The sequence below is a fragment of the Comamonas sp. MYb396 genome, from assembly GCF_037479555.1.
In the GTDB taxonomy this organism is placed as follows: Bacteria; Pseudomonadota; Gammaproteobacteria; order Burkholderiales; family Burkholderiaceae_C; genus Comamonas.
In genome coordinates this window covers 615,655-730,012 of the sequence record NZ_JBBGYU010000001.1, presented here as the reverse complement: position 1 = coordinate 730,012, position 114,358 = coordinate 615,655, and the positions used below count along the sequence as shown (strand labels likewise).

General features: G+C 63.9%; 95 protein-coding genes, 1 tRNA gene and 1 riboswitch (1 of these 97 cut by a window edge). Of the genes, 41 read left to right on the top strand and 55 right to left on the bottom strand.

From position 1 onward, the window contains the following. From WH265_RS03405 to WH265_RS03360, 10 genes are all read right to left on the bottom strand, one after another. Positions 1–530: the start of a hybrid sensor histidine kinase/response regulator gene (locus tag WH265_RS03405; RefSeq protein WP_027011009.1), read on the bottom strand. The gene continues 601 nt to the left of window position 1, outside the view; only the first 530 of its 1,131 coding nucleotides appear in the window; it begins with the start codon at positions 528–530; its stop codon lies off the left edge, out of view. Between the two features lie 71 nt (positions 531–601). Then, entirely contained in the window at positions 602–1,444 is an 843-nt protein-coding gene (locus tag WH265_RS03400; RefSeq protein WP_339519323.1) for a CheR family methyltransferase, read from the bottom strand. A 6-nt stretch (positions 1,445–1,450) separates the two neighbouring features. Continuing rightward, complete coding sequence (locus tag WH265_RS03395) at positions 1,451–5,035, bottom strand: response regulator (protein WP_339557320.1); 3,585 nt, start codon at positions 5,033–5,035, stop codon at positions 1,451–1,453. A 673-nt stretch (positions 5,036–5,708) separates the two neighbouring features. Continuing rightward, the gene (locus tag WH265_RS03390; protein WP_148293182.1) at positions 5,709–6,617 is read right to left on the bottom strand and encodes a hypothetical protein; all 909 of its coding nucleotides are present in this window, start codon (positions 6,615–6,617) and stop codon (positions 5,709–5,711) included. A 639-nt stretch (positions 6,618–7,256) separates the two neighbouring features. Further along, positions 7,257–8,774 (bottom strand): IPTL-CTERM sorting domain-containing protein, encoded by a 1,518-nt coding sequence (locus WH265_RS03385; protein WP_339557319.1) that lies wholly within the window; start codon positions 8,772–8,774, stop codon positions 7,257–7,259. 429 nt (positions 8,775–9,203) lie between these two features. Then, complete coding sequence (locus WH265_RS03380; protein ID WP_339557318.1) at positions 9,204–11,237, bottom strand: autotransporter outer membrane beta-barrel domain-containing protein; 2,034 nt, start codon at positions 11,235–11,237, stop codon at positions 9,204–9,206. A 100-nt stretch (positions 11,238–11,337) separates the two neighbouring features. Beyond that, positions 11,338–12,111 carry a hypothetical protein gene (locus WH265_RS03375; RefSeq protein WP_339557317.1) on the bottom strand — a complete coding sequence of 258 codons (774 nt, stop codon included), beginning with the start codon at positions 12,109–12,111 and terminating at the stop codon, positions 11,338–11,340. 1,038 nt (positions 12,112–13,149) lie between these two features. Then, positions 13,150–13,908, bottom strand: a complete 759-nt coding sequence (locus WH265_RS03370; RefSeq protein ID WP_339557316.1) for a hypothetical protein — start codon at positions 13,906–13,908, stop codon at positions 13,150–13,152. 123 nt (positions 13,909–14,031) lie between these two features. Further along, complete coding sequence (locus WH265_RS03365) at positions 14,032–14,778, bottom strand: hypothetical protein (RefSeq protein ID WP_339557315.1); 747 nt, start codon at positions 14,776–14,778, stop codon at positions 14,032–14,034. Positions 14,779–15,328: 550 nt separating this feature from the next. Next, positions 15,329–15,721 carry a hypothetical protein gene (locus WH265_RS03360; RefSeq protein WP_339557314.1) on the bottom strand — a complete coding sequence of 131 codons (393 nt, stop codon included), beginning with the start codon at positions 15,719–15,721 and terminating at the stop codon, positions 15,329–15,331. A 139-nt stretch (positions 15,722–15,860) separates the two neighbouring features. Here WH265_RS03360 and WH265_RS03355 point away from each other — a divergent pair, with 139 nt between their 5' ends. Then, a complete protein-coding gene (locus tag WH265_RS03355) occupies positions 15,861–15,998 on the top strand; it encodes a hypothetical protein (RefSeq protein WP_021028029.1) in 138 nt (45 codons plus the stop codon). 372 nt (positions 15,999–16,370) lie between these two features. Here the strand turns inward: WH265_RS03355 and WH265_RS03350 are convergent, their stop codons facing one another. Together WH265_RS03350 and WH265_RS03345 are read right to left on the bottom strand one after the other, a co-directional pair. Beyond that, on the bottom strand, positions 16,371–18,071 hold the full coding sequence (locus WH265_RS03350; protein WP_339557313.1) for a WD40 repeat domain-containing protein: 1,701 nt from the start codon (positions 18,069–18,071) through the stop codon (positions 16,371–16,373). Continuing rightward, positions 18,068–18,619, bottom strand: coding sequence for a GTP cyclohydrolase II (locus tag WH265_RS03345; protein ID WP_339557413.1), 552 nt, complete (start codon positions 18,617–18,619; stop codon positions 18,068–18,070). Before WH265_RS03345 ends, WH265_RS03350 begins: the two co-directional genes overlap by 4 nt. 864 nt (positions 18,620–19,483) lie before the next feature. Here WH265_RS03345 and WH265_RS03340 point away from each other — a divergent pair. Next, entirely contained in the window at positions 19,484–19,840 is a 357-nt protein-coding gene (locus WH265_RS03340) for a PRC-barrel domain-containing protein (RefSeq protein ID WP_021028025.1), read from the top strand. Between the two features lie 382 nt (positions 19,841–20,222). On the opposite strand, the gene WH265_RS03335 is transcribed toward WH265_RS03340, so the two are convergent. From WH265_RS03335 to WH265_RS03320, 4 genes are all read right to left on the bottom strand, one after another. After that, entirely contained in the window at positions 20,223–21,449 is a 1,227-nt protein-coding gene (locus WH265_RS03335) for a GAF domain-containing sensor histidine kinase (RefSeq protein ID WP_339557312.1), read from the bottom strand. Between the two features lie 299 nt (positions 21,450–21,748). Then, the gene (locus WH265_RS03330) at positions 21,749–24,232 is read right to left on the bottom strand and encodes a TonB-dependent siderophore receptor (RefSeq protein WP_339557311.1); all 2,484 of its coding nucleotides are present in this window, start codon (positions 24,230–24,232) and stop codon (positions 21,749–21,751) included. Between the two features lie 136 nt (positions 24,233–24,368). Further along, positions 24,369–25,430 (bottom strand): FecR domain-containing protein, encoded by a 1,062-nt coding sequence (locus WH265_RS03325; RefSeq protein ID WP_339557310.1) that lies wholly within the window; start codon positions 25,428–25,430, stop codon positions 24,369–24,371. 1 nt (position 25,431) lies between these two features. Further along, positions 25,432–25,959, bottom strand: a complete 528-nt coding sequence (locus tag WH265_RS03320) for a sigma-70 family RNA polymerase sigma factor (RefSeq protein WP_339519343.1) — start codon at positions 25,957–25,959, stop codon at positions 25,432–25,434. 151 nt (positions 25,960–26,110) lie between these two features. On the opposite strand from WH265_RS03320, the gene WH265_RS03315 reads away from it, so the two are divergent. Further along, complete coding sequence (locus tag WH265_RS03315; RefSeq protein WP_339557309.1) at positions 26,111–26,659, top strand: RNA polymerase sigma factor; 549 nt, start codon at positions 26,111–26,113, stop codon at positions 26,657–26,659. A gap of 26 nt (positions 26,660–26,685) precedes the next feature. Next, positions 26,686–27,912 carry a FecR family protein gene (locus WH265_RS03310; protein WP_339557308.1) on the top strand — a complete coding sequence of 409 codons (1,227 nt, stop codon included), beginning with the start codon at positions 26,686–26,688 and terminating at the stop codon, positions 27,910–27,912. 250 nt (positions 27,913–28,162) lie between these two features. Here WH265_RS03310 and WH265_RS03305 read toward each other — a convergent pair whose 3' ends face one another. Beyond that, positions 28,163–29,044 carry an AraC family transcriptional regulator gene (locus WH265_RS03305; protein WP_021025671.1) on the bottom strand — a complete coding sequence of 294 codons (882 nt, stop codon included), beginning with the start codon at positions 29,042–29,044 and terminating at the stop codon, positions 28,163–28,165. A 133-nt stretch (positions 29,045–29,177) separates the two neighbouring features. Here WH265_RS03305 and WH265_RS03300 point away from each other — a divergent pair, with 133 nt between their 5' ends. Both WH265_RS03300 and WH265_RS03295 read left to right on the top strand, forming a co-directional pair. Continuing rightward, a complete protein-coding gene (locus tag WH265_RS03300; RefSeq protein WP_445228482.1) occupies positions 29,178–29,921 on the top strand; it encodes an SDR family NAD(P)-dependent oxidoreductase in 744 nt (247 codons plus the stop codon). A gap of 12 nt (positions 29,922–29,933) precedes the next feature. Further along, on the top strand, positions 29,934–30,335 hold the full coding sequence (locus WH265_RS03295; protein WP_339536773.1) for a VOC family protein: 402 nt from the start codon (positions 29,934–29,936) through the stop codon (positions 30,333–30,335). Positions 30,336–30,967: 632 nt separating this feature from the next. Here the strand turns inward: WH265_RS03295 and WH265_RS03290 are convergent. Both WH265_RS03290 and WH265_RS03285 read right to left on the bottom strand, forming a co-directional pair. Beyond that, entirely contained in the window at positions 30,968–31,294 is a 327-nt protein-coding gene (locus WH265_RS03290; protein ID WP_339536772.1) for a DUF5713 family protein, read from the bottom strand. A gap of 92 nt (positions 31,295–31,386) precedes the next feature. Beyond that, positions 31,387–32,331, bottom strand: coding sequence for an AraC family transcriptional regulator (locus WH265_RS03285; RefSeq protein ID WP_339557306.1), 945 nt, complete (start codon positions 32,329–32,331; stop codon positions 31,387–31,389). A gap of 92 nt (positions 32,332–32,423) precedes the next feature. Between WH265_RS03285 and WH265_RS03280 the strand changes: the two genes are divergently transcribed. Both WH265_RS03280 and WH265_RS03275 read left to right on the top strand, forming a co-directional pair. Beyond that, on the top strand, positions 32,424–33,275 hold the full coding sequence (locus tag WH265_RS03280; protein WP_339557305.1) for an oxidoreductase: 852 nt from the start codon (positions 32,424–32,426) through the stop codon (positions 33,273–33,275). Between the two features lie 331 nt (positions 33,276–33,606). Further along, complete coding sequence (locus WH265_RS03275) at positions 33,607–33,801, top strand: hypothetical protein (protein ID WP_148293063.1); 195 nt, start codon at positions 33,607–33,609, stop codon at positions 33,799–33,801. Positions 33,802–33,962: 161 nt separating this feature from the next. Here the strand turns inward: WH265_RS03275 and WH265_RS03270 are convergent, their stop codons facing one another. Further along, on the bottom strand, positions 33,963–34,586 hold the full coding sequence (locus WH265_RS03270) for a DUF2625 domain-containing protein (protein ID WP_021025664.1): 624 nt from the start codon (positions 34,584–34,586) through the stop codon (positions 33,963–33,965). A gap of 242 nt (positions 34,587–34,828) precedes the next feature. Here WH265_RS03270 and WH265_RS03265 point away from each other — a divergent pair, with 242 nt between their 5' ends. Then, complete coding sequence (locus WH265_RS03265) at positions 34,829–37,156, top strand: TonB-dependent siderophore receptor (RefSeq protein WP_339557304.1); 2,328 nt, start codon at positions 34,829–34,831, stop codon at positions 37,154–37,156. Between the two features lie 138 nt (positions 37,157–37,294). On the opposite strand, the gene WH265_RS03260 is transcribed toward WH265_RS03265, so the two are convergent. From WH265_RS03260 to WH265_RS03230, 8 genes are all read right to left on the bottom strand, one after another. Continuing rightward, a complete protein-coding gene (locus WH265_RS03260; protein WP_339557303.1) occupies positions 37,295–39,967 on the bottom strand; it encodes a PepSY domain-containing protein in 2,673 nt (890 codons plus the stop codon). 34 nt (positions 39,968–40,001) lie between these two features. Beyond that, positions 40,002–42,170 carry a TonB-dependent siderophore receptor gene (locus tag WH265_RS03255; RefSeq protein ID WP_339557302.1) on the bottom strand — a complete coding sequence of 723 codons (2,169 nt, stop codon included), beginning with the start codon at positions 42,168–42,170 and terminating at the stop codon, positions 40,002–40,004. 91 nt (positions 42,171–42,261) lie between these two features. Beyond that, a complete protein-coding gene (locus WH265_RS03250; protein ID WP_339557301.1) occupies positions 42,262–44,400 on the bottom strand; it encodes a TonB-dependent receptor family protein in 2,139 nt (712 codons plus the stop codon). Between the two features lie 441 nt (positions 44,401–44,841). Next, entirely contained in the window at positions 44,842–45,192 is a 351-nt protein-coding gene (locus WH265_RS03245) for a hypothetical protein (protein ID WP_339557300.1), read from the bottom strand. Between the two features lie 125 nt (positions 45,193–45,317). Beyond that, positions 45,318–45,623, bottom strand: coding sequence for a HEAT repeat domain-containing protein (locus WH265_RS24210; protein WP_445228478.1), 306 nt, complete (start codon positions 45,621–45,623; stop codon positions 45,318–45,320). A gap of 303 nt (positions 45,624–45,926) precedes the next feature. Next, on the bottom strand, positions 45,927–46,187 hold the full coding sequence (locus WH265_RS03240) for a hypothetical protein (protein WP_339557299.1): 261 nt from the start codon (positions 46,185–46,187) through the stop codon (positions 45,927–45,929). A gap of 143 nt (positions 46,188–46,330) precedes the next feature. Further along, positions 46,331–46,957 (bottom strand): hypothetical protein, encoded by a 627-nt coding sequence (locus tag WH265_RS03235; protein WP_339557298.1) that lies wholly within the window; start codon positions 46,955–46,957, stop codon positions 46,331–46,333. 280 nt (positions 46,958–47,237) lie between these two features. Then, on the bottom strand, positions 47,238–47,777 hold the full coding sequence (locus WH265_RS03230) for an SMI1/KNR4 family protein (protein WP_339557297.1): 540 nt from the start codon (positions 47,775–47,777) through the stop codon (positions 47,238–47,240). Positions 47,778–47,965: 188 nt separating this feature from the next. Between WH265_RS03230 and WH265_RS03225 the strand changes: the two genes are divergently transcribed. Next, entirely contained in the window at positions 47,966–48,211 is a 246-nt protein-coding gene (locus WH265_RS03225) for an SAVED domain-containing protein (protein ID WP_339557296.1), read from the top strand. Between the two features lie 9 nt (positions 48,212–48,220). Here WH265_RS03225 and WH265_RS03220 read toward each other — a convergent pair whose 3' ends face one another. Then, a complete protein-coding gene (locus WH265_RS03220; protein WP_339557295.1) occupies positions 48,221–49,276 on the bottom strand; it encodes a CHAT domain-containing protein in 1,056 nt (351 codons plus the stop codon). 333 nt (positions 49,277–49,609) lie between these two features. Here WH265_RS03220 and WH265_RS03215 point away from each other — a divergent pair, with 333 nt between their 5' ends. Further along, positions 49,610–49,744 (top strand): hypothetical protein, encoded by a 135-nt coding sequence (locus WH265_RS03215; protein ID WP_339557294.1) that lies wholly within the window; start codon positions 49,610–49,612, stop codon positions 49,742–49,744. A 410-nt stretch (positions 49,745–50,154) separates the two neighbouring features. On the opposite strand, the gene WH265_RS03210 is transcribed toward WH265_RS03215, so the two are convergent. The 4 genes from WH265_RS03210 to cobW form a co-directional block, all read right to left on the bottom strand. Beyond that, entirely contained in the window at positions 50,155–50,661 is a 507-nt protein-coding gene (locus WH265_RS03210) for a vWA domain-containing protein (protein WP_339557293.1), read from the bottom strand. A gap of 131 nt (positions 50,662–50,792) precedes the next feature. Then, positions 50,793–51,887 carry an ATP-binding protein gene (locus WH265_RS03205; RefSeq protein WP_339557292.1) on the bottom strand — a complete coding sequence of 365 codons (1,095 nt, stop codon included), beginning with the start codon at positions 51,885–51,887 and terminating at the stop codon, positions 50,793–50,795. Next, the gene (cobN, locus tag WH265_RS03200; protein WP_339557291.1) at positions 51,884–55,702 is read right to left on the bottom strand and encodes a cobaltochelatase subunit CobN; all 3,819 of its coding nucleotides are present in this window, start codon (positions 55,700–55,702) and stop codon (positions 51,884–51,886) included. Before cobN ends, WH265_RS03205 begins: the two co-directional genes overlap by 4 nt. Further along, positions 55,702–56,778: a cobalamin biosynthesis protein CobW gene (gene cobW, locus WH265_RS03195; protein ID WP_339557290.1), complete on the bottom strand. Its 1,077-nt coding sequence runs from the start codon at positions 56,776–56,778 to the stop codon at positions 55,702–55,704. Before cobW ends, cobN begins: the two co-directional genes overlap by 1 nt. Positions 56,779–57,554: 776 nt before the next feature. Here cobW and WH265_RS03190 point away from each other — a divergent pair. The 6 genes from WH265_RS03190 to WH265_RS03165 all read left to right on the top strand — a co-directional run bounded on the left by WH265_RS03190 (position 57,555) and on the right by WH265_RS03165 (position 61,091). Beyond that, positions 57,555–57,821 carry a hypothetical protein gene (locus WH265_RS03190; RefSeq protein WP_339557289.1) on the top strand — a complete coding sequence of 89 codons (267 nt, stop codon included), beginning with the start codon at positions 57,555–57,557 and terminating at the stop codon, positions 57,819–57,821. A 136-nt stretch (positions 57,822–57,957) separates the two neighbouring features. Then, positions 57,958–58,296 (top strand): ArsR/SmtB family transcription factor, encoded by a 339-nt coding sequence (locus WH265_RS03185; RefSeq protein WP_021028683.1) that lies wholly within the window; start codon positions 57,958–57,960, stop codon positions 58,294–58,296. Positions 58,297–58,298: 2 nt separating this feature from the next. Continuing rightward, on the top strand, positions 58,299–58,787 hold the full coding sequence (locus WH265_RS03180) for an arsenate reductase ArsC (protein ID WP_339557288.1): 489 nt from the start codon (positions 58,299–58,301) through the stop codon (positions 58,785–58,787). Positions 58,788–58,789: 2 nt separating this feature from the next. Continuing rightward, entirely contained in the window at positions 58,790–59,863 is a 1,074-nt protein-coding gene (gene arsB, locus WH265_RS03175; RefSeq protein WP_339557287.1) for an ACR3 family arsenite efflux transporter, read from the top strand. Then, entirely contained in the window at positions 59,863–60,579 is a 717-nt protein-coding gene (gene arsH / locus WH265_RS03170; RefSeq protein WP_021028686.1) for an arsenical resistance protein ArsH, read from the top strand. Before arsB ends, arsH begins: the two co-directional genes overlap by 1 nt. A 113-nt stretch (positions 60,580–60,692) precedes the next feature. Next, positions 60,693–61,091 (top strand): hypothetical protein, encoded by a 399-nt coding sequence (locus tag WH265_RS03165; RefSeq protein ID WP_339557286.1) that lies wholly within the window; start codon positions 60,693–60,695, stop codon positions 61,089–61,091. A 22-nt stretch (positions 61,092–61,113) separates the two neighbouring features. On the opposite strand, the gene WH265_RS03160 is transcribed toward WH265_RS03165, so the two are convergent. Together WH265_RS03160 and WH265_RS03155 are read right to left on the bottom strand one after the other, a co-directional pair. After that, on the bottom strand, positions 61,114–62,652 hold the full coding sequence (locus WH265_RS03160) for an FAD-dependent monooxygenase (protein ID WP_445228477.1): 1,539 nt from the start codon (positions 62,650–62,652) through the stop codon (positions 61,114–61,116). A gap of 185 nt (positions 62,653–62,837) precedes the next feature. Continuing rightward, entirely contained in the window at positions 62,838–63,731 is an 894-nt protein-coding gene (locus WH265_RS03155; protein WP_021028689.1) for a LysR family transcriptional regulator, read from the bottom strand. Positions 63,732–63,831: 100 nt separating this feature from the next. Between WH265_RS03155 and WH265_RS03150 the strand changes: the two genes are divergently transcribed. Beyond that, entirely contained in the window at positions 63,832–64,941 is a 1,110-nt protein-coding gene (locus WH265_RS03150; protein WP_339557284.1) for an NADH:flavin oxidoreductase, read from the top strand. A 107-nt stretch (positions 64,942–65,048) separates the two neighbouring features. On the opposite strand, the gene WH265_RS03145 is transcribed toward WH265_RS03150, so the two are convergent. Next, complete coding sequence (locus WH265_RS03145) at positions 65,049–65,696, bottom strand: hypothetical protein (RefSeq protein WP_339557283.1); 648 nt, start codon at positions 65,694–65,696, stop codon at positions 65,049–65,051. A gap of 27 nt (positions 65,697–65,723) precedes the next feature. After that, positions 65,724–67,115: an aminotransferase-like domain-containing protein gene (locus tag WH265_RS03140; RefSeq protein ID WP_339557282.1), complete on the bottom strand. Its 1,392-nt coding sequence runs from the start codon at positions 67,113–67,115 to the stop codon at positions 65,724–65,726. A 275-nt stretch (positions 67,116–67,390) separates the two neighbouring features. Between WH265_RS03140 and WH265_RS03135 the strand changes: the two genes are divergently transcribed. Then, positions 67,391–67,624, top strand: a complete 234-nt coding sequence (locus WH265_RS03135; RefSeq protein WP_339520006.1) for a hypothetical protein — start codon at positions 67,391–67,393, stop codon at positions 67,622–67,624. A 70-nt stretch (positions 67,625–67,694) separates the two neighbouring features. Here the strand turns inward: WH265_RS03135 and WH265_RS03130 are convergent, their stop codons facing one another. Then, positions 67,695–68,672, bottom strand: coding sequence for a LysR family transcriptional regulator (locus WH265_RS03130; RefSeq protein WP_339557281.1), 978 nt, complete (start codon positions 68,670–68,672; stop codon positions 67,695–67,697). Positions 68,673–68,794: 122 nt separating this feature from the next. On the opposite strand from WH265_RS03130, the gene WH265_RS03125 reads away from it, so the two are divergent. The 3 genes from WH265_RS03125 to WH265_RS03115 are packed head-to-tail and all read left to right on the top strand — an operon-like array spanning position 68,795 to position 72,190. After that, positions 68,795–69,778, top strand: a complete 984-nt coding sequence (locus WH265_RS03125) for a Bug family tripartite tricarboxylate transporter substrate binding protein (RefSeq protein WP_339557280.1) — start codon at positions 68,795–68,797, stop codon at positions 69,776–69,778. Between the two features lie 46 nt (positions 69,779–69,824). Beyond that, positions 69,825–71,261, top strand: coding sequence for an N-acyl-D-amino-acid deacylase family protein (locus tag WH265_RS03120; protein ID WP_339557412.1), 1,437 nt, complete (start codon positions 69,825–69,827; stop codon positions 71,259–71,261). Beyond that, positions 71,258–72,190, top strand: coding sequence for an N-carbamoyl-D-amino-acid hydrolase (locus tag WH265_RS03115; protein WP_339557411.1), 933 nt, complete (start codon positions 71,258–71,260; stop codon positions 72,188–72,190). The genes WH265_RS03120 and WH265_RS03115 overlap by 4 nt, the downstream gene beginning before the upstream one ends. Positions 72,191–72,197: 7 nt before the next feature. Here WH265_RS03115 and WH265_RS03110 read toward each other — a convergent pair whose 3' ends face one another. From WH265_RS03110 to WH265_RS03100, 3 genes are read right to left on the bottom strand one after another with little or no spacing between them, the layout of a single operon-like run. After that, positions 72,198–73,058, bottom strand: a complete 861-nt coding sequence (locus WH265_RS03110; RefSeq protein WP_339557279.1) for an SDR family NAD(P)-dependent oxidoreductase — start codon at positions 73,056–73,058, stop codon at positions 72,198–72,200. Between the two features lie 27 nt (positions 73,059–73,085). Continuing rightward, entirely contained in the window at positions 73,086–73,880 is a 795-nt protein-coding gene (locus WH265_RS03105) for a flavin reductase family protein (protein ID WP_021028699.1), read from the bottom strand. A 13-nt stretch (positions 73,881–73,893) separates the two neighbouring features. Continuing rightward, positions 73,894–74,958 carry an LLM class flavin-dependent oxidoreductase gene (locus tag WH265_RS03100; RefSeq protein WP_339557278.1) on the bottom strand — a complete coding sequence of 355 codons (1,065 nt, stop codon included), beginning with the start codon at positions 74,956–74,958 and terminating at the stop codon, positions 73,894–73,896. A gap of 104 nt (positions 74,959–75,062) precedes the next feature. On the opposite strand from WH265_RS03100, the gene WH265_RS03095 reads away from it, so the two are divergent. After that, the gene (locus WH265_RS03095) at positions 75,063–75,986 is read left to right on the top strand and encodes a LysR family transcriptional regulator (protein ID WP_116924229.1); all 924 of its coding nucleotides are present in this window, start codon (positions 75,063–75,065) and stop codon (positions 75,984–75,986) included. On the opposite strand, the gene WH265_RS03090 is transcribed toward WH265_RS03095, so the two are convergent. Beyond that, complete coding sequence (locus WH265_RS03090; RefSeq protein ID WP_339557277.1) at positions 75,987–76,868, bottom strand: SMP-30/gluconolactonase/LRE family protein; 882 nt, start codon at positions 76,866–76,868, stop codon at positions 75,987–75,989. Between the two features lie 304 nt (positions 76,869–77,172). Between WH265_RS03090 and WH265_RS03085 the strand changes: the two genes are divergently transcribed. The 11 genes from WH265_RS03085 to WH265_RS03035 all read left to right on the top strand — a co-directional run bounded on the left by WH265_RS03085 (position 77,173) and on the right by WH265_RS03035 (position 88,741). Next, positions 77,173–77,943 carry an enoyl-CoA hydratase/isomerase family protein gene (locus WH265_RS03085; protein ID WP_339557276.1) on the top strand — a complete coding sequence of 257 codons (771 nt, stop codon included), beginning with the start codon at positions 77,173–77,175 and terminating at the stop codon, positions 77,941–77,943. A 2-nt stretch (positions 77,944–77,945) separates the two neighbouring features. Further along, entirely contained in the window at positions 77,946–80,081 is a 2,136-nt protein-coding gene (locus WH265_RS03080; protein ID WP_339557275.1) for an acetate--CoA ligase family protein, read from the top strand. Between the two features lie 37 nt (positions 80,082–80,118). Next, positions 80,119–81,318, top strand: a complete 1,200-nt coding sequence (locus tag WH265_RS03075) for an acyl-CoA dehydrogenase family protein (RefSeq protein WP_339557274.1) — start codon at positions 80,119–80,121, stop codon at positions 81,316–81,318. Between the two features lie 4 nt (positions 81,319–81,322). Continuing rightward, complete coding sequence (locus WH265_RS03070) at positions 81,323–82,294, top strand: acyl-CoA dehydrogenase family protein (RefSeq protein WP_339557273.1); 972 nt, start codon at positions 81,323–81,325, stop codon at positions 82,292–82,294. After that, positions 82,291–83,061, top strand: coding sequence for an SDR family NAD(P)-dependent oxidoreductase (locus tag WH265_RS03065; protein WP_339557272.1), 771 nt, complete (start codon positions 82,291–82,293; stop codon positions 83,059–83,061). The genes WH265_RS03070 and WH265_RS03065 overlap by 4 nt, the downstream gene beginning before the upstream one ends. A 5-nt stretch (positions 83,062–83,066) precedes the next feature. Next, positions 83,067–84,341, top strand: a complete 1,275-nt coding sequence (locus WH265_RS03060; RefSeq protein ID WP_339557271.1) for an SDR family oxidoreductase — start codon at positions 83,067–83,069, stop codon at positions 84,339–84,341. After that, positions 84,334–85,029: a carboxymuconolactone decarboxylase family protein gene (locus WH265_RS03055; protein WP_339557270.1), complete on the top strand. Its 696-nt coding sequence runs from the start codon at positions 84,334–84,336 to the stop codon at positions 85,027–85,029. The genes WH265_RS03060 and WH265_RS03055 overlap by 8 nt, the downstream gene beginning before the upstream one ends. Positions 85,030–85,052: 23 nt before the next feature. After that, entirely contained in the window at positions 85,053–86,045 is a 993-nt protein-coding gene (locus WH265_RS03050; protein WP_339557269.1) for a Bug family tripartite tricarboxylate transporter substrate binding protein, read from the top strand. 114 nt (positions 86,046–86,159) lie between these two features. Further along, positions 86,160–87,149 (top strand): Bug family tripartite tricarboxylate transporter substrate binding protein, encoded by a 990-nt coding sequence (locus WH265_RS03045; protein WP_339557268.1) that lies wholly within the window; start codon positions 86,160–86,162, stop codon positions 87,147–87,149. Positions 87,150–87,283: 134 nt separating this feature from the next. Then, positions 87,284–88,264 (top strand): tripartite tricarboxylate transporter substrate binding protein, encoded by a 981-nt coding sequence (locus WH265_RS03040; protein WP_339557267.1) that lies wholly within the window; start codon positions 87,284–87,286, stop codon positions 88,262–88,264. Between the two features lie 60 nt (positions 88,265–88,324). Continuing rightward, positions 88,325–88,741, top strand: a complete 417-nt coding sequence (locus WH265_RS03035; protein ID WP_339557266.1) for a DUF4124 domain-containing protein — start codon at positions 88,325–88,327, stop codon at positions 88,739–88,741. 44 nt (positions 88,742–88,785) lie between these two features. Here WH265_RS03035 and WH265_RS03030 read toward each other — a convergent pair whose 3' ends face one another. Next, on the bottom strand, positions 88,786–89,766 hold the full coding sequence (locus WH265_RS03030) for a thymidylate synthase (RefSeq protein ID WP_339557265.1): 981 nt from the start codon (positions 89,764–89,766) through the stop codon (positions 88,786–88,788). Between the two features lie 349 nt (positions 89,767–90,115). Here WH265_RS03030 and WH265_RS03025 point away from each other — a divergent pair, with 349 nt between their 5' ends. Next, positions 90,116–90,583 (top strand): hypothetical protein, encoded by a 468-nt coding sequence (locus WH265_RS03025; RefSeq protein ID WP_339557264.1) that lies wholly within the window; start codon positions 90,116–90,118, stop codon positions 90,581–90,583. A 208-nt stretch (positions 90,584–90,791) separates the two neighbouring features. On the opposite strand, the gene WH265_RS03020 is transcribed toward WH265_RS03025, so the two are convergent. After that, positions 90,792–92,213: an FAD-binding oxidoreductase gene (locus WH265_RS03020; protein ID WP_339557263.1), complete on the bottom strand. Its 1,422-nt coding sequence runs from the start codon at positions 92,211–92,213 to the stop codon at positions 90,792–90,794. Positions 92,214–92,245: 32 nt separating this feature from the next. Continuing rightward, positions 92,246–92,734: a DUF2069 domain-containing protein gene (locus WH265_RS03015; protein WP_339557262.1), complete on the bottom strand. Its 489-nt coding sequence runs from the start codon at positions 92,732–92,734 to the stop codon at positions 92,246–92,248. Between the two features lie 20 nt (positions 92,735–92,754). Here WH265_RS03015 and WH265_RS03010 point away from each other — a divergent pair, with 20 nt between their 5' ends. After that, positions 92,755–94,149, top strand: a complete 1,395-nt coding sequence (locus WH265_RS03010; protein WP_339557261.1) for a YihY family inner membrane protein — start codon at positions 92,755–92,757, stop codon at positions 94,147–94,149. Between the two features lie 76 nt (positions 94,150–94,225). Here the strand turns inward: WH265_RS03010 and WH265_RS03005 are convergent, their stop codons facing one another. From WH265_RS03005 to WH265_RS02990, 4 genes are all read right to left on the bottom strand, one after another. After that, the gene (locus WH265_RS03005) at positions 94,226–95,089 is read right to left on the bottom strand and encodes a PoNe immunity protein domain-containing protein (protein WP_158400631.1); all 864 of its coding nucleotides are present in this window, start codon (positions 95,087–95,089) and stop codon (positions 94,226–94,228) included. A 219-nt stretch (positions 95,090–95,308) separates the two neighbouring features. Beyond that, positions 95,309–96,145 (bottom strand): alpha/beta fold hydrolase, encoded by an 837-nt coding sequence (locus WH265_RS03000; RefSeq protein WP_339519930.1) that lies wholly within the window; start codon positions 96,143–96,145, stop codon positions 95,309–95,311. A 27-nt stretch (positions 96,146–96,172) separates the two neighbouring features. Continuing rightward, positions 96,173–96,595: a GNAT family acetyltransferase gene (locus tag WH265_RS02995; RefSeq protein ID WP_339557410.1), complete on the bottom strand. Its 423-nt coding sequence runs from the start codon at positions 96,593–96,595 to the stop codon at positions 96,173–96,175. After that, positions 96,595–97,893 carry an O-acetylhomoserine aminocarboxypropyltransferase gene (locus tag WH265_RS02990; protein ID WP_021028720.1) on the bottom strand — a complete coding sequence of 433 codons (1,299 nt, stop codon included), beginning with the start codon at positions 97,891–97,893 and terminating at the stop codon, positions 96,595–96,597. Before WH265_RS02990 ends, WH265_RS02995 begins: the two co-directional genes overlap by 1 nt. Before the next feature lie 138 nt (positions 97,894–98,031). On the opposite strand from WH265_RS02990, the gene WH265_RS02985 reads away from it, so the two are divergent. Next, a complete protein-coding gene (locus WH265_RS02985) occupies positions 98,032–98,484 on the top strand; it encodes a CBS domain-containing protein (protein WP_021028721.1) in 453 nt (150 codons plus the stop codon). A gap of 115 nt (positions 98,485–98,599) precedes the next feature. Here the strand turns inward: WH265_RS02985 and WH265_RS02980 are convergent, their stop codons facing one another. Next, on the bottom strand, positions 98,600–99,943 hold the full coding sequence (locus WH265_RS02980) for a citrate synthase family protein (RefSeq protein ID WP_339557260.1): 1,344 nt from the start codon (positions 99,941–99,943) through the stop codon (positions 98,600–98,602). 196 nt (positions 99,944–100,139) lie between these two features. Between WH265_RS02980 and WH265_RS02975 the strand changes: the two genes are divergently transcribed. After that, positions 100,140–101,537 (top strand): CoA transferase, encoded by a 1,398-nt coding sequence (locus WH265_RS02975; RefSeq protein ID WP_445228481.1) that lies wholly within the window; start codon positions 100,140–100,142, stop codon positions 101,535–101,537. 48 nt (positions 101,538–101,585) lie between these two features. Beyond that, positions 101,586–102,689 (top strand): chorismate synthase, encoded by a 1,104-nt coding sequence (gene aroC, locus WH265_RS02970; RefSeq protein ID WP_339536556.1) that lies wholly within the window; start codon positions 101,586–101,588, stop codon positions 102,687–102,689. Between the two features lie 78 nt (positions 102,690–102,767). Here aroC and nrdR read toward each other — a convergent pair whose 3' ends face one another. The 4 genes from nrdR to WH265_RS02950 all read right to left on the bottom strand — a co-directional run bounded on the left by nrdR (position 102,768) and on the right by WH265_RS02950 (position 106,532). Then, a complete protein-coding gene (gene nrdR, locus WH265_RS02965; RefSeq protein ID WP_021028724.1) occupies positions 102,768–103,259 on the bottom strand; it encodes a transcriptional regulator NrdR in 492 nt (163 codons plus the stop codon). A 20-nt stretch (positions 103,260–103,279) separates the two neighbouring features. Beyond that, positions 103,280–104,524 carry a serine hydroxymethyltransferase gene (glyA, locus tag WH265_RS02960; RefSeq protein ID WP_339557258.1) on the bottom strand — a complete coding sequence of 415 codons (1,245 nt, stop codon included), beginning with the start codon at positions 104,522–104,524 and terminating at the stop codon, positions 103,280–103,282. Between the two features lie 57 nt (positions 104,525–104,581). After that, positions 104,582–104,744: riboswitch (ZMP/ZTP riboswitch) on the bottom strand. Positions 104,745–104,893: 149 nt separating this feature from the next. Next, entirely contained in the window at positions 104,894–105,868 is a 975-nt protein-coding gene (locus WH265_RS02955) for a lytic transglycosylase domain-containing protein (RefSeq protein ID WP_312986507.1), read from the bottom strand. Positions 105,869–106,307: 439 nt separating this feature from the next. Beyond that, positions 106,308–106,532 (bottom strand): hypothetical protein, encoded by a 225-nt coding sequence (locus WH265_RS02950; RefSeq protein ID WP_339557257.1) that lies wholly within the window; start codon positions 106,530–106,532, stop codon positions 106,308–106,310. 546 nt (positions 106,533–107,078) lie between these two features. Here WH265_RS02950 and WH265_RS02945 point away from each other — a divergent pair. Both WH265_RS02945 and WH265_RS02940 read left to right on the top strand, forming a co-directional pair. Next, a complete protein-coding gene (locus tag WH265_RS02945) occupies positions 107,079–111,095 on the top strand; it encodes a DUF748 domain-containing protein (RefSeq protein ID WP_339557256.1) in 4,017 nt (1,338 codons plus the stop codon). A 251-nt stretch (positions 111,096–111,346) separates the two neighbouring features. Then, positions 111,347–114,097 carry a DUF349 domain-containing protein gene (locus WH265_RS02940; protein ID WP_339557255.1) on the top strand — a complete coding sequence of 917 codons (2,751 nt, stop codon included), beginning with the start codon at positions 111,347–111,349 and terminating at the stop codon, positions 114,095–114,097. 184 nt (positions 114,098–114,281) lie between these two features. On the opposite strand, the gene WH265_RS02935 is transcribed toward WH265_RS02940, so the two are convergent. After that, a tRNA-Leu gene (locus WH265_RS02935) sits at positions 114,282–114,358 on the bottom strand.

Here is a 114,358-nt window from a genome sequence, read left to right as displayed (position 1 = left end):
TGGCGCTTGAGCAAGCTGGCGCTCATCTTGATGGTCTGCAAGGGGTTGCGCAGGTCGTGGCTGAGCACCGCCATGAACATCTCGTTGACGCGCAGCGCCTCGGTGCGCTCTTGCAATTGCTGGGCCAGCTCCTGCTTGCGGCGGTGCAGCTCAAAAAAGATGTTCACCTTGGCTGTGAGCATGTCCGGGTCGATGGGCTTGTACAGAAAATCCACCGCGCCGCTCTCATAGCCCTGGAACTGCCAGTTCTGCTCATGCGTGCCCGCAGTCATGAAGATCAGCGGAATATGGCGCGTGCGCTCACTGCCCCGGATCAGCGCGGCCAGGTCAAAGCCGTTCATCTCCGGCATCTGCACATCCAAGAGGGCCAGCGCCACATCGTTGTGCTGCAGCAGCAGCTCCAGCGCCTCGCGCGCCGAGTGGGCTTTGAGAAACTGCACACCCTCGCGCTGGAGCAGCGCTTCCAGGGCGACCAGGTTCTGCGGAATGTCATCAACAATCAGGCATTTGATGCCGTCTATGGTCTTCATGGCGCTACAAGTCAAAAGCTAGGACCCATGGCATGCGGCGGCACGCCATCTGCGGGGCGGGTATGGTCAAACTAATCAATGCTGGGTTTTTTCTGGTATATCTTTTCCACCACCGCCACATCTTCAAATGCGGGCGCCTGGTTCGAAAATCGCAGCGATTCTTTCATGCCCAAACCCAAAAAACCGCGATGGCATAATGACTGCCGGAAAAGATCCAGCGCGCGGTTTTGCAAGTTGGCATCAAAATAAATCAGCACATTCCGGCACGATATCAAATGCATCTCGGCAAATACGCTGTCGGTCGCCAGGCTGTGGTCGGCAAATACCACGTTCTTGCGCAGCTCCTTGTCCAGCACAATATGGCCGTAATGGGCGGTGTAGTAATCGGCCAGCGAGCGTTTGCCGCCCGCTTTCAAATAATTCGCAGAGAACGACTCGGCCCGCTCAATGCCAAAAATGCCTTGTTCGGCCACGCGCAGCGCCTGCGAGTTGATATCGGTGGCATAGATCAGGCTGCGCTCGAGCAGGCCTTCTTCCTGCAGCAGGATGGCCAGCGAGTAGACCTCTTCGCCCGTGCTGCAGCCGGCCACCCAGATCTTGAGCGAGGGGTAGGTGCGCAAGAGCGGCACCACCTCGCGGCGCAACGCCGCAAAATACCCCGGGTCGCGGAACATGTCGCTGACCTGTACCGTCAGGTAGCCCAACAGCGCGGTAAATGCCGAGGGGTCGTGCATGATCCTGTCCTGCAGTTGCGACAGGGTTTTGCAGCCAAAGGAGGCAAGCGCCGCCTCCAGCCCGCGCTTGATCGATCCCTGCGCATAGCCGCGAAAATCATAGTGGTAACGGTAATAAATACCGTCGAGCAGCAGGCGCTGCTCAATCTCGGCAATCTCGGCCTTTTTGCGTAACGGCATGGGGCTTTATTTGGGCATCCAGACGCGCACCAGGGACAGCAGTTTCTCCACGTCCAGTGGTTTGGCGATGTAATCGTTGGCACCGGCGGCCAGGCATTTTTCCTGGTCGTCCTTCATGGCCTTGGCGGTCAGCGCAATGATGGGCAGGCGCTTCAAATGCGCGCGGCTGCGAATCTCGCGCATGGCGGTGTAGCCATCCATCTCGGGCATCATGATGTCCATCAGGACCAGGTCCACGCTGCTGTCTTCGCGGTCCAGTGCCTCGAGCGCTTCGCGGCCATTGCGGGCAATGTCCACCGCAATGCCGGTGGGCTCCAGAATGCTGGTCAGCGCAAACACATTGCGCACATCGTCCTCCACCACCAGCACCTTGCGCCCTTCCAGCGCGGCCTCGCGGCTGCGGGCCTGGGCCAGCATCTGCTGGTGCTCGGGCGACAGGCGCGACTCCACCTGGTGCAGGAACAAGGTCACCTCATCGAGCAGGCGCTCGGGCGAGCGCGCATCCTTGATGATGATCGAGTGCGAGAAGCGCCGCAGCTGCAACTCTTCATCGCGCGACAGTGCCCGGCCGGTGTAGACAATCACCGGCGGGAAGGACACGCCGTCTTGCTCGGACATGCGCTCAAGCAGCGCAAAGCCGCTCATGTCCGGCAGGTTCAGGTCCATGATCATGCAGTCATAGGTGCCCTGGGCCAGGTACTCCAGCGCCTGGGTGGCGGTGCCGGCACACACCACATCGACCTCGCTGTTGCCCAGCAGGCTGTGCACGCTGTCGCGCTGGCGCTCGTCGTCTTCGACCAGCAGCACGCGGTGGATGTTCTGGGTGAACTTGGCCTCCAGCCGCTTCAGGGCCTGGGCCAACTCTTCGCGCTGCACCGGCTTCAAGGCGTAACCCAGTGCGCCGCGCACCAGCGCTTCTTGCGAGTAATCGGCCACCGAGACGATGTGCACCGGAATATGGCGCGTGCTCGGGTTGCGCTTGAGCTGGTCCAGCACGCCCAGGCCCGAGAAATCGGGCAGGTTGATGTCCAGCACAATCGCATTGGGCAAAAACTGCAGCGCGGCCGACAGGCCATCGGCCGCATTGCGCGCCACCTGGCAGCTAAAGCCCATCTCGCGCGCCAGCTCTTGCAGAATGTCGGCAAAACGCGGGTCATCCTCCACCACCAGCAGATGGCGGCCCTGGATGATGGTGGGCAGCGCCAGCTCGGTAGCCGGGGCTACGGCAGCGGTAGCAGCAGTAGCAGCGGTGGCAGCGGTGGCGGCGCTGGCGGCGCTGGCCAAGGCGGTGGCATCGGCCAGCGTGGTTGCGGTGGCCGCACCAGCCGTGGCAACGGCGGTATTCGACTGCATCGGCGCCATGGCCCGGGGCGCAGCGGCCGGCGCAATCGTCTTGGTGGGCGCGCTCAGCGGCGCGGGCTGCACCGGGCGCAGCGCGTCAGCCGCCTTGGGCGCCACCGGCACTTCGGCGGCCGGGGCAGCCGCTGCCACCAGCGGCATATGAAAGCTGAACACGCTGCCTTGCCCCGGCGTGCTTTGCACGGTCACCTGGCCGCCCAGCAGCTGCGCCAGGTCGCGCGCAATCGACAGGCCCAGGCCCGTGCCGCCGTACTTGCGGTGGGTGCTGCCATCGGCCTGCTGGAAGGCCTCAAAAATCAGCTGCTGCTGGTGCTCGGGGATGCCGATGCCCGTGTCCTGCACCGCAAAGCTCAAGGTGCCTGGCTGGCTTTGCGACAGCTGCAGGCTCACGCTGCCCCGGTCGGTGAACTTGATCGCGTTGGACAGCAGGTTTTTCAGAATCTGGCCCAGGCGCAGGCTGTCGGTCTGCGCATAGGTGGGCACACCCGGGGCAATATGGCAGCTCAGCGCCAGGCCCTTTTGCTGGGCCAGCGGGCGCAGCGGCTCGATGAGCGACTGCATCGCAGTGCCCAGGTTCACCGGCTCGAGCACCACATTAGCCTGGCCGGCTTCAATCTTGGCCAGGTCCAGAATGTCGTTGATCAGCGCCAGCAAATCATTGCCGGCCGCATAAATGGTCTGCGCGTACTTGACCTGCTCGCCCGTGAGGTTGCCCTGCTTGTTGTCGCCCAGCAGCTTGGCCAGGATCAGGGTCGAGTTCAGCGGCGTGCGCAGCTCATGGCTCATATTGGCCAAAAACTCGCTCTTGTACTGGCTGGCCACTTCCAGCTCGCGCGCCTTGTCGGTCAGCGCATCCTTGGCGCGCAGCAGCTGCTCGCGCTGGTGCTCCAGCTTTTGCGTCTGCTCTTCCAGGTAGGCATTGGTCTGCTCCAGCTCCTGCTGCTGCTGCTCCATCTGCGCCTGCGAGCGCTGCAGTGCCTGGCTTTGCTGCTCCAGCTCCTCGTTGCTTGCACGCATCTCTTCTTGCTGCACCAGCAGCTCTTCGGCCTGCTGGCGGGTCTCTTCCAGCAGCTTCTCCAGGCGCGAGCGGTCCAGCGCCGAGCGCACCGCCACGGCCAGCACGGGCGACGCGCCTGCGAGCAAGTCCAGCTCGGCCGGCAGCACCGGGCGGGCAAAGCCCAGCTCGATCAGCGCATGCACCTGGCCGTTTTCTACGGCGGGGGCCAGCACCAGCTCCAGCGGCTGCGACTGGCCCAGGCTCGAAGTGATCTTCAGGTGGCTCTGGTCCAGGCCGCCCACCTTCAGCAGCTTGCCGCTGCGCAGCACCTGGCCGGCCAGGCCTTCGCCGGCCAGCAGGTGGGCCTGCAGTGCATCTGGGGGCAGCGCGTAGCCGCCAAACAGCTGGTAGCGGTCGTCCATGCCATGGCGGGCGTAGCCGGCACCCACGCGGGCGCCCAGGTAGCTGGCCAAAAACTCCAGCGCGCGTGCGCCCACTTCTTCCAGCCGGTGGTCGCCCTGCAGGCTTTGGTTCAGGCCTGCCAGGCCATCGGCCACCCAGGCCTGGCGCGCCTTGGCGCGGAACTCGCGCATCGACAGCGCGGCCGACAGAAGCACCAGCACCAGCATCACCACCGAGCCGCCCCAGGTGACATAGGTCGAGGTGATGGCGGCCTGTTCCCAGGCGCGGCGGCGCAGATCGAGCTCGGCGTTTTGCAGCAGGTACAGGCTGTTGACCTCGTTGTTGAGGCTGTCCATCACCAGCTTGCCCTTGTCGGTGCGCACCAGTGCCATCGCCTCATCGCCCCGGCCCGCTTGTTTCAGGTTAATCGTCGCTTCGAGCTCGCCGAGCTTCTGGTGGGCCAGCGCATCAATCGCCTGCACCCGTTCCTGGCGCAGCGGCGCGCTGTTGTTGCTGGCCGCCAGGCCCTTGAGCTGCGCCTCCAGCGCATCTTGCGCGCGCTGGTAGGGCTGCAGGTAGGCCGGGTCGCCCGTCAGCAAAAAGCCGCGCTGCCCGGTCTCTGCATCCTTGAGCGACGCCGAGAATTCATTGAGCTGGCGCATGGCCGCCGTCATGCGGTCGATGCTTGTCACCGCGCGGGCGCGCACATCGGCCGAGTAGACATTGACAATGGCGATGACCAGCGCAGCAATGGCGGCGGCGGCAAACCCCATCAGCATGGGCAGCGGCAAAGGGAACAGGCTGCGCGGCTGCGAAGAAGGAGATTGGGGCATGGAGGTGGCGGAGGTGAGGGCGGCTACAGGCACAAAAAGCAACGGCAAATTGTACTTGTACCTTTGTTAACAAATCTGTAGGCATGCTCCTACGAGGTGGCCTGGTTGGCTGTGGGAAGCCAGAGCCATTTTCGTCCACCCTCGGCGGCATCGCGCAAACCCTGAGGCTCCCAGGTGTTACCGGTCGTTTGCGCAGCGCTGCGCGCAAAAAAAGGGCCCGCACAAGGCGGGCCCAAGGGTCGTCTTCCTGAGAAGCACTTTTCCTCCCTCCAGAGGAGTGCTGATCATAAATTAAAAGTATTACAAAACGGGTGTGATAGCTAGGTATTATGTAAGTTTTTTGTAAGTCTTGCCCGGGCGCGCTGGGCGGGCTGCTTCGTACGGGCTCGCCCCAGCCGTGGCGGCATTGCCTTGCCTCCATGTTTTTCGATCTGCCCCACCTGGCAACAAAAAGGCCAGCAGCCACCCTGTGGGGTCGGCTGCCGGCCTGTGGAGCGATTGACTGCGGGCCGCAGCCCGGGATGCCAGGAGGCATACAGAAGGTGCCCCTGGGGTGGGCCACGCTCAGCGGCGGTGATCCCGAGGGTTGCGCACCGTGGGCTGTGGCCTGCAGCGCGGGCCTTGCAGCGCCATCAGCCTAGCCAAGCTTGCATGCCTCTATATAGAGCGCCGCCTAACGCTCCACCCATGGCCATTGCGCCCAGGCTGGCAGTTCGGGCATGCGCAGGGCTCCCTCGGGCCAGTCGCTGTCGTTGTCGCTGCCCATGTCGCGGTCCGTGCCTTGGTCGGCTATCGCTGTCACCGTCATGCGCACCACCGGTGTCACCGTGCCGTCCTTGCTCCAGTGGGTGCCGCCATCGAGGGTTCGCAGATAGCCAGTGGCCGCGCCCGAGAAGCCGCCTGCAAAGCGATAGGCGTTGGCAGGGCCTCGGTTGTCATACAGCTCCAGTGGGCAACCGTCCTTGCTGGCGAGCACCAACGCGTATTTTTTAAACGCCTGGAGTGTGGTGCGGGCGACGCTGCCCAGCTGCACCGCGGTGTAGGTGTTGAGGCGCCCATCGTTGGGCGCAAAGACGGCGACATCGATGGTCGTGCTCGCCAGCGCCGCACCCTGGGGCAGCTCGGTGCTGTCATCGAGCTGGTAGAGCCGCAATACCGCAGCAATGGTCTGTGTGCCCCAGGCCCAAGATGCTGCGCCTGGAGGGGGGCGTGCCGACATGCATCTTTTGAAGTCCGCCGTGGTGGTCACCACAGGTGACGATGCCGCCACCGCCACCGCCGATGGCCAGCGGTCACGCTCAGACCTGGGCCACCAGCTCTCCAAGGGGTTGGCGATCGCTTTGGGGTGCTGCATGCCCAGCGAAATCGCACTGATCTGTGTCGCCACAGCCCCCGTATGGAAGGCCGGGCCCATCCAGCGCAGGGTATCGACGGTATGGCCATGGTGGCGGCTGAGGGCCGTGCTGTCCACCACCACCACGGGCAGCGTCACATGCTGGGCGCTGGCAGGCGCCCCGCAGAATGCGGCGCCTAGCACGCCAGCGGCTGCGCCAGCACAACAGGTTTGGAGGTGTTTTTTCATGCTGTTTTTAGGTGGAACCCTGGCGCCTGCCAAGCCGATGGTCACAAGGCCATGCAGGCGGGTAGGCTGCTTAGGGCGTAAGGCGTAAGGCGTAAGGCGTAGGGCGTAGGGCGTAGGGCGTAGGGCGTAGGGCGTAGGGCGTAGGTCTGGCAATGGATATGGCGAGGGCAGCCTGTTTGGCACCGTCGTGCCGCATTCGCCTCGCCGGGCGGCGGCATCTGTGCAGGGCTGGCAGGCTGCGGCCAGCTACTGCCCATCAGCCAGCACCAAGCCCTGCCTGGCTGACAGCGCCTGGCGCCATCTGCCGCTTGCTCAGTGGGCCTCGGCAAAAGCCGTGGGCCGCCTCCGCTTATGCGCACTGTGCGCCAGCAGGGCAGCGCCAACCGATGGGCGGGTGCGGCGTCAATATGGAAAGGGCTGCTTTGGGCCTGCGCCATGCCGGGCAGCCGGCCGCTAACGCGCAGAACGTGGAGGAGGGAGGGGTATATTGCTTTTGCATAGTAGTTATTAATTATATGGTTGAGAAAAGCTATTTGTAAAGCGAAGTAAATGGCTGAGCCAACGCAGCTCCAGCGCCCGCGCTCCCGCCCCCGTACACAACGGTTCGCTGCTGCCAGCGCCCGCTGTGTCCTGCGCCCTTTACAGTGTTTTGCGGCGGCGCAGGCCCACAGCCGCCATCAGCGTGGCCATTGCGCCCAGGCCCAGGGTGCCCAGCGTAGGCACTGGGGTGGGGGCGGGCCCGGCCACTTCCGCCGGGTGGTCCGACTGCAAAAACCAGTGCTTGCCCACCTGGGCCAGCGTGTAGCGCCATCCACCTGCCTCCACATAGCCGGGCGCGGGCAGGCGGAATGTGCCGTTCGAGGCCCCATCGACCTGCACCACCACAATGCCATCACCGGTGGTGGCAGCCCCCGCGCCGCCCAGGTTGTTGATGTGCAAAATGCTGTCGCCGCTGGTATCGCCCCGCACCACCAGCTGCGCGCAAGGCGATGCATCAGCGCCCAAGGCCGTGTGTATCTCGATCACACCGCCATCGCCGCTGTAATCCTGCGTGACGGTCAGCACACTGCCGGTGCCACCGGCGGCCAGGGTGACCCGCCCGCTGTTGTCCAGGCTCTGCACCGTGGGGCTGTAGCTGCTGGTATCGAGCGTGGCGCCAGCGGCCACGACAAAGTCCGAGGCGGGGCTCAAGCTGTTGGCCGCGCCTGCGCGCAGCAGGCCCGCGTTGATGCGGGTGCTGCCCTGGTAGCTGTTGTTGCCCGTCAGCACCGTGGTGCCCGGGCCGTTGGCGTGGACCTGACCGCTGCCATGCAAGTCCGGTGTGAGCTGGTACTGCCCGGAGGTATCGCTGTGGTTCAGGTTCAGCATGCTCGACGCCGCATTGCCCAGTACCAAGGTGTAGACCTGCAGAGCCCCTGGGTGGATGCTGCCTTCAATCGTCAGCACAGCGCGGCCGGCGGCGCCTGGCGCCGGGGACGACAACCACAGCACATCGCGTACATCGACGGTGGCGCCTTCGCCGATCGTCAAGGCGGTGTCGGCCTGGCCGGCGTAGCTGCCAATTTCCAAATGGGTACCCACCGTCCACCGGGAACCCGTGCCGCTCAGCACAAGGTCGCCAAAGTAGACCATTGCATTGGTTTCGCAGTCGAGCCAAGCGCCATCGCGGATCTGCACGGTCGACCTGCCTTGTCCCGCGAAATGGCATTCTTCCCCGCGCAGCGTGGAAAAGCGGCCCTCAACGTCGATCAGCGCGCTGGAGCCGGGCAGTGGAGTCGACTCCAAGGTCTGGCCGCTCGATACGCTGGCGCCATGGCGCACCTGGAGGGTGGCCGATCCGGCTTGGCCCAGCAGCAGGTCGCCTGCCACGGTCCAGGACGACTGCAGGCCCTCCACCAGCACCGTGCCTGCGCTGCCTGCCTGTTCGCTAACCGTTCCGTTGTCAGACACCAGTTGACCACCGTGGAGAATCGCCAGCGTACTGGTACCGCTGTGGCCAATCGTCACCTCGGTAGCGTTGTGGCTGGCGCCCAGGTTGCCGGTGGGGGTTGCGTCTCCGCTGAAGTGGACACTCTGGGCCTGCGCCAGGCCCGGGAGCAGGCTGCCAAAGAGCAGGGCGCAGAAAACAGCCGAGGTGTAGTAATTTTTGATCATCATTTTTGATTGATAGGGTGGTAAGAAGCTATCGACAAGCAAGGCCTGGAACAGTCTGGGGCTGGGCGGGTTGACACTGGGCCGGCACCCGCTCTGGGCATTGCTGCCCTGCACTAGCGGCAAAGGCGCAATGAGCCTCTCATGAATGATAGATTTATGCAATCAAAAAAGGCAGATGATGGTTTTGTGGAATAAAGAAAGACCATGCCGACGGTGGCCCGCAATAAGGCTGGATGCCCGCCCAGGGCCGTGTGAATGGGCGCTGCCTTGGAGGGGCCTAGCCCCGTTGCTGGTCGCGCTAGCCTGCGGGTGTTTGGTGGTGGGCGTAGACAGCCGTGTCTGGCTGGACTGCCCAGATGGCTGCGCCCAAACGGCACAGCCCCAGGTTTTCACCTGGGGCTGGCATCGAAGGCTGGCGCAGAAGGGCGTGCTTTACACCGTTGTGCGGCTGCGGCGCAGGCCCAGCAGCCCCATCAGCGCCGCCAACGCGGCCAGGCCAAAGCTGCCCAGCGTGGGCACCCGCTGCAGCGTGGCAGGCGGCTGGGTGGCGCCCGCGTCTTTGATCAGCACCTGCGCAGCAGGGCCGGCAAGTGTGTAGGCATCGGCGGTGCTGGGCGGGGCAATGGCCAGCTCGGCCATCACATCGCCGTCATCGGGCGTGGTGTTGGGCGTGGCGGTGATCGTGCAGCTGGCCTGGGTGGCGTTGGCGGCGATCAGCAGCGGCGATACGCAGGTGGTCGTGTAGCGCGGGTTGGCCGCTGGCAGCAGCAGGTTGATCGGCAGGTCCGTGCTGGGCGCTGCCGTCAGCGACACCGTGCAGGTGGCGACCTGGTTGGCGGTGTCCGTCAGCTCGGCGGGGGTGCAGACCACGCTGGCCTCGGGGCCGCTCGCTTCGGCATGGACATCCGACTGCAGATACCAGTGATTGCCCACCTTGGCTAACGCGTAGCGGAATCCACCGGCCACCACATGGCCGGGCGCGGGCAGGCTGAAGGTGCCGTTCGAGGCGCCATCGACCTGCACCACCAAAATCCCGTCGCCGGTGGTTTGTGCACCAGCACCGCCCAGGTTGCTGATGTTCAGCGTGGTGTTGCCGCTGGTATCACCCTGCACCACCAGCTTTTCGGTGGCCGCGTTGTCTGCGCCCAAGGCGGTGTTCATCGCAATCACACCGCCACTGCCGGTGTAGTTTTGGGTGATGGTCAGCACATTGCTGGTGCTGCCTGCCGCCATCGTTACCGTGCCCCTGTTGTCCAAGCTTTTGAGGATGGGGCTGTAGGTGCTGGAGTCGAGCGTGCCGCCGCTGGCCACCAGATAATCAGAGGAAGGGCTGAGGCCGTTGGTAGCGCCTGCACGCAATACACCTGCATTGATATGCGTGTTGCCGCTGTAAGTATTATTTCCGTTCAGAATGGTTATGCCCGATGCATTGGTTTCAACCGTGCCTGGGCCGGTAATGGGCGTGGCAAATAGATAATTACCAGAGGCATCCGTATGGTTGAAATTAATACGGCCTAGGCCGTTCAAGCCAAATACAATGCCTGCAGCGCTGAACGTACCCGGACTGGTAGCACCTTCGATGTTAAGTACGCCTTTGCTCACTGCTGCCGTGTTGTTAGCAACGTTGGGCAGCCGCAACTGGTTGGTCACCTCTACGGTGCTACCTTCTCCAATGGTCAATGCAGCATCGCTCATGCGAACCGGAGTTCCTATATCGAGAGATCTACCCAATAGCCATTTAGACCCAGCGCCGCTGAGTGAAACGCTGCCAAAGCCCAGGTCCGCAATGGTTCCACATTCAAAAGTGCCTCCATTGGTTATTTGCATGGTGGTGGAGTTAGCAATCCCTAAATCGCATTGCCGTGTCCCTTCTAGCCTTGAGTTGGCTCCGTCTACTTCAATAAGACTTGCGGAGCCTGGAGTGGAAGAGGTGAAAAGACTCCCGAAGGGTGCCGTGGCACCATTGATAACCCTCAGAGAGCCTGATCCGCCATCACGGCCTACCCAAAATTGGTCGTTATACGTCCCTGAGTTGGTAAAAGATGATCCTGGGCCATCAACAATGAGCGATCCCTGGCCTCCAGCGAGAAAACCAATATAAACATAATCGCTGGCCGTAACTTTTGCGTTGTTTTTAACATGGACGACACCCGTGCTTGCGGTGCCAATAAACACGCGTCTCGTATCCCATTGCGAACCGTCAGAAATGGTGACCGTACCAGATGCGCCAGCACTGCGCCCAACGTAGATTTGGTTGGTGGTGGTCAGTGCAGCACCGGATAACACGTCCAGGCTTCCGATGCCGGTAATGCCCACGATCACATCTGATCCACTGTAGCTGGCCCCCACATTGCCGGTGGGGTTGGTGTCGCCGGTAAAGTTAATGCTTTGGGCATGGGCAAAGCTGCTTAGCAGACAGGCGGTGAGCAGGGCATAGCGGGCGGGTGGGGAAAATGCTTTTTTCATATCGATTTTTAATTTATAAGTTGTATAAAGCTATGTGAATAGCCAGTGAAGGGAGGTGAGTGGCACAGCGCCAGGCAGCGGGCATCAGGGCGTTAGCTACTTAGCCCCGGTTGCGGCGGCGCAGGCCCAGCAGACCCAAGGCGGACGCCAGGGACACAAGGCCCAGGGTGCCCAGACCGGGCACGGGGGTGGGTGCGGTGGGAAGCACGGGATCCACGATCACGGGGGGCTCTTGCTCGGGAACTACGGTCAGGCGAAAGCCGGGGGTCACCAGTCCGAGCTTCTCCCAGGTGCTGCCGCTGTCGGGGGTGTGCAGATAGCCTTCGGCGGCGATCGAAAAACCGCCAGCAAAGGTGTAGCTGGTGTCGCTCAGGCCGTTGTAGTCCGACAGGGCCAGGGTGCCGCCCGAGGTGTTGGAGACGATCAGCGCATACTTTTTGTGGGGTAGCAGCACCGTGCTGGCAATGCTGCCCAGCTGGGCTGCGGTGTAGGTATTGGGGTTGAGGTTGGCATCATCGTTGGGGACGACCACCGGCAGGCTGGCGCTGCCCAGGGCCGCGCCGGTGGGCAGCTCGGTCGTGTCGTCCAGCAGGTACAGCTGCACGATGGCCTGCACGGAGGGGTCGCCATTGGACAGCCCCAGGGTAATTTCTGAGATTTTTACCGGCTCCGCCCCGGTGCTGAAGGCCGGGCCGCGCCACTCGGTGGCAGTGACCTCATAGGTGGAATAAAAATCCCATCCGGTGCTGTCGACCACCACGATGGGGGTGGGCGCGGTTTGTGCGGAGGCCAGGGGGCTCCAGGCAGTGGCGCAGGCCAGCAAAGCGATGGCGGCGAGTTGTCGGCGAGGGAGGAGAGGATGGTTTTTCTTCATATCTTCTGCGTTGAAAAAGATTAAGTGAGTCTTTTGCATTCAATGGTTGTATGCAAAAAAACTTCTATTCATAGCTTAGAGCAACTTAAAAATTGAAACTCATAACAAATGTTTAATGAGATACACGTCGTTATCGGTGTATCAAATTACTTTTTGTCTGGCCTGCTCTGCATGGCCATGCTGAGCGTCAGGACCTACTCAAATCGTTTGGGCGTGCCCAATGTGCGATGCAGAGATATGTGTTCAAGTCATGTATTCAGCAAGAATGCAACCATAGCCTATCACGATGAAATTATATTATTAATAAAAACATGGTAATTAATAGGTTTTAACTAATTAAAAGCGCTGCTGTTCTTGGGGCTATAACTTGCTGACATGGCATCATTCTTTGCATGCCTGGCACGGGGTATCGCCCAGGCAGGGGCACCCCAGTCACGGACCCCGCACCCTCGCAAAAGCCCCGGAACCCTGGGCCCAAGGTGGGCAACATGGCGCCCGGTGCCGCTGCGCCCGCATGACACTGGTATGACAAAAGAAAAGGCATGTAAAAATGGGAACGCTTGCGCCGCGGGTGGCGTAAACGGGCGAGCCCGGCATGGCGCATGCAATGCCGGTGTGGTTGCCCCTGCCACCCGTCTTGCTCATGTCGCCCTAGCGCCCTGGTTGCCTCTGTTGCCCCTTGCCAAGTGGCAGGTTGCACAGGCCGGCCTGTGGTGGCGAAGGCTGCGGCTGGCCCTGCGTTGCTGCCATCGATGGCAACCGTCCGTACGGTGGCTGGGGGCATCGCCAGCCCGTAGTGCCTGCAGGCAGACTGCGGGTGCAGGGGGCAGAAGAAGGTGCAGGGGCGGCGCTCCGTTCTGGGTCAGCTGTGCCCCAGCGCCTGCGGGTAGTGGCACAGGTGCCGGGCCCTCCATCCGCTTGTCTTGGTGGCCCATAGCGCCCATGGGCCGCTCCAAGCGGTCTGGCAGCGCATCCCGAGCGCTGCCCATCCAGGTGGTGGGCGAGGGGAGCGCCTGCCTGGCGCCCCCCGGTGCTGATTCAGGCGGCAGACTTGCGCGCGCGGCGCAGGCCGATCAGCCCCATCACCGAGACCAGCGAGACCAGACCCACGGCGCCCAGGCCTGGCACAGGGGTAGGTGCAGCCGGGGGCACCACGATCGGGTCATCGACGGGCACGACGGTCAGCTTCATCGCAGGGGTGACCTGGGCGTTCTGGAGCCAGGTGGTGCCACTGTCGTAGGTTTCCACATAGCCACTGGCCGCTAAGGAAAAACCGCCTGCATAGGTATAGGCATTGCCGGGGCCGTTGTTGTCGGACAGTGCGATAAAGCCACCCGATGGGCTGGACAGGATCAGCGCGTACTTTTTGCCTGCCAGCAGCGTGGTGCTGGGGATCGTGCCCAGTTGCGCTGCCGTATAGGTGTTGGCGTTCAGGTTGGCGGGGTCATTGGGGACGACGATGGGCAGCGTTGCCGTCGCCAGCGCGGCACCGGTGGGCAATTCACTGCTGTCGTCGAGTTGGAACAAGCGGAGTTGGGCGGTGGTTGCCGGGTCCCCGTTCGCCAAGCCGAAAGTGATCTCCGTGATCCGCGTTGGCACGGTGCCGGTGGTAAAGGCCGGGCCGCGCCATTGGATATCGCCCACGTCATAGGCCGAGTAGAAGTCAAACGTGGTGCTATCCATCACCACCACCGGTGGCTGGCTTTGTGCCGATGCGATCGGTGCCCAAGATGCAGCGCAGGCGAGCAGGCCCAGGGCGGCATAGCGGCGAAAAGCGGTGCGGGTCGGGTGTGGCATCGGGTAGCTCCAGAGGTTGGATGACGTTGGGATTGGCAGCTGCGCCCTGGGGGGCAGCCATGGGGGTGAGCACCGAAATGGTGCGCCTTCAGTGGCTTGCCAAGGCCTGAAGGCGCCCTGTGTTTAGGCAGATTTACGTGCGCGGCGCAGCCCCACCCAGCCCATGACGGAGACCAGCGAAACCAGGCCCATGGCGCCCAGGGCTGGCACCGGGGTAGGGGCCGCGGGTGGCTCCACAACGATCACCTCTTCATAGGGGATGACCGTCATGCTGTAGGCGAGGGTGCCCTCATTCATTTCCCAGGTGGCACCGCCATCACGCGTCCCCACATGGCCACTGCCAATGGGGCCAAACCCACCTTGGAAGGTGTAGGCATTCGTGGTTGCGTCATCGTTGGTGAACCCGGTCGATTCGCTGGCATTGGACAAGATCAGTGCGTACTTTTGGTTGGCCTGCAAGGTGGTAGTGGCAATAGCACCCAGCTGTGCGGCGCTGTAGGTCGTCACTTCGGTGACCGCAGCGGTGCCGTCAACGTTGACCGTGGTTGAGGCCAGAGCCGTGCCGGTGGGGAACTCGGTGGTGGTATCGAGCAGGTACAGGCTGAGCGTTAATGTGGTGGGTAGCCCGGCGTCAAAGCCTATGGTCAGCTCCTGAATGCGGGTGGGCACCGCACCGGTTTGGAAGGTCGGTCCGCGTTGCTGTAGGCCTTCAACCTGGTACGACGTTGGCTCGTCGATGGGCAGGCTGTTGACGGCCACAAAAGGAACGGGCGGCGTTTGGGCCGAAGCCAACGGTCCCCAGGATGCAGTACAGGCGAGAAGCGAGATGGCTGCGTAGTGGCGTAAAGCGTGACGGCGAATCGTTGGCATACATCTTCCTTGGTAGGGTTTATGGCTATCGAACATTGAAATTCAATATTCTATTTAAATCATGTCTACTGAGGAGTGGTTTGGTTATTGGATAGACGAGTTGACAGTAGATAATGATTAATAACAAATGTAATTTCGAATATCTTATTTTGTTAACAAAGAAATTAATAAATATTCACATTTCCATAGAATCGGTGATAACGCTACTCGCACCTGTTATTTAGTCGCCAGTGATTAAAAAGGGCGAGGCAGGGCGCCGTTATCTAGGAGAAAACGGCTGCACGCCACGGGCTACGCGGTCGGCGGCGCGCAGCCGACCAGGCAACAACACATCCAGATGGGTGTAAGCGCTTGTGAAGGACGGGCACTCGTCCTGCCCATGGGTGCATGCATTGCTGTGCCCGGCAGGCGCCGCCTGCCGTTGTAGCCAGGCGACGGCAGCCGCTGCTTGCAATGACCTGCAGGGGGCAGGGGTTCAGGATTTCTATGCGCTGCGAGGCAGCGCCGTGAATCAAGCTTGTGGGTCAGAGTGGCGCATCAAGGTAGCGAATCAGGGCGGTGTAGGCGCATTGCACTGCCAGTTGCCGCCCATGCTTTGGCAGCGAATGCCATTGGGCCCCACCAGGTTCTGGGGGCCGGAGCGGGTGAGAAAGTGGCCCTGGTTGTCAGTACAGCCGCTGGCATTGCAGCTGATGATAAAGACCGGCTGCTGGGGGGCAGATGGCGTTGTTTCCGCATTGGCGGGCTGAGACGAGGGCGGGCGCCGTGGCGTTTTGTCGCCATCGGGGCGCTCGTCAGAATCACTGTCACGGTCGCTGGCACAGACATTAGCGGTGGCGGTTGCTGTTGGGGGCTCACTGCGTGCGGCTTGTGGCACCGCTGCCGCAGCGCCCGCCGCCGCCCATGCTGGTGCCAGGCCCAGCAGCACCATTGCCAAAGTCATCGAACCACGCATTCTGTTTTCCTCTATCCCAACGTAGGGGCCAGCTTTTGCTACCGACAAGCCCCGCGACTCAGCGCTGACCTGCTTTCTGTCCTTTGTCCGACGCGCGCGCGCCAGGCCAATGGATAGATTGTGAGCTATGAACCCACCTGACCCCAAACCTACCAAGCCCACCAATCCCAACACCCGCGCTGGGCGATTCGCCAACAAGCGTTTTGCCATCATCGGCGGGATTGTTTTGGTGTTTCTGCTGATCGCGATCTTTGTGCCCCTTTGACGGCACGACCGCATCCCAACACCTTGAACCGGGCAGCCCATAGGGCTGCCCGTGTTGTTGGTGGCGTTTGGGGCGGGTGGGGGAGATAGCCGCGGTGCTGGTATATGCGCATCTCGGTCTGTGCCGGTTTGAGGGCGCGGCCGATTTGCAGCGCTGACTGCCGCGTTGGCAATGTTGACCGATGGCAGGGCGTGCGCAATACCTGCCCTCTGCGCTTGGCGGCCTTGGATGAGGCACCTTGTTACGCAGCGTGGCTGCAGGCCTGGCAGACCGAGCTGGGAGACCAAGCTGGGAGCCTGAGCTGGGCGTGATGGCCGAGACGATGGAGCCAAGCTTGCGCAGCCCCGATGGGGCACGGCGCAACGCCGCTGCTTAGTGCCGTTTTACGATCGGGATGTCGTAGATATTGCCATCGTAGGAGCCGGCCAGAAATTGGGCCTTGTCGCTGTCAAAGCACAGCGACGAGATGCCCGCTGAGGTGGGGCGCATGGTGGGCTGCCATTGCCCTGCAGCATGGTCGTAGATGGCGACGCAGCCATGGTAGGAGCCCGTGGCAATCCATTGGCCATCAGGGCTGGCGGCAACACATTTGATGGAATGCTGGTGGGGGGTGTTCAGGTCGGTCGATGCAAAGTCGTCCCAGATCCGCAGCTTGCGATCCCGGCTGACGCTGACAAAGCGGTCGTTGGGCAGTGCCGCGCAACCATTGGCAATGCGGCTGTGGGCATCGCGTTTGCTGAACAGTTCGTGCAAGCTCGCAATCGACCACCAGGCGGCGCTGCCATCCGCACACACGGAGAACAGCCTATGGCTGGAGGCGGCGATGGATTTGACGGCGTTGTCATGCAGCTGCAGCGTAGCGACATGGTGCACAGCCCCATCTTGCGCCAGGGCAAACACGAGGCCTTCACCTGTATAGCTGCCAATGACCATATGGGCAATGCCGTTGCGCATGAATGCCGCGCCGCAGTTGAGCGGGGATCGGTGTTGGTACAGCGTCTCACCTGTTGCGGCATCGAACAGCGCCCCAGTTTGGCCGCCGGTGCATATCTTGCCGCCGAGGGGCGTGAGGAAGTTGCACAGGCTGCGCAGGTCGCGGATGGGCTCGCCATGGGCTTTGAGAATGCCGGCGTCGCCAATCGATACCACGCCCCAGGGGGGCTGCAGGGTGGCGGTGGCATTGATGCCGCCTGTGGCGCAGACCTTGTCGAGATTCCATTCGCCCGTTGGGATGTGGAAGAGCGCGTAGGAAGAGCCAAAGGTGGCAAAAACCAAGGTGTCCTTGTCCAGAAAAGCGCAAGACCTGGGCCATATCGGTGCAGGAATGCTCGACTGCGCAATGGGGGTGAGGGCGCTGGATTGCGCTTTCCAGACGCGCAGCAGCCGGTCATAGCTCAAGCTCACCAGCAACTGCTCGTTGTCCTGGTAAACCAATCGCTTGATGCCAGCCTGGTGTGCCGGTGTTGCCTGGCGATGGCTGCCGTCGATGGTCAAGATCATGCCGGCATCATTGCCCGCATAGACGGTGCCATTGTTGGCGATGGCAATGGTGTCGGTCTCTACGCCGCCAAGGTCAATGTCCTGGAGCAGGTCTCCCGTTGCCAGTGACCATTGCTTGAGCGTGCCGTCGTCGCTGGACGATAGCAGTGTCTGGCCATTGGCGGACCAGGCTATCGAGATCACATCGGCGCTATGGCCTGCGAGGCAGTGCCGGAGCCGGCCTTGGAAGTCGAAGACCCTCACATGGTGGTCGCGCGAGGCAGTGGCGATCAGCGCCTCGGTGGGGTGGAACTGGGCCATTTCTACATCATCCCCATGGTCGGAGAGCACGCAGATGAGCTTCATGCCAGGCACGGACCACAACCGGGCCGTGTGGTCGCTGGAGGCGCTGATCAAATGCTGGCCGTCGCTGCTGAAGGACAGCTGGTTAGCCAGATGGTCATGCCAGGCACGGGCCAGTGCGATTTTCTGGTGGGCGTCCCACAAGATCACCTGGTTGTCGTATCCGGCGCTTGCAATATAGCGACCGCCATGGGTGGCAACGCCGCTGATGGGCGATAGGTGGGAGATCATGGGGTTTCCTTTTGCAGAGCCGGAACGTCGATGGAGTGGCGTGAGTGCTTGACCTTGGTTTCCAGGTAATGGCGATTATCGGCATCGACAAACACCCCGGTAGGGATGCGTGACTCCACGGTAATGCCTGCCATGCTGAGTTGCTTTTGTTTGTCGGGATTATTGCTGAGCAAGCGGATGGTGTGAATGCCCAGCGCTTGGAGCATGTCAGCGGCGACCTGGTAACTGCGCTCGTCGTCTTTATGGCCCAAAGCCCGATTCGCTGCAAAGGTATCCAATCCTTGATCTTGTAATAGGTAGGCTTCCAGTTTTCGATAAAGGCCAATGCCTCGGCCTTCTTGGCGCAAATACAGGAGCAGGCCCCCTTCGGTATGCAGGCGTTGCAGTGCTTCCTGGAGCTGGGGACCGCAGTCGCAGCGTGCGGAGGCCAGCGCGTCGCCCGTGATGCACTCTGAATGCAGGCGCACCAGCGGCGCTTTGGCGTTTGGGCGCTCAAACCGCACCGCAAAGTGCTCGCCGTTGTCGCTCAGGTTGCCAAAGCTGATGATTTCTGATGCGGCCTTGTGCCCACTGGCCAGAATGATGGGCACCCGCACGATGCTGCGAACCCGGGGTTTGGCTAAGGCATCCTCTCTGTCTTTTGAAGCGCCGTTTATGCACTGATCTGTGTCCATGATGAATCCCCGCTGGTATGGTATTTGTATACAAGATTCGAATGAATTTTTAACCACCGAGGAAGAAAGATACTACGTGCTTATGCCGTAGTCACGGCTTCAGTTGTTTCTGTGGAGAGACAATATTGATAATTTGCTTTTTATTTTATTTTTAAATTATCTAATTGAGGGTGTTAATAATTTTAATTTTATGCGATAAGTCCTGATTTGCGAGTGATGGGTTTTCGTTGATTACTGGAAATTTTGAAGTGTCTAGCGGGTTATAGGGTTCTGGCGGATATATTGGCGGGATTTTTGGGCTTGGTGGCGTTACATCCCCAGGCTGGGTTGTTTGCAGGCGTTGCTGCAATGGCTGGCGCTGGGGCTGCGCTGCACGCCGGCGCTAGCCCCGCCTGGTGCACCGCAGGCAGGGCGACGCATGGCGCTTGTGGCGCAGCCCTGCCAATGCGGTGTGGCAGCTGCTCACCCATCCAAGACGGTGTGCAGGGGCATCTGTGGTGGGCGAGCCCACGTGCGCAGGGGCTTACGGGAGACGATACGCCCCGCAGAAATGGGCGCTTTTTCCAGTCCTGCAAAACCGGTGCGGCCCGTCCTACGGCTATCGGACGGCGATGACTACCCGGCTGGACCGCGCCGCTGTTTAGCATTGAATCCAAGGCCGAGACATCACGGAAGCGCTCTTACCGGCACCCCGCATCGGCCCCTTTGCAATCCCGCTTTCCAACACAGGAGAACCCTATGAATACGATCAACACAGCATCGAGCGTGATCTCTTCGGACAAGGTGCAAGGCACCAAGGTGTACAACCCCAATGGCGACAAGCTGGGCTCGGTGGAAAGCCTGCTGCTGGACAAGCTCACCGGCAAGGTCCGCTACGCGGTGATGGAGTTTGGCGGCTTTTTGGGCATGGGCACCGATGTGTACCCTCTGCCTTGGGAAACGCTGAAGTACGACACGGGCCTGGGCGGCTATGTTGTGTCGCTCACCAAGGAGCAGCTGGAAGGCGCGCCGCGCTATGCGCGTGAGACGACGCAGGACTATAACGACGAATATGGCCGAAAGGTGAATGAATACTACGGCGTCCCTTGGATTTGATCGGGGCGGGGCTAATACAGGCCCTGATACTTCGTTGCAGAACCTTGCCGTACCTTCAGTACTGTCTGCGGTTGCGCGCCTCGTCGGGGACGCCTAGTCTCAGGGGCTGTCTTAACCCCTTGAATGGGTACGTTGCTGGGGATCAAATTCCTTACTGCATTGGCCTTTGATGGGGTAGCGCATTTTGTTGCCCAAATAAAAATAGCCTGCTGGTTAGCCAGCGGGCTATTTTTGCGTGGTTGGTGCGGGGACGTGCTCTGTGCACGGCCTTCGGACGGGCGCCAGGTTCGGAGCTGTCTTAGTCTCATTTTGGGCTTGCTGGGCCGTGTTGGTGACTTATCGACCTCGTGCTGTTTCCAGCGCCCGGCTTATTCTTGTCCGCCTACAGAACCACGGGCAGTCTGATCGTGAAGGTGGTGCCGGCATCTGAACAAGATAGCACTGTCAAGCTTCCCTGGTGGGCTGCGACGATCTGTTTGCAGATGCTCAAGCCCAGCCCCATGCTGGTGGCGGCAGACTTGGGCCCCTGGAAGTGGGGGTCGAACATCTGGGCCATCACTTCGTCCGGTACCAGAGGCCCCCGGTTGTTGACCAGAATGACGATGTCTTTTCCTTCCAGGCTGCCGGTGATCTGAATCGGAAAGTCAGACCCGCCATAGGCCACCGCGTTTCCCAGCAGGTTGGATAAGAGCTGCTGGATACGTGGGATGTCGACACGTACCTCCGCTGGGAGCTGAAGCGATGCGACGAACGCATGCTGCGGATGCGCTTCTACAAACTCATCGACGACGGTGTGCAGGGCCGCCGCGAGGTTTTGCGTGGGTTCAGGGGCCACGGATATGGCGTTGCCGGCGCGGCCTTTGGCGTAATCGACGAGATCATCTATGAGCTTGCTCATGCGGCGGGCGCTGGTAGCGATGCGCTCTCCGAGCTTGGCCGCCTTGGGCTCGTCGCCCCGCGCGAGCATCTTTGCGCCCATCGTGATCGCCTGCAAAGGGTTGCGTAGATCGTGGGCGACAACGGCCAGGAACACCTCGCGGGCGTTGCCCGTCTCTTTAAAGCTTTGAATTTCGTTGGTCAGCTGCTGGGATATCAGCTGGTCTTGGAGAAGCTTGCCAAGAATACCGGCGCAAGCGGTAAAAATGGCGCGGTTTTTCTCGCTTGTGATGGGCCTGGGCTCTGCATCCAAGGCAAACAAATTACCGAAATAGCTGCCATCGGTTAGCAGAATCGGTTCGCTGATATAGGCGCGAAATCCGTAGAGCTTGGGCGTTTTATGGTCGCGAAAAACAGGGTGGTCCAGCGCGTCATCAAATGCAATCCCAAGCTGGGATTCCATGACGTCCTTACACAGGGTGCTGTCCACATCCAGTTCGTCACCGGCTTTCATGCCCAGGCCCATGTCGTCCACCACAGCGCATGCACGCCACATATTGGAGCGAACCCAGGCCATGCCTACCAGCCCCATGCCAGTCTGCGCTTTAACGATTTCAAGAATGTAGTGTGCGGCCCTGGAGTTCGTCGCAGTGAGGACGCTCAGGTCGATGTCAGCTGGGGTGTTGATGGCGGCTCTCCTGCCTGTGCGCGGCAGTATAGCAAAGGCCTTCACCTAAAAGAGCCCTATTTGACTGTCGGGGCGCTAACGCGCTGCTTACTGAAAACGTGTCGCCTTAGCGGGTGGGACTGCTGCCCCAGGTACTGGGAATCTTTGCAAGGGGCCTGAGAATGGATCGATCAACCGCTCGCACTGATTCTGCAGATGTTCTTGGGTTTTCAAGCCGCACATTTGCCGGATCCCTAAGACCCAGCCATGGGGCAGAGCATGGGTTGTGCGACATCTCCACCAAGCCTGAGACAAGCAGCCCGCTGGGTTTGCCAGCGGGCGTTGTTGTTGGCGCTTGGTGCCGATTAGAAATCGTACTTGGCGGTCAGCGTGAACTTGCGCGGCGCACCGTAGTAGATCTGGCTGCCGGCAAAGTCGAAGTAGGTTTTGTCGAACAGGTTGTTGATGTTGAGCTGCAGCGACAGCTGGCGCGAGATGTCGTAGCTGGCCATCAGGCTGGCGAGGGTGATGGAGCCCTGGTCGCGGCGCGCCTCCACGTCCGTCGACGTGGTGGTGGTGGCGTAGGTGGCGCCGCGCCAGGTCAGGCCTCCGCCCACCTTGAGGGCGCTCCAGTTGCCGGGCAGGCGGTAGCTGGTGTAGAGGTGGGCCATGTTGTTGGGGCGCTGCGACTGCAGGCGCGAATCATCGGCGGCGCGGGCATCGGCCCGGGCAAAACCGGCAATCAGCTGCCAGCCCCGGGCCAGCTCGCCGGAGACCTCGGCCTCAAAGCCCTTGCTGGTGACACCCTTCTCGCCCCGGTAGGCGGGGTTGCCGGTGCCGCCAATCATGTTGTCGCCGTCTTGCACGGCAACATTGTCCTGGGCAATGCGGAACACGGCCAGGGACGCATTGACCTTGCCATCGAGAAACGCGGCCTTGATGCCGGCCTCGTAGGCTTTGCCGGTCACAGGGTCCAGGTAGCGGCCCTGCGTGTCCTGGTAGTTTTGCGGCTGGAAGATATCGGTATAGCTGGCGTAGACGGTGTAGGTGGCGTTCAGGTCATACAGCAGGCCCGCGTAAGGCGTGAAGACCTTGTGCTTGCGCGTCTCCGTCAGGCTCTGGCTTTCCCAGCGGGTTTCGCGCCCACCGGCGATGAGCTTGAGGTCATCGGCCAGCGACAGGCGCAGCGCGCCGTAGACGGCAGTCTGGCGCGTGCGGTCATCGCCCAGCGGGCGGAAGGCACCCCAGACCGGCTCGGGGTAGGAGCCATCCCAGTCAAAGATATTGCCCACGGGGGTGGCGGTGTAGGCATGGTTGCCGTAGGCGTAGTTGGACTGGCTGCCGGTCAGGCCCAGCACCGCCTCGTGCTTGCGGCCGAGCAGATCAAATGGCCCAGTGGCCTGCAGGCTGCCGCTGTTTTGCGCAAAGCTCTGGCGCGAGTAATTGGGGTAGGGGCCCAGGCCCAGGCCGGTGTTCTTGTCGGGTTCGTTCAGCAGGTAAAAGAGCTTGGAGGTGTAGTCGGCATCGAGGCGGCTGGCATTGGCCTTGATGGACCAGCCATTGTCAAAGCGGTGCTCGAGCCCGGCGTAGGTGGTGCGGCTGGTGGTGTTCCACTCGGTCCAATCGGCGCCAATGCTGAACGAGCGCGGCCAGTGCGTGGCGCTGCCATCCTGGTAGACCATGGGCAGACCGCCCCAGGTGACGCCGGTGGGGCGCTTGGCCTGGTGCTCCAGGCCGATCCAGGCGGTGGTGTCGGGCGTCAGATCGGCCTCGACGGTGGCGAGCAAGGCGCGGTTGCGCGTGTGGTAGCGGTCCAGGTGCGAGTCGCGCTCGTCGGCCATCGCGGCCACGCGGGCGCGGATGCGGCCGTCATCGGTCAACGGCGTGCTCAGGTCGAGGGTGGCGCGGCGCTCGTTCCAGGAGCCCAGGCTGAGGCTGGCCGAGCCGGTGAAGGTTTTGCTGCTGGCGCGTTTGCGCACCAGGTTGACCGAAGCACCGGGGTTGCCCGCGCCGGTCATCAGGCCCGTCGCACCACGCACGACCTCGATGCGGTCGTACAGAATCGGGTCGAGCATCGAGGCGCCAAAAAAGTCATTGGCAACATAGGTGGGCACGCCGTCGTACTGGTAGTTGTCGATGTAGAAGCCCCGGGCGTCCAGATCGGTGCGGTCGCTGTCGGAGCTGATGGCCGAGATGCCGGTGATGTGGCGCGCGGCCTCGCCAATGCTGGTGATGCCCTGGTCCTCGATCTGCTGGCGCGTGAGCACGCTGACCGATTGCGGCGTCTCGCGCGGCGACAGCTGCAGGCCGGTGGCGGCTGCCGTGCTGCGGATGGTGTAGCTGCCGGTGCCTTCGGTGGTGGCACTGCGCTCGGCCTGGGCGGTTACGCGCAGCTCAGGCAAGGTGATGCTGGGCGCGCCTTCTGCCGCGCTTGCGGCCACTGCAGCCGGTGCTGCGGCGGTGGGTGCCACACGGCGCACCACATAGCTGCCACTGGCGTCGCGCTGGGCCTGCAGCGGCAAGCCCGCCAGCAGACTGCCCAGCGCCTGGCCCACATCGGCGGCGCCCTGCACGCCGGGGCTGTGCAGGCCGGCAACGGTATCGGGCGCGAACGAGATCAGCGTGCCCGATTCCTGCCCCAGGCGGTTGAGCGCTGCGGCCAGCGGGCCGGCAGGGATGGAGTAGCTGCGCGCCGCAGGGGTGTGGGCTGGCTGCTGGGCCTGCGCCTGGGCAGAGGTGGGTGCCAGTGCTGCAAGGCTGGCGCAGGCGGCCAGGCCCAGGCACAGCAGATGGGCGGAGAGCGCGGTGCCACGGGGTGTGGCGGGGGCAGAGAAGCGAGAGCGGTACATGCGAATAGGTCCCGAGTTTGACAAGCTGGTTGCAGCGCGCCGCCATGGTTTTTGCGGCGCTTGTGCAGGGCTTGACACGCGGGCTAGGCCAATTGGCCATCTTTTTTTCAATACGCTGAGGGATGCGCTTGCGTGATTAGCTTTTGTCCACCGTGACCCACCAGCGCGTACGGCTGCTGATGCGCAGCGGCAAAGTCTGGCTGAGCGCCGCCAGCACCTTGTCGGTATCCGCCAAGGGGTAGCTGCCCGATACGCGCAAGGCTGCGGCCTCGGGCGTGCAGTGCAGGCGGCCGGGGCGGTAGCGGGCCAGCTCGGCGATAAAGTCGCCCAGACGCATATCGTCGGCCACCAGCATGCCCTGGGTCCAGGCCAGGCCGGCAGTGGGAGCGGGCCCCTGGCGCAGCAGCCCGCTGGCGGCGATGCGGCCTTGCTCGCCAGCAGCCAGGCGCAGGGTCTGGCCCATGTCGTTGCGCAAATCTGGTAGCAGCTGCAGTTCTACCTGGCCTTCTTGCACCTGCACCAGCGTGTCGTCCGCATACTGGCGCACGCTAAAGCGCGTGCCAATGGCGCGCGCCCAGCCCTGGCTGCTGCGCACCCGCAAGGGGCGGGCCTGGCCGGTGGCAGGGTCGGGGCTGGGGTCGGCGGCGCTCTCGATCTGGATCTCCCCGGCGCGCAGCACAATCAGCCGCTCGCTGCTGCTGTAGCGCAGGTCCACGGCCGTGGCGGTATTGAGCAGCAGGCGCGTGCCATCGGCCAAAACCGTGCGCTGCTGCTCACCGGTGGCTGTTGATAGATCGGCGCTGGCGCTGAGCCAGGCCTGTTCGCCCAGCGGGCTGTGGCCCAGGGCCAGCAGGCCGCCAGCACCGGCCCCCAGCATCACCGCTAGGCGCACCGCGTGGCGGCGCGACAGCGCAGGGGAGGCGAGGGTCTGCACTGCCACTGCCGTGGGCACGCCACGCAACTGGCCATCGATCTGCGCCATGCGCTGCCAGGCCTGGGCATGGAGCGGGTCGGCGTCGAGCCAGCTTTGCCACTGCTGGCGCTTGCGGCGGGCAGCGGTGCTGTCGCCGGGCTCCAGATCGAGCAGCCAGCGCACGGCGGCCTGGGCAACGGCGGGTGGGATGGTGGGCGGCAGCGCGCCAGGCATGGCCTGCGCGCCCAGCGGCAGGCTGCCGGGCAGGTGTTCGGGTGCGGCCATCTCAGGCCTGGTCCGCAAAATAGCAGCGCTCGGCCGCTGCGGCCAGGTGGCGGCGCACGCTGGTGCGCGATATGCCCAGCTGCTGGGCAATTTCTTCCTGCGTCAGGTCCTCCAGCCGCCACAGCAAAAAGGCCTTGCGGGCAACCACCGGCAGGCCGCCGAGCAGGCGGTCAATGGCGACCAGGGTTTCGAGCACCATCAGCTGCGCATCGGGCGGCGGGGCCACGGGCTCGGGCAGCAGCGCGAGCGCATCGAGGTAGGCGCGCTCGATCTGGCGGCGGCGCAGGTGGTTGGACAGCAGGCGCTGCGCAATGGTGGTGAGGTAGGCGCGCGGCTCCAGCAGCGCCTGGAGTTGCTGGCGCTGGGTGCCCAGCACGCGCACAAAGGTGTTTTGCGCCAGATCGGCCGCATCCCAGGCGCAGCCGAGCTTGCGCCGCAGCCTCGCGACCAGCCAGCTGTGGTGCGCCTCGTACAGGGCCTGCACCGGATCGACAGAAGGTGAGGGCGGAATGCCGGGGCCTGGGTGCATGGTGTTGGGGGTGACGCGATGAGAATGGTTCTTATTATATGTAAACAGTAGTCAAAATATGGATAATGCGATTCATTCGCGTTATTGCATGGCGCCATGGCTGCACAAGCACTGCGATATCCCTGCGATCCCCCTGTCTGGCCGCTGACCCGTGTTCGTCCACTACTACCGAGAACTGCTGAACTTCTGCCTGCGCCAGGTGCGCGACCGCGATGCCGCTGCCGACATCGTGCAGGAGAGCTACGCCCGGGTGCTGGCGATGGAGCAGGCGCGCGCAGCGATCGCCGAGCCGCGCGCGCTGCTCTACCAGACGGCGCGCCATGTGATGGTGGACCAGTACCGGCGCGCGCAGCTGCGCACGCACGAGGACCTGCATGCGCTCGATGAAACCGCCCAACCCCCGGGCCCCGCGCATGAGGAGCCCGACGCGCTGCTGTCGAGCGCGCAGGCGATGGCCGCCTATGCCTCGGCCATTGAGGCCTTGCCGCTGCGCTGCCGTGAAGCGTTTATGCTGCATGTGTTTGACGACATGCCCTATGCCCAGATTGCCCAGCGCATGGGCATATCGCTGAGCATGGTGGAAAAGCATATTGCCCGTGGCCGCCTGGCCTGCCGCGCCTGCGAGCTGCTGCAGCAAGGCGGGGCGCCCAGCGCAGCCCAGCGGCCAGATGCCGCCTTGCCTGCCACCCGCCAGCCTTGATACCGGCACGACGACACCCCCCAGCGATGACCTTGCCCCGCCCCCACACCGCCGATGCTGACCGCCAGGATGCTGCCGATGAGGCCGCATTTGCGGCGTTTGCGCAGGGCCAGGATGCCCTGGGCCTGCAGGCCGCCCTGTGGGCCACGCGCCGGCGCAGCGGCCAGGCACTGCCCGCCGAGCAGGCTGCCGCCTTGGCCGCCTGGCTGGCGGCCGACCCGGCCCATGCGCAGGCGCTGGATGCGCTGGAGCACAGCCACACCCGGCTGCGTGCGATGCCGCCAGCGCTGCAGCATGCGCTGCGGGCGGGCTTGGCGCGCGACAAGGAACAAGCGCAGGCGCAGGCACAGGCACAGGCGCAGGCACAGGCACAGGAGCAAGTGGCGGCTACCGCTGAAGCTGCCGAACCCGCAGCGACCATTGCGGCAGCTATCCCGCCCAGCGCCGTAGCCGCACGGCGCCGGGCACGCTGGTGGTCTGCCAGCCACTGGCTGCCCAATCTGGGCATGGCCGCTGCCGTGCTGGTGCTGGTAGTGGGCGGCTGGCTGGGCTGGTCGCACTGGCGCAGCCAGCCGCTGTTCAGCGAGCACTACGCCACCGAGCGCGGCCAGGCGCTGCAGATACGGCTGCCCGATGGCTCGCAGATGCTGCTCGATGCCGCATCGCAGGCGCAGGTGCAGCTGTTCCGGGGCCGGCGCGAGGTGCGCTTGCTCGAGGGCCAGGCGCTGTTCCATGCCAGCGCCGATGCACAGCGCCCGTTTGAGGTGCGGGCGGGGCACACCCTGGTGACGGTGCTGGGCACCAGATTCTCGGTACGCCATACCCGCGCCGGGCTGGATGCCGGCCAGACGGTGGTCGAGGTCGAATCAGGCCGGGTGCGGGTGGCGCAGATGGGTGTGGACGCCCAGACCCTGGCCGGGCCGGCAGCGGTGGAGCTGGTGGCCGGCCAGCGGGTGACCGCGCAGGCCGAGGGCAGCCTGGCAGGGCCGCAGGCCTTGCCGGTGGGCCATGTCGCGGCCTGGCGCAAAGGGCGGGTGAATTTTCAGGACGCACCGCTGGCGCAGGCGCTGGCCGAGTTTGAGCGCTATGGCGAGACCCGCCTGGTCGTGCGCGACCCGGCCGTCGCTGCGATGCGGGTGGGCGGCAGCTTTGACCTGCGCGAGGCGGCCAGCTTTGCCCAGGCGCTGCCGCTGCTGCTGCCGGTGCGGCTCAAGACCGAGGGCGGGGTGACGGAGATCGTGAAGCTGCGTTGAGGTGGCAGCGCGGGGCCTGGCGCGACAGGGCGGGGCATGCGTCCGCCGTGCATGCGTCTCCTCCTGCAAGGAGCGTACCCACGACCGTCGGCAGCAGCGAGCGGCCCAGATCTATCGCCGGCTGCCCCGGGCTGGCTGCCCCGGGCCGGCTGAACGCGGCGCACTGCAGCGGAAAAGGGAGGAACGGCTAAGAGGCCTATGCCCGTGCCGCTCACTGCAGGGGGCGCAAATCCGCTTGCATATGCCTTATTTACCGCATGCCTGCGGCAAGACGAGCCGCATCCTTGGCGGGCGGCATTCCGAACGCTCTGGCGTATTCCCGGCTGAATTGGGTCGCGCTCTCGTAACCCACCTCGTGAGCGGCTGACGTGACGTTGTGCCCTGCCGTGATGAGCAGCGTTCTGGCCTGGAGCAGGCGGACCTGCTTTTGGTATTGCAGCGGACTGAGCGAGGTCACCGCCTTGAAGTGGCGATGAAATGCAGAAACGCTCATCGCCGCGTCGGCCGCGAGCGCCTCCATCCGCAAGGGCTGCGCGAACTCATGGCGCAGGCGCTGCACCACCCGGTTGATGCGTGCCAAGGCGGTGTCCGGCGTGGCAATGTCGCGCAGCATCCAACCCATGGGGCCCTGGAGCACGCGGTAGAGAATCTCGCGTTCGTAGGCGGGGGCCAGCACCGCAATGTCTGCCGGAGCCTTCATCAGTCGCAGCATGCGAACCCAGGCGTCCAGCAACTGGGGCGTTACCGCCGCAACGGAGAATCCCGACTCCCTGGCGGGTTCTTGCGCAGCATGGGGCAGATCCGCCAGCAGCTCCGCCAGCAGCGCCGGCACCAGGGTCAGGCTTACGGCCAAGTAGGGCTCCCCGGTGCGGCTTGGGCGCACGACCCCGGCCGCTGGAAGCTCGATGGACATGACAAAGTAGGTGGCAGGGTCGTAGTGCAAGGTCTGGCCGCCTACGGACATCGATTTGCTTCCCTGAAGAATGAGATTGACCATCGGTTCGTACACGGCGGCCAGCTGGTGCTCCGGAATAGCCCCCTGCACCATCGCCACGCGCGGGATACCGGTCTCCGTCCTCCGGTTTTCGGCATGGGCCGCCAGCGCGCGGAGTTCGTTCAGTTGCTCATTCATGCGACATTGGACCGCGATCTTGGCAGCGGTACAAGCGAACAAGCAGAAATGGGCAGGAGTTAGGCAGGAACAGGTGGGCGATATCGCGCGTGAAAGCCTATCGTTGAAGCACTGGAACTTGTTGGAACTTCATATGGACATCGTCGTTATCACCGGAGGCAGCCGAGGCATCGGTGCAAGCACCGCCATTGACTGCGCTCGCCGCGGACAGGGCGTTATCCTGACCTACCACCGAAACCCCGAGGCTGCGCAAAAGGTGGTTCGGCACATCGCCACTGACGGGGGACAGGCCGTTGCCCTGCCCCTGGACGTGGCCAACATCAGCACGTTTGCGTCCTTCCGGCTCGCGGTGCAGGAGGCCTTGGCCTCGACCTGGCAGGCTGACAGGCTATCGGGCCTCGTGAACAACGCGGGTTACGGTATCTTCAACCCGATTGCGGCCGTCACCGAGGACCAGTTCGACGGCTTGATGAACGTGCACTTGAAAGGTCCGTTCTTCCTGACCCAGACTTTGTTGCCGCTGCTCAGAGACGGCGCCAGCATCGTGAACCTGACCAGTGCAACGACGCGCGTGGCCACGGCAGGGGTGGCGCCTTATGCATCATTCAAAGGGGGCCTCGAAGTGTTGACACGTTACATGGCCAAGGAGTTTGGCGAACGCCGGATCCGCGTCAACTCGGTGTCACCCGGGGCCATCCGCACGGAGCTGGGTGGCGGCCTCAATGCTGAGTTTGAGCGTTTGCTGGCCGCGCAAACTGCGCTGGGCAGGGTCGGCGAACCCGACGAGGTCGCGCGTGTGATTGCCATGCTTTTGGCCAGCGACGGCGCCTGGATCAACGCGCAGAACATCGAAGTCGCGGGCGGCTACACCATCTGAAAGGAAGCATTGATGCTTGACCATGTATTTCTCACGGTGAACCATATCGACCGCTCGCTCACCTTCTACGAAAAGCTGCTCCCTGTCCTTGGCATCACCGCCCGCCACGACTACGACGGCGCAGACGGCCCTGCGGGACATCCTGATTTGAAGGGCTTTGGCGCGAAGGGGCGTATGTTTTTTTGGCTTCGGCAGGGCACGGCAGCTCCCGGGGCGTTGCACATCGGCTTGGTGGCCGAATCCGAGGAGATGGTGAGGCGCGCCCATGCGGCAGCACTTGCCGCCGGCGGAACCGAGATTCACCCCCCTGGCGCGCAACTGCACTACGACCCCCGTTACTTCGCGGCCCAGGTCCGGGACCTCGATGGCTACAGCCTGGAGTTTGTCTACAAAAGCTGGCAGCACGGTAGCTGACTGGCGAACCACCATCAGCACTGAATGACTTCAATGACGTCATCGAATTCGATGCTGTGCCTGAAAACCTGGATGCGCTATCGGGTGGATGCCAACCCCTCCACCGAGCGGACTTGCCCGCATGGAGTCCGCTGTAGTGCATGCCGCTTGCGGAAGCGCTGAGTCTTCACGGTGTGCAACCAGGAGGCAGCTGTCATGCACACGCCGTCTGCTCGCATTTATTTTGGGTGACCCTGGTCGGGCGCGGCCACTGGCCGGGGGCATGGCCTTGTTTCCTGGGTTGAACGTATTACGAGCATTGACAGATTTGCCGGTAGCTACCCCTTGTTGACATGGGGTAGTTATTGTCGTCCACCAAATTTCCCTGCTTGGGCTTGCACTGATACCTGCATTCTTGAACCTCATCTCTTGCGGCAGGAAGTAGGTACCCCAGCAGGCACGAACCGCCAATGACCAATCCAAATGCGATCGCGACCATCACACCCGGTGTGAGCCAGGTCGAAAGCTTCTTCATGTGGGGAGTAAATCTGCTTTTCACAGGTGATGGTCTGGGACGGGCCGGAATAGGCGTTTAACGATTGAATTCAGCGGCCGCTATAGGCTTGCCGCTGAAAAGACGGGATCTGCCTCGCTTACCAGTCCCGGGCACGAATGGCCTCTTCGGTGTCAATGTCCACCTCAAAGAAGCTGAGCATGGCCTCGACCGTGGTGCCAATCGAGTCTCTGGCGACGGTCTCAATCTCACTGCCTCGGTCTTCAAATTCGGCCTGAAGATCGTTGATCTTTTCGGTCATCACATCCAATTGGGACTGAACCGCATCTAACGAATGGCCGCCTTGTCCGACGAACATTGCGACTTCCTGAATGGCATCGCGCAGCTTGTCGACGAGGTCCTTGGGGAAGTAGCCATCGGCGTACATGTCCTGGAGAAACGGAAAATCGTCAGGTAGTTTTTTCATGTTGGCTCCTCATGAAGCGGGGCGGGTTGAATCGAGCGGTGATTATTTTCAGGGATAGAGGTGCTGGGCTGCCACTCATCGACCAAGGGCAACTAGTGAGAAGTCACAAAAGGTCCCTCCGGCAGCGGCGGCAGCGCGAACGCATGCTTGATGCGTTCCACCTCGGCCTGCGGTGGTAGCCCGAACAGGCGCTTGAACTCCCGGCTGAACTGGGAGGGGCTCTCGTAACCTACAGCTGATGCAGCAGCGGCGGCGGTCATGCCACGCCGCATCATCAGCAGCCGCCCTTGGTGCAGGCGGATGGACTTGAGGTACTGCATCGGCGATACGCGGGTCACGGCCTTGAAGTGGTGGTGGAAAGCGGCCGCACCCAGCCCCGCTTCGTGTGCCAGCATTGCCACGGTCAGTGGACTGGCGTGCTCGCGGTGGATGCGCTGAATGGCACGGCCAATTTGCCCGAAGCGCCCTTGCGCGGCCAGCGAAGCACGCAGGGTTTCGCCTTGCTCACCCGTCAGCACGCGGAAGTAGATCTCTCGCAGGATGGAGGGGCCCAGCACCTGGGCTTCCAGCGGTTTGGACATGGCCTGTAAGAGGCGGGTGACTGCGTCGGCGAGGGCTGCATCCATCCTGGAAGACACCAGGCTGGACGGCCTGATCGAACTGATCGGCGTGGCATGGGGCAGCTGCTCGTCCACCTGGATGGCGATGTCGGCAGCCAGTTGCAAATCCAGCCGCAGGTAGATGGCCAGCAAGGGACGTTCAGCGCTGGCTTCCGTCTGCATGACAAAGGGCACGGGCACGGCTACAGCCAGCACATGCTGCTCGTCGTAGACAAACTCCTGGTCGTCCAGCCAACCGCGCTTGCGTCCCTGGCAGACGATGACGATACCCGGCTCGTACAGCACCGGCGTAACGTCCAAGGGCCGGTTGCTGCGCAACCAGCGCACGCCGGGCAGGGGGCTCAGGGTGTAACCCTCATGGAGCGCCAAGCTGGACAGCAGTGCGGCCATGCTGGGCCTCGGGGTGGAAGTCATCATGGTGTAGGAATAGGCAATGACCGGATAGCGTACGCCATTTCTGGATGCCGCGTGCTTGCCTACCATTTGGCCTCGTACCTTCAGGAGCCAGCATGCGCGATTCATCCTCTAAAACTTTCTTTATCACCGGCGTCAGCAGCGGCTTTGGGAAGGCTCTTTCCCAAGTGGCGCTGGCCGCAGGGCATCGCGTCATCGGCACCGTGCGCAGCGCCGAAGACGCACAGGCATTCCAGGCCATGCACCCCAGCCAGGCGATAGCCCGGCAGCTGGATGTGACCGACCACGCGGCAGTTGAGCGGGTGGCCCAGGACGTGGAAAAGGCAATCGGGCCGGTGGACGTCATCGTCAACAACGCCGGCTACGGCTACGAAGGCATTCTGGAAGAGAGCCCGCTGGAAGATCTGCGGCGGCAATTTGACGTCAATGTCTTTGGCGCGGTTGCGGTCATCAAGGCCTTCCTCCCTTTTATGCGGGCCCGCCGCCGTGGGCGCATTCTGAACATCACATCGATGGGCGGCTTTATCACCATGCCGGGCATTGCGTACTACTGCGGCAGCAAGTTTGCGCTGGAAGGGATCTCCGAAGCGCTGGGCAAGGAGGTTGCAGCGCTGGGCATTGACGTGACGGCCGTCGCGCCGGGCTCATTCCGGACAGACTGGGCCGGACGCTCGATGGTGCGCGCACCCCGCAGCATCAGCGACTATGACGCGCTGTTTGATCCCGTGCGAGCGCGCCGCCAAGCGGTCAGCGGAAAGCAGCTAGGCGACCCGGCCAAGGCAGCCGCTGTGATGCTGCGCATCGCCACTGCCGCCGAGCGGCCGCCCGCACATCTGCTGCTGGGCAGTGATGCGCTGGAGCTGGTGCGCGGCAAGTTGGGCGCCATGCAGGCAGGGCTGGGGCAATGGGAGGATGTCAGTTGCTCGACTGACAGTGTTGCGGGCTAGGCGCGGCCGATGGGGTTGGAGGCGGCAATGTCCGAATCCGGCTGCGTTCGCTGTGTTGACCGCAAGTGAGTACGGCTCTGGCCAACGGCCTTGCTACCGCCGTCAGATGTTTACGGCTGCCTGTTTACCGGCTCGGGATGCCGCATTCCAGTGCCTGCTCTGCTTTCGGATTGTTGCGCAAGCAAGTGATGTCGACCGGACAAATAGCAGCGATTGTCGAGCAATCAAGCTTGATATAAGTTATTGATTTAACTTATTTTTTATGTGCGTAATCGTTGCATTTTGTTTTGGGCCAGTTACCATTTCTGCTCAAGAGACTGGGGAGACAAGCATGTCAGATTCTGCTGAAGAGGATGGAACACCGGACTCCTATTTAAAGGCGTTGAAGGCGGAAGGCGCCGAGCTATTGATGCAGGCGACCCAAGACGATGCGCATGCAAGAGCACGGCTGTCGTTGATTGATGCCAAGATTGACCAGCTGACCCGCCCGATCACGAGCGGGAGCTGGGCAGAGCGCGAGGTGTGAATGCTTGCGAAGCGTTGGGGCAGGTCTGAAGCCGCTGGTTTGCTGGTGCATCCGCCATTGAGGCGTTAAGCAAAGACTCCAATTGTTGGTCAACGACCTGAGGCGGTGAGTCGCTACGGCTGAAAAAACCTCAGCTTCTGTCCCCTGATGACATTCAATCTCTAACCTATGTTCAGAGCGTATTGCTCCGCAACTGGTACCGCGCGTCTTGAACTAGTCTGTGTTGACCCTTCTTGTGTATGGAGGAAGGGATAGAAGCTGAAGCACTGGTCGCCCAGCAAATTGCGTACATCTTCCTGCCACCCATCCCAGCGCATCTGAGCGTAGAACGTGTGGAGACGTTGGGTCATCGCCCATTGTGTGAACGCTGTGTGACCAATATCCAAGCTCTCCCACTGAAGTGTGTCTGGTGCCAGATAGTGCACTACCCCTATGTCGCCGTCGAAGGCTCCCCCATTGAGTGCAAAGAAGCCACCGACGACATCATCTGCCACAAGGCAAAATCCATTCGACCGCGCCGCGTTCCACGCGGCGATATTGCGAGGTAGCCTGGTGTGCCCAGAGCCAAGCAGCCTTAGCCAGCCACCATCTATCAGGATGCCGCCCGTTCCATAGGCAATGGCACCTAGAACGGAGCGGGTCGTCACTTGTAGCTCAACGAGAACATCACCATTGTTGGCTGAAGGGGGAAGTATCTCGACGGGGAGTTCAGCCTCGCGGATCCATTGTTCGACAAGTGGAAGGGCCGGCTCTTGAGTTTCCAGCAGTTCATCGAGTGGTCGCATAAAGGCTCTTTCATTTCTGCATCTAGTTGCATTGGCTGGTTGAATTTACAGCCCCGAGTCGTCATCGTGGCATCACCTGCAACCCCGGCACCGCTTCCCCTTCAAAAATAATCCAAATTTTTTACCCAACCGACCTGAGGGTTCTGCCCGCCCGTGCGACTCCATGGGTAGTGCTGGCTATTTCCAGGCAGTTGGAGACCTTGTTTATGCGGCAGTCGCGCAGTGTTTTTGCACCCCGGGCCTTGGCCCTGTCTTTGTTCGTGGCCGGGGCCATTCCCGCTTGGGCCCAGGCCCAGGCGGAGGCCCCGGCCCAGGTGGCGATTGCGGCCCAGCCTTTGGGGCAGGCGATCCATACCCTGGCCCAGCAAACGGGGCTGCAGCTCTTGTATGCCCCGGCGGTGGTGGCGGGCAAGCAGGGGCCGGCGGTATCGGGCAGCATGGCGCCGCGCCAGGCGCTGGCGCAGTTGCTGGCGGGCAGTGGCCTGGTGGTGGTGCCCCAGGGGCGGGCCTTGGTGATCAAACCGGCTGAGGCGGCTGCGCCGCAGACCGGAGCAGAAACCACCTTGGCGCCGGTGACGGTGCAGGCCGATGCGCTGCGCGAGAGCGCCGCTGGCCCCGTGGGCGGCTTTGTGGCCCGGCGCAGCGCCACGGCCACCAAGACGGATACGCCGCTGTCGGAGACGCCCATGTCGGTGACGGTGGTGCCGCGCGAGCAGATTGTGGCCCAGGGCGCCGATTCGCTGGATCAGGCGCTGGAGTACTCGGCCGGCATCATGCCGCTGCAGGGTGGGGCGATGCGCCATGTTGGCACGGGCTTTACCGTGCGCGGCTTCAACGTGACCGGGGCGGCGCCGCTGTACCTGAATGGTGCGCGCTTTCCGATCAACTCGCTGAGCGGGGCGGTGGAGCCCTATGCCTATGAGCGGGTGGAGGTGCTCAAAGGCCCGGCCTCGATTTTGTACGGACAGGCGGCGCCGGGCGGCGTCTTCAACCTGGTGAGCAAGCGCCCCACCGATGAGCCGCTGCGCGAGGTGGAGCTGCAGCTGGGCAGCTGGAACAAAAAGCAGATCGCCGCTGATGTGAGCGACAAGCTGACCGAGGACGGCCGCATGCGCTACCGGCTGACCGCGCTGGCGCGCGATGCGGACGGCATGATCGACGAGATGCGCAATGACCGCCTGTCGCTGTCGGCCGCCATTGACTGGAAGCTGACCCCCGACACTGACCTGACGCTGCTGGCCAATCTGAACAAGAGCCGCGCCAACTACGACGTGGGCAAGCCGCTGGATGGCAGCCTGCTGCCCAACCCCTATGGGCGCATTGGGCGCAGCACGTTTTTGGGCGAGCCGGGTTTTGACCACTTTGATGTGAAAGGTGCGACCTTGGGCTATCTGCTGGAGCAGCGGCTGAATACGCAATGGCGCTTCAAGCAGAACCTGCTGGCCTATGACCACAAAGCCGACAACGCCTATGCCGGCGTGCAGGCCCGGGTGGACGCGGCCAACCCCCGCATGGTGGGCCGCTATGGCCTGACGCGGCTGGACAAGGACCGGGGCTGGGGCGTGGACAACCAGCTGATCGGCCAGCTGGCCCATGGCCGTTTTGAGCACACCTTGCTGTTGGGCCTGGACTGGGCGCAGACCCGTTTTGCGCGCAAGCAGGAGTTTGGCAGCATGCCGGCCATCGATGTGTTCAACCCCGTCTATGGCGCGCAGCCCAGCTTGAATGCGCCGGTCCATTCAAAGGAGGCCATGCGCCAGGTGGGGGTCTATGTGCAGGACCAGATCAAGTACGACCAGCGCTGGGTGCTGATGGTGGGTGGGCGCTATGACCGGGCGCGCTCGGAGCTGATCTCGGACGATGTGGTCGAAAACTCGCATGCCTTCACGCCGCGCGTAGGGCTCATGTATTTGATGGACAACGGCCTGTCGCCGTACTACAGCTACAGCCGCTCGTTCCAGCCTTCGTCGGGCATGGATTTCAGTGGCCGTACCTTCAAGCCCACCACCGGCAAGCAGCATGAGATTGGGCTGAAGTACGAGCCCCGGGGCATGGATGCCTCGATCACCTTGGCGGCCTATGAGATCAAGCAGCAGAACGTGCTGACCAGCGACCCCGACCATGTGGGCTTTTTGCAGCAAACGGGCGAGGTGCGGTCACGCGGCCTGGAGCTGGAGGGCCGCGCCCAGATCAAGCGCCAATGGGATGTGGTGGTGGCCCTGTCGACCACCGATGCCAAGGTGACGCGCAGCACCACCGGCAACCAGGGCACCACGCCGGTCTCGGTGCCACGCAACATGGCATCGCTGTGGACGGACTACCGCGTCGATGCGCTGCCGGGCCTGAGCCTGGGCGCCGGTGTGCGCCATGTGGGTTGGCAAGAGATAGACCGCATGCGCATGCCCACCTATACCTTGCTGGATGCCGCTGTGCGCTACCAGTACCAGCAGTGGCAGTTTGCGCTCAACGTGAAGAACCTGGCCAACAAGACCTATCTGTCGGCCTGCACCGGCGTGTGCCTGTACGGCGATGCGCGCAATGTGACGTTGACGGCGCGGGTGAATTGGTAAGAGGGAGGAGGGCAGCGGCGCGGGCATGGCGCTGCTGCTGCCGATTGCTGCTGCTCCAGCCCAAAGACAAAAGGCGTGGACCCGAGGGTGCCACGCCTTTTTTATCGCTGCTTCAGCCCATGCGCTGCAGCACCGGCCTCAGTACACATCCCGCCGGTACCGGCCCTCGTCGATCAAGGCGTTCAGCCCTTCTTCGCCGAGCAGCTCGGTCAGCGCCTGGTCCACGCCGGTGGCCATGCCGTCATAGCTACCGCAGACGTAGATGACGGCGCCCCGGGCCAGCCAAGCCTGGAGGGGCTCGGCGGCGGCGCGCAGAGCATCTTGCACATAGCGGTGCGGGCCTTGGCCGGGCGCCTGGTGGCTGGCATCACGGGCGTCGCGCGAGTAGGCGTAGTCGGCGCGCTCGATCTGGCCATGGGCCTGCCAGACGCAGACCTCGTCTTCGGCATAGGAGTCGTGGGCGCGGCGGCGTTCGCCAAAGATCAGCCAGTTGTCGAACTGGCCCTGGGCGATGCGGTGGCGCAGGTGGCCGCGCAGGCCGGCATAGCCCGAGCCATTGCCCATAAAGATGGCAGGCCGCGCATCGCCGACCAGCGGCGCAAAGCCGGGGTTGTCGACCAGGCGCAGCGCAATGCGGCTGCCCAGCGCTGCATGCGCCGTGAGCCAGCCCGAGGCCAGGCCCAGCTGCGGGGCGGCGCCTGGCTGCTCGCGCAGGGTTTGGCGCACATAGAGGCGAATGCGGCCATCGGCCGGCAAGGAGGCCAGTGAGTAGCTGCGCGGGGCCAGCGGATGCAGCTGGTCGGCGACGGCCTGGGCCGATGTGGCAGGGGCTGCGAGCGTGGGCAGCTCGGAGGCGCTGAGCGCATCGCGCAGGCTGCAGGCGCTGCCGCGCCACTGCACGGCGGCGTTGCCATCGAGCTGCTGCGCCTGCAGCCAGGCATCGACCTGGGCGGGCGCATGAGCGGCCTTGACCTCGACCAGGCCACCGGCCTGCCATTGCAGCGCTTGCTCAGGCGCAAAGCCCAGCTCCACCTGGTAGAGCGGCTGGCCGCTGCTGCCGGGGTTGAGGTGGTGGCGGCTGATCAGCTGCGCGGGCGCAAAGACGGCGTCGGGCGCATCGGAATCGGCCACGCTGGCAGCGGCAGTGTCTGCCGCAGTGGCCGGGGGGGCGTTCACGCCCCAGTGCGCAGCCAGCGCCTGCAGCCAGGCTTGCCAGGCGCTGTCGTCTTCGGCATCCATGGTGATGGGCGCAAACACGGGCTGGGCGCCCAGGCGCTCCAGCTGTGCAGCCAGTGCCAGGCCAAAGCCGCAGAACTGGCTGTACTGGCGGTCACCCAGCGCCAGCATGCCAAAGCGCTGGTGGGCCAGCGGCGTGCCTTGCGTCTGCTGCAGCAGGCGCGCCAGGCGCCGGGCGCTGTCGGGCGGCTGGCCTTCGCCAAAGGTGCTGGCCACCCACAGCAGCTGCCTATGCGGCTGCAGCTGGGCCATGTCCAGGTTGGCGGCGGGCAGCAGCTGTGCGGCCAGGCCCGCGCTGCGCAGGCGCGCCACGGTGCGCACCGCCAGTTGCTGGGCATGGCCCGCCTGGCTGGCGTAGACCACGGCAATGCTGGCGCCCGTGTTGGCACCGGTGGCGGGGCTTGGCTGCGGACCATCGCCCGCCAGCAGCGCACGCTGGGCCTTGGCGGCGGCGCGGGATGTGCGGCGCCGCTCCAGGTAGAGCAGCCAGCCGGTAATCGCAAACAGCGGCATCATCAGCGCCGCCACGGTGACGATGATGCGGCCCGTCAGCCCAAAATAGGTGCCGGTGTGCAGCGGGTAGATGGCAGCCAGCGCGCGGCGGCCGGCGGGCAGATCGGCAAAGCGGTCGTCGCGCTGCACGCTGCCATCGAGGCTCAGGCTGAGCTGGTTGCGCGCGCGGTCATGCGGGGCACCGGCGCCCCACCAGCTGAACTGCACGGGCTGGTCGGCGCGCTGGGGCAGGCGCATTTGCGCAAACTGCCAGCCACTGGCCAGCTGCGTAAAGCCTTGCCAGGCCGGCTCCAGCGTGGCGGGCTCGATCTGCAGCGGCGGCGCCTTGCGGGCGGCCTCTTGCGCGGCCGATTGCTCGGCGCGGGCCGCTGCGCGGGAGGGCGCGCCCATCCAGCGGTCCACCGGCGCACGCACCGCATCAAAGGCCCAGTACATGCCGGTCAGGGTCAGCATCACATAGACGACCAGCACCCAGGTGCCGGCCACCGAGTGCAGGCCCCACAAAAACGGCCTGCCCTTGCGCCGTACATTGAAGGTGAGCCAGCTGCGCCAGGACAGCGGTTTGGCCGGCCAGCGCAGGTACAGGCCCGAGAGCGACAGCAGCAGCAGGCACAGCGAGAGGTTGCCGGTTATCGGCTTGCCATCGTCGCGCGGCAGCAGCAGCCAGCGGTGCAGGCGCTCGTTCCATTCAAAAAACTCGCGGCCGCTTTGCGCCGGCAGTTGGGCGCCGGTGTAGGGGTGGAGGTAGAAGCTCTGGCCCCGGCGCTCACCCTTCTCCGGTGCAAAGGCGAGCTGGGCGCTGCGCCCGGGCTCGGCGTACAAGGTGATGCGGTCGATACGGCGCTGCTCACCGCTGGCCCGCACTGCCGCCAGCAACTGGGGCGGCGTCAGCGCCGGGCTTTGCTGCACCGGCACGCTGGCGGTCCCCGGGTTGGCCCAGTCCAGCACTTCGTCCTGGAAAGAATAGGTGGCGCCGGTGAGGCCAATGACGATCAGCACCGTGCCTGCGGTGATGCCGATCAGCCAATGGATCTGGAACCAGATATTTTTAAAACTCCACATGCTTGTCTTTGTTGTCTGTTGCTTAGGCCGATGTTTAGAAATCTATGACCGCGCGCAGCACGGCCTGGCGGCGCTCGCCCAGCGACACATAGATGGGGCTGCCCGAGGAGCTCACATAGTTCTTGTCGAACAGGTTCTTGACGTTGAGCTGCAGCTTGACCATGCGGCCGCTCCAGGGGCGCTCCCAGCTGACAAAGCTGTCGGCCACGGTGTAGCCGGCGTTGTTGAAGCTGTTGGCGGCATCGCCCGCGCGGCGGCCCACATGGCGCAGGCCGGCGCCGGCACGCCAGCGGCCACTGTTGCTGGCTGCAAAATCATAGGCGGCAAAGAGCGAGGCGGTGTGGCGCGCCACATTGGCCAGGCGGTTGTCCTGGTATTGCGGGTCGTCGGTGACGGCAGCATCGGTGTAGGCATAGGTGCCAATCAGCTGCCACTGCTTGCCCAGGCGGCCAGCGGCATCCAGCTCCAGGCCGCGCGAGCGGGCACCGCCTACGGCGCGGGCATAGCTTTGGCCGTCGATGGTCTCGTTCACCACCACATTGCGCTTGCGGATGTCGTAGAGCGCAGCGGTGGCAGTGATGCCGGCCGGTGACTCCCACTTGGTGCCCAACTCCCAGGCCTTGGCGGTCTCGGGCGGCAGGGTGCCGATGACGCTGCCAATGCTGCTTTGCGGCTTGAAGGATTCGCTGTAGCTGCCGTAGATGGACCATTCGGTACTGGGCTGCCAGACCAGGCCTGCGCGCGGCACGAACTTGCTGCCGTCCGCCTCGCTGCCCACCACAAAGGGCCGGCCCTTGCCCGCGATCTGGTCGTAGTGCTGCCAGCGCCCGGCCAGCTGCAGCAGCCACTGGGGCGAGAGGCGGATCGAATCCTGCGCAAACAGCGCCTGCTGGCGGATCTTGTCGCTCTGCGCGCTTTGGGCCTCGTCGATCGTGGTGGCGTTGGGCAGGTTGCCATAGACCGGGTCGTAGACATTGAAGCCGCCGCTGTTGCTGCCCCGGATGATGTCGCGGCGGAAGATATTGCTGTCTTCGGCGTCCAGGCCGGCCAGGATCTCGTGCGTCATGCCGCCCGCCTGCAGCTTGCCTTCCAGGTTGATCTGGCCCACATGCTGCTGGCTCAATGCGCCGCGCGTGCCATCGGGCCGGCGCGTGAGGATGCCGGTCGTGGGGTTGAGCGACACTGGCCGGGCCTGGTAGTCGTCATAGCGGTTGCGGTTGTAGCTGTAGGCGGCGTTGAGCTTCCACTGCGAATTGAGGCTGTGCTGGGCCTGCACGGTGAAAAAATCCGAATCGCCCAGGGTGCGGTTGTAGGCCTCGTCCAAGCGCTCGCGGCGGTCGATGGCCACCGGGCGGCCGGTGCGGCTGTCGATCACGGTGCCGCGGTCAAAGGGCTGCTCGTAGTCGGTGTGCTCATAAGACATGCGCACATAGGTGTCGCGCCCATACCAGGCCAGCGACGGGGCGATCACGGTCTGGCGGTTCTTGCCAAAGTTGCGCCAGTAGTCGACATCGCTGGTGTCGGCGATGAAGCGGTAGGCCAGGCCTTGCTCGCCGATGGGGCCGGTCAGATCGAGCGAGGCACCGCCGCCGCCGTAGCTGGACAGCGAGGCGCCCACCTGGCCGGCAAAGCTGAGCTGGGGCTTTTTGGTGACCATGTTGATCACGCCGCCCGGGTCCATCGTGCCGTAGAGCACCGAGCTGGGACCCTTGAGCACTTCGACCCGCTCGGTCGTGAAGGTGAGGTTGCGCGCCAGAACGGTGCGGATGCCATCGCGCAGGATGGAGCCATCGCGGTTAAAGCCAAAGCCGCGCTTGATCACCGCATCCTGCGTGCCGCCCAAGGTATTGGCCTGGGTGATGCCGCTGACGTTGTAGAGCGCCTCGTCGATGGAACGCACCTGCTGGTCCTGCAGCACCTGGGCGGGCACCACGGCAATGGCCTGGGGCACATCGCGCAGGGCCGCATCGCTGCGGGTGGCGGTGGTGGCGCGCTTGGGCTGGTAGCCGACTTCCTGCGCCTTTTCTTGCACGATGACCTGGGGCAGCACGGCCTCGGTGGCCGGGGCGGTGGTGGCGCTGGTGGCCGTATCCGGCACGTTTTGTGCCACGGCGGGCCAGGCGGCAATCGCCAGCGCGATGCTGCTCAGGCAGGTCAGCGGGTGGAAGGCGGCGGAGCGGGCGGTGGTGCGAGAAGGGGTCATCAGAGGGTCACAAAACAGGCGAAGCCATCGGCAAAAAAGACCCGCATCAGGTGTTGCGGGTCTTGTTTTACGAAGGCGGGTAATAGGTGGATCAGAACGCGTAGCGGCCCTGGACGTAGAAGGTGCGCGGTGCGCCGACCATGCGGCCGGGGTTGCCATCGACATTGCGGGTGTAGTAGCGGTGGTCGGCGATGTTGTTCACGCCGACCATGATTTCGCTGCCCTTGTACTGCGGCACTTTCCAGCTGACCTGGGCGTTCCACAGGCGAAAGCCGGGGATGCGGCCCACATTGGCATTGGCCGATTCGGCCTCGGTGTTGGCCAGGTCCGAGTACTGCTTGCTCTGGTGCGTGCTTGACAGGTTGAAGCCCCAGGCATCGCGCTCATAGCGCACGCCGACGGTGTCGGTGTTGCGGGAGTAGAAAGGCACATCGAGACCGGCGGTGGTGCCCGATTTCTGGATCGCCTTGGTGTAGGTGTAGTTGCCATACACCGTGGTGCCGGCGAGGGCGCTGGCCTTGTCAAAGCTGTATTCCAGCGCCAGCTCCAGGCCCTGGTGCTTGGTGGCGCCGATATTGGCAAAGGTGACGGGCACGACGCCGGGCGTCTGCAGGATCTGGTTGTCAAAGCGCAGGTCAAACACGGTGGCCTCGGCGCGCCACTGCTTGTCTTGCCAGCGGGCGCCGAGCTCCTTGGTCTTGGCCACTTCGGGGCGCAGTGGGTTGGCCGCCGTTTGCGAGTTCAGCTGGATGTTCTGCACCGGGCCGAACGAGGTGGTGTAGTTGGCAAACAGCGTGAGGGCGGGGTTGACCAGGTAGGACACGCTGACCGAGGGCAGCCACTTGTTGTTGCGCGTGTCAAAGCTTTGCGCGCCGCTCCGGTCATCGCGCTCCGATTTGATGTGCTCAAAGCGCACGCCCGGGGTAATGCGCCAGGCGCCGATGGCGATGCGGTCGTCGATATAGCCGGCATGGGCATCGGTGGCATTGTCGAACGAGGTGGTGGCGCCCATCACATTGGTGGACAGGTTCAGCAGGCTGCTGTTGTCGTCGCCGCGCTCGCGGATGTAGCGGTAGCCCACGGTCACATCATGCGTGCTGCTGCCCAGCGCAAAACGCTGGGTGTAGCGGGGCTCGATGCCCAAGGTCTGGTAGTTGCGCGGCTGGTAGTTGATCTGGGTCTGCGCGGCATTGATCAGGCGGCTGGAGCGCGCGCTGTCGTTGTAGTAGGCACGGATCTCGAACTCTTGCGTGTCCGACAAGGTGTTGATATAGCCCAGGTCCAGGCCCTTGCGCTCGCCGTCCCAGCTATCTGTGGGGCGCGTGTTCTGGAAAGGGTTGGCGTTGTACTGGGCGACCGTCAGGCCCCCGGGCGTGTTGGAGCGCACATCGTAGTAAGACAGCTTGCCGTAGACCTCAGACGTGCCCGACAGCGCATAGCGGAACTTCAGCGCCACGTCGTTCAAACGCTCATCGCTGTCCTTGCGCCATTCGGAGCCCGTCATGCCCGAGTACAGCAGCGCCCAGCCCAGGCCGTTGTCCAGCTGCGAGCCCAGGAAGGTGCTGTAGAGCGTGTTGTTCTCTCCGCCCTTGCCAAAACCGTTGTAGCGCAGGGTCACGTCGCCGGTGATGTCCTTGCTGGTGGGGATGGCGCGGGTGTTGAAGTTGATGATGCCGCCGACGTTTTGCGGGCCATAGCGCACCGCGCCGCCGCTGCGCACCACATCGATGGATTCGATATTGGCCAGGCTCACCGGGGCAAACGACAGCTGAGGCTGGCCGTAGGGCGCCACAGCCAGCGGCACGCCATCGAGCAGCACGGTCGAGCGAGGCGAGTAGCGGCCGGTCAAACCGCGCACGCCGATGTTGAGCGACACCGCGCTGCCTGCCGTGCCGGAGTTGTCGCTGCTTTGCACGCCGGGAATGCGGCGCATCACATCGCCAATGCTGGAGGCGCCGCTGTTCTCGATCACGTCCTTGTCGACGATGGTGCGTGCCCCCGCAAAGGTTTTGAGCTGGTTTTGCAAGCCGCTGCCCAGCAGATCGCCGGAGACCTGGATGGTCTCCAGGGTGCTTTCTGTGACCGGCTCGTCATCGGCAGCAGGTGCTGCCGCCGTCTGGGCCAGCGCGCTGGCCGCTGGTGCCAGGCTGATCAGGACGGCTGCTGTTATCTGGCTCAGGGCCGGGCGGGCGCCCGATGGCTTGCGCGAAGTGCGGGTGGATGCGGACATGGTGAAGGCAGCAAAAAACGAGGCGGGCACAGCACAACGGCGCCAGTCATGGGCGCCGCAGCGTGCTTGGCCAGGGGATGAGTGTTAGGAATGAGAACGAATTGTATTTAAAACCCATGCGGCTCCCACAGCTATCGCAGCGCTTGCGGCCTAAAAAGCGGTGATCCAGTGTGAATACCTACTTGTGGGGCGTGTATGTATGTTGCTTTGGGGCAACTACGCGAGACATCTCCCTACTCGTAGCAGGGTGCCGGGCAGGGCGGCAACGGACTGGTCGATGTCAGCTTGCGTAAAAGATCCTATCCACCTGGCCAGCTGGCCGAGCTCGTTCCGATGGCGGCTTGCGACCCATTGCAGTCAATACGTTCGCTGTGAAGCTGACATTCAGAAGGAAGCGGCGTGTGCGCGCCAGCAGGGGCAACACATCTTGGGCGTCGAGCCTTAACCAAGAATGTGAAGGCTATTGGCCCCGTGGAAGATTGCTTCAAGCGCTGCTCGAACCGACACGTATTGGCTCGCAGGAAACTCGACCACATACTCCCGATGACCATCTAGAGCAGTAGCCGCAGCTTCGCTGAGCGTTGCACGGAAGGACTGTGAGTGAAGCTCTACCGCTATCACGCCTCCCCGATGACTTAGCTGGTCCTTTACCATGACCTCGGGGTCAGCGAACTCGCTGATGCGGCTAATTGAAAACCAATAGCCGCTTGTGAAATCGCGCACGGATACGTGCGACATATCGTCATATTCTGGGTCTGTAACCAATGCACTGACGGTTCCAACCAACAGCATCTATCTCACCTTTGAATGTCGGCTCATGGCCGAATTGAGGCATCGTACCAGCAGCTCCAAGTGGCGCCGCATGACTGTTGCTGCTCGACCCCAAGCAGTCGTTGGCCGCACGCAGGAGCGGACGCTCAGGGCCGTATGAAAGGCATCGGCCAGTTGTCCAAGCCTTCTCTTCCGTATTCGCGCAAATGCGAGTCCGAATGCTGAGCTAGGTACTCCAGTACCTCCCGAGATTCCGGCGTCCCAATTCGAGCAAGGGCGTACGCGCACTTGCGCTGGAACTCATGAAGGTTCTGCCATCGAACCATGTACGGAAAAGTTGTCTCGGCGGCTTTCGCAATCGCTGGAATAGCGGCAGGGTCCCCGAAAATCCCAAGGTCAAAAACGATGTCTTCATGACGCTCGTGGCCATCAAGGCCCAAGAGTTGAATCATCAGGGGCACCCGGGATCTATTGTCCTCCGCGAGAGCGTCCAACGATGTGCAGAGCACGGTGGCATCTAAAGAGCTACTCATTGTGTGTACCCGAATGTCTGGTTGTGGCAGTTTGCAGCCTGATGTTGATTTCCTTGACCTCCAGTGTAGGCGGGAAAAAGAAACATGCGGGTGTCGAGTCAGGCTCGATGGTGCCGGTTTGCGATTGTGTGCACACTGCCGGTTTAGGACAACCCTGTACAAACCTCAGTGTGTCAACCCAGAACAAGGCTTTGTCAATTTAAAACTGGCGTTCTTCAACCCTCAGCCCCAGAACTGCCCATGCAACAGCTTCAGCCGGGACTCCAGCGTTTCTGGGTCGTGCTGCATGTGCAGGACTGGCGTGGTGCCAATGCTCACATGCTCAAACCAGATGTGGAAGGCTCGAGCTTTCGGCAGCAGCTGCGCCGTATCCCTAATCGCTCCAGCGATCGAGCTGGCGTTGCTCAACGCTCCCATAAATTGATCAAAGTTCGTCTGGCGCTGGCTCCATGCATCTTGATAGCGGTTGATGAAGTCCCCCAACGGATCACCAGGGCCCATCGCATCTAACAGCCACTGTCCCAACGCACTACCAAACGCAACGGTGGAGTCCAGCCGCAGTGTGCGAGCCTCGTACCGCACTGTCGGTTTGCGCTTAAAGGTAAAGGATGACTTTTGTTTCGCAGCTACTTGATCACGCCACCAATATCATCCAAAGCCTGCAGCAGCTCTTCTTCTGTAATGGCGTAACGCTTGATGAAGTCTTTACATAGACCCGTTAATGCTGTTGTCGCAGGGTGATCTCCCTGGATCAAGCCAAGATACTGGGCAAATTGCCCCGGCCAGACTCGGTCAAGCTTGGATGCTGCCAAATCGTTTTCGCGAGGCACAACAAACTGCGGCCAAGGTGCAAACTTCTGACGCTGAATGTCCACACCGAAGAAACGGCAAAGGTCAAGCGTGGACTGCGTGAAGTCGCAATCGATCACGTCCCCTAACTCGTCCATTTGTTTGGTCAAGGGGTTGGGGGCGGGCCAGCGACCAAAGTCCACACCATCAAACTTGCCCTTGAACGTGCAGTTGATGTAGTCACAACTGACAAGCCTAGCGTTCTTGAGCTTGCGATTGAACTCCAAGGTGCAATTGAATAGCTTGGAGTGCCTGATACCAATCACATTGTCTTTGGTATCAACAATGATGTGGCAGTTCTCTAGTATGCATTTGAATAAAACGTCTGCGCCTTCGTCGCCGAGCAATATCGTTTCACCCACCAAGTGACGCTCATCAATACGATGGCCTTTTTGAATATCCATAGTTCAATTACCTTGTGTGGTACAACACGTACGGCATGGTTTCTGTGGGATAGCGCCAAGCATGTGTCGCCATCGCGTCTTGAGAGTTTGGCGTTGATAAGGAAGATGCATTGGTATCATGCTTTCTGCGACTAAGCTATTAGTAACTTCAGCCCCGCTTGACGAGCGACTGCTCCTGGCCGAATTGAGCCATCGTACTAGCAGCTTCAAGTGGCTGCGCATGACTGTTGCTGCTCGCCCCACAGCGGTCAGTCGAACTCTATAAAAATGCTGATTCGATTCAGCTTGACATTGCGACAGCAACCGCTTCATTGAAGCTCTGAGCGACCATATGGAAGTTCTCAGGATCAGCATGATCCCATTGGTATACATCGTACTCTCCATTAGAGTGCCTTTGGTCAAGACAGAAGCAATAAAGACCCCAATCGGAACATCCAGCAAAAGGAAGGAATCCTTTGTCAAATAACAGCTCTCGCGGATGACCATCAAAAACTTTACCAATCAAGATATCCTGCCAACCACGCGTTGGATGAGCGAAGAACCACATGTCTCCTAGATGCAGCTCCATGAAATTCTTGTACTTGAGGACTTTCACAAACTGGGGGCTAAGTACCGCGTTCACAGCAGAATTTACCGCCTCTACGTCTATATCCTCGACAAGTGAGGCAACCGGTTTCCATGCGACCAAACCTTCATCTTGATCAACTTCACTCGATCTCATTTCCAAAGGCACAATGTGATCTGGATACCAATTGATACCAAGCTCAGCCATGCTGGCAAGATATGAGTCGATGGCGCTATAAACATCAGCTTGAAGCATTTTTAGATATCGCAAAAAAGACAGATCAGGCCAGAGAGGAATGACTGCTCGTGGCCGAATTGAGGCATCGTACCAGCAGCTCCAAGTGGCGCCGCATGACTGTTGCTGCTCGACCCAAAGCGGAACTTCACAGGCTGATTCACAATGTCCGATGAAGGCTAGAGCCGTCGGTCAGGTTTTGCAGCCTAGTGACAGCTGTTGCCGTAACCGGCCATTCGTCAAACGACGACATCGCTGCCATGAACCAGGCAGTACACGAAGCCAAGGTGAAGCTGTCTGAGTTCCGTGGTCGGCATCAGTTGAGCCGCATTCACATCTACATTAAGGTGCCCTCTGTTTTTACTCTGGCGCTTGACCACCGGCTCAATGGAATCGGTCTCATTCAGCTGTACGACTGGGACCAGGAGAAGTACAGACCCACGGTCCAGCTTTGATAAACGCCCTCAGTCCTTGGGCTTGACCAGGATTAAATCAGACTCCTCAATCCCGCTACGTAGATGGAGTTCCGGCGTCGACTCTTCTGGAATTCCCTCGAGCATCAAAGCATTTTTAGCTTGCTTGAACGCATTGGGAATCGATTTACCAAAACCAATAGCGGAATAGAACTGCGAGGCAAATACACGAGCTGCCGTGTCTCCAATCTCCTGATTCATACCGATGGCCGCATCTACGTATTGAGTGCAGGCAGCCGCTTGGTTGTACGAATGGCATGTGTTAAAGAACACCAGCCGAACAGAGTCAAAAAGCTCAAAAGTACCAACTAGGCTTGCTAGAGAAACGAAGGCTGCATCACCGTTGCGGTCCTGCAGAACAAGCTCATCTTGGTTGGTGCCATGCCCGCTAAAGTGGACAACCGTAGGTCCCAGCTCATTCATGTATTGAAGAATGTCTCCAGACCGTAATGCCCAACGCGACTCTAGTTTGACGGCATCGCGGTGATCTGAAAGACGAATTTTTTGCTGAATCTCTCGAACCTCCTCGTCCAAAAGAAGTCTGCGGTCGGACGCTGTTGCCGGATCAGTAGCGAAGAACGCGACCACAATCTGCTCGGGCAGTGCGCTTAACCGATCAACACGTGCAATGGTCTCGCGATGAAGTATCTCGTGCTGCGTCAGACTTGATTTCATCGTTCGTAGCTGCATCTGCTGAGCATCCTGCTGGCGCTTTTGCTCTTCATTTCTTTTTTTCAGCGCTTTCGCGTCTTCGCTGTCCAGCCTCCCTTGAGCCGTCCCAAGCTTTTTCTGCTCGTCCGCGATCTTTTTCTCTAGCTTAGCCACCTCTCGCTCATGTTTAGCTTGCTCTTCAGCATATCGACTAGCCTCGCGTAATTTATTTTGAAGAGTTGAGGTAGTGCTGGTTTTGCTCGCGGCAGATCTTGCAGCAAGGGATTTTTTACCTGCGTCGGCAGCCTTTTGTACCTCCTTTGCCTTTTGGTCCATTGCTTTGGCAATGCCATCCCGAATCTGGGTGACCTGACGCCGGTACATATCCACACTCATTTACTCTCTCCTCTATGGTGCCTAATCAACTCAAAGTTGAATGGGCTAGTCATTCCTATTTCATAGCACTCAAGATACTATATATATATATCAATCTCTTCGCTCGGCCGCTTTGCTACAGTGATCAGTCGGTCACGTTGCAAACATGACAGACCGCAACCGCTGCAAAACAGACCTTCAATTGCTTTTTTTGAACTTCTGCTCCTGGCCGATCCGCGACCGTCGCAGGCCGACCCAGGGGGACAGTGTATAACCCACGCTACACGATAAGCCTTATCGGTAGGAGACAGCTATGCATAATGAAAAATTGGCTTTTTCGGGAGACTTCATCGCATGAAAGCTGTGCAACTCATCGCTTTAGTGATTGTCGTTGGTGCGCTTTTTCTTGTGATGAACGGATTGTTTTCCGCGTGGGCTTTGCTTGAGCTGGCCTGGTCGGCGATTCTTGGCTTTGTAAATCTCTTTTGATGTAGGCCTGCAACAATGCATCCCACCTGATGCGTAAGGGGGCTGCTATCAAGCCTTGGGCATGGTGGCCTGGCATTTCGCCCGCTGAGCTGGGACGTGGAGCTTCTGCTTTCATTTGCCGAGACGGCCTGTTATTGACCGACAGCAGCCATCCTAGCTTCAAATTGACCAAGCGCAACAGCAGCTTCGCGTCAACCTCAGGGGCCGCGACAGGCCGAAAGTCGCCCCGTCACGCCCTCTGTGTGAGCTCAGAGCGCCCCAAGTTCAAACTTCAGTGAGAAAAATTCAAAACTCACGGAGGACCGACACGCACGAAGAACCGACAGCAGGGTGAGCGTCGGTTCTCCATTTGTATGCAGCAAGAGGATTTGTAAGCTCAACGAGCCGCCATGGCGGCGCAAGGCACTGGCTCAGGCCGGTATCCAATCCGCGTGCCAGCGTGCTGCCAGGCGTTGGCTCAGCTGCAAGGGCAGGCCACCCTGGTCAAAACCGACGACGGTGATCTGCTCGGCGCAGCTGGGGCGCTCGGGCACCTGGGCAAAGCGGCCGTCGCTGAGCAGCCAGACGCAGGCATGCACGGGGCCCTGGCGGCGGGCGCGCTGCAGCAGGCGCTCCAGCAAGCTGATGGCGCTGGCCAACGGGCTGCCGCCGCCGCCGGCAATCGGGCGGATCCAGCTTTCGTTGAAGGCCTGGGCCTTGGCCCCAGCCTGGATCACATAGGCGCTGTCGCCGCTAAAGCCCAGCACGCAGAGCTTGTCGCGCTGGCGGTAGGCCTGCTCGGCAATGGCCTGCAGATAGCCCTTGGCGCGGGCGAGCTGCTGGCCGCGCAGCATGGAGGCGGAGGTGTCGAGCAGCACGCAGTGCATCAGCTGCGCGCCGGCGGGCTGCTTGCGAAAGCGCAGGTGCGGGCGCGCCAACTTGGCCTGGCCTTTGGCGGCCAGGCTGCGGGGCCAGTCAATGCGGTGACTAGCGGCTGCCTGCAGCCGGCCGGCACGCTGCGTGTTCTGCGCGCGCCCCAGCTTGGCCTTGCCGGCCAGGCTGGGGCGCGTCAGGCTTTTTTTGCGATAAAGGGCCGCAGGGCCTTGACGGGCTCGATACCGGTGTGGCGCGGCGCGGCCATGCCGCCCCAGCCATCGGGCTGGCTGTGATTGGCGTTGGGGTTGCTGCTAGCGGTGTTGGCGTCGCCGGCTTGGGGCTTGGCCTGCGCCTGTTTTGGCGGTTGGCGCTGCTGCGGTTGATCTTGGGGATCATTGGCTGGGCCGGCAGCCGATGGCGGCTGCGCCGCATCGGCACTGCGGCGGTGGGCCAGTGCCAACTCCGCCACGGCCTGCACATCGGCCAGGCTGACCTCGGCATGGCCCGCCAGCGCAGCCTGGGCGCGCGCGGCACGCAGCATCACCAGGTCGGCGCGCACGCCTTCGGCGCCCGATTGCTGGCACAGCTGCGCCACGGTATCCAAGATGGCCTCGGGCCAGGCCACGCTGGCCAACTGCGTGCGTGCGGCGGCAATCTGCTGGCGCAACCGGGCTTGTGCCTCCGCTTGCTGGGCGCAGAAATGGGCCGGGTCCGCATCAAAGGCCATGCGGGCGCGCACAATGCGCTTGCGCGTGTCCACATCGGGCACATTGGGCAGGCGCACAAACAGGCCAAAGCGGTCCAGCAGCTGCGGGCGCAACTGGCCTTCTTCGGGGTTCATCGTGCCGATCAGTGCAATGCGCGCGGCATGCTGGTGCGATACGCCATCGCGCTCGATGCGGTTGGTGCCGCTGGCGCTGACATCGAGCAGCAAGTCCACCAGGCCATCGGGCAGCAGGTTGACCTCGTCCACATACAGAATGCCCTGGTGCGCCTGGGCCAGCAGGCCGGGGCGGAACTGCACGGCTGAGGACTGCAGGGCAGCTTCCAGATCGAGCGCCCCTTGCAGTTGCTCCTCGGTGGTGCCCAGCGGCAGATTGACAAAATGGCCGCTGGGCAGCAGCGCAGCCAGCGCGCGGGCGCTGGTGGATTTGGCGGTGCCGCGCGGGCCCTCCACCAGCACGCCACCCAGTTGCGGATCGACCGCCAGCAGCAGCAAGGCCTGCTGCAGCGCGGCCTGGCCCTCAATGGCGCTGAAGGGAAAATGCAGATCGTTGGCGGTGCTCATCGCATCTCCAGCAGGTGTTCGGTCTCGAGCAAATGGGTCTCCAGCAATTGGGGATAGTCGCCGGGCTCCTGCCACAGGCCGCGCTGTATGGCTTCGAGCAGGCGCTCGCACATGCCGTGGAAGGCCTGCGGATTGTGCTGCTGCATAAAGGCGCGCGTGGTGTCATCGGCGACAAAGGCATCGGTCACGCGGGCGTACTGGTCATCGCGCACCACGCGGGCCGTGGCATCAAAGGCGAAGAGGTAGTCCACCGTAGCGGCGATCTCGAACGCGCCCTTGTAGCCATGGCGCTGCACGCCCTCGATCCACTTGGGGTTGGTGGCCCGTGCGCGCACCACGCGGCTGATCTCTTCTTGCAGGCTGCGCATGCGCGGTGACTCGGGGTTGCTGTGGTCGCCAAAGTACATGGCCGGTTGCTGGCCGCTGTAGTGGCGCACGGCAGCGGCCATGCCGCCCTGGAACTGGTAGTAGTCGCCGGAGTCGAGCACATCGTGCTCGCGGTTGTCCTGGTTGTGCAGCACTAGCTGCATCTCGGACAGGCGGCGCACAAAGGTCTCGGGCACATTGCTGCCTTCGTCGTTCTGGCCGTAGGCATAGGCGCCCCAGTTGCGGTAGGCCGTTGCCAGGTCCTCGTCGCTTTGCCACTGGCCGCTGTCGATCAGGCCCTGCAGGCCGGCGCCGTAGCTGCCGGGCTTGGCGCCAAACACGCGCAGGCCCGCCTGGTGGCGCGCTGCCTTGGCATCTAGCCCCTGCTGCTGCAGCTGCGCGGCCTCGGCCAGAACGCGGGCGCGGATCGGGTTCTGCGCGGCGTCTTCTTCTTCCAGCGCCGCCACTTTTTGCACGGCGGCATCAAACAGGCGGATCACATTGCTGAACGCATCCCGAAAAAAGCCCGAAACGCGCAAGGTCACATCCACCCGGGGGCGGCCCAGCACATGCAGCGGCAGCACTTCAAAATCGCTGACCCGCCAGCTGCCATCGGCCCAGGTGGGGCGCACGCCCATCAGCGCAAAGGCCTGCGAGATATCGTCGCCGCCGGTGCGCATGGTGGCCGTGCCCCACACAGACAGGCCAATGGTGACGGGGTATTCGCCATGCTCCTGGGTGTAGCGCTCCACCAGCAGTTGCGCAGATTTGAATCCCATGCCCCAGCTGGTTTGCGTGGGGATGGCCCGGGTATCGACCGAGAAGAAGTTGCGGCCGGTGGGCAGCACATCGGGCCGGCCGCGCGTGGGCGCGCCGCTCGGGCCCGCTGGCACAAAGCGCCCCGCCAGGCCGCGCAGCAGTTGCAGCAGCTCTTGCGGGCCGCAGGCGGCCAGGCGCGGGCGCAGATCCTGCTGCACGCGGGCCAGCACGGCCTGGGTGTGGCCGTCGGCCAGCTCGGCCAGTGCTGGCGGCAAGGCGGCGCCGGGGGCCAGAATCTGCAAGGCCAGCAGCTCCAGGCGCTCGCGTGTGTCGCCGTGGTGGCGCCAGGGCTGGTTCTGCAGATCTTGCAGGTCTTGAAGCAGGGCGGGGCGCGGGCCGGTCCAGGCCGCGGCCCAGTCGGCATCGAGCGGGTCAAAGTCCAGGCCCAGATCACGGGCGAGGGCGCGCACCAGGCTTTGGCTCGCACCTTTGCCGCCACCGACGGGGTGGCGGGCCAGGGCGAGCAAGGTATCGGTCTCCAGCCGGCCGGCGGGCGAGACGCCGAAGATATGCAGGCCGTCGCGGATCTGGCTTTCCTTGAGCTCACACAGGTAGGCATCGGTGCGGTTGAGCAGCTGCTGCTCTTCCTCGTCGCTGCCGGGCGCCTGCAGGCCCAGGTCCTGGTGCAGGTCGTGCTGCACGATATGGGCGAGGATCTGCTGGCGCAGGATTTGCGCGCGCTTGTGGTCCAGGGTGGCGGCCTCGTAGTACTCGTCGACCATGCGCTCCAGATCGCGCGTGGGCCCGTAGCTTTCGGCGCGGGTAAGCGGGGGCATCAGGTGGTCAATGATCACGGCCTGGGCGCGGCGCTTGGCCTGTGTGCCTTCGCCAGGGTCATTGACGATAAAGGGGTAGAGGTGGGGCAGAGGGCCCAGCACCAAATCGGGCCAGCAGCTGGCCGACAGGGCGACGCTCTTGCCGGGCAGCCATTCGAGGTTGCCGTGCTTGCCCACATGCACCATCGCATCGGCATGCCATTGGCTGCGCAGCCAGTGGTAGAAGGCCAGGTAGTAGTGCGGCGGCACCAGATCCGGGTCATGGTAGGCGGCCAACGCATCGAGCTGGTAGCCGCGCGCCGGCTGCACGCCGACAAAGATCTGGCCCAGGCGCAGGCCGGCCACCATAAAGCGGCCTTCGCGCAGCATCGGGTCTTGCGCGGGCGCGCCCCAGCGCTCGGTAATGGCCTGCTGGTTGGCCGCTGGCAGGGTGCCAAAGTACTGCAGGTAGTCGGCCAGGCTCAGGCTTTGCCAGGCGGCGCGCGTGGCCCAGGAGTCGGGCGCATTGGTGATGCCTTGCTGCAGCAGCTCCATCAGCGCCTGGCTGTCTGCGGGCATCGCATCGACGGCATAGCCATCGGCCGCCAGTGCGCGCAGGATCTCGATGACCGACGCTGGTGTATCCAGCCCCACGCCATTGCCAATGCGGCCTTCGCTGCTGGGGTAGTTGGCCAGCACCAGCGCCAGGCGCTTGTCGGCATTGGGTTTGCGGCGCAGCTGGCACCAGCGCTGGGCGAGTTCCACCACAAAGCCCATGCGCTCGGGGTGGGCCTGGTACTGCACCACATCGGACTGGGTCAGATCGCTGCGGTGCGACAGGCCCTTGAAGCTGATGGCCCGCGTGATGATGCGGCCATCGACCTCGGGCATCGCCACATGCATGGCAATATCGCGCGGCTGCAGGCCGTGGGTGCTGTCCAGCCAGGTCTGCTCGTTGCTGCCCGACAGGATCAGCTGCAGCACGGGGATATCGCCTGCCAGCGCATGGTCGCCGGGGGTATCGAGCGAGGCCTGCGAGAACGCGGTGGTGTTGAGGATCAGTGCGACCTCTTCGCTGGCGCACAGCGCCTGCAAGGCCGCCAGGCACCCGGCGTCCTTGAGCGATTGCAAGGCCAGCGGCAGCGGGTTCATGCCCTTGGCAAGCAGCGCCTGGCACAGGTCGGCAAACACCTGGGTGTTGCCCGACTGCAGATGCGCCTTGTAGAACAGCAGCATCACCACCGGCGCGCCGGGTTGCCACTGCAGCGGGCCGGGTTGCTGCCAGGTGGCGACCGTGGCCTCATCGCTCGCGGGGTGGTAGACGGCCACCGCCGGCAGGGGGCGCGGGGGTAGCGCCGCATGCGGGCCGCCCAAGAGGCCGTGCCAGACAAAACGAAACAGCTCGCGCGCATTCGCCAGGCCGCCTTCGCGCAGGTAGCGCCACAAGGTACGGCAGTCTTGCTGCGCCACCGTGCTTTTTTGCAGCAGGTTCAAATCCTCGCTGCTGTCGCCCGAGAACATGGCCAGCGCAATCTGGTGGGCGCGGCACAGCGCCATGACGCGCTCGGTGCCATAGGGCCAGTAGCTCTCGCCGCCGAGGTGGTCGATGATGATGAGCTTGGCATGCTGCAGCACCTCATCGGCATACAGATCAACCGATGCGGGCTGGCGCAGGTACATCAGATTGGCCAGCCGCACGCTGGGCAGTTGCTCGCCATCCATGCCGGCCCGCAACTGCGCATAGGCTTGCGCCAGCAGGGCCAAGGTGGTATCTGCGGCGCTCAGGATCACGATGTCGGCCGGGCTTTGCCCCATGCTGGAGACAAAGGCCTCGTCGTCGACAAAACCACCGGGCTGGACCGCGAGCAAATGCATCAGAGCGCTCCGACCGGGCTGGCAGCGAGCTGGGCGCGGATGGCGGCCTCGTCCAGGTCATGGCCGATAAAGACCAGGTGGCTTGCGCGCTTTTCATCGGCGCGCCATGGGCGGTCAAAGTAGCTGTCAAAGCGCTTGCCCACGCCATGCACCACCAGGCGCATGGGCTTGCCGGGCAGCGCCACAAAACCCTTGATGCGGTAGACGGTCTGCTGCGCGACGACCTCGGCCAGCTGGGCCAGCAGTGCTTCGCGCTCCACTTCGCCCAGCTGCACGACGACGGAGTCGAAATCGTCATGGTCGTGCTCGTCATGCACATGGCCGGCTTCGTGCTCGTGGTGGCCCTTGCGCGATTCGATGCTTTGCTCGGACGCGCTGGACAGGCCCAGCACCACATCGAGGTCGATGCGGCCATGGTCGGCAGCCACGATCTTGACGGCAGGCGGAATGTCTTCGCGCACCAGCGCCTCGACGGCAGCGCGGTCGGCGGCGCTGGCCTGGTCGAGCTTGCTCAGCACCACCAGGTCGGCGGAGATGAGCTGGTCTTCAAACAGCTCGTGCAGCGGCGACTCGTGGTCGAGGTTGGGGTCCAGCTTGCGCTGCAGATCGACCGCAGCGGGGTTGGCGGCAAACTGGCCGGCGGCTGCGGCGGGCACATCGACCACGGTGATCACCGCATCGACCGTGCAGGCGTTCTTGATCTCGGGCCAGTTGAAGGCCTGCACCAGGGGCTTGGGCAGGGCCAGGCCGCTGGTCTCGATGAGGATATGGTCGATATCGCCACGGCGCTCGATCAGCTTGCGCATCACGGGGTAGAACTCTTCCTGCACGGTGCAGCACATGCAGCCATTGGCCAGCTCATACAGTTGGCCGGCCTGCTCGCCGTTCTCGTCTTCGCAGCCAATCCCGCAGCCACGCAGAATCTCGCCATCAATGCCCAGCTCGCCAAACTCATTGACGATCACCGCAATGCGGCGGCCGTTGGCATTGGACAGGATATGGCGCAGCAAGGTGGTCTTGCCGCTGCCCAGAAAGCCGGTAACGATGGTGGCTGGGATCTTCTGGCTGGTGCGCATGGGGGATGTCTCCAAATAAAAGGGGAGGGCTGCCGGGCAAGCCTGGGGCGGGGCCGTTGGGCGCAGTGCGCGCGGCAGTCTGAAACAAAAAGGGGGAGGCGGGGCCGGGGCCGGCGCTGGACGAGTGCAGGCCGCCTAGCGGCCGCATCCCGCCAACGGCCAGGCCAGGCCTGTGCGCCATAGCGCCGGGTGCAAGGGCAGCGCCAAGCGGCGGCTGGGGGCAGGTGTCTGCATGAGAACTCCAGGAAAAGCGCGTCCTAGGCAAACCAGCGGGCTTGATGCCGGTTGCAGCTGGTTCGGGGGGGGCTTGGCACAAAGGTCTGACTTGGCAGCGCAGGCTTGGGAGCTATGCCCGGGGCCTGCGGCAGCGATACAGTGGCGCGACCGTGCCGGATTGTCACCGGCTTCTTTGCGAACAAGTGCGGGCCATTCTACTGCCTTTGCCTGCGGCGATAGCGGCCCGCCATGGCTGCTGGCGTGGGTTCTTGCGGGCATGCCAACGGCTGGCTTGAGACACCGGGCAGGCACCCCATCCTTCACAATGGCCTCTTGTCTTTGACGGTGCAGGAGTGGATATGGGGCGAATCATGGCCGCATTGTTGATCGCCATCAGTGTGCGAAGCGCCTGCGCGGCGCCCGCTGGGCCGACTGAGCCTACTGGGCGGGCTGCAGAAATCGGTTGGTGGACGCTGACGCGTGCAGTGGACCCTGCGACTGGAAAGCAGGCCTGTGTTGCCAGGCATGTGGGTGGGGGAATGACGCTCAATGGCACATCCTTGACGATTGCCGCAGTGCCCATGCGGGCGGTGCTTTTGAGCGGGGCTTTGGCGATCGCATTGGACGGCGTTCCTCTTCCGCCACCTTTGACGGAAGCTGCTGGCGTTATCCGGCATTTTGGGGTACTGACGCTGGAGGGCGCCGCTCTGGCCAAAGCCGTTGCATCCCAAAAGCTGCTGGTCTCAGTCGGCGCAGTCGATGCGATGCACGACATGCGCGGTGCACGCGAGGCGCTGCAGTGGATACAAGATGCCTGCCAGCAATAGCTGCCTTCGGCACTGAACCAAGGGGCCCCGAGTCACTGTAAGTTTTTAGCCGGGGCGGCGCGGCCTTTGGGCGTCCGTCACAGCGGGCTGCAAAGTTTTTGGTGATTTATTTTAATACTTCAAGTATCATTGAAGTATGAATGAAGACCATGTCATCAAATCGCTGGCCGCACTGGCCCACCAGGTCCGCTTGCGGGTGTTTCGTGCGCTGGTGGTGGCCGGGGCTGACGGGCTTACGCCCTCGGTGTTGGCGGAGGCGCTGGGCGTTGCGGCCACGGCGCTGTCCTTCCACCTCAAGGAGCTGGTCCATGCGGGCCTGGTCACGCAGGAGCGCGTGAGCCGCAACCTGGTCTACCGCGCGGACTTTGCGCGCATGGATGGCGTTCTGCGCTATTTGACCGAGAACTGCTGCGCGGGCGCCCGCTGCGAGGTGACCGCTCCCCAGTGCTGCCCTGCCAGCGACAAAGGCTGCTGACGATGACCACCCATGTTTTGGTGCTGTGCACCCACAACTCGGCCCGCAGCGTGCTGGCCGAGGCCATGTTCAACCACTGGGCGCAGACACTGGGCATCGATGCCAAAGCCTTCAGCGCCGGTGCTGCACCTAGTGGCCGTGTCCACCCGCAGGCGCTCGCGGCGTTGCGTGCTGCGGGTGTGGATGTATCGGCGCTGGCGAGCAAGAGCATGGACCTGTTTGCGCAGCCTGGTGTGCCAGAGATGCGCGTGGTCATCACCGTCTGCGACAGCGCCGCTGCCCAGCCTTGCCCCTTGTGGCCGGGCGCGCCAGTGCGTGCCCATTGGAGCTATCCGGACCCCTCCGAGGCCGCCAGCGAGGAGCAAGCCCAGCGCTTTGAGCTGACCCGCCAGGCGCTGGCCTACCGCATGCTGCAGCTGCTGCAACTGCCGTTTGACAAGCTGGGCAACCAGGCGCTGCAAGCGGCAGTGCAGCGGATTGCGGAGTCTTGAACATGCCCGTGCCTGAGACCAAGCCGGTGATCGGTGGGTTTGAGCGCTACCTCACGCTCTGGGTGCTGCTGTGCATCTGCGCTGGCGTAGGCCTGGGTTATGCCGTGCCGGGCCTGACCGAGGCCGTGGCTGCGATGGAGGTGGCCAAGGTGAACCTGCCGGTGGGTGTGCTCATCTGGGTGATGGTCATTCCCATGCTGCTCAAGATTGACTTTTCTGCGCTGTCGCAGCTGCGCCGCCATGCCCGTGGCATAGGGGTGACCTTGTTCATCAACTGGGGCCTCAAGCCGTTTTCGATGGCCTTGCTGGCCTGGCTGTTTTTGCGCCATGTGTTTGTGCAGTGGCTCGATCCTGCGCAGATAGACAGCTATGTCGCCGGTTTGATTTTGCTCGCTGCAGCGCCTTGCACGGCGATGGTCTTTGTCTGGAGCCAGCTGTGCAAGGGGGACCCGTACTTCACGCTGTCGCAGGTCGCCTTGAATGACGCCATCATGCTGGTGGCCTTTGCGCCGATCGTGGCCTTGCTGCTGGGCATCTCCTCGATCACGGTGCCCTGGGACACCTTGCTGGTCTCGGTCGTGCTCTACATCCTGGTGCCGGTGGTGCTGGCCCAGATGCTGCGCAAATACCTGCTCAGGCGCGGCAGCCAGGCACTGGGCCGGGCCACCGAGCTGATGGGGCCGGTCTCGATCCTGGCCTTGCTCGCCACGCTGGTGCTGCTGTTTGCGTTCCAGGGCCAGTCGATCCTGGCGCAGCCCTTGGTGATTGCGCTCTTGGCCGTGCCCATCCTGGTGCAGGTGGTTCTCAATGCCGGGCTGGCGTACTGGCTCAACCAGAAGCTGGGGGTGGCCCATTGCGTGGCCGGGCCCTCGGCGCTGATTGGCGCCAGCAACTTCTTTGAACTGGCCGTCGCCACCGCGATCAGCCTGTTTGGCCTGAACTCGGGCGCAGCGCTGGCCACCGTGGTCGGCGTGCTGATCGAGGTGCCGGTAATGCTGGCCGTTGTGGCCGTTGTCAATCGATCCAAGCGCTGGTATGAAAATGCCCTGCCAGCTCTGCCCACCCAAGGACACTGATGTCTGCTGATGCCCTCTCCCGCCATATCGATGCCCGCAGCTTCCAGGCCCCTGGCCCGCAGCAGCTGCAGCCTCGCCAGCTGTCTGCCCATGCTCCGCGCATCCTGATGCTGTATGGCTCGCTGCGTGAGCGCTCCTACAGCCGGCTCCTGACCCAGGAGGCAGCGCGGCTGCTGGAAGGCATGGGGGCCGAGGTCCGCATCTACGATCCCGACGGCTTGCCGCAGCCCGATACCGTGCCGGAGGACCACCCCAAGGTGGCGGAGCTGCGCGCGCTGGTGCGGTGGTGCGAAGGCATGGTCTGGACTTCACCGGAGCGCCACGGCGCGATGACCGGCATCATGAAGACCCAGGTGGACTGGATACCGCTGTCCGAAGGCGCCGTGCGGCCCACGCAGGGAAAGACGCTGGCGGTCATGCAGGTGAGCGGCGGCTCGCAGTCCTTCAATGCCGTGAACCAGCTGCGCATTCTGGGCCGCTGGATGCGCCTGTTGACCATTCCCAACCAAAGCTCGGTCGCCAAGGCCTACCAGGAGTTTGACGACGAGGGGCGCATGAAGCCATCGCCTTTTTATGACCGCGTGGTGGATGTGATGGAGGAGCTGCTGAAGTTCACCCTGCTGACCCGGGACCTTGCGCCCTATCTGGTGGACCGCTACAGCGAGCGCAAGGAGGAGCGCGCAAAGATGCATGCCCAGACCTTGGCGAGCCTGTGAGCGCTGCGCGGGATACAAAAGGGGTGACACAGTCCTGAGGGCTGAGAAGACTCATAGAGGAAGGCCGCTAGCGGTTGGCGATTTGCTAGCATGGCGCAACTTGCCCCAGACCCATGACCAAAAATCGCTACCGCCTGCTCGTTATCGCCACCGTCCTGCTGTTAGTGCTGTCCATCCGCATGGATTTCAGGACCGAGCTGCTGTCCTCGCAGCATCCGCTGCGGTTTCCCATCGCGCTGGAGGGGGAGATGGTCGTGCTGCTGTGCTTCATCATCCTGGGCTGGAGCGCCGGTTTTTATGGCTGCATGCGCTTTCGTCCCTGGGCGCCTGCGCTCAACCTGGTCACCACCGCCTGCGGGCTGCTGTTTATCGTCGGCAACAACTGGCTCTCCGTCGAGTCCTCCTGGGCCCAGGTGCTGGATTTTCTGGCCAATGCCTCGGGCGGTTTGACCTTGATGCTGCCTTACTTCAACGACCAGGTCCGAAAGATGTTTTGGCCGGAGCCGGATTAAGGTCCGGCCCCCCGCCTGCGCATCAGCGCTGCAGCGGCTGGCCAAACCAGCGCTGGATAGCCTCAGCTGCCTGGTCCTGCACCACGACACCATCACCCACCCTGGCGACGATGCCATCCGGGCGGACCAGCAGCGATTGCAAGCCAAGTTCATCAGCCGCGCTGCTGGCGATATAGCGAAGGCGCCCCTGCCACCCTGCCGACAAGTCGCACAATGGCGCGGCGCTGCCAAAGTCCAGCAACAAGCCCTGGCCGGTGCGCAGATGGCCAGCGAGGGTCGAGCCATCGGCCAGCGCAAAGTCGGGTGCGCTGCGGCCCACCAAGGGGTGGGGGTCGCCCAGGTCATAGCGCAGCGTCGCGCCCCAGACGCGATCGGCAAAGTAGGTGGCGCCGTCGCGCGTGGCGACCAGGTCGCGCAGGATATCGGCGAGCGCGCGTGTGGCGGGGCTGGGTCGCATCAGGGCGACCTGGGCGCGGGACCAGTCCAGCACCTGGGCGCCGACCGGGTGGCGCTCGGCGGTATAGCTGTCCAGCAGGCCCTCTGGCGCGTCGCCCTGGATGGTGGCGGCCAGCTTCCAGCCCAGGTTCATTGCATCCCCAAGACCGAGGTTGAGGCCCTGGCCGCCCAAGGGCGAGTGGATATGGGCGGCGTCTCCCGCCAGCAGCACGCGGCCCTTGCGGTAGCTGCTGGCCTGGCGGGCGCGGTCGGTCCAGGTGGATGCGAGTTGCAGCGATGTGATCGCGGCATCGCTGCCGCTGACCCGGCGCAGCACCGTTTGCACATGGCCTGCAGTGATGGGCGCACTGCCGTGGAACGCGCCGCCATCAAAATCGACCATGGCGATCGTACCCGGTGGCTGGAAGGTGTACATGCCCGTGGCCGTGTAATGGCGGCCGGGGCTGAGGGCAGCGCTGTTCTCCAGCGTGGCCTCTACCGAATAGCCCGTGAACTCGGGCTCGGTGCCGGCGAAGTCAAAACCGGCGGCTTTGCGGATCTGGCTGCGGCCACCATCACAGCCCACCAGCCAGCGGCTTTGCAGCTGTGCATCACCGGCTTGCACTTGCACGCTATCGGCTGACTGCACCAGGCCGGTCACGCGAACCCCTCGGCGCACATGCACACCCAGTTCTGCCGCACGCCGTGCCAGCACCGATTCAAGGCGCTCCATCGTCGTGGGCATGCTCTCGCTGACGGGGCTGGGCAGCCGGTAGGGCCAGCGTGTAGTGTCGATCTGGTCCTGGAAAAACTGCAGGCCCGCAAAGTGCCCGCCGGGCCGGCGCGCATGCTGCAGCCAGTGGGGGCGCGATGCGGCGGGCGCGCCACCATGCAGAGATGCGGTGACGGCCTCCAGCAAGCCCCGGCGCTGCAGCGCCTCCAGCGAGGGGATAGTGAGGCCACGAATGCCAAAGGGCGCTTGCTTGAGCGGGGAGTGCGGGTCGCCGGCTTGCTCGAGCACCAGCACAGAGCACTGGGCCAGCCGCAGCTCGCAGCTGAGCAGCAGGCCAACGGGGCCTGCACCAACAATGATGACGTCGTAAGGGGGGATCGTAGGCATGGACATGTCCTCTCTCGTTTGACCGATCGGCCGGAGTGATTCTTTGTCTTGAGAACCCCTGGGACGAACCGATGGCCGCAAGCAAATGCGGTGCAAGTTCGTCGTGGGGACCCATGCGCGGGCAGAGTCAGCGCTTCCGTGGGGAAGGACCTGGGCTTACCAAACCAAGTCTGCCTTTTTCGACGGGCGGATTATAGCGCTGTGTCTAAAGAAGGTGCCAGTGCCGATTTCAGCGCGGCCATCAAGACGCGCACCCGCTGCGGCACGTATTTGCGGCTGGGGTAGAGCGCCCATACCGACAGGCTGGGGAGCACGGCGTCTGAGAGCGTGATGGCGACCAAGCGGCCGTCTGCGGTTTCGTCCACCACATCCCAGTGGGTCATCATCGCCAGCCCCATGCCGCGCAGGCAGGCGGCGCGCACGCCTTCCACCGAGTTGCAGCCAAAGCGCCCGTTGACCCTAAGCTGCCGCTCCTGGCTATCGACCAGAAACGGCCAACTGGGCATGCTGCTGAGCTTGATGCAGGCATGGTGGTCGAGATCCTTCAAGCTGTGCAGCGCGGGGGCCTGCGCCAGGTAGGCGGGGCTGGCACAGAGCACCCTGGGGTTGGGGGCCAGCTCTTGCGCAACCAGGTCTGATGCGCTGGGCGGCGCGATGCGGATGGCCAGGTCCATGCCTGCGGCGGTGATATCGGTCACCTTGTCATCGAACTGCAGATCAACGCGCAGTGCAGGGTTGGCCTGCATGAGCTGCTCGGCCACGGGTAGCAGGATGCGCCGACCAAATGCGCCGGGCGTTGTGACACGCAGCAGGCCATGGGCCCCTTGTGCGGCAGGCGCCAGGGTGCTGGCTGCTTCGCCGACGGCATCGAGGATGGTGCGGGCCAGGGGCAGAAACTCCTCACCTTCAGCGGTAAGGGTGACGGCGCGGGTGCTGCGGTGCATCAGCCGCGTGCCCAGCGAACGCTCTAGCGCCGCCAGGTGGCGCGACGCGGCCATCGGTGTCAGGCCGAGCTGGCGCGATGCGCCTGCCAGGCTACCCACGGTGCTGGCCGCTACAAAGACGGCCACAGAATCGGTATCCATAACGATTTTTGATATTGAGGCATCCCATTTTGTGCCACTACCGCTTGGCAGGGAAGGCCATTAGATTAGTTATTGTTATTTTCAACTAATGAGACATCTTGTGAATCTGGATACTTCGCCCCTGCAAACGCCATTTGATCTGAAGCAGCTGAGCCTGCGCAACCGCCTGGCGGTGGCGCCGATGACGCGCGTGACCGCAACGCCCGACGGGCTGCCGACTGCCACCATGCAGCGCTACTACCAGCGCTTTGCGCAAGGTGGTTTTGGGCTGGTGATTACCGAAGGCAGCTTTATCGACGAGGCCTGGTCGCAAACCTACGAAAACCAGCCCGGCATGGCCAGCGATGACCAGGCCCAGGCTTGGCGCCCGCTGACCGCCCAACTACAGGCCTCCGGCACGCGGTCCATCGCGCAGCTGCAGCATGCCGGGGCGCTGTCGCAGTTCAACCGCTACCGGCCGGGGCAGACGATTGCACCGTCTGCGGTACCGCCTCGCGGCCTGCAGATGCCGTTTTACCGGGGCGAAGGGGCGTACCCCATCCCGCGCGCCATAACGCAAGAAGAGATGGCCGATGTGGTGGCCCACTTTGGCAGTGCGGCGGCCCGTGCCGTGGGCCTCGCAGGATTTGATGGCGTCGAGATCCACGGGGCCAACGGCTATCTGCTGGACCAGTTCCTGACAGCGCATACCAATCTGCGCACGGACCGCTGGGGTGGCGCATTGCCTCAGCGCCTGGAGGCTGCTGTTGCCACGATCCAGGCGGTGCGCGCGGCAGTCGGTGCCGATGTGCCGGTGGGCATTCGCGTGTCCCAGGGCAAGGTGAATGACTTCGGCCATAAATGGGCCGAAGGCGAGCAAGGCGCTGAGACCATCTTTGGCACGTTGGCGGATGCGGGCGTGGACTACATCCATCTCACCGAGTTTGAAGCCTGGCAGCCCGCGTTTGGCGCGGAAGGCCCGAGCTTGGTTCAGCTGGCCCGCCGGTTTGCGCCGGGCTTGACCATCATCGCCAATGGCGGTTTGCATGATGCCGACCGCGCGCTGCAGCTGCTGGCCCACGGCGCCGACCTGATCGCTTTGGGGCGCGGCGCGCTCAGCAACCCGGATTGGCCCCGCAAGCTTGAGCAAGGCCTGCCAATGAAGGCGTTTGACCGAAGCATTCTGGGGCCGATCGCGGATATCAAGGCGTCGGAATTGGCCGCCGCCTGAAGGCACAGGCCCTTCTTTTGGCGGTAGGTATCGGCGACTATTTGGAGTGCCTCAGCCCTTCACACTGCCATTTTTTATAAGGCGGCGGGCGGGGTGGTATCTGCAGCCTAGACCAGCTGATGGATCCGTTGAACGGCAAGCTTTCCCGCCCGAGCAACCTGTGGATGTGCATGCGCTGCGGCCAGCTGGGCCATGGTTAGCAGTGCTTGGTCAGGGCGCTTTTCGATGGCCATAGCGACGGCCTCGCCGAGAAAGAAGTCGTCATCGGCCACCAGTCTGTGCAACAGGTCCTTGTCTTCCAGGTTGAGCGAAGGAATCAGTGCGAGCACCACCTCATTCCATGTCTGGTCATCCAGCAGCTGGTGCATGAACGCACCCAATGCAGCTTGGTTCTGGGCCAGAGGGGATAGCGCGGGATGCAGATCGGAGACTTCCTGGCCACTGGCTTGCGCCTGCTGCAGCGCCACCAAAAAGCTGGTTGCCGAATCGAAAACGGCGCGCGTATCGCCATCGTGGCTGAGGAACAGCACACAGCCCGCGAGCGGCGAGCGGGTGGCCAGAAGGTAGTGGTCGCTGGTGTCTGCATCATTGAGCACATAGCAGCCCAACTGTTGGACCAGCGGGTGGTAGGCGAATTGCGCGGTTTGGTCCAGCATCTCACTGGGAGCAAGCAGCTGTGGGTGGCGTGCAAGAAAAGGTGCGGAGGCCTCGACGTAGTGCTCAAGCAGATCGCGGTCGTCTTCTGGTGCGGGCATGGGCTGGGTCCTTGGGTAAGGCGGTCGTCAAACCACGGCAGCCGTGAACGCATCCGGCCGCCGCGCCAGCAGCGCCGACAAGCGCTGCAGCCCCGCCTGCAAGCGCCCCCGGTCCTTGATGCTGCCCAGCGAGATGCGGATGGCATTGATCTGGGCAGTGTCTGCCGCGCCGCTGGCAAAGGCCTCGGCCGGGGTGACGGCGATGCCCTCGCGCTGGGCGGCTTGTGCGAGTTGGGCGGGACTCCAATACCCCGGAAGTTCCAGCCAGACATGCAGGCCATCGCCCTCGCCGCTGTAGCGGCCCGCCAGCAGATCGCGCGCCATGCGGTGGCGCAAGCGGGCCTCCTTGCGCACGCCTTCCATCAGCCCATAGGCCGAGCCGCCCAAAATCCACTGCGTGGCCAGCGCGGCAGACAGCGGCGAGACCATCAGCGCAAAGGCGCGCAGGGCGGCCAGAAAGCGCTCGCGCAGTGCGGGATCGCGCACCAGCACAAAGGCCACGCGCAAGCCTGGGGTCAGGCATTTGGACAGGGTGGAGATATACAGCACCTGCTCGGGTGCCAGGCTGGCCAGCGGTGGCGGTGGTGCTTCGGCCAGCAGCCAGTAGGGGTCGTCTTCCACGATGCGGACCTTGCAGCGCTGCGCGATGGCAAGCAGCGCCTGGCGCCGGGCAAGCGGCATGGTGATGGCGGTCGGGTTCTGCAAGGTGGGGTTGAGGTAGAGCAGCGCCGGCTGCTGCTGGCGGCAGGCCTGCTCCAGGCTCTCGGGCCGCATGCCATGCTGGTCGGCGGACACGGTGATGATCTGCCGGCCCAATTGCGTCGCTGCCGCGCGCAGGCCGGGGTAGCCCATCGGCTCGGCCAGGATCACATCGCCCGGCTCAGTCAGCGCCAGGAGGGAGGCGGCAATCGCCGCCTGCGCGCCCGGGCAGACAACCAACTGCTCGGCATCGACCGGCCCCAACATGGGCTTGAGCCATTGGGCGCCGGCCTGGCGGTCCACATCGCTGCCGCCGCCCAGGTGGTAGGTCATCAGCAGGGCAGCATCCGCGCCCATCAAGACCTGCGACAGGCCTTGCTTGAGCAGATCGTCAAAATCCAGGCCCGCCGGCGGCGGCGGGGTGTTCATGCCCAGGTCGAGCACCGCCGTCAGCGCCACCTTGGGCGCTGCCACATAGGTGCCCCGCGCGCCACGACCTTCGAGCAGATGGCGACGCCTGGCTTCGTCGTAGGCACGGGTGACGGTCGTCAGGTCTACGTCCAGCAAGGCCGCCAGATGGCGCTGCGGCGGCAGGCGGTCGCCGGGTTTCAGCAGCCCATCGGCCACGGCCGCTTGCAAGGCATCGGCAATCTGCAAAAAGCGCGGCCCGCCCCGCGCGCTCAGTCGCGGCAACCAGGGGAGGGCGTCGTCTTCTTGCATGCTTGTATCTGAGGATGTATGGATGGGCCGAGGGGGCCTCTGCAAAACGCACTGCCTTGGTCTGGACGCCAACTTGGGCGATCCGCTCCATCCCATTGGGCAAGGGTTTTGCAGACGGCCCCTGGGACAATTTGTCCGCATGTATGGAAATTGCTTTTGCGTACTATGCACCAGAACGCAGAGCGGCCCATGCTTGTATGGCAATCGCTGGCGTTGCGGCCTCATGCCTTGCTGGGGCTCGGACAGTGCCAAGTCATTGGCTGGAAATTTGCAAAATGATCGATTGGATCCCCGTAGTCTTCGTGATCTTCAAGCTGGGCATGTTCAGCACCTGCATGTTCTTTGCCATCAAATGGCATTACGACCAGGGCAAAAAGGGTGGCGACCCCCGCGCCGTGCTGCGCGCAGGCGGCAAGGTGGCGGCGATTTTTTTGGCGGCGCTACTGCTGCTGGGGCTGCTGACCTTTACCTTGGTCAGGACCATGGGCTTGGATTTGACGTTTTCCTGATGGGCCGCCATCCGTCCATCCCCGCTGATCGCTGGGTCGGGGCCGGGCACCGCATGCTTTGAACAGGTTCTTAGGCGGCGCCGCTAGTTTTGCTGGCTGGCGGCTGGGGCTCGGCAGCACTGAGCTGTTTCAGTACCGCATGCAGTGCATCGATGAATTGCTGGCCCGTTGCCGGGCATGGCTGCCGCGCAGACGTTATCGTCCAGATGCTGGAATACACCTCTGTTGCCAATGGCCTGACGACGATGTCATCGCGGGGGATATGCCGGATGCATGAGGCATCCACAATGGCAGCGCCCAAGCCCGTCTGAACGCAACTGAGGGCAATGGCCGGCGAGCGCACCTGAATGCTCGCCGAGCTGGCATCCATCGCCAGCGCCGAGGCGCATAGGCGTCCCAGCGGGGTGTCCGGCGGGTAGCCGATCCATGCGGTGTCGCACAGCGCAAGCGGATCCACCACGGCCTGGTCCGCCAGCGGATGCTGTGGGGGCAGTACGCACAGCAGGCGCTGGCGGCCCAGCAAGCGTGATTTCAAGCCCGGGTGGTTCGATTCCACCAAAGAAACGCCCACATCGGCTTGACCCGACAGCAGGTACTCTGGCAACTCGTCATAGGTCGCCGTGCGAAAGTCGACGCGCAATTGCGGGCTGTAGCGCATCAGTTGCTGCAGTGCCTGCGGAATCAAGGTGTTGGCAAACGTGGCACTGCAGGCCAGGTGCAAGGTGTCCACGCCCGCATGGCCGATGCGCTGGGCCAGGGTGTTGAGCCGGTCGAGGCCTCGGTACACGTCGCGCGCCTCTTCGTGCAGGCGCTGGGCTTCGGGCGTGGGCTGCAGCCTTCTGCCCAGCCGCTCAAACAACAAATAGCCCAGGCGGGCTTCGCAGTGCGCCAGTGCCCGGCTCAGCGCCGGCTGCGATACATGCAAGGCCAAGGCCGCGCCGCTGATGGTGCCGGTGGTCATGATGGCATGGAACACCTCCAGCTGCCGCATGTTCAGTACGCGGGGGTGAATGGCGTGGCTGCTGGTTTCAGGCGAGTGGCTTGGCATGTGGTGTTAACCCCTGGTCGATATAACTTTGTTTGTGAATGCACCGACATTTTTCAATTTGGGTGAGTTCGGCTTGTCCTTTACGCTGCAAGCAATATTCAGACCCATGAAAGAGCCAAGCCATGAATCGCCGTCTTCTGAACCGTTTTGCCCTCCTGTTGCCCCTTGCTATGCTGGCCGCCCAGCCGGGCCCCGCGGCTGCCCAGGGCAACGCCAGCCAGCCGATCAGCTTTGTCGTGCCATCTGCGGCCGGCGGATCTCCGGACGTGCTCAGCCGCATCATTACCAACCAATGGTCGCTGAACGCCCACCGTCCGGTGATTGTAGAAAACAAGCCCGGAGCAGCAGGCAATATCGGTGTGGTGCAGGTGATCAGGGGCAACGAGCTCACCGTGGGCTATGGAAATATCAACACCCTGGCGGTCAATCGCGCGCTGTTCTCTACCCTGCCTTACGACGTGGACAAGGACCTGGTTCCGGTCTCGCACCTGTTCAACCTCTACAACGTGCTGATCGTTCCGGTGGCATCCAGCGTCCAATCCGTGCAGGACTTGCTGGCCCAAGCGCGCAAGAACCCCGGCAAGCTGTCCTATGGGGCTTCGGGCGTCGGCACCACCGGCCATATGAGTGGGGAGCTGCTCAACCATCTGGAAAAGCTCGACACCGTTTTCGTTCCCTACCAGGGCGGGCCGGCCGCGTTGCAGGACCTGATGGGCGGGCGCTTGGACTATATGTTCATCAACAGCTCCGAAGCGGTGCCGCTTATCAAGTCGGGCAAGGTGCGTGCGCTGGCCGTGACCCAGCTGGACAAGCGGATCGAGCAGTTGCCCGATGTGCCGACCATGGACGAGGCGGGTGTCAAGGGCTATGAGATCGTCTCCTGGGGCGGTGTGGTGGGCAATCGCAAGATGACGCCTGAGCAGGCCAAGGCACTGGCGGCCGATCTGGACAAGGTGCTGAAGATGCCTAACGTGCGCGAAAGTCTTCAAGGCCTGGGCGCCCAGCCGGTGGGCGGCACGCCGGAGGATTTCAAGCAATTGATTGCCCGTGAGACGAAAAAATGGACCGAGATCATCCAGTCCAGCAAGATCGCAAAGCTCAACTGATCAGCCCCGGAAAGAGAAGACGAAAGTGCTGATATTCAAGAATGCGATGCTGATCGACGGCTCTGGCAAGCGGGCTTATAGCGGCGATGTGGCGGTGGAGGGCGAGCGGATTGCCCAGGTGGGCGTGGTGCAGGCGCAGGCCGGTGATACCGTCATCGACCTGCAGGGTCTGGCCCTTGCACCGGGCTTTATCGATTCGCACACCCATGACGATGGCTACCTGCTGGTGCACCGCGATATGGTGCCCAAAGTCTCCCAGGGTATAACCACGGTGGTTACCGGCAACTGCGGCATCAGTCTGGCGCCGCTGGTGCAGCAAAACCTGCCGCAGCCCCTGGATCTGCTGGGGCCGCCCGAGTTGTTTCGCTTTGGGCGATTTGGCGAGTGGCTGCAAGCCTTGCAGGCGCAGCCAGCGGCGGTCAATGTCATCCCGCTGGTGGGCCATACCACCTTGCGCGTCAAGGTGATGGCGGACCACCAGCGCGAAGCCACCGATGACGAGTGCGCGCAGATGCGGGATTTGCTGACCGAGGCTCTGGACGAAGGGGCCTTCGGCATCTCGACCGGCACCTTCTACCCGCCTGCACGCCATGCCTCGACCCGAGAGCTGCTCGAAGTCTGCAAGCCACTGCGCGGCCGCCAGGCCGTGTATGCCACCCATCTGCGGGATGAGGCCGATGACATTGTCCCGGCGATGCAAGAGGCATTGGCCGTGGGGCGCGACGCAGACTGCCGGGTGGTTTTCTCCCACCACAAGCTCGCTGGCGAGCGCAACCATGGTCGCTCGGAAGAGACGCTGGCGCTGATCCGGGAGGCCAGCAGCAAGCAGCCCGTTTGTGTGGACTGCCACCCTTATCCCGCCACGTCCACCATGCTGCGGCTCGACCGGGTTCGCCTGGCAAGCCGCACCATGATCACCTGGTCCAGCGCTTGCCCAGAAGCCAAAGGACGGGATTTTGCCGACCTGCAGCAGCAATGGGGCCTGGACGATGAAGCGCTGTTGGCGCGCCTGTCACCGGCCGGCGCCATCTACTTCTTGATGGATCAGCACGATGTGGACCGCATTTTTGCGTTTCCTTTGACGATGGTGGGGTCCGATGGCCTGCCTTTTGATCCACACCCCCATCCACGCCAGTGGGGCACCTTCACACGCGTGCTGCGGCGCATGGTGCGTGAATGCGGCTTGCTGTCGCTGGAAGAAGGCATCCACCGGATGACGGGGCTGGCTGCGCAGCAGTATGGGCTGGAGCAGCGTGGGCGTTTGGAGCCCGGCTGCTTTGCCGACCTGGTGGTGTTTGACCCCCAACGGGTTTCGGACAAGGCCACGTTTGAGGAGCCAGTGCAGGCCAGCGAGGGAATCGAACAAGTCTGGGTCAATGGGCAGCAGGTGTGGGATGGCCACCAGCCTACCGGCACGCGGCCAGGGCAAGTGCTGCGCCGGGCAGAGCCTCAGCAGACAACGCAAAAGGAGTGCGGGAAATGACAACACGAAAACTTGGTTTGGCCGTGGCCCAGATGGGGCCTGTTCATTTATCGGATAGCCGGGGCTCGGTGGTCCGGCGCTTGGTGGCCATGCTGCGTGAGGCCAAGGCCCGGGGCGCTGAGATGGTCGTTTTTCCGGAGTTGGCACTGACGACGTTCTTCCCGCGTTACTGGATGGAAGAAGCGGATGCACAAGCGAGATTCTTCGAAGCGCAGATGCCCAACGCGGAGGTACAGCCGCTGTTTGATGCCGCCCGTGAGTTGGGCGTGGGCTTCTATCTGGGCTATGCGGAATTGGCGGAAGACGGGCGACCCTACAACACAGCAGTACTGGTCAACCGGAAGGGAGAAATCACCGGCAAGTACCGCAAGATCCATTTGCCAGGCCATATGGAGCACAAGCCGGAGGCGCCATTCCAGCATCTGGAGAAAAAGTATTTCGATGTCGGCAACCTGGGGTTCAGGGTGTTCGATTCAGGCGCTGTCAAATACGGCATGTGCCTGTGCAACGACCGCCGCTGGCCGGAAACCTACCGCGTGATGGCCTTGCAAAGTGCCGAGGTGGTCATGCTGGGTTACAACACGCCGTCGCTCAATATCCATTGGAATGAGCCGGTGCATCTGCGCACGACCACCCACCTGATCTCATTGCAGGCCAATGCCTACCAAAATGGAATCTGGGTGGCGGCGGCGGCCAAATGCGGCTCCGAAGATGGCCACCACATGATTGGCAGCTCCGTGATTGTTGCGCCCACCGGAGAGATAGTGGCGCGCACGCTGACCGAGGACGATGAAGTCATTTGCGTCAGCGCCGATCTGTCGCTGGGTGAGCATTTCCGCCAGCATGTCTTCAATTTCGCCAAGCACCGCAGGCCTGAGCACTACCGCTTGATTGTGGACCGGGTGGGCGCGGGCGATCCACTGCCCTGAACGGGTCTCACATGTTGCGGACGCCTGGATTGGTGGCTTGCACCAAGCCAGGCTGCGCTTTCCCCGCATCCAGCTCCCCCTGCCCATAAGCCCGAGGAATATGCGTCATCAGCGAATGGCTGAAGCCGCCATCGACCACCAGATCCGCGCCATGGACATAGCTGGCCCGGGGGCTGGCGAGGAAGACCACCGCCTGGGCGAGTTCTTCGATCTGGCCGATGCGGCGCAGCGGGACGACCTGTTCGCGGCGGGCGCGGTCGTCCGGGTTGCGGTAGAAGCGCTCGCTCAGCGGGGTCACAAACAGGCCGGGGCTGACGGTGTTGCAGCGGATGCCGGCGGGGCCCCATTCCAGGCACATTTGCGCAGTCAGCATGCGGATGCCGGCCTTGCTCATGCTGTAGCCGCCGCTCAGGGGCTGGGCGTTCTGGGCGGAGATCGAGGCGATGTTGACAATGGCGCGCGGCAGGCTGGCGTCGGAATGGCGGTAGAAGGCCTGGCCCATGCGCAGGTAGCCGCCCAGGTTGATCTGCAACTGGCGCTCCCAGATGCCAGGATCCAACTCGGCCAGTGGCGCGGCGCTGGTGATGGCGGCGTTGTTGACCAGCACGCTGGGGCCGGCGCCCCAGTGCTGTTGCAGTGTTTGAAACGCAGCCTCTACCGCAGCGGGCGATGAGACATCGGCGCGGATGGGCAGCAGGCGCTGGTCATCGGGTTGGGTGGCGGCGAGCTGTGCCAGCGCGTCGCTGTCGTGGTCGAGCACAGCCACGCGGCAGCCGCTCGCCAGCAGCGCTTGCACGATGCCGGCGCCCAGTCCCTTGGCGCCGCCGGTGACGACGCAGATGCGTTGGTCCAGTTGCAACCAGTCCATGCTTTCAAGCCCCTTTCTGGTCTGCGATCAGGCGGCCAAGGGCACCAGCTTGTGGGTGCTGGCGTTGAAGTTGACCACGGGGCTGGCGCTGTTGCAGGAGGACTTGCGGATCTTGCCGACCACCAGCTTGTGCGTGCCCAGGGTGTGGGTGCAGACGATGTCGCATTCCATGCTGGCCAGCGCGTCGCTCAGCACGGGCAGCTGGTGCTCGCTGCTGTGCCAGCGGCCTTCCTTGAAGCGGGCCTCGCCCTGCGGCTGGCTCAGAAAGCTGGCGATGATCTGGCTGTGTTCCTCACCCAGCACATTGGCCACAAACTTGCCCGTTTGCAGCAAGGTATCGCCCATTGACGAGGCGCTGTGCGCAAAAAAGCCGACCATCGGCGGCTCGGCCGAGATGGAGGTGAGGCTGGAGACGATCATGCCGGCAACATCCTTGCCCTGGCCGGTGGTCACGGCGCTGATGCCGGCGGGCAGGGCGCGCATCGCGGCCTTGAAGTCGGCCACCGAGACGACCTGGTCTTCCGCAGCCAAGGTGATGTGCGCGCGCACCTGGCCTTGGGTATTGACCCAGCCGTGCTGCTGCGCATAGGCCAGCATGGCGGAAAAGCCCGTGTCCCATTCGCTGTCTGCGGCCTGGCAGGCCAGAAAGCGCAGCACCTGGGGGAAGAGCCAGACATGGCTGTCGCCGTCGCGCGTGCCGATGCGGGTCAGGGCCTGCGCGAGCTGGGGCTCGGGCTGGGGCTCGATCAGCACATCGAGTGCCCGAAAATTGTGGGCATCCATCAGGCTGATGGAGCCGCAGTTGCTGAGGTGAACGCGCATGGCCCTGTCTCCTTTACGCCAGCGCTACGGCCTGGCCCACTTCTTTTTTCACGGCGGGAATGATCTTGTCGCCCCACAGCTCGATCTGCTTGAGCATGGTCTTTTGGTCAAAGTCGCCCAGCTGGGTTTGCAGCGCAATGTGCTTGGGCTTGAGGATGCTGATCTCCTCGAGCAGCTTGTCGATCACTTCGTTGACCGAGCCGACGGGCAGGTTCTTGCGCAGCTGCTCGAAGGTCGGGTCGGTCTCGGTCGGCACTTCCTTGACCATGTAGCCGTCTTCGGACTGGGCGCGGCGGAACTTGAGGCTTTCCGAGATGCGGCGCTGAAAGCGGGCGCAGTCCAGGTAGGCATTGATTTCCGATGCATTGTCCGAGGCATAGCCGCAGCGCAGAAAGCCGAACTTCACATCACTGTCCAGGTCCTTGCCTTCGGCCGTGGCAATGTTCTCCAGCTTGCTGCGCAGGCCGACAATCGCTTCGTTGCCGTTGAGCAGGGCGGTGACAAACAGGTTGTGGCCTTCGCGCACGCCCCGGCCCAGGGTGACCGGGTTGCCCGAGGTGACCCAGAGCGGCGGCATCGGGTCTTGCACGCAGCGCACCGCGATGGAGCTGGGGGGGATATTCAGGAATTCGCCCTGGTATTCGAATATTTTCTGGGTCAGGGCCTTGGGAATAATGTCGAGAAACTCATTGAAGATCGCACCGGAATTGGCGATCTCGACGCCAAAGCGTTCAAATTCAAATTGCTGGTAGCCCGAGCCCACGCCCAGTTCGAGTCGCCCATTGGACACGGTGTCGACAAAGCCGACCTCGGCCAGGAAGCGGGCGGGGTGGTAGAGTGGCAAAATGCACACCGCCGTGCCCAGGCGAATGGTTTTGGTTTTGGCTGCGGCATGGGCCACGGTCATTAATGGCGATGGCGACAGTGAATAATTGTTGAAATGGTGTTCGGCATACCAGGCGGTATTGAAACCCGCTTGCTCTGCCACCACGGTCTGTTCGATGGAGTTGTTGATAACGTCCTGAGAGCGCTGGTGGTAGCCGCGCTGCTGCGCCAGAATGAATACGCCAAATTCCATGATGTCTCCTTGATGATGGGCAATATGGAATCATTCTAGGGGTGGGGTCAGGAGATCTGTATGCGTGAAATTCGAGATTCAGTACTGCGCAATCTGGAGGAATCATGGACCGTCTGAGAGCGATGGAGCTGTTCCTGTCGGTGTCGCAGACCCGCAGTTTTTCAGAGACGGCGCGGCTGTTTGGCATCTCGGCCACCGCCGTGTCGAGAATGATCACCGAGTTTGAAGACGGGCTGCAGGTCAAGCTCTTGCTGCGCTCCACGCGCCAGGTGTCGCTGACCGAATCGGGCCAGGAGTATGCGGCCCAGCTGGAGGGCATTCTCTGGACCATCAATCAGGCGCACACCAGCATCACCGCCATCAGCTCTGCCCCGCAGGGGCGCCTGCGCGTGCATGCCCGCACGATGTTCGGCCAGCGCGTGCTGCCCGGCCTGATCGCCCGCTTCCGCCAGGCCCACCCGGAGATCCTGGTGGAGCTGCTGCTGTCCGAGACCAAGGTGGACCTGGTCAAGAACAATATCGATATTGATTTCAGAATATCGCCGCCGGTCGAGGCGGGGGTCAAACGGCGCATGCTGTTCCACAGCCAGCGCTATTTGGTGGCGTCACCCGCTTATGCCGAGAAAATGCCTGCGATACATCAACCCGCTGATTTATTGCAGGCCCAATGCCTGGCCTATTATTTGCCCGGTAAAGACCATATCTGGCATTTCAAGAATGATGCAGGGGTTGAAGATATTCGATTTTCTCCGCGTCATTTGACCAACAATGGCATTGCCTTGTTGGAACTGGCCAAATTGGGTGAGGGTATTGCACTGCTCGATGATTACACGGTCTATCCCGATTTGGCGGCGGGCAATCTGGTGCGGCTCTTGCCAGATTATGTGGTGAGCAATACCACGTTCGAAGAAGGCATGTTTGCGACGATTGTCGATTCGGCGATTATCCCGGCCAAGGTCAAGCTGTTTCTGGATTTTGTCGCCAGCCAGGTGGCGGGGGAGGCGCAGCGCTTTGCGCTGCCCAAGTGACTAGTCGGGAATAAGGATGCGCGCCTGGGGCTTGGCCAACCCCCGGTACCCCAGCCCGGTGATGCGCAGAATGGCACCGTCCAGCGGGCCGCTGGCGCGCAGGCGGCCGCTGTCCGAGATGCTGGTGACATACAGGTCCGCCAGATCCGGCCCGCCAAAGCAGAGCGCGCTGGGGTGGGCCACAGGCAGGCGGATCAACTGGCTCAGCGCCCCTTGGGCATCGTAGCGGGCGACTTGGCCGGTACGTACCAGGGCGGTCCAGAGGCCTCCCTCGCTGTCCCAGCAGCAGCCGTCGGGGGCGGATTGCTGGGCCTGGGTGCTGACGAACAGCTGCTGGTCTTGTGCTCGCCCGCTGCTGATATCAAAGGAATAAATGCTTTGCGCGGCGCTGTCGGCGATAAAGAGGCGGCCGCTTTGGGGGTGGATCAGCGGGCCATTGGCGGTTTTAAGGGCCGGGCCTATGCGTGCCAACTGGCCATCCCGCTCCAATACATAGATGCCGCCCCTGGGTGCTTCGCCTGCTTCCAGATGCAGATGCATGCTGCCGACCAGAAAGCGGCCATCGGGCAGCGCGCAGCCATCGTTCAGGCGCAGATGGGGCAGGTGCTCGTCCAGCTCGGCGAGGGTCTGCAACTGGCGGCTGGCAGGGTCATACAGGCCCAGCGCCTCCTTCAGCGCGATGACGATCCTGCCATCGGCATTCAGCGCGAAGGAGCCGGTGGGTGCTGGCAGCAGGTACTGCTCGGTCCGGCCGCTTTCCGGGTCGATGCGCAGCAAATGGCCGCGCCGGCAGTCCATGGCCCAGAGCTGGCCGGTGGCGGCATCCCAGTGGGGGCATTCACCCAGGGCCAGGCGTTGCGGGGTCAGGGGCTCGATATGCATGGGGGGCTTGAGGTTGGGGCTCCTGGGATGGAGCCGCGCTGCACGTAGGTTGCTGTCCATCATAGGGTTGCCCCACGGCGCCACTACCCCGGGGAACGCAGAACAGATTCAACCAATCGGGGGGAAATCATTTGCAGGGTTCCTTCCTAGAATCAAACACAGATTCGAAACAGGCGCTCGCCATGAGCGGCCAAGATCCAAGGAGACAACATGCAAGTGATAGCGCCTATTGCGCAGGCTGCGCCCTGCGCCGCCATCCATCCCCTGGCTACCGCCGTAGCGGCCCACACCCGGGGAGGCCGCCATGTCTGAGCCCTCCGTTTTGCTGGAAGTCGCCGATGGCGTGGCCCTGGTGACCTTGAACCGCCCACCCGTCAATGCCCTCAACCGTGCGATGCGGCGCGAGCTGGTGGCCATTTTTGATGCGATCTCCGAGCGCGACGATGTGCGCTGCGCGGTGCTGACGGGTTCCGGCTCGGTGTTCTGCGCTGGCGCCGATCTGAAGGACCGGCCCAATGCCGAGGTGGCCGGGGATTTTCTGGAGCACAACCGCGTCACCCGCGAAACCGGCAATGCGATCAAGGAATGCGCCAAGCCGGTGATTGCTGCGGTGAACGGCACGGCCCTGGGGGCAGGCATGGGCCTGGCTGCGGCCTGCGACATTCTCTATGCCTCGTCGAACGCCACCTTTGGCATGCCCGAGATCAATGTGGGCCTGGCCGGCGGGGCCTCGATGCTCAAGACCTTGCTGGGTCGCTCGACCATGCGCCGCATGTTCTTTACCGGCCAGCGCCTGACGGCCCAGGAGATGCTGCAGCGCAATGTGGTCGAAGAAGTGCTGGCGCCTGAGGCCCTGCTGCCCAAGGCCATGGAGATGGCACGCGAGATTGCATCCAAGGCACCGCTGGCCGTGATCTACGCCAAGCGCGCGGCCAATATGGTGGACCTGATGCCCCAGCGTGACGCCTACCGCTTTGAGCAAGAGTTCACGATGGCGCTGGCCAAGACCGAAGACGCCAAGGAAGCGCGCATGGCTTTCCTGGAAAAGCGCGCCCCTGTTTTCAAAGGACGCTGAGCATGCTGCAGACTACCCGCCTGCAGCCCGGTGCAGGTCTTGATCCGTTTTTCAATGCGCGCGCGATTGCCATCATTGGGGCCTCTGACGATCCCACCAAGATTGGTGGGCGGCCGGTACACCTGCTCCAAAAGCATGGCTTTGCCGGCGCGGTGTACCCCATCAACCCCAAGGGCGGCAGCATCCAGTCGCTGCCCGCTTACACCAGCGTGCGCGATGTGCCGCAGGTGCCGGAGCTGGCTATCATCGCGGTGCCGGCAGCGATGGCGCCCGCTGCGCTGCGCGAATGCGCCGACAAAGGGGTGCAGGCAGCGATTGTGCTGTCGTCCGGATTCATAGAGGCGGGCGAGGAGGGCGCTGCGCTGCAGCGGCAGCTGAGCCAGATTGCGCGGGAGCGCCAGATCCGCGTGCTGGGGCCCAACTGCCTGGGCGCAGTGGGCATCGAGGAACGGGTGATTGGCTCCTTCTCGGTGGCGCTGGAAGAGAAGCTGCCGGCCGCCGGCCATGTTGGCATCGTCTCGCAGTCGGGCAACCTGGGCAGCTTCACGATGCAGTCGGTGGTGCGCCGGGGCATGGGCATCAGCCGCTTTATGGCGACCGGCAACGAGGCCGATGTGGACATTGCCGACGGCATTGCCGCGCTGGCCGGCGACCGCCAGACCCGCATCATCCTGTGCTGCATGGAAACCTGCCGCGATGGCAGCAAGCTGCTGCAGGCATTGGAAGCAGCCCGCGCCGCCGGCAAGGTAGTGGTGGTGCTCAAGATTGGCGCGACCGAGCAGGGCCAGGCGGCTGCGGCCTCGCACACCGGTGCGCTGACGGGGTCGAACGCGGTGATCGAAGCGGCACTGACCCGCGCGGGGGCACTGACAGTGCAGTCCATCGAAGACATGGTGGAGCTGACGGCCGCGCTGTCGGTGCTGCCCCACGCGCTGCTGCCGCGCAACCGGGGCGTGACCCTGGTGGCGGCATCGGGCGGCTTTGGCGTGATGATGGCCGATGCGATGGTGCAGGCGGGCCTGGACCTGCCCGAGCTGTCGGACGCCACCCGCGCCCGTATCCAGGAAGCGGTGCCGGTGGCCGGCACCCGCAACCCGGTCGATGCGACAGCGCAGATGTCCAGCCGGCCCGATATTTTGTACAAGCTGCTCACGGCCTTGCTGGAAGACGCATCGCGCAGCACCCTGGTGCTGCTGCTGTCGCTGTCCTTGCACAACCCGCGTTTGAGCGGTGTGTACCAGGAGGCCTTGGCGCAGATCCGGCGCGACTACCCCGAGCGCCTGATTGTGCTGATTGGCCAGGGCCCGGCCGAGGTGACCGAGCGCATTGCCAACGCGGGCATTGCGATCTTCCGGACCATTGATGCGGCAGCCCGGGGGCTGGCCGGACTGGTGCGCCTGGGCCAGACGCTGGGCCAGCCGCCAACCGTGCCCGCTGCCGCGCAGCACTGGGAGGCGCTCGATGCCCAGGTCTTCCGCAACGAGTTCCATGCCAAGGCCTTTTTGGCGCGGGCCGGTGTGCCGGTGACGCAGGAGCAGGTGGTGCAGTCCGCCGATGCGGCGGTGGCGGCGGCCGAGCAGATTGGCTTCCCGGTGGTGTTCAAGATCGTCTCGCCCGACATTGCCCACAAGACCGAGGTCGGTGGCGTCGAGCTCAACATCCGCAGCGCCGCGCAGGCCCGCACGGCCCATGCACAGCTGCTGGCGCGGGTGGCCGAGCGCGCGCCGCAGGCGCAGATCGATGGCGTGCTGGTGGCGCCGATGGTGGGCGGCGGCGTGGAGATGATCACCGGCGTCTCACACGACGCAGCCTTTGGCCCGGTGGTGATGGTGGGCATGGGCGGCATCTATGCCGAGGTGCTGAAAGACGTGGCGGTGCAGGTGGCGCCGGTGACGCAGGCCGAGGCGCTGCAGATGATTGCGTCGCTCAAGCTCTACCCGCTGCTGCAAGGGGTGCGCGGCCAGCCCGCTGCCGATGTGCAGGCCATGGCCGCCACGGTGGCGCGCCTGTCGGAGCTGGCGCTGGCCTATGCCGGCGAGATCGCGGAGATCGATCTGAACCCGGTGCTGGTCCAGCCCGCTGGCGAGGGCGTGATTGCGGTCGATGCGCTGATGGTGGCGGCCCCGCCGCAGGCCTGATGCGCAGCGCCATGCAGACTTTGATCGGAACTATGCGATGAAACAGGAAGAGAATTTCGCCCGCCCCGATGCCGCATCGGGCCCGGGTGCCTACCGGCAATATGCGCGTGACTGGCTGCACAGCCATTTGCCTGCCCACATGCGCGCCGACAGCGTGGACTACCGCACGCCCAGCCTGGACGAGTGCCGTGACTGGGAAGCGCGCATGTACCAGGCGGGCCTGGCCGGCATGACCTGGCCGACCGCGTACGGCGGCCATGGCCTGAGCCTGCGCGAGCACCTGGCGGTGAACAAGGAAGTGGGCGCGCTGGCCATGCCCGAGAGCGTCAGCTCAATTGGTAAGGAGCTGGCCGGCCCCATCATCATGGCCGTGGGCACCGAGGCGCAAAAGCAGGCCTTTCTGCCCGCCATTTTGGAGATGCGCGAGTACTGGTGCCAGGGCTTTTCCGAGCCCGAGGCCGGGTCGGACCTCGCGCGGCTGCGCACCAAGGCCACGCCCGATGGCGATGACTGGCTCATCCAGGGCCAGAAGATCTGGACCAGCGGCGCGGCCAAGGCCCATTACTGCCTGCTGCTGACCCGCACCGGCACGGTGGCCGACAAGCACCGGGGCCTGCTGATGTTTGCGGTGCCGATGGATACGCCCGGCATCCGCGTGGTGCCGATCCGCTCCATCGACAACAAGCAGTCCTTTGCCGAGGTGTTTTTTGACCAGGTGCGCGTGCCCGATTCGGCCCGCCTGGGCGCTGCCGACGAAGGCTGGAGTGCGGCCATCCGCGTGCTGTCGATCGAGCGCGCCACCAACCGCATGTACCGTGCCTGGCGCTTTGAGTGCGAGCTGCGCCAGCTGGTGCGTGCCTACCAGTCCGAGCCAGCGCTGCGCGCCCGCTTGCAAGAGCCGGGCCTGCGCCAGGCCATCGGCCAGGTGGTCAGCCAGATCGATGGCCTCAAGGGCCTGGTCGAGCGCAGTGTGGAGCAGCTGCAGGCCGGTGAGCCCATTGGTGCGCGCGGCTCGCTCACCAAGCTGTACTGGTCCGAATGCCACCAGGCCTTTGCGTCGCTGGCGCTGGCGATGGTGGCCGATATCCACCCTGGCCACAGCGCGCTGGCGCAGCGCGCCAAGGCCCATTTCACGCAGGCCTACCTGTTCTCGCGCGCCGAGAGCATCTATGCCGGGACCACCGAAGTGCAGCTGGATGTCATTGCCCAGCGCATTCAACAGCTGACCAAGGACTGAGGGGATGACGATGCAAAGTGAAGAGCTGCAGCCCGAGGAGTTTGGGCAGGCGGCGCAGGCGGTCATCGCAGCGCTGCAAGGGCAGGGCCCGGCCGAGGCGGCCGCGGCCATGGCCGATGCCGGCCTGTTTGGTATCTGCGCCGATGAGGCGCAGGGCGGCCTGGGCCTGCCGCTGGCCTTTGCGATGCCGGTGGTGCGGGTAGCAGGGCAGATGCAACTGTCCTACCCCCTGCCTGAGCAGATTGCCGCGAGCAAGGCACTGCAGGGCACGGAGGCCGGAGGCCAGCTGCTGCGCGGTGAGAAATCGCTGTGCGTGGTGATGGCTGCGCAGGCCGCTGGCGACTGGAGCGGGGTGGCGCGCAATGGCCTGCTGGCCGACTATGTGCTGGTGCAGACCGATGCTGGTTTTGCGCTCTACGACAAGGCGGCCTTGCGCTGCCAGGCCGAAGCAATGCTGGATCCGGAAGTGCCCCAGCTGTGGGTGTCGACCGCTGGCGCCACGCCGCTCTTGAGCCTGGACGCGCAGCAGTCGCAGGCCTTTTGTGCCGATACCAAGCTGCTCTGGGCCGAGTATGTGAACGGGATGTGTGCCGGCGCGCTGGAACGCACCGCTGATTACCTGCAGGCCCGCGTGCAGTTTGGCCGGCCGCTGTCGGCCAAGCAGGCGGTGCGCCACCACCTGGCGCGCATGCGTCTGCTGCTGGAGGCATCAAGCGCCCAGGCCTGGCGCGCGCTGCGCACCGATGAGTGGGGCAATCCGCGCCAGGCCGACAGCGCCTTGGCCGCTGCCTTGAACCAGGGCGCCTGGGTGCTGGAAAAGGCCATCCACCTGCATGGCGGCATGGGCTTTACCTGGGAGCTGGGGCTGCACCGCAGCCTGCGCGAGCTCAAGAAACTTGACGCCTGCATGGGGGCGGGGGCTGTGATGCGCGCCGTGGGCGCTGACTTTATCGACCGTTGTGAGGTGACGCAATGACAGGCGCAATAGCAAGAGATATGGAAGGCCGCGTGGCCCTGGTCACCGGCGCAGGTGCCGGCATTGGCCGCGCCACGGCGCTGCAGCTGGCCGCGCGCGGTGCGGTGGTGGCGGTGAATGATTTGAAGGAAGCGCTGGTTGAAGAAACCGTGGCCGCGATCACCGCGCAAGGCGGCCAGGCCTTTGGTGTGGTGAAGAACGTGGCCACGCGCGAAGAGATGACCGCCGCCGTGGACGAGGCCTATGCCCGCCACCAGCGGCTGGACATCCTGGTCAACAACGCCGCCTGGGTGCGCTACCAATCGGTCAGCGAGATCATGCCCGAGACGGTGGACCGCATGCTGGACATCGGCTTCAAAGCGGTGCTCTGGGGCATCCAGGCCGCCGCTGCCCGCATGGATGCCGAGCGCGGTGGCAGCATCATCAATGTGGCCTCGGTCGCGGCGCTGCGCTCGGCCGGTAGTTCGATGGTGTATTCGGGCATCAAGGCGGGCGTGCTGGGCATTACCCGCGCTGCGGCGGCGGAGCTGGGCGAGCGCCATATCCGCGTGAATGCGGTTTGCCCGTCTGCCGTGCCGACCGAGGGCACGCAGCGCAACCGCAATGCCGAGCGCGATGCCGGCCGCGTGGCCAAGACGCCGATGGGGCGCCTGGGCACGGTGGACGATATTGCCGGCACCATCTGCTTTTTGGCCAGCGATGCTGCGCAGTTCACCACCGCGCAGGCGCTGGTGGTGGATGGCGGCATCACCTTCACCAACATCTAAAGCCTATGCCCGCTGTCTTGATCACCGGTGCGGCCTCCGGCATTGGCCGTGCTGCCGCGCTGCAGTTTGCGCAGCAGGGCTGGAGCTGCCTGCTGGCCGACATCAGCCCCGCGATTGCCGAGCTGCCCCAGCAGTGCCTCGCGCAAGGCGCGGCCAGCGCACAGGCTTTTGCGCTGGACCTGACCGATGCGCAGGCGCTGGCCCAGCTGGGCCGCCAGCTGGCAGAGTTGCCAGCGCTCGATGCCCTGGTCAACAACGCCGGTATATCGGACAGCAGCGGCCGGCCGCTGGCCGAGCAGGCGCCTGCGCAATGGCAGCGCCTGCTGCGGCTGAACCTGCAGGCACCGCAGGCCTTGTTCGAGACCTGCTTGCCGCGCTTGAAGCCCGGTGCGCGCATTGTCAATGTGTCCTCCGGCGCGGGGCACAAGGCCATTCCCTGGCGCGGGCTCTACAGCCCCAGCAAGGCCGGGCTGATCGCCTGGTCGCAAAGCCTGGCACAGCGCTACCCCCAGCTGAGTGTGAGCACCTTGTGCCCCGGCTTTGTGCGTACCGAGCTGGTGCAGGGCCTGATGGATGCCGGTCGCCTGGCGTTGGCCGATGCCGTTGCCAAGATCCCCCTGGGCCGCCTGGCCGAGCCCGAAGAAATGGCCGCTGCGCTGGTGTTTTTGGCGCAGCCGCAGGCCCGTGTGCTGTCGGGCCAGGTCCTGTCGGTCGATGGCGGATCGGGCATTTACGGCGGCAGCAGCCGCTGCACGCTGAGCACCGCTGTGCCTGTACCGTTGCAGACGCCGCTGCATTTACAGGTGCAAGCGGGCAGCGATGCCGTTTGTGATGGCGCCTGGCTGCAAGCGCTGCAGGCGGAGGACGGCGCGCAGGTGGCGACAACAGCCGCTCCATGCCAAGGTCTGATCAGCACGCAGGTGCTGGCTGGCGGCGATCTGCTGGAAGCCGTGCTGAACGCCGGCCAGCAGTTTGCCGGCGCCCATGCGCGTGATGCCAGCCTGCTGCTCCTGCTGCTCGCCACTGCCCCCGCAGGCGTGCCCGCCTGGCAGTACCAGACGGCGCTGGCTGCCGCACGCATGCTGGTGGCGACCCTGGCCTGCGAATGGGCCACGCAGGGCCTGCGTATCAATGCGCTGCTGCTCTCGCCCCAGCAGGCTGGTGGCCCAGCGGTGGCGCAACTGCTACCGCTGGTCCGTTTTCTGACCGGGGCGCGGGCGCAGTTTGTGACGGGGCAGTGCCTCGATATCTCAGGCAGCAAGGAGAGCCAGCATGGCTGAACTGGACACCGCCGCCGTCGAAGCCCTGTATCGCCAGGAGCGTGGCTACTGGCGGCCCTGGAATGCCCAGCTGCTGGCCCGCCGCCCGGCATTTTTGCAGGCCTATGCCCACTATGCCGGCTACCCGGCGCGCAGTGGGGGCTTGAGCGAGCGCATGGTGGAACTCGTCTATGTGGCGCTCGACGCATCGGCCAGCCATTTGTTTGCCAGTGGCTTGAAGCTGCATATGCAAAAGGCCCTGGCCTGCGGCGCCAGCAATGACGACTTGCTCGATGTGCTGACCTTGGTTTGCCTGCAAGGCGCAGGCGCGACAGCGGCGGCGTTGGACGAAGTGGCCCAGGTGTATGGTCTGCCACCCGAGGCAGAACCCACGGAAGGCCAGCAGCCCGACCTGTGGGCGCGGCTGCAGGCCATCGACCCCGCCTACTTTGGCCATCTGCAGGCGCTGGCCAGCACCGCAGAAAGCGGCCAGGGCCTGAGTGCGGGCGAGCGCTGCCTGATCACGATTGCGCTGCATGCCTGCTTTACCGCGATGCAGCCCGAGGCCTTGCGCGCAGCCTTGCAGCAGGCCCATGGCCTGGGCGTCGCACGCGAAGCGGCGGTGCAGGTCATCCAGATGGGCGCGCACCTGGCGGTGCATGGCACGGCGCTGGGCATCACGGTGCTGGCTGAGCTGGACGCCGCATGACATCGAACTACAAGGAGACAAACATGAACCCGCTGCGTATCGAGCGCCGTACTTTGCTGATGGCGGCCATGGCCGCCGCACTGCCCGCCACACTGCCTATGGCGCGGGCGGCCGCGCCCTGGCCCAGCAAGCCGGTGCGCCTGGTGGTGACCAGCTCGCCCGGATCGGGCGGCGATGTGTTTGCCCGCCTGCTGGCGCCCGGCCTGCAGGCAGCGCTGGGCCAGCCCTTCTATGTCGAAAACAAGGTGGGTGCCAACGGCATCATCGCCAATGACTTTGTCGTCAAAAGCAGCGATGCGCACACGGTGCTGTTTGCGCCGTCGTCGGCCATCGTGATCAACCCCTTTATCCAGCCCAAGCTGCCCTATGACACGCAACGCGATCTGCTGCCGGTGGGCCAGATTGGGCTGTCGGGCATTTTTCTGGTCGCCAATCCGGAGACCGGCATTGCCTCCTTGGCCGACCTGGTGCGCTATGCCAAGGCCAATCCGGGCAAGCTGTCCTGCGGCTCCTGGGGCAATGGCTCGTCAGGCCATCTGGCGCTGGAGGGCCTCAAGGCCCATTACGGCATCGACATCCACCATGTGCCCTACAAGGCGCTGTCCACCGAGCTGTCGGACATCATCGGCAACAACATTCCGATGGGCTTTATGGACATCGCGTCGCCCGTGCCGCATATCCGCAATGGCAAGCTGCTGGCCGTGGGGGTGACGGGCACGCAGCGCGCACCGGCCACGCCGCAGGTGCCCACCTTTACCGATCAGGGCTTCAAGTTTGATGCGGACGGCTGGTATGGCATGTTTTTGCCCGCTGGCACTTCCAACCCCGAGATGGTGGAGCGGCTGAACCAGGCCCTGGTGCAGGTGGCGCAAAGCGCCGATATCCGCAAAAAGTTTGAAGACCAGAACATGGCCCTGCCTGCCGTCAAACCGGCGGCAGAGTTTGCCCGCTCCATCCAGTCCGATATGAAGATCTGGGGTGGGCTGGCCAAACTGGCCGATCTGAAGATGTCGTAACGAGTGCGCTGGCGGCTGCACCGGGCGCCACAAGCCTGGGCCGCTGCTCACAGCAAACCCAAGAACCAGGTGGCCGCCGCAAGGCCGGCCACCGGCAATCCACAGGAGACAAAAATGACCGATTTATGCGCAAGCTTCAACCGCCGGCAGATGCTGCTGGGCCTGCTCGCCGCAGCGGGCACCGGCACGGCCTGGGCCAATACGGCCTGGCCCAACAAGGCGATCCGGATGATTGTGCCCGGGCCAGCGGGCTCGGGCGGCGACATCTTTGCGCGCATGCTGCTGCCGCCGCTGCAGAGCTCGCTGAAGGAGAGCCTCTATGTCGAGAACAAGGCCGGCGCCAACGGCATTATCGGCAATGACCATGTGGTCAAGGCCCAGGCCGATGGCTATACCTTGCTGTTCTCGCCGTCGTCGTCGATTGCGATCAACCCTATCATCCAGCCCAAGATGCCCTATGACGCCATGCGCGACCTGGCGCCCGTGGCGCAGGTGGGTGCAGCGGGCGTGCTGCTGGTGGCCAACCCTGCGACCGGCTTCAAGAACCTGGCCGACATGGTGCAGTACGCCAAGGCCCACCCGGGCCGCCTGGCCTATGGTTCCTGGGGCAGTGGCTCGACCGGCCACTTGGTGATGGAAGGCATCAAGGCCCATTACGGCCTGGACATGCCCCATGTGCCTTACAAGGGCACCGCCGTGGAGCTGGGCGATTTGCTGGCCAACACGATTGGCGTGGGCTTTATGGATATCGCCTCGCCGATTCCCCATGTGCGCAGCGGCAAGCTGCGTGCACTGGGCGCCACCGGATCGGCGCGCGGCCCGGCGCTGCAGGAGGTGCCGACCCTGACCGAGCAGGGCTACAGCTTTGATGCCGACGGCTGGTATGGCGTGTTCGCCCCCGCCAAGACGGACCCCAAGATCATCGACCGCCTCAATGCCGATCTGGGCCAGGCGCTGGGCAGCCCCGAGATGAAGGCCAAGTTTGCCGAGCAGAACATGCTGATCCCTGCGCACAAGTCGGCCGCGGAGTTCAGCCAGGTCGTCAAGAGCGACATGGCGCTGTGGCAGCAGCTGGCCAAGGTGGCCAAGCTCAAGGTCGATTGAGCGACGCCCGGGGCAGGCAGCGGGGCTGAAGGCTCTGTAGCCCTGCCCAGGGACCCGCTGTGCCGTATTGGCACAGCCCACTTTTGCAATGGTCTGGCAATTGCCCGGCGGACAGGCTGGGTAAGGAAGGTCTTATGTCGATCAGGATTTCTTGGCGCGTGACAGCCCTGGGGCTGGGCCTGGCTTTGTGCGCTTCAGCCGCACCCGCGGCCGAGGCGACGGCCGCTTTCCCCAACAAGCGCGTAACCATCGTGGTGCCTTATTCTGCCGGCGGGCTGACCGATACGCTGGCCCGCTCGCTGGCGGCCAAGCTGGCGGTGCTCTGGGGCCAGCCGGTGGTGGTGGAGAACCGCGATGGCGCGGGCACCATCATAGGTACCAGCGCCGTGGCCCGTACGCCAGCCGATGGCTACACGCTGCTGTTCACCAGCTATGCCTACACCTCCAACCCAGTGCTGCGCCGGCAACTGCCCTATGGGCCCGATGCGTTCCGGCCCGTGGGCCTGCTGGGCTCCAGCCACAATGTGCTGCTGGTCACCAACCGCTTGCGTGGCCGGTCGCTGCAAGACCTGATCGACCGCGCCAAGGCCGAGCCGGGCAGCTTCAAGCTGGCCTCGTCCGGACCAGGGTCGAGCCCGCACCTGGCAGCCGAGCTGTTTGCGACCAAGGCAGGCATCCGCTTTACCCATGTGCCCTACAAGGGCCAGGGGCCGTCGATGACCGATCTGATGGCGGGCGTGGTCGATGGCATGTTTGACGGCATGTCGTCGTACGCGCTGGTCAAGTCGGGCAAGGTAGCGGCCGTGGCCATCGCTGCCGAGCAGCGCCACCCGGGCGCGCCCGAGATTCCGACTTTCAAGGAGCTGGGCATGGACTTTGTCAGTGGCAGCTGGTTTGGCATGCTGGCGCCGGCTGCAACGCCCGATGCGGTGGTGCGGCAGATCAATGCCGACCTGCACCGCGCCCTTGAAGACCCTGCCGTGCGCGCCCAGATTGCCAAGACCGGCTTGCTGGTGTCGCTGTCCACGCCCGAGGCCTTTGGCCAGTTTCTGCAGGCCGAAACCCGCAAGCTGCAGGCGCTCCTCCAGAGCGGCGTGCGCATTGATCTGGATTGAGCCGGGGCGGGTGGGGGGCCTGCCGCATAATGGGCTTTTTGCCACCTGTCTGGATTGCCCATGCCCTACGCCCGCCATACCCTCGCTGCCGGATTGCTCGCGGCAGCGTCTTTGCTGAGCGCACCGGCCTGGGCCATCAACAAATGCGTCGATGCCCAGGGCCGCACCAGCTTTCAGGATGAGCCCTGCGCAGCCGGGCAGAAGGCCGAGGCGATCACCGTGACGCCCTCCAGCCAGGGAATCAACCCGCGCGAGCATGACCGCCCGGCCACCAGCCGTCCAACGGATAACCCGCCGCCGTCCGCACCACCGGCAACCGCACCCGCCGATGAGCCAGAACCGCGCCCGGCCGATTGTCCGGACCCGGAACGCATGAAGCGCATGCAGATCGAAGCCGAGTCGATTGCGCTGCCGCTGCCGATCCGCAAGCAAAAGCGGGCGTCGTTTGAAGAACTTAAGGAGCGCTGCGGGGGCTAAGGCACCGCCCTCAGCAAAACGCCCGCGATTGCGGGCGTTGTTGTTTACACGGCCATCGGCGCCGTCAGCGGTGCATGGTGCTGGTAGCCTTCCAGCCAGAAGTCCGAGGGCTCCACCTTCTCCAGCCACTCCGGCTCGTACTGCCCGGTCACCGCATAGTCGGGGATGCGGTCCGACAGCACCAGCTGTGGCGACTCAAAGGGCTCGCGCTTGAGCTGCTCTTGCAGCATGTCCAGGTGGTTCTCGTAGATGTGGGCATCACCGATGAAGTAGGTGAACCAGCGCGGGGTGTAGCCACTCAGGCGTCCCATCAGGTGCAGCAGCGCGGCGCCTTCGGTCAGGTTGAAGGGGGTGCCCAGGCCGACATCATTGCTGCGGATGTACAGGCACAGCGAGATCTCGCGCTTGCTCTGGTCGACCAGGAACTGGTAGAGCAGGTGGCAGGGGGGCAGGGCCATTTCTTCGAGCTGGGCCCAGTTCCAGCCGTGAAAGAGAATGCGGCGGCTGCCCGGGTCCGTCATGATGGTGTCCAGGCACTGGCGCAGCTGGTCGATGGCCTTGTAGAGCACGATCTGGCACTTGCCGTCTTCGGCCACTTCGCCGATCTGGGTGTAGCCCTTGGCCAGCGCGTCGGCCACCTGGGCGGCGCCTTGGGGCAGGGCCTGGTCGATCAGCTTGTAGGCCGGCCATTGGCGCCATTGCACGCCGTAGACGGGGCCCAGGTCGTCGGCCTCCAGGCGGTAGGGGTTGGCCAGCCAGGCCTGGTTTTCATTGGCGTTCTGGTCCCAGACCTTGCAGCCCAGCGCGCGGAAATCGGCAGCGCTGCGCGCCGCACGCAGAAAGCCCACCATCTCACCGATGGCGGATTTGAAGGCCAGCTTCTTCGTGGTGACAGCCGGAAAGCCTTGCTGCAGATCAAACTTGAGCATGGCGCCGGGCATGCTGAGCGTGCGGATGCCTGTGCGGTTGGACTGCCAGGAGCCTTGGTCCAGGATGTTCTGGACGAGTTGGAGGTATTGCTTCATGTTCTTCTGGCCTGATCGAGACGGGGCCTTGCCGCCTCGCTGGTGCTAAGGCATTGCCTGGCACGGTGCGATGGGCGCACTGCGAGGGCGGGGCAGGGGCGAGGCCCAAAGGGCCTACTGTACGACGGCTGCGCTTTTTGCGTAGGCCGTAAGGATAAGCCAGTGTGGGAGATGTCTGCGGCCGCCCTGAGCAGCGATAAATTGGTGTAGGGTGTCGGCTTTGGCGCCCGGGCCCACCGGGGCCGGCGGTGCATGGCCGTGGCAAGCACAGGTGGGCAGCGGGACATCGACAGTTTGCCTGGCGCAGGAGAGGGCGCGGCAAACGCTACAAGGACAGCTAACTATGTGGATGATGACGAAAAAATGGGGCCTGGCCCTGGGCGCTGCTGCGGCGCTGGCACTGGCCGGCTGCCAGACTACACCCGCTGGCGGCAACCCCAGCGCCCAACAGGCCTGGAACCAGCTGCAGGCGCAGGTGGGCCAGTACCCGCAGGATGCCGCTTTCTTGCAGCAAGGCGTGATGGCTGCGCGCATGCAGCACCTGCTGGGCGAGCACCGCGCGGCCTTTATGCAGAACCTGCAGGTGACCGGGCCGCTGAGCAAACAGGGCTCCGTCTACTACATCACCGGCAACCGCCAGCACGATGGTGGCCAGAATGCCGCCGCTGTGGCGCTGGATGCCAAGAGCAACACCATGCGCATCTGGTGGCTGCAGGACGGCCAGCCGCGCGTGGTGCAGGATCCGGGCGCAGCGTTTTCCTGGCCCAAGGATGTGAACCAGATGATCAGCAACGCGGTGGGCACGCCGGCGTCCTGATCCTTCAATGAACAAAAAAACAGGGCGGCACCTCTGCGAGGGCCGCCCTGTTTTGTTTTGGCGCTGGGTTTTAAGAGCTGCTAACACGACCCAGCAAACCGAAGGTTTGCGGTTGAGACGAGGCGTCAAGCTGCAGGCAGTACAGTAGTACGACAAGGCTTGGCGCGGCCGGCGAGGCAACGACGTATCAAGGGTTGTGTTAGTGGCTCTAAGCGCGTGTGATCATTGCATGCGGGTTCATAATGTTCTGCGGATCCAGCGCGGCCTTGACCGCCCGCATCATCGACAGGGCCACCGGCGACTGGTACTGCGGCAAGGTGTCGACCTTGAGCGTGCCGATGCCATGCTCGGCCGAGATGGAGCCGCCAAAGGCGGCTACCGCGTCATAGACGATGTGGTTGACCTCGTGCTCGCGCTCGTCGAGAAACTGCTTGGCGTCCCCGCCCTCGGGCGCCTGCACATTGAAGTGCAGGTTGCCGTCGCCCAGGTGGCCGAAATTGACCAGGCGCATGCCCGGGACCTTGTCGTTCAGCACCTGGGTGGCATGCTCGACAAACTCCGGGATGCGCGAGATGGGCACCGAGATGTCGTGCTTGATGTTGAGGCCTTCCTCGACCTGGGCGAGCGGAATGCTCTCGCGGATATGCCAGAGGTTGTGGGCCTGGCCCAGGTTCTCGGCGACCACGGCGTCGAGCACGATTTCCTGCTCGAATGCGGCTTCCATCAAGGCTTCAAAGCGGCTGCGGGCATGCGCTTCCGATTCGCTGTCGGAGTTCTCCAGCACCACGGCATAGGGGAAGGCGGGGTTGTCGATAAAGGGCACGCGCAACTGAGGCATGTGCTTGTCGACCAGGGTCAGCGCAAAGCGGTTCATCACCTCAAAGCCGGTCAGGCCCGCGCCCAGGTACTGGTGCGCCAGCGCCAGCAGGCGCACGGCAGCATCGAACGACGGCAAGGCCGCCCAGGCGGTGAGCTGGCTCGCGGGCATCGGGTAGATCTTCATCGTTGCTGCGGTGATCACGCCCAGGGTGCCTTCGCTGCCGATAAAGAGGTTGCGCAGGTCGTAGCCGGTGTTGTCCTTGCGCAGGCCCTTGAGGCCGTTCCAGATCTCGCCCTGGGCGTTGACCACTTCGAGGCCCAGGCACAACTCGCGCGTATTGCCATAGCGCACCACCTGGGTGCCGCCGGCATTGGTGCCCAGGTTGCCGCCAATGGTGCAGCTGCCTTCGGCCGCCAGCGACAGCGGGAACAGATAGCCCTGGCCTTCGCAGCGCTCCTGCAGGGTCTGCAGGATGCAGCCGGCCTCGACGGTGACGGTCAGGTTGTCCTTGTCGATCGTGCGGATCGCCTGCATGCGGCCCAGGTTCAGCACCACCTGCTGGCCCGAGGTATCAGGCGTGGAGCCCACGACCAGGCCGGTGTTGCCGCCCTGGGGCACGATGGAGGTGCCATTGGCCGCGCAGGCCTTGACGACGGCGGCTACCTGCTCGGTCGTGGCGGGGCGCACCACCGCCAGCGCCTTGCCGTGGACGCGGCGGCGCCAGTCCTGCTCATAGGCCGTCAGGTCGCCCTCGGTAAGCACATGGGCATCGCCCACAATCTGGCGCAAGCTCGCAATCAGGTCGGTCATCGGAAGTCTCAGCAAATAAAAAGAAAACGGTTCTAGGAAGCGGCTGCGCGCTGGGTGGCCGGGGAGGCGGCGCGTTGGCGGCCCCGGATATGCAGCACGCAGGCGGCAAACAGCAGCAGGCACAGCGCGATCTCGGCCAGCGCGCACCAGCGGCTGGGCGGTGCATCGCCCCAGGCGCGCACCACGCCCTCAATAAAATACAGCCACACCAGCAGGCTCAGCCAGCGGTAGGTATACATGCGGCGCTTGAGCAGGCCGGCCAATGGAATGCACAGCGGCAAGGCCTTGAGCACCAGCCAGGAGCCGCCCGGCCGCAACGGGGCCAGCCACAGCTCCCAGGCCAGGCACAGCAGCACCAGGCCCAGCAGGGCCGCCACGGCCAGCCAGCGCGAAAACTGCGCAGCGGCACTCGCAGTTGCACCCTCAGCTGCGCCCGCAGTTGCACCCGCAGCTGCGCCCGCAGCGGCAGGCGTTACCAAATCAGGCAGATTTGCGGCGGGTTCAGGGGTGGATGCAGGCATGGAAATGGCATCATATCGGTATGTACGTCAGTGATGAGAAAAACGCGGCATCTTTGCAGGTGCAACCGCGCCAGGGATGGGCTTTGTGGTGGCAGCAATTCGCGGCTTTTCCCTGGCGCAACACCGTCAATACCTTGCGCACGCGCTTTGGCGAGGACCGCCTGGGCCTGACGGCCAGCAGCCTGACCTTTACCACCATGCTGGCACTGGTGCCTTTCTTCACGGTGGCGCTGGCCTTGCTCACCGCTTTCCCGATGTTTGCCACGGTCGAGGCGCAGCTGCAGCGCTGGCTGATCGAGAGCCTGATCCCCAGCACCATCGCCAGCCAGGTGCTGGGCTATATCACGCAGTTTGCGTCCAAGGCCAGCCGCCTGGGCCTGGCGGGCCTGAGCTTTTTGCTGGTGACGGCGCTGGCGCTGATATTGACGATGGACCGCACCCTGAACAACATCTGGCGCGTGCGCCAGCTGCGTCCGCTGGGCCAGCGGGTGCTGATCTACTGGGCGGCCATGTCGCTGGGACCGCTGGTGCTGGCCTCCAGCCTGGTGCTGACCTCGTCGGTGGTGGCCGCTTCGCGCAGCGCGATGGGCGAGCTGCCCTACCTCATCCGCCTGGCCTTTGATTCGCTGGAGTTTGTGCTGCTGGCATCGGGCGTGACCGCCATGTACCGCTATGTGCCCAACACCCATGTGCGCTGGCGCGATGCGCTGGCCGGCGGGCTGTTTGTGGCCGTGGGTATTGAGGTGGCCAAGAAGGTGCTGACCCTGTATCTCGTGCATGTGCCGACCTATTCGACCATCTACGGCACCTTTGCCACCTTGCCGATCCTGCTGATCTGGATCTATGTGGCCTGGGTGATTGTGCTGCTGGGCGCTGTGGTCGCTGCCTACCTGCCCAGCCTGCTGGCCGGCGTGGCGCGCCTGCCGCTGGCGCAGAGCTGGGATTTTCAGCTGGCGCTCGAATGCCTGCGCGCGCTCAACCTGATGCGCTACCAGCCTGAGAAGGGCCTCTACCTGCACCAGCTTGCCACCCGCTTGCAGGTGGAAGATGTGCAGCTGCACCGCGCGCTCGATGTGCTGTGCCAGCTCGACTGGGTGGGCGCCGTCGTCGATGTGGACGAGCGCCGCACCAGCGCGGGCGCGCCCGAGAGCCAGCATGACATGCGCTACGTGCTGCTGATCGAGCCGGCGCAGACCCTGGCTGCACCGCTGGTCAGCGCGCTGATGCTGGACCGCAACGAGGCGACCGAGCCCTTGTGGTGGCACAGCGGCCTCGACCAGATCGCGCTGATTGCGCTGCTCGAGCGCCGCCATTGGCTGCCCGGTGAGGTGCCGGCGGAGGAGGTGGAAGCAGTAGTGCAGGAGTTGGAGCCTGTGCTGGGTGATGAGACCCAAGCCCTGCAGCCCAAGGCTTGAGGGCAGTTTGATCGCTGAGAGGGGCTGCCCATCAGCGGCCTACCTGATGGCGATGCGCAGAGATCGCTGAAGCCGCTCAGTGGGCGGCGAAGCTGGCCTCGTTGAAGGCCAGGCGCTGGCGGGCCAGCGCCACCATGTCGGCGGGGTAGCTGCTGTAGGCGGTCAGGGGGCTGTCGTCCAGCTCGTACAGCACCACCAGCGCGGCGACTTCCCAGGCCCAGCGCGGGTGGTGCTCGCCCATCCCAATGAGCCGGCCAATGGCGGCCAGCGCAGGGTGCAATTGGCTGCTGTAGTTCTCGTCCAGGTAGGCTTGCAAGGGCTCGGTGCCCAGCTCGGACTGCTCGAAGAAAGCCATCAGATCGGCATAGGGCTTGGGGCAGAAGACCTGGGCCGAGGCTTCGTCCTTTTCGCAGGCGACGGCGCTCAGGTAGTCGAGCAGGCAGTCGCAGCGGTTGCCCAGCAGGCGCTCGACAATGCCGGGAATCAGCTCCTGGCGCTCCAGCAATACGGGCAGCGCCAGCAGTTGCACGGCAGCCGGGTAGCTGTTGGAGGCGGGGTTGATCGGTTGGCGCGCTTGCGCCGGCGCTGCTGCATCGCTGCGCATAAAGACCGCATACTCATTGCACCAGTGCAGCACATGCTCGAACAGGGTTTCCATCGCGCGAGGCGGCAGGCCCCGGCTGTAGGCCAGATCTAACAGTGCCAGCGATTGCAGCGCGGCGCGGCACCAGCCAGCCCGGGCAGCACGTTGGCTGTCGGCGTCCAGATCTTGCACATCCAGACCATAGTAGCCATGGCTGGAGAATTCATGCAGGCTTGACAACTGGTCTGCCCAGGTCTCTGCCCATCGCTCCAGGTCCATGTCCACGCGCGGCCGCAGCAGATGCCAGGGTTGCGCCTGGCAGTGTTGCAGCAAACAGGGAAGGGCCTTGTATTGCATAAGTCGTATGTATCGGGTCTGCAGCTTTTCAGCTGCAGCTGTCTGGGCCTCCATCGGCCTGGCAGATAGGCTAACGCATTTGACGCCGGCATTGCGGCATTTTTTGCGGTGGCTTACGCCTTCTTACGCCAGATACATGCGTGATCTTCTGCTATAAAAACAAAAGCAATATCGCAATACCAAAGCTGATAGGCCCACGTACTGCGCTGCAACCGCCTCTTAAGCCGGCGTTGGGGCTGCGGCTGCGTGGGTGCTGAGGAAATGGTGGATCGCAAACAGGGTCGCGTCGGGTGACTCGGTCATCTGGTTGTGGCCGCTGGGCACCATCTGGACCTGCACCTGCTTGCCAGCGGCCCTGGCGGCATCCACCAGGCTGCGCGCGGCGCGGGCCGGGGTCATCTGGTCTTGCTCGCCCAGCACAAACAGCACCGGGCAGGCCAGGGCGGCCATCGCGGCCTGGCCGTTGCGGTAGCTGTCGCAGGCCACAAAGCCGGTGTGCAGCAGGTTGGTGTCGCCGTTGCTGGCCTGCACACGGCGGGCCAGCGCCATGCCGGCTCCAAACACCCAGCTGCCAGCACCCGAGGGTGGGGCCAGGGTTGCGCGTGAGAAGGTCTGCACCATGGCAATGGCCTGGTCGGTTGCGCTGAGCGCTTGTTCCAGCAGGGCGGGGGCGACCTTCATCGGGTCGGCCGTGCCGACCAGCACCAGGTGGCTGATGCGCGCGCCCAGGCGTGCGGCCGCTTCCATCGCAATCAGGCTGCCCCAGCTGTGGCCGATAAGGGCCGCCTGCTGCAGGCCTGCGGCATCGAGCAGCTGGGCGATGGTCTCGGCCGCCTCTTCCACCGTGCGCGGCGCCGGGCCGCCACTTTTGCAGTGGCCGGGCAGGTCGATGGCCAGCACGTTCCAGCCGTGGTTGGCCAGGTAGCGGCTTTGCAGCGCCCAGACGCTGTGGTCGCACAGCACGCCGTGGATAAAGATGGCAGTGGGCTGGTTCGCATCCAGCGCCTTGCCGCCGGTGTAGGCATACAGGTCGGCACCTTGTACTTGGATTCGCATGTCTGTGCTCCGATGGTGTGGCTGAGGCTAGATGTCGGCAATCAGGCGTTTGCCCAGGCTCACGGTCTGGTCGTTGGCATAGCCCAGGCTTTCGTAGAAGGCGATGACCGCCTCGTTGCCGGCGCGCACCTGCAAGTTGAGCTTGGGGCAGCTCAGTGCCGTCAGTTCGGCCTCGGCCCGCTGCATCAGCTGCCCGGCATAACCTTTGCGCTGCTGGCTGGGGTGCACCGCCAGATAGTTGATCCAGCCGCGGTGGCCGTCGTAGCCGACCATGATGCTGGCCATCACCGCGCCTTGTTCATCGACACCGACCCAGAACAGCTCGGGCGAGACGCTCAGCTTGCGCGCAATGTCCTTGTGCGGATCGTTCCAGGGGCGGTAGAGGCCGCAGTCATGCCACAGCTGCACAACGGCTTCGGAATCTTGCAGTGCAAAGACACGGATTTCCATCATGCGGCCTTCTCTGCGGCCTTGAGCGCGCGCTTCAAGTCATCGATCAGGTCATCGGCGTCTTCGAGGCCGATCGATAGGCGGATCGTGCCCTGGCTGATACCCGCTTGCGCCAGGGCGTCGTCATGCATGCGAAAGTGCGTGGTGCTGGCCGGGTGGATGACCAGCGAGCGGCAGTCGCCGACATTGGCCAGGTGGCTGAAGACCTTGAGCGTCTCGATGAACTTCTTGCCCTGGTTGCGGTTGCCGGCAATGTCAAAGCTGAACACAGAGCCCGCGCCGCGTGGCAGCAGCTTTTGCGCCAGCGCGTAGGAGCTGTGGCTCTCCAGCATCGGGTGGCCCACGCGGCTAACCATCGGGTGGCTGGCCAGAAACTGCACCACTTTTTCGGTGTTGCGCATATGGCGCTCCATGCGCAGCGGCAAGGTCTCGATGCCTTGCAAGATCAGCCAGGCGCTGTGCGGGCTCATGCAGGCGCCAAAGTCGCGCAGGCCTTCACGCCGCGCGCGCAGCAAGAAGGCGCCGGTGGTCGATTCCTCGCTGAACACCATGTTGTGGAAGCCGTCATAGGGCTCGGTCAGCTCGGGGAAGCGGCCCGACTTTTCCCAGTCAAAGCTGCCGCCATCGACCACGATGCCGCCAATGACGGTGCCGTGGCCGGAGAGAAACTTGGTGGCCGAGTGGTAGACGATGTCGGCGCCATGCGCGAAGGGCTTGATGAGCCAGGGCGAGGTCAGGGTGGAGTCGACCAGCAAGGGCACGCCGGCCTCATGGGCGATGGCCGAGACGGTGGGGATGTCCAGCACATCGAGGCCGGGGTTGCCCACCGTCTCGCCAAAGAACAGCTTGGTGTTGGGCCGCACCGCTGCGCGCCAGCCGTCAATATCGCCGGGTTGGACAAAGGTGGTCTCGATGCCAAAGCGGGCCAGGGTGTAGTGCAGCAGGTTCTGGCTGCCGCCATAGAGCGCGGTGCTGGCAACGATATGGCTGCCCGCGCCCATCAAGGTCGCAACCGACAGGTGCAGCGCGGCCTGGCCGCTGGCCACCGCGATCGCGCCCACACCGCCTTCAAGTGCCGAGACACGCTGCTCCAGCACCGCATTGGTGGGGTTGCTGATGCGGCTGTAGACATGGCCGGGCCGCTCCAGATTGAAGAGGCTGGCTGCGTGGTCGCTCGACTCGAAGACGAAGGAGGTGGTCAGGTGGATGGGGACGGCGCGAGCCCCGGTGGCCGGGTCCGGCTGGGCGCCGGCGTGCAGACTCAGGGTGTCAAAGCCGGGATCGGTGTAACCGGGCATGGCGTATCTCCGCGATGTTGTCGTTCTGGACGGGCATTGTCGGCTATATTTAGCAGACCTGGGCGGGCAGGCCTGTCGCCGATGCGTGTGCACGCAGGCGGGCCCGCCAGCATCGGAGAACGGTACAAGGAGACACCCATGAAAGTCAGCGATATCCTCCGCCTCAAAGGCAACACTCTCTACACGGCCAGCGTCAACGACCCTCTGGGCGACGCGATCCAGACCATGGCGGAGAAGGACATTGGCTCGCTGGTGGTGATGGAGCACGGCGATGTCGTGGGCATGTTGACGTTCCGCGAGGTGATCGTTGCCATCGTCAACAATGGCGGCACTGCAGGCAATATCCTTGTGCGCAGCGTGATGGATGACGCGCCTTTGACCTGCACGATGGAGACCGACATGGACGAGGTGCGCCGCATGATGCTCGACCGCCATGCCCGCTATATGCCGGTGATGGACAAGAAGATGCTGATGGGTGTGATCAGCTTCTACGACGTGGCCAAGGCCGTCGTCGACAGCCAGAACTTCGAGAACAAGATGCTCAAGGCCTATATCCGTGACTGGCCGGTGGAAGGCGAGACCGATTCTTGATACAGCGGCTGGCCCAACTGGGAGGTTGAACCGGCCATCTGCCAGAACTGCCAAAGTAGCGGCCCGCAAGGCCGCTTTTTTGCGCCTGTGCTTTGGAGCAGCGGCTTGCTACGGGTCAGAAACGGATGATGCGCCCGGGGATGCGGCCGGCGCTGGTGTCGGCCGTGGCAGGGGCCTCCGCCTGCGCATCTGTCTCGGCCGGCAAGCCCACATACTGGGCCCGGGGGCGGATCAGCTGGCCGCTGTCGCGCTGCTCCAGCGCATGGGCGAGCCAGCCTGCCGTGCGGCCCAGCGCAAACAGCACAAAGGCAGCGCCTGCGGGCAGGCCCAGGCCGCGCTGAATGGCGACCAGCGCATAGTCCAGGCTGGGGTGCAGGCCCGTGTGGTGGTGTACGGCGGCCAGCAGGGCATGGCGCTGCGCATCGGCAGGCAGCAGGCGGAGCAGGCGTTGGCTGCGCGGGTCGCCTGCTGGGTAGAGCGGGTGGCCAAAGCCCGCGCAATAGTGCGGGCTGCCGTTGATGCGGGTGTCCGCCAGCAACTGGGCGAGCGATGGGGGCAATCCCTCGCTGCTGCGCCGCGCCGCATGCCAGTCGTCCCAGTGCTGGTCGATCACCGCCGTCATCCCCCCGTGCAGTGGGCCGGTCAGCGCGGCGAGACCTGCGCCCAGGCTGGCATGCAGGCTGGCGCCGGTTGATGCCACCACCCGCGCGGCAAAGCTGGAGGCATTGAGCTCATGGTCGGCGCAGAGCACCAGGGCCTGGCGCAAGATGTCTTCGCCCACTGCATCTACTTGCCAGAGGGCGGCGAGCTGCTGGTGGATGAGCCGTTCGGCTGCAGGCTGGGCTTTATCGCTGGACGGTAGCCCCGTCAGCACCCCCAGCATCTGCTGCAGCAGCGGTTGGGGCCAGCCGGATTGGGCCAGGTTGGGTTCGTGGGCGGGCAGGCTGTGCCAGGCGCGCAGTACCTGCTCGGGTGGGCGGGGCTGCGGCAGAGGCTGTGCTGCGGCTGCCTTGGGGGCTGCCGTGGGGGGGGCCCTGCGGGCGCTGTCGGGTTCTGCCGCGACGGGCTGGCCCAGCAGCAGCGCGGCGGTGTCTTCCAGGCTGGCGTGCTGCGCCCATTGCAGCGCATCGCGCCCCCGGTAGTACAGCTGCCCTTGCGCCACCTGGGTGATGGCCGAGCGCAGCACCGGTGTGCCCCAGTCCAGGGTGGAGCGGGCCAGCTGCGCGGGGTTGCGCACGGTTTGCCGCTGGCGCGCGAGGCGCTGCACATCGATACGGGCATAGACATGGCCGCGCAGGCCCGGTTGGCGGTGCGCTTGCAGCAGGCCCCGGCTCACATAGGCATAGAGGCTGGCGCGCTGCACCCCCAGCATGGCGGCGGCCTGCTGGCTGCTGAGCCAGGGGCTGTCGGCTTCGGAAGGTGGGACAGGGATAGGTTGGGCGGGGCGTGCAGAAACCATGGGCCATGCTACTGCAGTGAGAGATGAATGGCATGTGTATCGGCCCAATCAAGATTGACCCCGGGGTGCGGCAGGTATGCAATGGCGGCAGTCCGTCACCCAGGAGAACGCCTTGCCAACCACCAACAACCACACCGCCACCAGCCACCACCTGGCGCAGCAACCGCTGCATGCGGCCATACAGGCCAGCGTGCACATGCTGTGGCAGCAAGCGGGCCTGCCAGCGCAGGCTTTGCAGCAGGGCGCGTTGGCGCTCAGCGGCGATGGCGCAGCCTACCCCTCGAGTTTTTGCCTGGATGTGGCAGCGCCCGCGGCCGTGGCGGCCAGCGGCCTGGCCAGCGCCTTGATCCACCAGCACCGCCAGCAGCTGGCCATGCCCCAGGTCCAGGTGGATGTGGGCCATGTGCTGGCCGAGTGCAGTGGCTATTTCACCTTGGACGGCAAGCAGCCCAATCTCTGGGCGCCCATCTCAGGCCTCTATGCCTGCGGCGCCGATCGCGGCGAGCCGGGCTGGCTGCGCATCCATGCCAATTTTGCGCACCACCGCGATGGCATGCTGCGGCTCTTGGGCCTGCCCACCGGCGCGGCCACCACGCGGGAGCAGGTGGCGGATGCGCTCCAAGGCTGGACGGCGCAGGCAGCGGAGGAGCGTGCCACAGCGTTGGGCCTGGTGGTGGCAGCGGCCCGCAGCCCGCAAGCATGGCAGGCCCATCCCCAAAGTGCGGCGGTGGCCGCGCAGCCCTTGGTGGCCATCACGCAGCTGGACAGCGACCAGCCTGCCGCCCCCCGCGATGGGCCGGTGCCTGCCCAGCACCGGCCGCTAGACGGCCTGTGTGTGCTGGATCTGACCCGCATTCTGGCGGGGCCCGTGGCGGCCCGCAGCCTGGCGGCGCAAGGGGCCGATGTGCTGATGCTCAATGGGCCAGGTCTGCCCAATATCGAGGCCATTGCCGATATGAGCCGGGGCAAGCGCTCGGCCTTGCTGGATCTGAAAACCCCGGCAGGGCAGGGCGCCATGGCTGATTTGCTGGGCCAGGCCCATGTGCTGCTGCAAGGCTACCGGCCGGGCGCGCTGGATGCGCTGGGGCTGGATCCGCAGTCTGCCGCCCGGCTGCGGCCGGGCATCGTCTATGCCAGCCTGTCGGCCTATGGCCGCAGCGGCTCCTGGGCCGACCGGCGCGGCTTTGATTCGCTGGTGCAGACGGTTTGCGGCATCAACTGGGCCGAAGGCCAGGCGTTTGGCAGCGCGGGGCTGCGCGCTTTGCCGCTGCAGATTCTGGATTACAGCGCGGGCTTTTTGCTGGCCTTTGGCATCCAGGCTGCGCTCTACCGCCAGGCTACGCAGGGCGGCAGCTGGCATGTGCAGGTATCGCTGGCGCGCGTCGCGCAGTGGCTGCAGTCCATGGGCCAGCGGCCGGTAGCCGCTGCGGCGGCTAAGGTACCCAGCGGCGCGCCGCCTGACGCCTATCTGGAGACGCTGGACAGCGGCTTTGGCCGCCTGCGTGCGGTGCGCCACAGCGCCGTGCTGCAGGGCCTGCCCGGCGGCTGGCCACACGCCGGCCAACCGCCTGGGGGTGACCAGCCCCGCTGGTGAGCCCTGCAGGGCTGCGTGGGGCACCGGCATCAGTGATAATGGCGGGCTATGAGCGGCAATACCTTCGGCACCTTATTTACTGTTACCAACTTTGGCGAATCCCATGGCCCGGCGATTGGCTGCGTGATTGACGGCTGCCCACCGGGCATGGCGTTGAGCGAGGCAGATATCCAGCAGGACCTGGACCGCCGCCGCCCCGGCACCAGCAAGTTTGTCACCCAGCGCAATGAGCCCGACAGCGTGGAGATCCTCTCGGGCGTCTACGAGGGCAAGACGACGGGCACGCCGATTGCGCTGCTGATCCGCAATACCGACCAGCGCAGCAAGGACTACTCCAATATTGCGCAGAGCTTTCGCCCCGGCCATGCCGACTATGCCTACTGGCACAAGTACGGTATCCGCGACCCGCGTGGTGGCGGCCGCTCCTCGGCCCGCCTGACGGCGCCCACGGTGGCCGCTGGCGCCGTGGCCAAAAAGTGGCTCAAAGAGAAGTTCGGTACCGCGTTCCGCGCCTGCATGCTGCAGGTGGGCGAGGTGGCCCTGCCTTTTGAGGACTGGGCCCATGTGCCCAACAACCCGTTTTTTGCGCCGGTGGCCGATGTGACCCGCTATGAAGACTATATGGATGCGCTACGCAAGGCGGGCGACTCCTGCGGCGCGCTGATCCGCGTGCAGGCCAGCGGCGTACCCGTGGGCCTGGGCGAGCCGCTGTATGACAAGCTCGACGCCGACATCGCCTACGCGATGATGGGGCTCAATGCCGTCAAGGCCGTCGAGATTGGTGCCGGTTTTGACAGCGTGGCCCAGCGCGGCACCACGCATGGCGACTCGCTCAGCCCCCAGGGCTTTCGCAGCAACAATGCCGGCGGCATTCTGGGCGGCATCAGCACCGGCCAGGACATCGAGATCCGCATCGCCATCAAGCCCACCAGCTCGATCATCAGCCCGCGCGAGTCCATCGACACCGAAGGCAAGAGCACCGAGGTCATCACCAAGGGCCGGCACGACCCCTGCGTGGGCATCCGCGCCGCACCGATTGCCGAGGCCTTGCTGGCCATGGTGCTGATGGACCATGCGCTGCGCCACCGCGCCCAGAACAGCGATGTGGTGCAGGCGGTGGGGCCGATTGCCGCCGAGGCGCCGCAAGACTGACAAGGCGCAGCCCGGGCAGGCTCGGTGGCCGGCTCCCAAAGAAAAATGCGAACCCAGGGGTTCGCATTTTTTTGTGCCTCAGTCCTTTTTACGGGCGCTGTCTTTCTTGGGCTCGGGCGGCGGGGTCGTCACCTCGTCGACGATGGACTTGAACTGGTCAATGTCTTCGAAGCTGCGGTAGACGCTGGCATAGCGGATGTAGGCCACCTTGTCGAGCTTTTGCAGCTCGGCCATGACCAGCTCGCCGATCAAATGCGTCTGCACCTCACGCGCACCCAAGGTGCGCAGCTTGTCCTCGACATGCTCGAGCGCCAGGTCCACCTTGTCGATGGGGACCGGGCGCTTGCGCAGCGCCAGGCTGAATGAGCCGCGCAGCTTGCTGCGGTCGTAGTCGATGCGCCGGCCGTCCTTTTTGACGATGACCGGCAGGCTGACTTCGGGCCGCTCATAGGTGGTGAAGCGCTTTTCGCAGTTGCCGCACTGGCGCCTGCGCCGTACAAAGCCGCCGTCTTCTGCAACACGGGTCTCCACCACCTGGGTATCGGGATGGCTGCAGAAGGGGCATTTCATAGGCGCGGGCGCAGGTCAGATCAGCGGTAGACGGGGAAGCGTGCGGTCAGGGCATTGACCTTGGCGCGCACGGCAGCGATGTTGGCCTCGTCCCGTGGGTTGTCCAGCACGTCGGCGATCAGGTTGGCGGTCAGGCGCGCCTCTTCGTCCTTGAAACCACGGGTGGTCATCGCGGGCGTACCGATACGGATACCGCTGGTGACCATCGGCTTTTCCGGGTCGTTGGGGATGGAGTTCTTGTTGATCGTCATGTGGGCAGCGCCCAGCACGGCTTCGGCTTCCTTGCCGGTGATGCCCTTGGCGCGCAGGTCCACCAGCATCACGTGGCTTTGGGTGCCGCCGGAGATGATGCGCAGGCCGCGCTCGGTCAGGGTCTCGGCCACGATGCGGGCGTTGGTCTTGACCTGCTGGGCATACTGCTTGAACTCAGGCGTCAGCGCTTCCTTGAAGGCCACGGCCTTGGCTGCGATCACGTGCATCAGCGGGCCGCCTTGCAGGCCGGGGAACACGGCCGAGTTGATGGCCTTTTCGTGCTCGGCCTTCATCAGGATCACGCCGCCACGGGGGCCGCGCAGGCTCTTGTGGGTGGTCGTGGTCACCACGTCGGCGTGGGGCACGGGGTTGGGGTATTCGCCAGCGGCGATCAGACCGGCGTAGTGGGCCATGTCGACCATGAAGATCGCGCCCACATCCTTGGCCACCTTGGCAAAGCGGGCAAAGTCGATTTCCAGCGAGTAGGCCGATGCGCCGGCGATGATCAGCTTGGGCTTGGTCTCGTGCGCCTTCTTTTCCATGGCGTCGTAGTCCAGCTCTTCCTTCTCGTTCAGGCCGTAGGAGACGACGTTGAACCACTTGCCGGAGATATTGAGCGGCATGCCATGGGTCAGGTGACCGCCTTCGGCCAGGCTCATGCCCATGATGGTGTCGCCGGGCTTGAGGAAAGCCAGGAAAGCCGCTTCATTGGCCGATGCGCCGCAATGGGGCTGCACATTGGCAGCATCAGCGCCGAACAGTTGCTTGACGCGGTCGATGGCCAGCTGCTCGGCGATATCGACAAATTCGCAGCCGCCGTAGTAGCGCTTGCCGGGGTAGCCTTCGGCGTACTTGTTGGTCAGTTGGGTGCCCTGGGCCCACATCACGGCGGGGGAGGCATAGTTTTCGCTGGCGATCAGCTCGATGTGCTGCTCTTGGCGCTGGTTTTCGGCCTGGATGGCAGCAAAGAGTTCTGCGTCGGTCTGTTCGACAAGGATGTTACGTTGGTACATGGCGGTCGTTGGAGTCAGAAGTGAGCCCTGCCTGCCAACAGTGAGGTTGGCGAAAACAGGGGCTGCCCAGGCGCACGGCTAACACGTGGCGGGTGCGGGGGGCGATGCGCTCGCCCTGGCACTGCACGGTACGCTCCCCGGTGGTTGCTGCAGGCCGGGCCTGCATTCCACGTCAACAATCCGGTCATACAGATGTCTATCGCCAGTCGCGTACCCGGCTAGTGTAGCCGAGGCTGCACCGGCCTGGGGCAATGGGTTTATCGCCACGTCTGGATAAAAACCGGTTCCGGGAAGCTGCGCCAGGGCCAGAAAAAACAAAAGCACCCGGCTGGGTGCTTGTGCGAAGAGGGCGACGAGCCGGGGGGCTGGTCAGGAACCCATGGCCACGGCGGTGGCCTCGGCCTTGGCCGCTGCTGGCAGCGCGGCTTGCTTGTCGGCCAGGGCCACGGTTTCAGAAGCGTTGCCTGCAGCTGCGCTGTTGCTGGCGGCCTTGGCCTTGTCGGCCACGGTGCCGGCTGCGGCGGGCGTATCCGCCTGGGCCGACAGCGAAGGCTTGGCAGCGGGGGCCACCGGCGCCTTGGGCGTGTTGCTGCGGCCTTCGGCCACTTGCTTGATGCGGAAGTGCTCGGCCATCACCTTGGCAGCGTAGCCACCGTCGGTCGGCAGGTTGGCTGCGCCCACATAGTATTTGAGGCCGCCTTCAAGCGAGCCGGCGCGCTCGATGCATTCTTGCAGCACCTTGACGCCCACGCGCAAGTTGGTCACCGGGTCAAAGGCCGCAAAGTGGCCGCCAAAGTGCTCGTACTTGTCGGTGTGGATCTTGGTCATCACCTGCATCAGGCCTTGCGCACCCACCGAGCTTTGGGCAAAGGGGTTGAAGCTCGACTCCACGGCCATGATCGCCAGGATCAGGGTGGGGTCCAGCTTGGTTTCCTTGCCCACGAGGTAGGCTTCGGAGACGAGCACGGCCAGGGGCTCAGGCGCCACGCGGTATTTCTTGGCCAGCCAATAGGCCACATTGGCCTGGTTGCGGGGCAATTGCTGGGGGTTGCTGGCGGTGGCACGGTCCACGGCAGCCACCATGGCGGCATCGTCGCCAGTGGATGCGTCGGCATCGGCACCTGCCAGGTCAACGGCAGGTGCATGGGTGCGAGCCTGCAGCCAGCTGCGCAATTGCGCCTCGCCGGCGTGGCGCAGATCGTCGCGCGACACCAGGGTGAGGGCGCAGAACGCCACCACCAGACCGATCAAAGCAAAACTGTTGTGTGCCATGGTCATCAGACCACGGCTGATGGTGGCGCTCAATGAGCGCGCACCGGCATCCACTTGCGCGGGAGCCGTCATAGGGATTTTTCCTTTCTAAGTCCCGCCACCTCCAACAAATAGCCCGGCGGATAGTGCACCGGGCTGGGGTCTGGCAGGGTGGAGCCACACTGTCCTGTGTGGTCTCCGGCAGGCTGTCTGCGTTGCAGACGGCCCTTTGTCGTTTCAAGCACGCTCTTGCGTGTCAGGGGCTACGATCAAAACACCGTGAGGGGTGTTGACTAAAAAATCAGCAATCAATGCAATGGGCTGAATTCTAGAAGCTTGCTTAATACTCAGTCAACACTATTGAATTGGAAAATGAGAAAAAAAAGTAATAAAAAAACGTGTATAGCGGGCTGCTGCAGGGCCGGATCCGGGCAGGGGCGGCAGCCAGCCCTGCAGCGGGGATGGCAGGCAGAAAAAGCACCGGATCGGTGCCCTGTCGGGGACCCGGTTTTATGGGTTGAATAGCTTGTATTTAATCTTTTAAATACATTGATTGATATAAAGGATGCAGCAAAAAGTCAATCTTTATCAAATGCTGCGCGGCTGTTGTGCTCTGTTTTTGGTGTAGCGCGCAGCCCCATTTGCGCTTTTGCAGCCCAGGGCGGTGCCTGGGTGCCGCCTGCGCATAGGCGCACAGAACCGTTGCGGGCCGCGCAAAACGCTGGCCTGATTTGGGCGGGCAGGTCTTGGTCATCATGCGGTCATCTGCGCCTACACAAATTTCACATGAAAAGGCCAAAAAACTGTATAAAAACCAGGATAAAACAGCCAATAACCCATGGCTACATCAGGTTTTTGGCATTTATACCCGGGTAGAATATCGGTGGACGCAAAAAAGCAGGACCTGGCGTTGTGTTTTTGCGGCTCCACGCTGCGGTTTTGCATGCCGCAGTGTGAAAAGCATCGCGGTGTTTGAGGCGGGCGGACGGGCGAATGCCCGATCAGGCTGTTGGATCCTTGCATCGCGGCATCGCCCCCTGCTGCCTTTAGCCCTGGCCGTGCCGCTACCGCAGGGGGTGCCGCCATAGAAACTGCGTTTTTCCTCTATATATAGAGAGGCACACCGTTTCCTGGGGCAGCCTGCAGGATTTGAACGATTGTGAACCAGCGACAGATGCCGCTTTTGTGTGCTAAGCCAGCGCCGCCACAGCGGCTTATTTGTGCACAATGGATCTTGGGCCTGCCATCGCAGCCATGGATACCATGGGGCGGGCCGTACTGACTCTGAGTGAGGATCATCGCCGTGAGCGAAACGCAAGAAGCAAACAAGAAAAAGGTCGTCGCGATGCGCTGGTTGCGCCGGCTGGGATGGTGCCTGCTGGCGCTGCTGCTGCTGTGGGCGCTGTCGTGGCTGCTGCTGCCCTGGCTGCTGCGCACCCAGGGAGAGAAGCTGGGCACGGAAAAACTCGGGCGGGCGGTGCATATCGGGGCGGTGGAGTTCATGCCCTGGTCGCTGGAGCTGACCGTGCGCGATCTGCAGATCGCCGGGCCCCAGGCAGACAGCGCGGCGATGCTGGCGGTCGAGCGCATCTATGTGGATGCCGATATCCAGTCGGTGTTCAGGCTCGCACCGGTGCTCGATGCCATCCAGGTGGACAAGCCCGTGCTGCGCATCGCGCAGACCGCTCCCGGGAAATTTGATTTTGACGACATTCTGCAAAAGCTGCGCAGCCCTGAGCCGCCGCCCGATGACGGCAAGACGGCGCACTTTGCGCTCTACAACATCGAGCTCAAAGAGGGGCAGGTGGCCTTCCGCGACGACACGGTGGGCCAGACCCATGAACTCCAGGGCCTGCAGCTGGGCATTCCTTTTCTGAGCAACCTCGAATCCAAGCGCGAGATCAAGGTGCTGCCCCAACTGGCCTTTGTGCTCAATGGCAGCCAGTTTGCCAGCCATGCCGAGGCCACGCCCTTTGCCGATGACCGCAAGGCCGAGGCCAAGTTTGCGATCAAGGACCTCGATCTCCAGCCCTACCTGGCCTATATCCCCGCGTCCTTGCCCGTCAAGCTGGTGGCTGGCGTGCTCAATGCCGACCTGGCACTGGCCTTTGAGCAGCAGGACAAGACGCAGGTGCGCCTGAGCGGCGAGGTGCATGCCAGCGCTGTGCAGCTGCACGACGCGGCCGGCGGTGAATTGCTGGGCTGGGAGCGGCTGGATGTGCAGCTGGCCGATGTGCAGCCCTTGCTGGGGCAGGTGCATATCGCCCAGCTGGCGCTCGATGGCGCGCAGCTGTCGCTCAAGCGGGGCAAGAATGGCCAGCTGAGCCTGCTCGATGCCCAGGGCCAGGCAATACCGCGCCGGGCTGAAGAGGGTGGACAAGCCGCCAAGTCCACAGACACCGCTGCCACCGCAGACAAGGCGGAGCCTGCAACCTCTGTGGTCAGTGCAGATGGTGCAAGCCCCGAAGTCAAGGACGACAAGGGTGACAAGGTCGACAACGCGGACTCTCAGGCAGTCGCTGCCGAAACTGGCGCATCCATAGGCCAAGCCAGCAGCGGCCAAGCTGCCTGGTCGGTGCGGGTCGATGCGCTCAAGCTCAGCCGCCTCAAGGGGGTTTGGGTCGATGAAAGCGTGCCGCTGCCTGCGCGCGTACAGCTCGATTATTTCAGCATGGAGGCCCAGCAGATTGCCTGGCCCTTCAAGGAACCTTTCAGTTTTGAGGGTTCGTCGGGGCTGTCGGGTGCCCAGGGTGTGCCGTCTACCGGCCGCCTGGTGTTTTCGGGCAAGGCGACCGACCAGATGGCCGAGGTGGATGTGAGCACCACGGGCCTGCCGCTGCAGCTGGGGGCTTCTTATTTGACCGGGGTGATCGAGCCGGGCCTGCTGGGCACGATCGACAGCGAGATGCACCTGAGCCGCCAGGGCACGGCGCTCAAGGTGGCGCTGGCGCAGATGCGCGTGTCGGACGTGGCCCTGCAGTGCAACAGCAAGGCCAACTGCGCGCCGCCCCATGGCCCTGCTATCGGCCTCAAAGGCAAGAACAACCTGCTGGAGCTGCGCCAGCTGCTGGTCAAGGATGCCGTGCTGGATACCGAAGCCCAGCAGGTCAAGCTCGGTTCGGTGCAACTGGTCGAGCCGGTGCTCGGTGTCTCGCGCGCCAAGGACGGGCGCATGATGTTTGAGGACTGGCTGGTGGCCTCGCAGGCCCGCAAAGCCGATGGTCGCAAGCCGGCATCGACGAGCGCAGCCAGCAAACCCTGGGATGTGCAGCTGGACCTGGTCGCCATCAAGGGTGCCCAGCTGGCCTTCCAGGATGAATCGACCGCCCGCAAGGTCGCCTTTCGCCTGACCGGCTGGGATCTGGAGCTGCGCGACTATGCGCCGCTGGCGACCAAGGCCAAGCCCTCGCCGCTCAAGCTCTCAGGCCGGATTGGCAGCGGCCGCGCCGAGCCCGGCCGCATCGCCTATGACGGCAGCCTGGGCCTGACGCCGGTGTCGGCCGTGGGGCGCCTGAATGTGAGCCAGCTGCCCATCCACGCCTTTGAGCCCTATGCGGCGGCCCTGCTGCCGGTGCGCCTGGTACGGGCGGATGCCAATTTCCGGGGCACGGTGGACTATGCCCAATCGGACAAGGGGCCGGTGCTGCATGTCAAGGGCGATGCCGGGCTGGACGATGTGCGCGTGCGACCCCTGTTGGCCGCCGCAGCGCCGGCCAGCGGTGATGATGCTGGCGACGACGACGGCAATGGCGCGAGCGAGACTGGCCGCAAGGCGGCTGCAGCTGCTGCCAACCGGGGTACCGGTACCTTGGGCATTGGGTTGATGGGGGCGGGCGATGACCTGCTGAACTGGAAGCTGCTGAGCCTGCGCGCCCTGGCCGTGGACATGGTGCCGGGCCAGCGCATGAAAGTGCAAGTGGGCGAGACGGCCTTGACCGACTTTTATGCGCGCCTCGTGGTGCAGGAGAACGGCAAGCTCAATCTGCAGGACCTGGGCGGCAGCAGTGCTGCGGGCGCTGGCGATGCGGCCGCGCCATCCGAAGGCGTGGTGGTCGAGGCATCGGGTGCTGCAGCGGTCAGCCCACCGGCTGCGCCCACCAGCCCCGAACCCGCCACGGGGCCGATCATCGACATGGGCCCGATCACGCTCGCCGGCGGTACCGTCAAGTTCAGCGACCAGTTTGTGCGGCCCAACTACTCGGCCGACCTGTCCGAGCTCGCCGGGCGCATGGGTGCGTTCTCGTCCGAGCCAACGGCCGGCCAGCTGCAACTGGCCGAGCTGGAGCTGCGCGGCAAGGCAGAAGGCACCGCGTCGCTGGAGATCACCGGCAAGCTCAACCCGCTGGTCAAGCCGCTGGCGCTCAATATCCATGGCAAGGTGCGCGATCTGGAGCTGTCGCCGCTGACGCCCTACAGCATCAAGTACGCCGGCCACGGTATCGAGCGCGGCAAGATGAGTGTGGACGTGCAGTACGACGTGACGCCCGAGGGCCTGCTGACGGCCAGCAACAAGCTGGTGCTCAACCAGCTGACCTTTGGCGATGCGGTGCAGGGCGCGCCAGCGAGCCTGCCGGTCAAGCTGGCTGTGGCCTTGCTGGCTGACCGCAATGGCGTGATCGACCTGGACCTGCCCATCAGCGGCTCGCTCAACGATCCGCAGTTCCGCCTGGCGCCGATCATCTTCAAGGTGATTGGCAACCTGATCATGAAGGCGGTGACCTCGCCGTTTGCGCTGCTCTCGGGCGCCTTTGGTGGTGGCAGCGAAGCCAGCCATGTGCCCTTTGCCCCCGGCAGTGCGGTGCTGGATGCGGACAGCAAGCAAAGCCTGGACAAGGTGGCCAAGGCGCTGGAAGACCGGCCGGCGCTGCAGCTGACCGTTGCCGGCCAGGCCGACCTGGAGCGCGAGAAGGATGGCTGGCGCAAGGCCCGCATCGACGACCTGGTGCTGGCCCAAAAGCGCCGCAGCGCGGTGCGCGCCGGTGGCAAACCCGAAGACGTGCAGGCCGTGAGCGCTGCCGAGTACCCCGCCTTGCTCAAGGAGGTGTACAAACGTGCCGATATCCAGAAGCCGCGCAACCTCGTCGGTATGGCCAGCGACATCCCGGTGGCCGAGATGGAAACCCTGCTGCTGACCAGCATCAGCGTGCCCGACAATGCGATGCGCGAGCTGGCGCTGGCCCGGGGTGTGACGGTGCGTGACTACCTGGCCAGCAAGGGCGTCAAGCTCGAACGCCTCTTCCTGGGCAATGCCAAGACCGAAGGCTTTGGCGAGGACAAGGACTGGACGCCGCATGCCGAGCTCAGTCTGGCGCCGCGCTGAGCGCTAGCACGCCATTGAACAAGGGCTGGGCCGCAGGGCGCCAGCCCTTTGTTTTTGGCCATGCTTGGGTTGAATTACCTTATAGCGATGCCCGTGTGCTTGGAGTCCTCGCCAAACCGGGTCAAAATAGCAACCTGGATGCAGGCCAGGCAGTTTCGCAGAGACTCCCTCGGGCCGGCCTCCCTCTTTTTTATGTGCCAATGGCTGCATTGCGCTGCGATGCAGGCCGTATTTACGACTGAACTGACTCCATGTTCCCCTTTATCTCGCGCAACAAGACGCCCGAAACCCCTGAGCCCGCACCCGCACCCGCCAAGGCGGCCGCTGCCCCCCATCCCCTCGATGGCGTCACCGGTGGTGCTTTCTCGGCTGCCACCTCGGGTGAGCGTGCAGCCAAGGTGCGCGAATGGCTGGCAACCAACCCGGGTGCCGAGCAGCTGCAGGAAGTGTTCAAGGAGCTGTCTGCCCGCGACAAGGGCGCTGCCAAGGCCATCCGTGAGCGCATGGACGAGATGCGCCGCGCCAAGGGCCAGGAGGCCATCGCCGCGGAATGGGCCGAGAAGGCCGAGAAGCTGCTGGGCGCCTCCAAGCTGAACATTGCCGATGCCCTGGCCTGGCAGCGTGACGCGGCCAAGGCTGGCGCGCCGCTGTCGCGCGAGCCGCTCGCTGCGCTCAAGATCCAGCTGGCCGACCGCATCAAGACGATTGAAGACCTGCAGCACCGCGTGCAGGTGCAGCGCGAGGCCGCCGTGCTGCTGGCCCAGCGCGTCGAAGTGCTCTCCACCAAGTCCTACAAGGATGCCCAGTCTGCCGAGACGGCACTGGCCACCGATGTGCAGCACTGGCAGGACCAGGCCGCCGTGCTCGAAGGCGATGCCAGCTGGGGCAGTGTCGAAGCGCGCTACCCGAGCATGCTCGAGGCCTCCAAGTCGCAGCTGCTGCTGGTCTGGGATGCGTTCCAGTCGGCCCTCAAGCAAACCCTGGCTGCCGCTGAAGATGCGCAAGCACCGCTGCCCACGGTGCCGGTCTGGGCCGACGAGATCCGCGCCGGGCGCGGCCTGCCCACCGAGGTGGAGCAAGCAGCCGCCCGTGCTGCTGCTGCCAAGCCCGCTGCCGACCCGCAGGAAGCCAAGCGCGCCAAGCATGCGGTGCAAGAAGCGCTCAAGGCCTTGCAGGCCCACACGGCCGAAGGCCATGGCAAGGGCGCATCCAGCGCGGCGCAGCAGCTGCGCGCTGCCCTCAAGCAGCATGGCAAGCTGATCGACCAGGACCTGGAATCGCAGGTCAATACCGCGCTGATCGCCGCCGGTGAACTCGAAGGCTGGCAGCGCTGGAGCGCCGACAAGGTGCGCGAGGAGCTGCTGGCCAAGGCCCAGGGCCTGCTCGCCCGCCCCGAAGGCCAGGAGCTGGGCGGCCGCAAGCTGCAAGAAGCGCTGCGCCAGCTGCGCGAGGACTGGAAGAAGGCCGACCAAAGCGGCCCCACCAACCATGCGCTGTGGAAGAAGTTTGATGAGGCCTGCAACGCGGCCTACAAGCATGTCGAGGTCTGGCTGTCCAAGGTGCGCGAAGAGGGTGCCAAGCACCGCGCCGAGCGTGAGGCTCTGATTGCAGAGCTCAAGGGCTGGGTCGAGGCGCACAAGCCATCGACCGACTGGAAGCGCATTCAGCGCGACCTGTTCCAGTTTGGTGACCGCTGGCGCGCCAGTGGCCATGTGGGCGAAAAGGCCTATGCCGAGCTGCAAGAGGCCTGGAAGACCGCGCTGCACGAGGCCTCTGCGCCTTTGCATGCAGCCCAGAAGCAGAGCATTGCGCGCCGCGAGGCCATGGTGGCCCAGGCCGTGGAGCTGGCCGCTGCGCCCAACCTGAACATTGACGCCGTGCGTGAGCTGCAGCGCCAGTGGCAGACCGAAGCCCAGTCCGTGCCGATGGACCGCCGCCATGAGCAAAAGCTCTGGGATGCGTTCCGCAAGCCGCTCGATGAAGCCTTTGCCCGCAAGACGCAGCAGCGCGAACGTGTGCAGCACCAGCTGAGCGCCCGCGACCAGGCCGTGCTCGATGCCTCCAAGGCGCTCGAAGCGGCCAACCACAGCGGCGATGCCGCCCAGATCCAGGCCGCGCTCGATGGTTTGCAGCAAGCGCTGCAGGCCCAGCAAGCACCGGTGGCGGCCGCTGCACCAAAGCCAGCCGCGCCAGAAGCGGTCGCAGCAGATGCGGCAGCGCCTGCGGATGCGGAGCAGCCAGCAGAGCTGGCAGCCCAGGAGGGTGCCGATGCAGAGGCTGCTGTTGCTGCCCAGGCACCAGCGCCAGCACCTGTGGCCCCCAAGCCCGTGATTGCCCAGCGCAGCGGTGATGACCGCCCTGGCATGCGCCGTGATGCGCCCGCAGCCGCTGGCCGCCCTGGCAAGCCCGGTGGCGATCGCCGTGACAGCCGCGATGGCCGCGACAGCCGTGGCCCACGCAGCGACCGTGGCCAGGAGCGCCGTGGTGCTGACGACCGCTTTGGCCGGGGCGACCGCATGGACCGCGCGCCGCGCGAAGACCGGGGCCCTCGTCTGGGCGATGCCGCCTTCCGCGCCCAGCGCGATGCGGTGGAGCATGCCCAGGCTGCGCTGCGCAAGCTCGCCACCCAGGCCCATGGCCAGGCACTGACGCAGATGATGGATGCCTGGAGCAAGCGCGATGCCGCGCTGCTGCCCCAGGCCCAGGATCTGGGACGCCTTGCCAGCGGCTCGCGTAACAGCTGGAGCCAGGCCATTGCCGCGCCTGCCGCAGGTGATGGCCGCGAAGCCATGCTGCGCCTGGAGATGGCCGCCGAGGTGCCCACCCCAGCCGAGCACATCAATGCCCGCCGTGCACTGCAATTGCAGCTGCTGACGCGCCGCAATGATCCTTCGCCGCAAGAGACCTGGCAGCAGGATGTTGCCAAGGTGCTGGCCACCGGCAGCGACGAGGCCTCGGCCCGCCGCCTGCAAAATGCCTTGAAGGCTTTGCTGAAGAAGTAAGCCTTCTACAGCGCCTCCCCGCCAACGCCCTGTGCTTGAACGCCAGGGCGTTTTTTCATGGGCCTGCTGCTGGGCTTGCCTGGTGGAGATGGGGGGTGTTGGGGTGTGGAGGGTGCGGGCTGGCAGCTTGCGTGCGAGCAGACAACAAAAAAGCCATTGCACATGGGTGCAATGGCTTGATGTTTGGTGCCCAGGAGAGGACTCGAACCTCCACGATGTTACTCGCTAGTACCTGAAACTAGTGCGTCTACCAATTCCGCC

Coding starts and splice junctions, on each gene's coding strand:
- WH265_RS03400 (WP_339519323.1), bottom strand. CDS start 1,444: ATGCCGTTACGCAAAAAGGCCGAGATTGCCGAGATTGAGCAGCGCCTG.
- WH265_RS03395 (WP_339557320.1), bottom strand. CDS start 5,035: ATGCCCCAATCTCCTTCTTCGCAGCCGCGCAGCCTGTTCCCTTTGCCG.
- WH265_RS03390 (WP_148293182.1), bottom strand. CDS start 6,617: ATGAAAAAACACCTCCAAACCTGTTGTGCTGGCGCAGCCGCTGGCGTG.
- WH265_RS03385 (WP_339557319.1), bottom strand. CDS start 8,774: ATGATGATCAAAAATTACTACACCTCGGCTGTTTTCTGCGCCCTGCTC.
- WH265_RS03380 (WP_339557318.1), bottom strand. CDS start 11,237: ATGAAAAAAGCATTTTCCCCACCCGCCCGCTATGCCCTGCTCACCGCC.
- WH265_RS03375 (WP_339557317.1), bottom strand. CDS start 12,111: ATGAAGAAAAACCATCCTCTCCTCCCTCGCCGACAACTCGCCGCCATC.
- WH265_RS03370 (WP_339557316.1), bottom strand. CDS start 13,908: ATGCCACACCCGACCCGCACCGCTTTTCGCCGCTATGCCGCCCTGGGC.
- WH265_RS03365 (WP_339557315.1), bottom strand. CDS start 14,778: ATGCCAACGATTCGCCGTCACGCTTTACGCCACTACGCAGCCATCTCG.
- WH265_RS03360 (WP_339557314.1), bottom strand. CDS start 15,721: ATGACTTTGGCAATGGTGCTGCTGGGCCTGGCACCAGCATGGGCGGCG.
- WH265_RS03355 (WP_021028029.1), top strand. CDS start 15,861: ATGAACCCACCTGACCCCAAACCTACCAAGCCCACCAATCCCAACACC.
- WH265_RS03350 (WP_339557313.1), bottom strand. CDS start 18,071: ATGATCTCCCACCTATCGCCCATCAGCGGCGTTGCCACCCATGGCGGT.
- WH265_RS03340 (WP_021028025.1), top strand. CDS start 19,484: ATGAATACGATCAACACAGCATCGAGCGTGATCTCTTCGGACAAGGTG.
- WH265_RS03330 (WP_339557311.1), bottom strand. CDS start 24,232: ATGTACCGCTCTCGCTTCTCTGCCCCCGCCACACCCCGTGGCACCGCG.
- WH265_RS03325 (WP_339557310.1), bottom strand. CDS start 25,430: ATGGCCGCACCCGAACACCTGCCCGGCAGCCTGCCGCTGGGCGCGCAG.
- WH265_RS03320 (WP_339519343.1), bottom strand. CDS start 25,959: ATGCACCCAGGCCCCGGCATTCCGCCCTCACCTTCTGTCGATCCGGTG.
- WH265_RS03310 (WP_339557308.1), top strand. CDS start 26,686: ATGACCTTGCCCCGCCCCCACACCGCCGATGCTGACCGCCAGGATGCT.
- WH265_RS03305 (WP_021025671.1), bottom strand. CDS start 29,044: ATGAATGAGCAACTGAACGAACTCCGCGCGCTGGCGGCCCATGCCGAA.
- WH265_RS03300 (WP_445228482.1), top strand. CDS start 29,178: ATGGACATCGTCGTTATCACCGGAGGCAGCCGAGGCATCGGTGCAAGC.
- WH265_RS03295 (WP_339536773.1), top strand. CDS start 29,934: ATGCTTGACCATGTATTTCTCACGGTGAACCATATCGACCGCTCGCTC.
- WH265_RS03290 (WP_339536772.1), bottom strand. CDS start 31,294: ATGAAAAAACTACCTGACGATTTTCCGTTTCTCCAGGACATGTACGCC.
- WH265_RS03285 (WP_339557306.1), bottom strand. CDS start 32,331: ATGATGACTTCCACCCCGAGGCCCAGCATGGCCGCACTGCTGTCCAGC.
- WH265_RS03280 (WP_339557305.1), top strand. CDS start 32,424: ATGCGCGATTCATCCTCTAAAACTTTCTTTATCACCGGCGTCAGCAGC.
- WH265_RS03275 (WP_148293063.1), top strand. CDS start 33,607: ATGTCAGATTCTGCTGAAGAGGATGGAACACCGGACTCCTATTTAAAG.
- WH265_RS03270 (WP_021025664.1), bottom strand. CDS start 34,586: ATGCGACCACTCGATGAACTGCTGGAAACTCAAGAGCCGGCCCTTCCA.
- WH265_RS03260 (WP_339557303.1), bottom strand. CDS start 39,967: ATGTGGAGTTTTAAAAATATCTGGTTCCAGATCCATTGGCTGATCGGC.
- WH265_RS03255 (WP_339557302.1), bottom strand. CDS start 42,170: ATGACCCCTTCTCGCACCACCGCCCGCTCCGCCGCCTTCCACCCGCTG.
- WH265_RS03250 (WP_339557301.1), bottom strand. CDS start 44,400: ATGTCCGCATCCACCCGCACTTCGCGCAAGCCATCGGGCGCCCGCCCG.
- WH265_RS03245 (WP_339557300.1), bottom strand. CDS start 45,192: ATGCTGTTGGTTGGAACCGTCAGTGCATTGGTTACAGACCCAGAATAT.
- WH265_RS24210 (WP_445228478.1), bottom strand. CDS start 45,623: ATGATTCAACTCTTGGGCCTTGATGGCCACGAGCGTCATGAAGACATC.
- WH265_RS03235 (WP_339557298.1), bottom strand. CDS start 46,957: ATGGATATTCAAAAAGGCCATCGTATTGATGAGCGTCACTTGGTGGGT.
- WH265_RS03230 (WP_339557297.1), bottom strand. CDS start 47,777: ATGCTTCAAGCTGATGTTTATAGCGCCATCGACTCATATCTTGCCAGC.
- WH265_RS03220 (WP_339557295.1), bottom strand. CDS start 49,276: ATGAGTGTGGATATGTACCGGCGTCAGGTCACCCAGATTCGGGATGGC.
- WH265_RS03215 (WP_339557294.1), top strand. CDS start 49,610: ATGAAAGCTGTGCAACTCATCGCTTTAGTGATTGTCGTTGGTGCGCTT.
- WH265_RS03205 (WP_339557292.1), bottom strand. CDS start 51,887: ATGAGCACCGCCAACGATCTGCATTTTCCCTTCAGCGCCATTGAGGGC.
- cobN (WP_339557291.1), bottom strand. CDS start 55,702: ATGCATTTGCTCGCGGTCCAGCCCGGTGGTTTTGTCGACGACGAGGCC.
- cobW (WP_339557290.1), bottom strand. CDS start 56,778: ATGCGCACCAGCCAGAAGATCCCAGCCACCATCGTTACCGGCTTTCTG.
- WH265_RS03185 (WP_021028683.1), top strand. CDS start 57,958: ATGAATGAAGACCATGTCATCAAATCGCTGGCCGCACTGGCCCACCAG.
- WH265_RS03180 (WP_339557288.1), top strand. CDS start 58,299: ATGACCACCCATGTTTTGGTGCTGTGCACCCACAACTCGGCCCGCAGC.
- arsB (WP_339557287.1), top strand. CDS start 58,790: ATGCCCGTGCCTGAGACCAAGCCGGTGATCGGTGGGTTTGAGCGCTAC.
- arsH (WP_021028686.1), top strand. CDS start 59,863: ATGTCTGCTGATGCCCTCTCCCGCCATATCGATGCCCGCAGCTTCCAG.
- WH265_RS03165 (WP_339557286.1), top strand. CDS start 60,693: ATGACCAAAAATCGCTACCGCCTGCTCGTTATCGCCACCGTCCTGCTG.
- WH265_RS03160 (WP_445228477.1), bottom strand. CDS start 62,652: ATGTCCATGCCTACGATCCCCCCTTACGACGTCATCATTGTTGGTGCA.
- WH265_RS03155 (WP_021028689.1), bottom strand. CDS start 63,731: ATGGATACCGATTCTGTGGCCGTCTTTGTAGCGGCCAGCACCGTGGGT.
- WH265_RS03145 (WP_339557283.1), bottom strand. CDS start 65,696: ATGCCCGCACCAGAAGACGACCGCGATCTGCTTGAGCACTACGTCGAG.
- WH265_RS03140 (WP_339557282.1), bottom strand. CDS start 67,115: ATGCAAGAAGACGACGCCCTCCCCTGGTTGCCGCGACTGAGCGCGCGG.
- WH265_RS03135 (WP_339520006.1), top strand. CDS start 67,391: ATGATCGATTGGATCCCCGTAGTCTTCGTGATCTTCAAGCTGGGCATG.
- WH265_RS03130 (WP_339557281.1), bottom strand. CDS start 68,672: ATGCCAAGCCACTCGCCTGAAACCAGCAGCCACGCCATTCACCCCCGC.
- WH265_RS03125 (WP_339557280.1), top strand. CDS start 68,795: ATGAATCGCCGTCTTCTGAACCGTTTTGCCCTCCTGTTGCCCCTTGCT.
- WH265_RS03120 (WP_339557412.1), top strand. CDS start 69,825: ATGCTGATCGACGGCTCTGGCAAGCGGGCTTATAGCGGCGATGTGGCG.
- WH265_RS03115 (WP_339557411.1), top strand. CDS start 71,258: ATGACAACACGAAAACTTGGTTTGGCCGTGGCCCAGATGGGGCCTGTT.
- WH265_RS03110 (WP_339557279.1), bottom strand. CDS start 73,058: ATGGACTGGTTGCAACTGGACCAACGCATCTGCGTCGTCACCGGCGGC.
- WH265_RS03105 (WP_021028699.1), bottom strand. CDS start 73,880: ATGCGCGTTCACCTCAGCAACTGCGGCTCCATCAGCCTGATGGATGCC.
- WH265_RS03100 (WP_339557278.1), bottom strand. CDS start 74,958: ATGGAATTTGGCGTATTCATTCTGGCGCAGCAGCGCGGCTACCACCAG.
- WH265_RS03095 (WP_116924229.1), top strand. CDS start 75,063: ATGGACCGTCTGAGAGCGATGGAGCTGTTCCTGTCGGTGTCGCAGACC.
- WH265_RS03090 (WP_339557277.1), bottom strand. CDS start 76,868: ATGCATATCGAGCCCCTGACCCCGCAACGCCTGGCCCTGGGTGAATGC.
- WH265_RS03085 (WP_339557276.1), top strand. CDS start 77,173: ATGTCTGAGCCCTCCGTTTTGCTGGAAGTCGCCGATGGCGTGGCCCTG.
- WH265_RS03080 (WP_339557275.1), top strand. CDS start 77,946: ATGCTGCAGACTACCCGCCTGCAGCCCGGTGCAGGTCTTGATCCGTTT.
- WH265_RS03075 (WP_339557274.1), top strand. CDS start 80,119: ATGAAACAGGAAGAGAATTTCGCCCGCCCCGATGCCGCATCGGGCCCG.
- WH265_RS03070 (WP_339557273.1), top strand. CDS start 81,323: ATGACGATGCAAAGTGAAGAGCTGCAGCCCGAGGAGTTTGGGCAGGCG.
- WH265_RS03065 (WP_339557272.1), top strand. CDS start 82,291: ATGACAGGCGCAATAGCAAGAGATATGGAAGGCCGCGTGGCCCTGGTC.
- WH265_RS03060 (WP_339557271.1), top strand. CDS start 83,067: ATGCCCGCTGTCTTGATCACCGGTGCGGCCTCCGGCATTGGCCGTGCT.
- WH265_RS03055 (WP_339557270.1), top strand. CDS start 84,334: ATGGCTGAACTGGACACCGCCGCCGTCGAAGCCCTGTATCGCCAGGAG.
- WH265_RS03050 (WP_339557269.1), top strand. CDS start 85,053: ATGAACCCGCTGCGTATCGAGCGCCGTACTTTGCTGATGGCGGCCATG.
- WH265_RS03045 (WP_339557268.1), top strand. CDS start 86,160: ATGACCGATTTATGCGCAAGCTTCAACCGCCGGCAGATGCTGCTGGGC.
- WH265_RS03040 (WP_339557267.1), top strand. CDS start 87,284: ATGTCGATCAGGATTTCTTGGCGCGTGACAGCCCTGGGGCTGGGCCTG.
- WH265_RS03035 (WP_339557266.1), top strand. CDS start 88,325: ATGCCCTACGCCCGCCATACCCTCGCTGCCGGATTGCTCGCGGCAGCG.
- WH265_RS03030 (WP_339557265.1), bottom strand. CDS start 89,766: ATGAAGCAATACCTCCAACTCGTCCAGAACATCCTGGACCAAGGCTCC.
- WH265_RS03025 (WP_339557264.1), top strand. CDS start 90,116: ATGATGACGAAAAAATGGGGCCTGGCCCTGGGCGCTGCTGCGGCGCTG.
- WH265_RS03020 (WP_339557263.1), bottom strand. CDS start 92,213: ATGACCGACCTGATTGCGAGCTTGCGCCAGATTGTGGGCGATGCCCAT.
- WH265_RS03015 (WP_339557262.1), bottom strand. CDS start 92,734: ATGCCTGCATCCACCCCTGAACCCGCCGCAAATCTGCCTGATTTGGTA.
- WH265_RS03010 (WP_339557261.1), top strand. CDS start 92,755: ATGTACGTCAGTGATGAGAAAAACGCGGCATCTTTGCAGGTGCAACCG.
- WH265_RS03005 (WP_158400631.1), bottom strand. CDS start 95,089: ATGCAATACAAGGCCCTTCCCTGTTTGCTGCAACACTGCCAGGCGCAA.
- WH265_RS03000 (WP_339519930.1), bottom strand. CDS start 96,145: ATGCGAATCCAAGTACAAGGTGCCGACCTGTATGCCTACACCGGCGGC.
- WH265_RS02995 (WP_339557410.1), bottom strand. CDS start 96,595: ATGGAAATCCGTGTCTTTGCACTGCAAGATTCCGAAGCCGTTGTGCAG.
- WH265_RS02990 (WP_021028720.1), bottom strand. CDS start 97,893: ATGCCCGGTTACACCGATCCCGGCTTTGACACCCTGAGTCTGCACGCC.
- WH265_RS02985 (WP_021028721.1), top strand. CDS start 98,032: ATGAAAGTCAGCGATATCCTCCGCCTCAAAGGCAACACTCTCTACACG.
- WH265_RS02980 (WP_339557260.1), bottom strand. CDS start 99,943: ATGGTTTCTGCACGCCCCGCCCAACCTATCCCTGTCCCACCTTCCGAA.
- WH265_RS02975 (WP_445228481.1), top strand. CDS start 100,140: ATGCTGTGGCAGCAAGCGGGCCTGCCAGCGCAGGCTTTGCAGCAGGGC.
- aroC (WP_339536556.1), top strand. CDS start 101,586: ATGAGCGGCAATACCTTCGGCACCTTATTTACTGTTACCAACTTTGGC.
- nrdR (WP_021028724.1), bottom strand. CDS start 103,259: ATGAAATGCCCCTTCTGCAGCCATCCCGATACCCAGGTGGTGGAGACC.
- glyA (WP_339557258.1), bottom strand. CDS start 104,524: ATGTACCAACGTAACATCCTTGTCGAACAGACCGACGCAGAACTCTTT.
- WH265_RS02955 (WP_312986507.1), bottom strand. CDS start 105,868: ATGACGGCTCCCGCGCAAGTGGATGCCGGTGCGCGCTCATTGAGCGCC.
- WH265_RS02950 (WP_339557257.1), bottom strand. CDS start 106,532: ATGATGACCAAGACCTGCCCGCCCAAATCAGGCCAGCGTTTTGCGCGG.
- WH265_RS02940 (WP_339557255.1), top strand. CDS start 111,347: ATGTTCCCCTTTATCTCGCGCAACAAGACGCCCGAAACCCCTGAGCCC.